At 68.4% G+C, this 113,601-nt stretch carries 106 protein-coding genes and 2 tRNA genes (2 of these 108 only partly in view); 65 read left to right on the top strand and 43 right to left on the bottom strand.

Annotated elements, in window-relative coordinates:
• The 6 genes from J2W78_RS11980 to croR all read right to left on the bottom strand — a co-directional run.
• A protein-coding gene (locus J2W78_RS11980; protein ID WP_253370698.1) for an ABC transporter ATP-binding protein crosses the window boundary here: on the bottom strand, positions 1-250 show its start. 716 nt of this gene lie to the left of the window's left edge; 250 of the gene's 966 nt are visible here — the first part of the coding sequence; the start codon lies at positions 248-250; its stop codon lies off the left edge, out of view.
• A 7-nt stretch (positions 251-257) separates the two neighbouring features.
• The gene (locus J2W78_RS11975; protein WP_253370696.1) at positions 258-686 is read right to left on the bottom strand and encodes a DUF2141 domain-containing protein; all 429 of its coding nucleotides are present in this window, start codon (positions 684-686) and stop codon (positions 258-260) included.
• Entirely contained in the window at positions 686-2,278 is a 1,593-nt protein-coding gene (gene crtI, locus J2W78_RS11970; protein ID WP_253370694.1) for a phytoene desaturase family protein, read from the bottom strand. Before crtI ends, J2W78_RS11975 begins: the two co-directional genes overlap by 1 nt.
• 133 nt (positions 2,279-2,411) lie before the next feature.
• A complete protein-coding gene (locus J2W78_RS11965; RefSeq protein WP_253370692.1) occupies positions 2,412-3,911 on the bottom strand; it encodes a helicase HerA domain-containing protein in 1,500 nt (499 codons plus the stop codon).
• Positions 3,912-4,023: 112 nt separating this feature from the next.
• Entirely contained in the window at positions 4,024-4,833 is an 810-nt protein-coding gene (locus J2W78_RS11960; protein ID WP_253370690.1) for a TrmH family RNA methyltransferase, read from the bottom strand.
• A gap of 6 nt (positions 4,834-4,839) precedes the next feature.
• Positions 4,840-5,313 (bottom strand): 3-hydroxybutyryl-CoA dehydratase, encoded by a 474-nt coding sequence (gene croR, locus J2W78_RS11955; protein WP_253370688.1) that lies wholly within the window; start codon positions 5,311-5,313, stop codon positions 4,840-4,842.
• A gap of 200 nt (positions 5,314-5,513) precedes the next feature.
• Between croR and J2W78_RS11950 the strand changes: the two genes are divergently transcribed.
• From J2W78_RS11950 to J2W78_RS11925, 6 genes are all read left to right on the top strand, one after another.
• Complete coding sequence (locus J2W78_RS11950) at positions 5,514-6,131, top strand: cation transporter (RefSeq protein ID WP_253370686.1); 618 nt, start codon at positions 5,514-5,516, stop codon at positions 6,129-6,131.
• A 30-nt stretch (positions 6,132-6,161) separates the two neighbouring features.
• Complete coding sequence (locus J2W78_RS11945; protein WP_253370685.1) at positions 6,162-7,010, top strand: metallophosphoesterase; 849 nt, start codon at positions 6,162-6,164, stop codon at positions 7,008-7,010.
• A 93-nt stretch (positions 7,011-7,103) separates the two neighbouring features.
• A complete protein-coding gene (locus J2W78_RS11940) occupies positions 7,104-7,325 on the top strand; it encodes a hypothetical protein (RefSeq protein ID WP_253370684.1) in 222 nt (73 codons plus the stop codon).
• Positions 7,326-7,460: 135 nt separating this feature from the next.
• Positions 7,461-8,603 carry a poly(ethylene terephthalate) hydrolase family protein gene (locus J2W78_RS11935; protein ID WP_253370683.1) on the top strand — a complete coding sequence of 381 codons (1,143 nt, stop codon included), beginning with the start codon at positions 7,461-7,463 and terminating at the stop codon, positions 8,601-8,603.
• A gap of 35 nt (positions 8,604-8,638) precedes the next feature.
• A complete protein-coding gene (locus J2W78_RS11930) occupies positions 8,639-9,250 on the top strand; it encodes a glutathione S-transferase (protein ID WP_253370682.1) in 612 nt (203 codons plus the stop codon).
• A gap of 68 nt (positions 9,251-9,318) precedes the next feature.
• Positions 9,319-9,531 (top strand): hypothetical protein, encoded by a 213-nt coding sequence (locus tag J2W78_RS11925; RefSeq protein ID WP_253370681.1) that lies wholly within the window; start codon positions 9,319-9,321, stop codon positions 9,529-9,531.
• A 342-nt stretch (positions 9,532-9,873) separates the two neighbouring features.
• Here the strand turns inward: J2W78_RS11925 and J2W78_RS11920 are convergent, their stop codons facing one another.
• Entirely contained in the window at positions 9,874-11,064 is a 1,191-nt protein-coding gene (locus J2W78_RS11920) for an amidinotransferase (RefSeq protein WP_253370680.1), read from the bottom strand.
• 211 nt (positions 11,065-11,275) lie between these two features.
• Here J2W78_RS11920 and J2W78_RS11915 point away from each other — a divergent pair, with 211 nt between their 5' ends.
• From J2W78_RS11915 to J2W78_RS11890, 6 genes are all read left to right on the top strand, one after another.
• Entirely contained in the window at positions 11,276-12,409 is a 1,134-nt protein-coding gene (locus J2W78_RS11915) for an HpnL family protein (protein ID WP_253370679.1), read from the top strand.
• Complete coding sequence (locus tag J2W78_RS11910) at positions 12,400-13,023, top strand: MlaC/ttg2D family ABC transporter substrate-binding protein (protein ID WP_253370678.1); 624 nt, start codon at positions 12,400-12,402, stop codon at positions 13,021-13,023. Before J2W78_RS11915 ends, J2W78_RS11910 begins: the two co-directional genes overlap by 10 nt.
• A 183-nt stretch (positions 13,024-13,206) precedes the next feature.
• Positions 13,207-14,403 (top strand): bacteriohopanetetrol glucosamine biosynthesis glycosyltransferase HpnI, encoded by a 1,197-nt coding sequence (hpnI, locus tag J2W78_RS11905; protein ID WP_253370677.1) that lies wholly within the window; start codon positions 13,207-13,209, stop codon positions 14,401-14,403.
• A 58-nt stretch (positions 14,404-14,461) separates the two neighbouring features.
• Positions 14,462-15,886, top strand: a complete 1,425-nt coding sequence (gene hpnJ, locus J2W78_RS11900; protein ID WP_060770791.1) for a hopanoid biosynthesis associated radical SAM protein HpnJ — start codon at positions 14,462-14,464, stop codon at positions 15,884-15,886.
• Between the two features lie 131 nt (positions 15,887-16,017).
• Positions 16,018-16,860 carry a hopanoid biosynthesis-associated protein HpnK gene (gene hpnK, locus J2W78_RS11895; RefSeq protein WP_253370676.1) on the top strand — a complete coding sequence of 281 codons (843 nt, stop codon included), beginning with the start codon at positions 16,018-16,020 and terminating at the stop codon, positions 16,858-16,860.
• A 223-nt stretch (positions 16,861-17,083) separates the two neighbouring features.
• Complete coding sequence (locus J2W78_RS11890) at positions 17,084-17,374, top strand: hypothetical protein (protein ID WP_253370675.1); 291 nt, start codon at positions 17,084-17,086, stop codon at positions 17,372-17,374.
• Between the two features lie 31 nt (positions 17,375-17,405).
• Here the strand turns inward: J2W78_RS11890 and J2W78_RS11885 are convergent, their stop codons facing one another.
• Positions 17,406-20,054, bottom strand: a complete 2,649-nt coding sequence (locus tag J2W78_RS11885; RefSeq protein WP_253370674.1) for an MMPL family transporter — start codon at positions 20,052-20,054, stop codon at positions 17,406-17,408.
• A 732-nt stretch (positions 20,055-20,786) separates the two neighbouring features.
• On the opposite strand from J2W78_RS11885, the gene hpnH reads away from it, so the two are divergent.
• Positions 20,787-21,950, top strand: a complete 1,164-nt coding sequence (gene hpnH / locus J2W78_RS11880; RefSeq protein ID WP_253370673.1) for an adenosyl-hopene transferase HpnH — start codon at positions 20,787-20,789, stop codon at positions 21,948-21,950.
• Between the two features lie 163 nt (positions 21,951-22,113).
• Here the strand turns inward: hpnH and J2W78_RS11875 are convergent, their stop codons facing one another.
• Both J2W78_RS11875 and J2W78_RS11870 read right to left on the bottom strand, forming a co-directional pair.
• Complete coding sequence (locus tag J2W78_RS11875) at positions 22,114-22,785, bottom strand: phosphorylase (protein WP_253374022.1); 672 nt, start codon at positions 22,783-22,785, stop codon at positions 22,114-22,116.
• Positions 22,786-22,814: 29 nt separating this feature from the next.
• Positions 22,815-23,981 carry a polysaccharide biosynthesis/export family protein gene (locus J2W78_RS11870; RefSeq protein ID WP_253370672.1) on the bottom strand — a complete coding sequence of 389 codons (1,167 nt, stop codon included), beginning with the start codon at positions 23,979-23,981 and terminating at the stop codon, positions 22,815-22,817.
• A 302-nt stretch (positions 23,982-24,283) separates the two neighbouring features.
• Here J2W78_RS11870 and J2W78_RS11865 point away from each other — a divergent pair, with 302 nt between their 5' ends.
• The 4 genes from J2W78_RS11865 (at position 24,284) to rpmF (ending at position 27,232) form a co-directional block, all read left to right on the top strand.
• Complete coding sequence (locus J2W78_RS11865) at positions 24,284-24,826, top strand: gluconokinase (protein ID WP_253370671.1); 543 nt, start codon at positions 24,284-24,286, stop codon at positions 24,824-24,826.
• Positions 24,827-24,834: 8 nt separating this feature from the next.
• Complete coding sequence (locus J2W78_RS11860) at positions 24,835-25,638, top strand: Cof-type HAD-IIB family hydrolase (protein ID WP_253370670.1); 804 nt, start codon at positions 24,835-24,837, stop codon at positions 25,636-25,638.
• A gap of 249 nt (positions 25,639-25,887) precedes the next feature.
• Complete coding sequence (locus J2W78_RS11855; protein ID WP_253370668.1) at positions 25,888-26,784, top strand: transglycosylase SLT domain-containing protein; 897 nt, start codon at positions 25,888-25,890, stop codon at positions 26,782-26,784.
• A gap of 259 nt (positions 26,785-27,043) precedes the next feature.
• Positions 27,044-27,232: a 50S ribosomal protein L32 gene (rpmF, locus tag J2W78_RS11850; protein WP_003601373.1), complete on the top strand. Its 189-nt coding sequence runs from the start codon at positions 27,044-27,046 to the stop codon at positions 27,230-27,232.
• Positions 27,233-27,313: 81 nt separating this feature from the next.
• On the opposite strand, the gene J2W78_RS11845 is transcribed toward rpmF, so the two are convergent.
• Both J2W78_RS11845 and phaR read right to left on the bottom strand, forming a co-directional pair.
• Positions 27,314-27,562 (bottom strand): hypothetical protein, encoded by a 249-nt coding sequence (locus tag J2W78_RS11845; protein WP_253370667.1) that lies wholly within the window; start codon positions 27,560-27,562, stop codon positions 27,314-27,316.
• 157 nt (positions 27,563-27,719) lie between these two features.
• Complete coding sequence (gene phaR / locus J2W78_RS11840; protein WP_253370665.1) at positions 27,720-28,331, bottom strand: polyhydroxyalkanoate synthesis repressor PhaR; 612 nt, start codon at positions 28,329-28,331, stop codon at positions 27,720-27,722.
• Between the two features lie 325 nt (positions 28,332-28,656).
• On the opposite strand from phaR, the gene J2W78_RS11835 reads away from it, so the two are divergent.
• The 3 genes from J2W78_RS11835 (at position 28,657) to J2W78_RS11825 (ending at position 31,956) form a co-directional block, all read left to right on the top strand.
• The gene (locus tag J2W78_RS11835; protein WP_253370662.1) at positions 28,657-29,841 is read left to right on the top strand and encodes an acetyl-CoA C-acetyltransferase; all 1,185 of its coding nucleotides are present in this window, start codon (positions 28,657-28,659) and stop codon (positions 29,839-29,841) included.
• A 260-nt stretch (positions 29,842-30,101) separates the two neighbouring features.
• A complete protein-coding gene (phbB, locus tag J2W78_RS11830) occupies positions 30,102-30,830 on the top strand; it encodes an acetoacetyl-CoA reductase (RefSeq protein ID WP_253370660.1) in 729 nt (242 codons plus the stop codon).
• A 154-nt stretch (positions 30,831-30,984) separates the two neighbouring features.
• Complete coding sequence (locus J2W78_RS11825) at positions 30,985-31,956, top strand: lipid A biosynthesis lauroyl acyltransferase (RefSeq protein WP_253370658.1); 972 nt, start codon at positions 30,985-30,987, stop codon at positions 31,954-31,956.
• A gap of 13 nt (positions 31,957-31,969) precedes the next feature.
• Here the strand turns inward: J2W78_RS11825 and J2W78_RS11820 are convergent, their stop codons facing one another.
• From J2W78_RS11820 to J2W78_RS11800, 5 genes are all read right to left on the bottom strand, one after another.
• On the bottom strand, positions 31,970-32,401 hold the full coding sequence (locus tag J2W78_RS11820) for an adenylyltransferase/cytidyltransferase family protein (protein WP_253370656.1): 432 nt from the start codon (positions 32,399-32,401) through the stop codon (positions 31,970-31,972).
• A 43-nt stretch (positions 32,402-32,444) separates the two neighbouring features.
• Positions 32,445-33,464 carry a CDP-glycerol glycerophosphotransferase family protein gene (locus tag J2W78_RS11815; RefSeq protein ID WP_253370654.1) on the bottom strand — a complete coding sequence of 340 codons (1,020 nt, stop codon included), beginning with the start codon at positions 33,462-33,464 and terminating at the stop codon, positions 32,445-32,447.
• A 211-nt stretch (positions 33,465-33,675) separates the two neighbouring features.
• Positions 33,676-34,932, bottom strand: coding sequence for an aminopeptidase (locus J2W78_RS11810; protein ID WP_253370653.1), 1,257 nt, complete (start codon positions 34,930-34,932; stop codon positions 33,676-33,678).
• 78 nt (positions 34,933-35,010) lie between these two features.
• Positions 35,011-35,304 (bottom strand): DUF2218 domain-containing protein, encoded by a 294-nt coding sequence (locus tag J2W78_RS11805; protein ID WP_056203309.1) that lies wholly within the window; start codon positions 35,302-35,304, stop codon positions 35,011-35,013.
• Positions 35,305-35,682: 378 nt separating this feature from the next.
• On the bottom strand, positions 35,683-37,137 hold the full coding sequence (locus J2W78_RS11800; RefSeq protein ID WP_253370651.1) for an FAD-binding oxidoreductase: 1,455 nt from the start codon (positions 37,135-37,137) through the stop codon (positions 35,683-35,685).
• Between the two features lie 223 nt (positions 37,138-37,360).
• Between J2W78_RS11800 and J2W78_RS11795 the strand changes: the two genes are divergently transcribed.
• The 9 genes from J2W78_RS11795 to J2W78_RS11755 all read left to right on the top strand — a co-directional run bounded on the left by J2W78_RS11795 (position 37,361) and on the right by J2W78_RS11755 (position 45,186).
• Entirely contained in the window at positions 37,361-38,056 is a 696-nt protein-coding gene (locus J2W78_RS11795; RefSeq protein WP_253370649.1) for a fumarylacetoacetate hydrolase family protein, read from the top strand.
• Between the two features lie 43 nt (positions 38,057-38,099).
• Positions 38,100-38,576 carry an NUDIX domain-containing protein gene (locus J2W78_RS11790; protein WP_253370647.1) on the top strand — a complete coding sequence of 159 codons (477 nt, stop codon included), beginning with the start codon at positions 38,100-38,102 and terminating at the stop codon, positions 38,574-38,576.
• A 105-nt stretch (positions 38,577-38,681) separates the two neighbouring features.
• Positions 38,682-38,756, top strand: a tRNA-Gly gene (locus J2W78_RS11785).
• Positions 38,757-38,905: 149 nt separating this feature from the next.
• Entirely contained in the window at positions 38,906-41,071 is a 2,166-nt protein-coding gene (locus tag J2W78_RS11780; RefSeq protein WP_253370645.1) for a tetratricopeptide repeat protein, read from the top strand.
• The gene (locus J2W78_RS11775) at positions 41,052-42,329 is read left to right on the top strand and encodes a DegT/DnrJ/EryC1/StrS family aminotransferase (RefSeq protein ID WP_301288573.1); all 1,278 of its coding nucleotides are present in this window, start codon (positions 41,052-41,054) and stop codon (positions 42,327-42,329) included. Before J2W78_RS11780 ends, J2W78_RS11775 begins: the two co-directional genes overlap by 20 nt.
• Positions 42,326-43,126 carry a WbqC family protein gene (locus J2W78_RS11770; RefSeq protein ID WP_253370641.1) on the top strand — a complete coding sequence of 267 codons (801 nt, stop codon included), beginning with the start codon at positions 42,326-42,328 and terminating at the stop codon, positions 43,124-43,126. The genes J2W78_RS11775 and J2W78_RS11770 overlap by 4 nt, the downstream gene beginning before the upstream one ends.
• Before the next feature lie 10 nt (positions 43,127-43,136).
• On the top strand, positions 43,137-43,934 hold the full coding sequence (locus tag J2W78_RS11765; protein WP_253370639.1) for a phytanoyl-CoA dioxygenase family protein: 798 nt from the start codon (positions 43,137-43,139) through the stop codon (positions 43,932-43,934).
• Complete coding sequence (locus J2W78_RS11760) at positions 43,931-44,671, top strand: class I SAM-dependent methyltransferase (protein ID WP_253370637.1); 741 nt, start codon at positions 43,931-43,933, stop codon at positions 44,669-44,671. The genes J2W78_RS11765 and J2W78_RS11760 overlap by 4 nt, the downstream gene beginning before the upstream one ends.
• A gap of 17 nt (positions 44,672-44,688) precedes the next feature.
• Positions 44,689-45,186, top strand: a complete 498-nt coding sequence (locus J2W78_RS11755; RefSeq protein ID WP_253370636.1) for a GNAT family N-acetyltransferase — start codon at positions 44,689-44,691, stop codon at positions 45,184-45,186.
• A gap of 294 nt (positions 45,187-45,480) precedes the next feature.
• Here the strand turns inward: J2W78_RS11755 and J2W78_RS11750 are convergent, their stop codons facing one another.
• On the bottom strand, positions 45,481-46,209 hold the full coding sequence (locus tag J2W78_RS11750; RefSeq protein WP_253370633.1) for a recombinase family protein: 729 nt from the start codon (positions 46,207-46,209) through the stop codon (positions 45,481-45,483).
• 143 nt (positions 46,210-46,352) lie between these two features.
• On the opposite strand from J2W78_RS11750, the gene J2W78_RS11745 reads away from it, so the two are divergent.
• Positions 46,353-47,402, top strand: a complete 1,050-nt coding sequence (locus J2W78_RS11745; RefSeq protein WP_253370631.1) for a substrate-binding domain-containing protein — start codon at positions 46,353-46,355, stop codon at positions 47,400-47,402.
• 497 nt (positions 47,403-47,899) lie between these two features.
• Positions 47,900-48,649, top strand: a complete 750-nt coding sequence (locus tag J2W78_RS11740) for a Crp/Fnr family transcriptional regulator (RefSeq protein ID WP_253374021.1) — start codon at positions 47,900-47,902, stop codon at positions 48,647-48,649.
• A gap of 78 nt (positions 48,650-48,727) precedes the next feature.
• Here the strand turns inward: J2W78_RS11740 and J2W78_RS11735 are convergent, their stop codons facing one another.
• The gene (locus J2W78_RS11735) at positions 48,728-48,904 is read right to left on the bottom strand and encodes a hypothetical protein (protein ID WP_253370625.1); all 177 of its coding nucleotides are present in this window, start codon (positions 48,902-48,904) and stop codon (positions 48,728-48,730) included.
• A gap of 106 nt (positions 48,905-49,010) precedes the next feature.
• Between J2W78_RS11735 and J2W78_RS11730 the strand changes: the two genes are divergently transcribed.
• A complete protein-coding gene (locus tag J2W78_RS11730) occupies positions 49,011-49,274 on the top strand; it encodes a hypothetical protein (RefSeq protein WP_253370623.1) in 264 nt (87 codons plus the stop codon).
• Between the two features lie 118 nt (positions 49,275-49,392).
• On the top strand, positions 49,393-49,815 hold the full coding sequence (locus J2W78_RS11725; RefSeq protein WP_253370622.1) for a hypothetical protein: 423 nt from the start codon (positions 49,393-49,395) through the stop codon (positions 49,813-49,815).
• Positions 49,816-49,924: 109 nt separating this feature from the next.
• Here J2W78_RS11725 and J2W78_RS11720 read toward each other — a convergent pair whose 3' ends face one another.
• Genes J2W78_RS11720 through J2W78_RS11700 form a run of 5 tightly spaced genes read right to left on the bottom strand, consistent with a single transcriptional unit; the run spans position 49,925 to position 54,433 of the window.
• On the bottom strand, positions 49,925-51,001 hold the full coding sequence (locus J2W78_RS11720; protein ID WP_253370620.1) for an acyl-CoA dehydrogenase family protein: 1,077 nt from the start codon (positions 50,999-51,001) through the stop codon (positions 49,925-49,927).
• A 5-nt stretch (positions 51,002-51,006) separates the two neighbouring features.
• Positions 51,007-51,564 (bottom strand): OsmC family protein, encoded by a 558-nt coding sequence (locus J2W78_RS11715; RefSeq protein WP_253370618.1) that lies wholly within the window; start codon positions 51,562-51,564, stop codon positions 51,007-51,009.
• A 10-nt stretch (positions 51,565-51,574) separates the two neighbouring features.
• On the bottom strand, positions 51,575-52,432 hold the full coding sequence (locus J2W78_RS11710; RefSeq protein ID WP_253370616.1) for an ABC transporter permease: 858 nt from the start codon (positions 52,430-52,432) through the stop codon (positions 51,575-51,577).
• On the bottom strand, positions 52,429-53,655 hold the full coding sequence (locus J2W78_RS11705) for an ABC transporter substrate-binding protein (protein WP_253370614.1): 1,227 nt from the start codon (positions 53,653-53,655) through the stop codon (positions 52,429-52,431). The genes J2W78_RS11710 and J2W78_RS11705 overlap by 4 nt, the downstream gene beginning before the upstream one ends.
• A 22-nt stretch (positions 53,656-53,677) precedes the next feature.
• Positions 53,678-54,433: an ABC transporter ATP-binding protein gene (locus J2W78_RS11700; protein ID WP_253370612.1), complete on the bottom strand. Its 756-nt coding sequence runs from the start codon at positions 54,431-54,433 to the stop codon at positions 53,678-53,680.
• Between the two features lie 686 nt (positions 54,434-55,119).
• Between J2W78_RS11700 and J2W78_RS11695 the strand changes: the two genes are divergently transcribed.
• The 9 genes from J2W78_RS11695 to J2W78_RS11655 all read left to right on the top strand — a co-directional run bounded on the left by J2W78_RS11695 (position 55,120) and on the right by J2W78_RS11655 (position 65,458).
• Positions 55,120-56,574 (top strand): carbohydrate porin, encoded by a 1,455-nt coding sequence (locus J2W78_RS11695; protein WP_253370610.1) that lies wholly within the window; start codon positions 55,120-55,122, stop codon positions 56,572-56,574.
• 50 nt (positions 56,575-56,624) lie between these two features.
• Positions 56,625-58,028, top strand: coding sequence for an LLM class flavin-dependent oxidoreductase (locus tag J2W78_RS11690; RefSeq protein WP_253370608.1), 1,404 nt, complete (start codon positions 56,625-56,627; stop codon positions 58,026-58,028).
• A 5-nt stretch (positions 58,029-58,033) separates the two neighbouring features.
• Positions 58,034-58,804, top strand: a complete 771-nt coding sequence (locus J2W78_RS11685; RefSeq protein ID WP_253370606.1) for an ABC transporter ATP-binding protein — start codon at positions 58,034-58,036, stop codon at positions 58,802-58,804.
• Positions 58,805-58,814: 10 nt separating this feature from the next.
• Positions 58,815-59,696 (top strand): branched-chain amino acid ABC transporter permease, encoded by an 882-nt coding sequence (locus J2W78_RS11680; RefSeq protein ID WP_253370604.1) that lies wholly within the window; start codon positions 58,815-58,817, stop codon positions 59,694-59,696.
• Between the two features lie 4 nt (positions 59,697-59,700).
• Positions 59,701-60,744: a branched-chain amino acid ABC transporter permease gene (locus J2W78_RS11675; protein WP_253370602.1), complete on the top strand. Its 1,044-nt coding sequence runs from the start codon at positions 59,701-59,703 to the stop codon at positions 60,742-60,744.
• Positions 60,745-60,779: 35 nt separating this feature from the next.
• Complete coding sequence (locus J2W78_RS11670; RefSeq protein WP_253370600.1) at positions 60,780-62,153, top strand: ABC transporter substrate-binding protein; 1,374 nt, start codon at positions 60,780-60,782, stop codon at positions 62,151-62,153.
• On the top strand, positions 62,150-62,911 hold the full coding sequence (locus J2W78_RS11665) for an ABC transporter ATP-binding protein (protein ID WP_253370598.1): 762 nt from the start codon (positions 62,150-62,152) through the stop codon (positions 62,909-62,911). Before J2W78_RS11670 ends, J2W78_RS11665 begins: the two co-directional genes overlap by 4 nt.
• Before the next feature lie 31 nt (positions 62,912-62,942).
• Entirely contained in the window at positions 62,943-64,205 is a 1,263-nt protein-coding gene (locus tag J2W78_RS11660; RefSeq protein WP_253370596.1) for a monooxygenase, read from the top strand.
• 251 nt (positions 64,206-64,456) lie between these two features.
• Positions 64,457-65,458 (top strand): hypothetical protein, encoded by a 1,002-nt coding sequence (locus tag J2W78_RS11655; RefSeq protein WP_253370594.1) that lies wholly within the window; start codon positions 64,457-64,459, stop codon positions 65,456-65,458.
• A 111-nt stretch (positions 65,459-65,569) separates the two neighbouring features.
• Here the strand turns inward: J2W78_RS11655 and J2W78_RS11650 are convergent, their stop codons facing one another.
• Entirely contained in the window at positions 65,570-69,268 is a 3,699-nt protein-coding gene (locus J2W78_RS11650) for a flagellin hook IN motif-containing protein (protein WP_253370592.1), read from the bottom strand.
• A 693-nt stretch (positions 69,269-69,961) separates the two neighbouring features.
• Here J2W78_RS11650 and J2W78_RS11645 point away from each other — a divergent pair.
• Entirely contained in the window at positions 69,962-70,894 is a 933-nt protein-coding gene (locus J2W78_RS11645) for a helix-turn-helix domain-containing protein (RefSeq protein ID WP_253370590.1), read from the top strand.
• A 336-nt stretch (positions 70,895-71,230) separates the two neighbouring features.
• Here the strand turns inward: J2W78_RS11645 and J2W78_RS11640 are convergent, their stop codons facing one another.
• Positions 71,231-71,455, bottom strand: coding sequence for a hypothetical protein (locus J2W78_RS11640; protein WP_253370588.1), 225 nt, complete (start codon positions 71,453-71,455; stop codon positions 71,231-71,233).
• Between the two features lie 405 nt (positions 71,456-71,860).
• On the opposite strand from J2W78_RS11640, the gene J2W78_RS11635 reads away from it, so the two are divergent.
• Entirely contained in the window at positions 71,861-72,916 is a 1,056-nt protein-coding gene (locus J2W78_RS11635) for an HD-GYP domain-containing protein (RefSeq protein ID WP_253370586.1), read from the top strand.
• Positions 72,917-73,120: 204 nt separating this feature from the next.
• On the opposite strand, the gene J2W78_RS11630 is transcribed toward J2W78_RS11635, so the two are convergent.
• From J2W78_RS11630 to J2W78_RS11580, 10 genes are all read right to left on the bottom strand, one after another.
• Positions 73,121-75,871, bottom strand: a complete 2,751-nt coding sequence (locus J2W78_RS11630) for an ATP-binding protein (protein ID WP_253370584.1) — start codon at positions 75,869-75,871, stop codon at positions 73,121-73,123.
• A gap of 66 nt (positions 75,872-75,937) precedes the next feature.
• Entirely contained in the window at positions 75,938-77,359 is a 1,422-nt protein-coding gene (locus J2W78_RS11625) for a TadE/TadG family type IV pilus assembly protein (protein ID WP_253370582.1), read from the bottom strand.
• 198 nt (positions 77,360-77,557) lie between these two features.
• The gene (locus J2W78_RS11620) at positions 77,558-78,166 is read right to left on the bottom strand and encodes a TadE/TadG family type IV pilus assembly protein (RefSeq protein WP_301288570.1); all 609 of its coding nucleotides are present in this window, start codon (positions 78,164-78,166) and stop codon (positions 77,558-77,560) included.
• Positions 78,163-78,678, bottom strand: a complete 516-nt coding sequence (locus J2W78_RS11615) for a TadE family protein (RefSeq protein ID WP_367399417.1) — start codon at positions 78,676-78,678, stop codon at positions 78,163-78,165. Before J2W78_RS11615 ends, J2W78_RS11620 begins: the two co-directional genes overlap by 4 nt.
• Positions 78,679-79,240: 562 nt before the next feature.
• Positions 79,241-81,394 carry a methyl-accepting chemotaxis protein gene (locus tag J2W78_RS11605; RefSeq protein WP_253370579.1) on the bottom strand — a complete coding sequence of 718 codons (2,154 nt, stop codon included), beginning with the start codon at positions 81,392-81,394 and terminating at the stop codon, positions 79,241-79,243.
• 134 nt (positions 81,395-81,528) lie between these two features.
• Positions 81,529-81,831 (bottom strand): hypothetical protein, encoded by a 303-nt coding sequence (locus tag J2W78_RS11600; RefSeq protein ID WP_253370577.1) that lies wholly within the window; start codon positions 81,829-81,831, stop codon positions 81,529-81,531.
• Between the two features lie 528 nt (positions 81,832-82,359).
• Positions 82,360-82,435 (bottom strand) — tRNA-Ile (locus J2W78_RS11595).
• A gap of 134 nt (positions 82,436-82,569) precedes the next feature.
• The gene (locus J2W78_RS11590) at positions 82,570-83,937 is read right to left on the bottom strand and encodes a site-specific integrase (protein WP_103711549.1); all 1,368 of its coding nucleotides are present in this window, start codon (positions 83,935-83,937) and stop codon (positions 82,570-82,572) included.
• A gap of 391 nt (positions 83,938-84,328) precedes the next feature.
• Positions 84,329-84,790, bottom strand: a complete 462-nt coding sequence (locus tag J2W78_RS11585) for a hypothetical protein (RefSeq protein WP_103711550.1) — start codon at positions 84,788-84,790, stop codon at positions 84,329-84,331.
• Positions 84,790-85,593 carry a hypothetical protein gene (locus J2W78_RS11580; protein WP_181017408.1) on the bottom strand — a complete coding sequence of 268 codons (804 nt, stop codon included), beginning with the start codon at positions 85,591-85,593 and terminating at the stop codon, positions 84,790-84,792. The genes J2W78_RS11585 and J2W78_RS11580 overlap by 1 nt, the downstream gene beginning before the upstream one ends.
• A gap of 698 nt (positions 85,594-86,291) precedes the next feature.
• On the opposite strand from J2W78_RS11580, the gene J2W78_RS11575 reads away from it, so the two are divergent.
• The 3 genes from J2W78_RS11575 to J2W78_RS11565 all read left to right on the top strand — a co-directional run bounded on the left by J2W78_RS11575 (position 86,292) and on the right by J2W78_RS11565 (position 89,244).
• A complete protein-coding gene (locus J2W78_RS11575; protein ID WP_103711553.1) occupies positions 86,292-87,182 on the top strand; it encodes a hypothetical protein in 891 nt (296 codons plus the stop codon).
• A 2-nt stretch (positions 87,183-87,184) separates the two neighbouring features.
• Complete coding sequence (locus J2W78_RS11570) at positions 87,185-88,399, top strand: hypothetical protein (RefSeq protein ID WP_253370575.1); 1,215 nt, start codon at positions 87,185-87,187, stop codon at positions 88,397-88,399.
• Positions 88,400-88,752: 353 nt separating this feature from the next.
• On the top strand, positions 88,753-89,244 hold the full coding sequence (locus J2W78_RS11565) for a hypothetical protein (RefSeq protein ID WP_103711555.1): 492 nt from the start codon (positions 88,753-88,755) through the stop codon (positions 89,242-89,244).
• Positions 89,245-89,544: 300 nt separating this feature from the next.
• Here J2W78_RS11565 and J2W78_RS11560 read toward each other — a convergent pair whose 3' ends face one another.
• From J2W78_RS11560 to J2W78_RS11550, 3 genes are read right to left on the bottom strand one after another with little or no spacing between them, the layout of a single operon-like run.
• A complete protein-coding gene (locus tag J2W78_RS11560; protein ID WP_103711556.1) occupies positions 89,545-91,326 on the bottom strand; it encodes an ABC-three component system protein in 1,782 nt (593 codons plus the stop codon).
• On the bottom strand, positions 91,323-91,577 hold the full coding sequence (locus J2W78_RS11555; protein WP_103711557.1) for an ABC-three component system middle component 6: 255 nt from the start codon (positions 91,575-91,577) through the stop codon (positions 91,323-91,325). Before J2W78_RS11555 ends, J2W78_RS11560 begins: the two co-directional genes overlap by 4 nt.
• Positions 91,574-92,626 (bottom strand): ABC-three component system protein, encoded by a 1,053-nt coding sequence (locus tag J2W78_RS11550; protein ID WP_146056442.1) that lies wholly within the window; start codon positions 92,624-92,626, stop codon positions 91,574-91,576. Before J2W78_RS11550 ends, J2W78_RS11555 begins: the two co-directional genes overlap by 4 nt.
• Positions 92,627-92,791: 165 nt before the next feature.
• Between J2W78_RS11550 and J2W78_RS11545 the strand changes: the two genes are divergently transcribed.
• Positions 92,792-93,346 (top strand): metallophosphoesterase, encoded by a 555-nt coding sequence (locus J2W78_RS11545; RefSeq protein ID WP_103711559.1) that lies wholly within the window; start codon positions 92,792-92,794, stop codon positions 93,344-93,346.
• A 39-nt stretch (positions 93,347-93,385) separates the two neighbouring features.
• Here J2W78_RS11545 and arsH read toward each other — a convergent pair whose 3' ends face one another.
• A complete protein-coding gene (gene arsH, locus J2W78_RS11540; RefSeq protein ID WP_103711560.1) occupies positions 93,386-94,138 on the bottom strand; it encodes an arsenical resistance protein ArsH in 753 nt (250 codons plus the stop codon).
• A gap of 50 nt (positions 94,139-94,188) precedes the next feature.
• On the opposite strand from arsH, the gene J2W78_RS11535 reads away from it, so the two are divergent.
• From J2W78_RS11535 to J2W78_RS11475, 12 genes are all read left to right on the top strand, one after another.
• Entirely contained in the window at positions 94,189-94,548 is a 360-nt protein-coding gene (locus tag J2W78_RS11535) for an ArsR/SmtB family transcription factor (RefSeq protein WP_181017412.1), read from the top strand.
• Complete coding sequence (locus tag J2W78_RS11530; protein ID WP_103711562.1) at positions 94,541-95,068, top strand: arsenate reductase ArsC; 528 nt, start codon at positions 94,541-94,543, stop codon at positions 95,066-95,068. The genes J2W78_RS11535 and J2W78_RS11530 overlap by 8 nt, the downstream gene beginning before the upstream one ends.
• Positions 95,068-95,493, top strand: a complete 426-nt coding sequence (gene arsC / locus J2W78_RS11525; protein ID WP_103711563.1) for an arsenate reductase (glutaredoxin) — start codon at positions 95,068-95,070, stop codon at positions 95,491-95,493. Before J2W78_RS11530 ends, arsC begins: the two co-directional genes overlap by 1 nt.
• A 36-nt stretch (positions 95,494-95,529) precedes the next feature.
• On the top strand, positions 95,530-96,825 hold the full coding sequence (locus J2W78_RS11520; protein ID WP_103711564.1) for an arsenic transporter: 1,296 nt from the start codon (positions 95,530-95,532) through the stop codon (positions 96,823-96,825).
• Between the two features lie 7 nt (positions 96,826-96,832).
• On the top strand, positions 96,833-98,005 hold the full coding sequence (locus J2W78_RS11515) for an MFS transporter (protein ID WP_103711565.1): 1,173 nt from the start codon (positions 96,833-96,835) through the stop codon (positions 98,003-98,005).
• Positions 98,006-98,106: 101 nt separating this feature from the next.
• Entirely contained in the window at positions 98,107-98,493 is a 387-nt protein-coding gene (locus J2W78_RS11510) for an ArsR/SmtB family transcription factor (protein WP_103711566.1), read from the top strand.
• The gene (locus tag J2W78_RS11505) at positions 98,490-99,470 is read left to right on the top strand and encodes an arsenic resistance protein (RefSeq protein WP_103711567.1); all 981 of its coding nucleotides are present in this window, start codon (positions 98,490-98,492) and stop codon (positions 99,468-99,470) included. The genes J2W78_RS11510 and J2W78_RS11505 overlap by 4 nt, the downstream gene beginning before the upstream one ends.
• 288 nt (positions 99,471-99,758) lie before the next feature.
• Complete coding sequence (locus J2W78_RS11495; protein WP_103711596.1) at positions 99,759-100,130, top strand: hypothetical protein; 372 nt, start codon at positions 99,759-99,761, stop codon at positions 100,128-100,130.
• A gap of 82 nt (positions 100,131-100,212) precedes the next feature.
• Positions 100,213-100,608, top strand: coding sequence for a FixH family protein (locus J2W78_RS11490; protein ID WP_103711568.1), 396 nt, complete (start codon positions 100,213-100,215; stop codon positions 100,606-100,608).
• Positions 100,605-102,107, top strand: a complete 1,503-nt coding sequence (locus J2W78_RS11485) for an efflux RND transporter periplasmic adaptor subunit (RefSeq protein WP_103711569.1) — start codon at positions 100,605-100,607, stop codon at positions 102,105-102,107. The genes J2W78_RS11490 and J2W78_RS11485 overlap by 4 nt, the downstream gene beginning before the upstream one ends.
• A complete protein-coding gene (locus tag J2W78_RS11480; protein WP_103711570.1) occupies positions 102,104-105,271 on the top strand; it encodes an efflux RND transporter permease subunit in 3,168 nt (1,055 codons plus the stop codon). The genes J2W78_RS11485 and J2W78_RS11480 overlap by 4 nt, the downstream gene beginning before the upstream one ends.
• Before the next feature lie 17 nt (positions 105,272-105,288).
• Positions 105,289-105,765 carry a DUF411 domain-containing protein gene (locus tag J2W78_RS11475; RefSeq protein ID WP_103711597.1) on the top strand — a complete coding sequence of 159 codons (477 nt, stop codon included), beginning with the start codon at positions 105,289-105,291 and terminating at the stop codon, positions 105,763-105,765.
• Positions 105,766-105,772: 7 nt separating this feature from the next.
• On the opposite strand, the gene J2W78_RS11470 is transcribed toward J2W78_RS11475, so the two are convergent.
• From J2W78_RS11470 to J2W78_RS11460, 3 genes are all read right to left on the bottom strand, one after another.
• On the bottom strand, positions 105,773-106,009 hold the full coding sequence (locus J2W78_RS11470; protein WP_103711571.1) for a hypothetical protein: 237 nt from the start codon (positions 106,007-106,009) through the stop codon (positions 105,773-105,775).
• A complete protein-coding gene (locus J2W78_RS11465) occupies positions 106,009-106,215 on the bottom strand; it encodes a hypothetical protein (protein ID WP_103711572.1) in 207 nt (68 codons plus the stop codon). Before J2W78_RS11465 ends, J2W78_RS11470 begins: the two co-directional genes overlap by 1 nt.
• Before the next feature lie 166 nt (positions 106,216-106,381).
• The gene (locus J2W78_RS11460) at positions 106,382-107,122 is read right to left on the bottom strand and encodes an NYN domain-containing protein (RefSeq protein WP_103711573.1); all 741 of its coding nucleotides are present in this window, start codon (positions 107,120-107,122) and stop codon (positions 106,382-106,384) included.
• 368 nt (positions 107,123-107,490) lie between these two features.
• On the opposite strand from J2W78_RS11460, the gene J2W78_RS11455 reads away from it, so the two are divergent.
• From J2W78_RS11455 to J2W78_RS11435, 5 genes are all read left to right on the top strand, one after another.
• Complete coding sequence (locus J2W78_RS11455; RefSeq protein WP_103711574.1) at positions 107,491-107,700, top strand: heavy-metal-associated domain-containing protein; 210 nt, start codon at positions 107,491-107,493, stop codon at positions 107,698-107,700.
• A gap of 92 nt (positions 107,701-107,792) precedes the next feature.
• The gene (locus J2W78_RS11450) at positions 107,793-108,266 is read left to right on the top strand and encodes a hypothetical protein (protein ID WP_103711575.1); all 474 of its coding nucleotides are present in this window, start codon (positions 107,793-107,795) and stop codon (positions 108,264-108,266) included.
• Positions 108,267-108,356: 90 nt separating this feature from the next.
• Positions 108,357-110,096, top strand: coding sequence for an efflux RND transporter periplasmic adaptor subunit (locus J2W78_RS11445; RefSeq protein WP_103711598.1), 1,740 nt, complete (start codon positions 108,357-108,359; stop codon positions 110,094-110,096).
• A 12-nt stretch (positions 110,097-110,108) separates the two neighbouring features.
• Complete coding sequence (locus J2W78_RS11440; RefSeq protein ID WP_103711576.1) at positions 110,109-113,255, top strand: efflux RND transporter permease subunit; 3,147 nt, start codon at positions 110,109-110,111, stop codon at positions 113,253-113,255.
• Positions 113,256-113,279: 24 nt separating this feature from the next.
• On the top strand, positions 113,280-113,601 hold the 5' portion of the coding sequence (locus J2W78_RS11435; protein WP_103711577.1) for a hypothetical protein. The gene runs 44 nt beyond the window's last position; the window shows 322 of its 366 coding nt (coding positions 1-322); the start codon lies at positions 113,280-113,282; its stop codon lies beyond the right edge, outside the window.

Below are 113,601 nucleotides of genomic sequence, written 5' to 3'. Positions count from 1 at the left end.
CGATCCGCTTGCGGGTCGCGCGGTCGGCATGGGGATCGCCGCCGAGAATGCGAACGCGTCCGGCATCGGGCTTGAGCCGCCCGGCCAGCAGGCGAATCAGGCTGGTCTTGCCAGCCCCGTTCGGCCCGAGAAGGGCCAGCGTCGTGCCGCGGACGAGGGTGAGGTCGAGCCCGCGCAGGGCCGGACGGCCGCGATAGGCGAGGGCGGCGCCCTCGACGGAGACGAGGGGCGGGGCCTTGCTGTGCATCATTCGGCCGTCAGCGCCGCGGCAGGGGACGGGCGATGCGGATCCGCACGGCGGCGCCGGGTTCGCGCAGGGCGAAGCTCGCGCTGGCAAAATCCGGCCGGGCCCGGCGCGCGACCGCGCCGGAGAAACCGTAAGGCTCCAGCGGCAGGCCGAGCCCGGTGCGATCGAGCCGGCCGTTGCCGTTCTCGTCCTGAAAGGCGGCGACCGCCCAGATGCCCGCGGGCACGTCGGTGAAGACGAAGCGCTCGGCCGCAGCGCGGGCCGGAGCGCTCCGGCCGATCGGGCAGGCGGCCTCGCTCAGCCCGCCCTGACACAGGGTGACGTAGACTTCGCCTGCCCCCGGCTCGGCGCCCTCGACGATCACCTCCACGCTCGCCGCCCGCGCCGAACCCGCAAGGGCGGCCAGCACGGCGAGCCCCGGGAGAAGCGCCGCCCGCATCAGCTCGGGTCGCCCTGCGTGGCGAGCGGCGAGGTCGTCGGCAGGTCCGCCAGGATCGCGGGTGCCTTCTCCTTGGCGAGATCCTCGATCAGGAGCCGGGCCGAGATGCGCGCACCCTCGTAGATCACGGGAAGGCCCGAGCCCGGATGGGTGCCGCCGCCGACGAGGTAGAGCCCCGGCCCGAAGCGGTTATGGGGCCGGAACCACAGCATCTGCATGAGGTCGTGGGCGAGGTTGAAGGTCGCGCCCTCGTGCACGGCGAACTCGTCGCGCCAATCGCGGGGATCGACCACGCGCTCGTAGCGGATGCGGCTCTCGATGTCGGGAAGGCCGAGAAGCTTCAGGCGCTCCAGAATCAGCTTGCGGTAGCTCGGGCCGACCGCCTCCCAATCGATGCCCGCCTTCAGGTTCGGCACCGGCACCAGCACGTAGAGGGCGGTGTGGCCGGGCGGCGCCATGCCGCCATCGGTGAAGCCGGCGTGCTGCACGTAGATCGAAGGCTCCATCGGCAGCGTGCCGCCGGTGATCTCCTTGATGTTGCGCTCGTATTCCTTGGACAGCAGGATGGTGTGGTGGCCGAGACTCTCGGGCATTTTGCCCTCCAGCCCCAAGTAGAGCATGAAGGTCGAGCAGGAGAGCCGGGCCTTGGCGATCTTGGCATCGCGCCAGCGCGGGCGGCGCTTCTCCGGCACGAGATCGGGCATCACCTTGGCGAAGTCGCCGTTCACGACGACCGCGTCGGCCTTCAGCGTCTCGCCGCCGACGACCACGCCGCAGGCGCGCTTGCCCTCGAACAGGATCCGCTCGACCGATTGCCCGAGGCGGATGTCGACGCCCATGCGGCGGGCCAGCCCCGCCATCGCCTCCGAGACCGCGCCGCAGCCGCCGACCGGGTGGTAGACCCCGTGCTCGTATTCAAGGAACGAGAGGATCGTGAACAGGCTCGGGCAGCGGAAAGGGCTCATCCCGAGATATTTGGTCTGGAACGAGAAGGCGAGGCGCACCCGCGGGTCGGCGAAGTAGCGCTTGAGATCCCGGTCCACGCTGCGCCCGGGATGAAGATGGGGGAGGGCCGCCAGCATGGCCGGGCTCGCCATCGACAGAAAATTGTCGAAAGGCTGCTCCAGCACCGGCTTGAAGTAGTTCAGCTTGGTCCGGTTCTCTTCGAAGAATTTCTCGACGTTCTCGGCATCGGCGGGGGCGAGGCGGGCGATCTCGGCCTTCAGCCGCGGCACGTCGCCGGTGGCGCGGATCTGACCCGAGACGCCGCCCTCACCCTCGAAGACGAGATTGTATTGCGGGTCGAGCCGCTCCAGCCGGACATGGTCCTCCAGGCGCTCGCCGCAGGATTCGAAGATGTCGGCGAGGATCTGCGGATAGAGGAAGAAGGTCGGGCCGATGTCGAAGCGGTAGCCACCCGGCGCCTCGACCGTCTTGGTGCGTCCGCCGACCTGGGCATCCTTCTCAATCAGCGTGACGTGCAGTCCGGCCTTGGCCAGGAGCAGCGCAGTGGCCAGCCCGCCGGGGCCGGCCCCGACGACGATGGTGCGGCGGCCCGACAGGGTACGCAAACCTTCCCGCGACTGCAGCAACGCCCCAAGACTCCCAACCTGACATCGTCGGCGCAATCTTGGCCGGAAGCGGGCCAGGGGCAAGAGGCACGGATTGTCGCGTGCCGCCGGTCTCAACAAGTTCCGACCATCGATCAGCCGAAACCGTCCGCGTTCACGGCCGTCGCCGACGCAGCGGGAGCACGGCGGCCGCACCGATCTGCGGGCCGGTCTCGGCATCGAGATCGGGCACGGCGATGATCGGCGCGCCGCGTAGATCCCGGCGCATGACGATGGCGCCGCGCTCCTCGAGATAACCGAGCATGCGCCGGGCGCGGCCCGCCGAGGAGGTGCCGTAGGCCTCCGCGAGCGCCGCATCGGACGGGCAGGGGGAGCCTTCGAGCGCCGTGCGGGCGATGAGCAGGAACAGCCCGGCGAGATCCTCGGGAAGGCCGGCGGCGATCCCCTGCGCCCGCTCCCAGCCGGGTCCTTCCGCGGTGGCCCCCTGGACGCCGGCCCGCGCGACGGCGAGCCGCCGCTTGAACTCGGGCAGCCCCATCGCCTCGCCGCCGATCCGGCGGATGCGGCAGCGGACGGTGAAGTCTTGGTAAAGGGTGGCGGGCGTGCAGGCGGCCGCATCCGAATCCGCGAGCACCGAGGCGAGGATCTCGGCCATCGCCGCCTCGCGCTCGGCCGGGTCCATCGGCTCCTCCTCCGGCAGATCCTCGCGCACCGGCGGGCGGTAATTGGCGAGCTGGACCAGCACGTCGGGGCCGGGCGCGCGCACGGGCTTGGGCCGGGGGCTGAGCAGCGGCCGGGCCTCCTCCTCGGCCGACGCCGTCATGATCAGGGCACGCGCCTCCTCGCCCATGGTGGGCAGGGGGAGCAGGTCGGGGGCGGCGTTGCGGCTCTCGGTCACCGTCGGGCCGATGGCGATGGGCAGCGGGCGCTTCGAGAGTGCGGGCCCCAAGCCGACGAAATGCCCGCGGGCGAGGTCGCGGAACATCTCGGCCCCGCGGCGGTCGATGCCGAGCAGGTCGGCGGCCCGCGCCATGTCGATGTCGAGGAAGGTGCGGCCCATCAGGAAGTTCGAGGCTTCCGCCGCGACGTTCTTGGCGAGCTTGGCCAGACGCTGCGTGGCGATGATGCCGGCCAAGCCCCGCTTTCGCCCGCGGCACATCAGGTTGGTCATGGCGCCGAGCGACAAGCGGCGGGCCTCGTCGGAGACCTCGCCCGCGGCGGCCGGGGCGAAGAGCTGCGCCTCGTCCACCACCACGAGCATCGGGTACCAGAGCGAGCGGTCGGCATCGAACAGCCCGCCGAGGAAGGCGGCGGCAGCGCGCATCTGGTCCTCGGCGTCGAGCCCTTCGAGGGACAGCACGACGGAGACCCGGTGCTCGCGCACGCGGGCGGCGATGCGCAGCAATTCGGCCTCGTTGCCATCCGCCTCGACGACGACATGGCCGTAGCGTTCGGCCAGCGTGACGAAATCGCCCTCGGGGTCGATGATCGCCTGCTGCACGAGGCCCGCGCTCTGTTCGAGCAGGCGGCGCAGCAGGTGCGACTTGCCCGAACCGGAATTGCCCTGGACGAGGAGGCGCGTCGCCAGCAGTTCGGTGAGGTCCATCGTCCCGGGCCTATCGCCGGCCCGCCCCAGATCGATCTCGTAGCCCATCCCGTACCCCGCTGGCGCCCGCTGCTTCTAACATGCGCGGGCCGGCCAGGGTCCGCGAGGGCCCGAGCCGTCCACAGGCGGGAGGCCGCAGCCGTGCCCCGAGGATTCGGCTTCAGCCCGCGAGCCGCCGTCCGGCCAGATGATGCAGCGCGATCGCCCCCGCCGTCGCGACATTGAGCGAATCGAAGCCCGGCGCCATGGCGATGCGGACGCGGCGGGCGCGGGCCATCAGCGATTCAGGCAGTCCGGGCCCCTCGGTGCCGAGCAGCAGCAGCGTGCGGGACGGCGGCTCGAGGGCGTCGAGGGTCTCGCGGCCACCGGGGGTCAGCGCCAGCGGCGTCAGGCCATGGTGTTCGGCAAGGTCGAGCAGCGCCGCCCCGCTCGGCACGCGGGCGAAGGGCACGGTCAGCGCCGCGCCGGCCGAGACGCGGATCGCCTTGCGGTAGAGCGGATCGCAGGTCTCGGCGTCGAGCCAGACCGCGTCGGCGCCGAAGGCGGCGGCGTTGCGAAACAGGCCGCCGACATTGTCGTGATTGGTCAACCCGACGAGCCCGACGACGAGAGCCGGCGCAGGGGCGGGCGGGATCAGGGACTCGGGCGGAGGCTCCTGGCCGCGCAGGCCCACCGCCAGCACGCCGCGATGGATCGGAAAGCCCGCGACCGCGCTCATCACGTCCTTGCCGGCGAGATAGACCGGCGGCCCATCCCCATGCAGCAGAGCCGAAAAGCCCGGCCAGCGCTCAGGCGCCAGCAGCACCGATTCCGCTGCGAAGCGGGCATCCCCTGAGAACAGCAGCCGCAGGGTCACCTCGCCCTCGACGATGAAGCGGCCCTGCCGGCCCACGAGGTCGCGCTCGCGCACGTCTCGGTAGGCGGATAGCCGCGGGTCGTCGGGATCGTCGATGGTGATCGGTTCGGGCAAGCGTTTTTAAACGCGGCCGCCGCCCATGCGCATGGCGAGCGGGTCGGCCTCTTCCTTCTTCGGCACCTTCACCAGGGCCTCGCCGTCGAGCACCACCTCGTCGCCGACGGAGCAGGTGCAGGCGAGCCGGGCGCGGCGGCGCTCGGGGATCAGCTCGGCGACCTCGACCTTCACCTCGACGATGTCGCCGATGCGCACCGGCGCGCGGAAGTTCAGGGTTTGCGAGATGTAGACCGCGCCCGGCCCCGGCAGGCGGGTGCCGAGCACCGCCGAGATCAGGCCCGCGGTGTAGAGGCCGTGGGCGATGCGGGTGCCGAACGGCGTGCGCGCGGCGAAGTGCTCGGAGAGGTGGATCGGGTTGCGGTCGCCGGTGATCTCGGCAAAGCCCACCACGTCGGAGGAGGAGATCTCTTTCTTCAGGATCTCCGTCAGTCCGACTTCGAGATCCTCGAAATAGAGCACGCGCAGTTCGGGCAACATGTCCAACGCCTCCCCGGTCCGGATCGCCGCTCGATAGGCGGCTTGGCTGTCCTTCGGCAGATCTCTCGCCTTGCACAGCCGCGCGTGCAAATCCAGCCGGACAATAGGCCGAGAGGCCCTAAGGCCGGGAAGGGCCTCGACAGGGCAGGGTGCCTCGGTCCATCACCGGCCCGCTTCGCTCCACCCCCGGGAACCCGCCGGTGCCTCGTCTCCCGCCTTCGCCGAGTCTGCGCCCGGTCGTCGCCCGCGTGGCGGCGCTGAACCTCGGCTATTTCGGCATCGAGATCGCGGTGGCGCTCGCGATCGGCTCGGTGGCGCTGATCGCCGACAGCCTCGACTTCCTGGAGGATGCCGCGATCAACCTGCTGATCTTTGCAGGGATCGGCTGGAGCGTGCGCAACCGGGCGCGGCTCGGCGCGGGGCTCGCCGGCATCCTGCTGGTGCCGGGCCTCGCCACGGCCTGGGCGGCCTACGAAAAATTCTCGGACTTCACCGCGCCGGCCCCCGTGCCGCTGACGCTGACCGGCCTCGGCGCGCTTCTCGTCAACCTCGCCTGCGCGCTGATGCTCGCCCGCCACCGCGACGGCCATGGCAGCCTCACCCGCGCGGCCTACCTCTCGGCCCGCAACGATGTCGCCGCCAATGTCGCGATCATCGTTGCGGGGCTTGCGACCGCGCTGACCCTCTCACCCTGGCCCGACCTCGTTGCGGCAGGCGGCATCGCCGTCCTCAACGCCGATTCCGCCTTCGACGTGCTCAAGGCCGCCCGCCGCGAATGGCGCGCCGCGGCCGAGGAGGCGGCGCAGGCCCGCGCCTGATCCTTTCCCTTTTTCGAACCTGCGGATTCCGTGCTGCGCCTCTTTCCCCTCTCCGATCTGCATCTCGAACGTCGCCGCCCGGAGATGATCCGGCCGCCCGAGGCCGCCTTCGACGTGCTCGTCTGCGCCGGCGACCTGCACGAGGGCCAGCCCGAGGCCGGGCTCGCCACGGTGCTGGCGCTGGCGGGCGGCCGGCCGGTGGTACTGGTGCCGGGCAACCACGAGCACTACGCCCCGACCGGCGACCCACGTACCGCGCCCGAACTCCTCGCCGCCCTCGAACGCGAGGTCGCCCGGCTGAATGGGCTGGGGAGCCGCATCCACCTGCTGCAAGGCGGGCAGGCGGTGGTGATCGGCGGCGTGCGCTTCGTCGGCACGACGCTCTGGAGCGATTGGTCGCTCGCCGGGCGCTGGCTCACCGACGACACGCCCGACCGGCCCGACGACCCGGTCGCCTATGCGGCGGCGCGGATGACCGACCCCGTCACCGGATCGCGGGAATACCGCGGCTCGATCCGCCGGGCCGACCGCGAACCCTGGTCACCGGCCGACGCGATGGAGGCGCACCTCAGAGAGCGGGCGGCTTTCCTCGAAACGCTGGCCCGACCGCACGGGGGCCCGACGGTCGCCGTCACGCACCACCCGCCGAGCCCGCTCGCCGCCGACGCGTTCCGCGACAGCCCCGGCGTGCCGTGGTGGGTGCCGGCCTTCTACGCCACCACCGTTCTCGACGACCTGCCCGACGCGGACCGTCCCGATCTCTGGATCTCCGGCCACTTCCATGCCGGGCACGACCTGCGGATCGGGCGCACCCGCTGGCTCGCCAACCCGGTGGAGGGAAAGACGTTTCGCAACGATCTCATCGTCGAGGTGGGATAGCGTTCACAAGGGCGAAACCCGACGCCGGCCTCGTGCGTAAGGCTCCGGCTCGCCACAGGCGGGACAAGCCAACAAAAAAACGGGAGATTCGCCATGAACGCCTTCATCGCCGTCGTGCTCGTCTGCGCCAACGGCATCCCGCAGCAGGAGTGCAACGACGAGCGGGCAAGCGAGGTGCGCAAGGTTCGCGTCGCGAACGAACTCGGCTGCACCAACGGCTGGCAGGAGATCATCGCCCGCACCGATCTGCGCGACGAAGTCGGCAAGACGAGCTACCTCAAGACCGAGTGCCGCCGGGTGAAGGAGCGCGAATAGCGCGCACCGTTGCCCCTGCGGCGTCGCCTCCGCGCCGGAATCTGCTATTCAGGCGCGGTCGAGCCCTGACATTCATGTGAGCGCACGTGAGCGGAGGGGATCGGCACAGCGTTTCGCCGATCGCCCGAGAGACTGATGCGCCCGAAATCCGGACTTGCCGCCCTGCGTTGGCCCAGCCTGGGCATGCTGGCCGCCCTGTCCGTGGCCGGGCCGGTCTTCGCCGCCGCGCCCCCGGCCCAGCCGACGGAGGGACCCGGCGGCGTCGGCGACAAGGCCGCGACCATCACCAAGCGCGCGGTCGGCAAGACGAGCGCTGCAACCTACGCCTTCTACAAGGCGGGCCCGGCGCCCGAGGGCGGGCGGCCGGTGGCGGTGTTCCTCCACGCCTGGGGCGCACCGAACCCGCAGGCCTACGGCGCATGGATCGACCATCTCGCGCGCCACGGCTGGCTCGTGCTGTTCCCCCGCTTTCAGGAGGTGAACCGCACCCGGCCCTCCGACGCACCGGCCATCGCTGCGCGCCTGCTGAAATCCGCGCTGGCGGATCTTGCAGGCGACGCCGACGCGAAGCCGGATACGGGCCGCCTCGCCCTGATCGGCCACTTGGCCGGCGCGCCGCTCGCGGCCCACCTCGCGGCGGAAGCCGCACAGGACGGCCTGCCGGCGCCGAAGCTCGTCTATGTCGTGATGCCCGGTGGCATCGCCCGGGACGCCAAGTCCCGCGGCATCCCGCTCGGCGATCTCGACGGCATGTCGCCCAAGACCCTGCTGGTGACGGTGATCGGCGACCGCGACGCGCGGGCCGCCGACGCCGCCGCCCGGCGCATCCTGCGCGACGCCCATTCAGTCCCGCCGGAGCGCAAGCTGCTCGTGCGGGCGCTCTCGGACGACCACGGCTTCCCGGCGCTCACCGCGACGCTCGCCTCGCCCGCCGGGCTCGACGCGGCCTATGACGGCGGCGCGATCAAGCTGCCGCCCGACCCACCCGGCGAGAAGCCGCCGCCCTTCCGCTGGTCGGCCGACATGTCGCTCTCGGGCGAGCAGACCACGCTGGTCTCGCAGATCAACAACGCCCGCGCCGACAGCCTCGATTTCCTCGCCTACTGGCGCACCTTCGACATGGCGGCGACGGCTGCCTTCGCCGGCAAGGACGCCCAGAGCCTCAAGAACGATCCCGCCTTCAGCGACATGCGCCGCTGGGGCGACGGCTGGCCGGTCAAGCGCCTCGGCGTCGAGACGCCGAAGGTGCCGGCGACGCCCGCCGCCGTGCAGCGCTGAGCGCCCCGAAACCTCAACAGGATTTTTGCAAGCCGATGAAGCTGTTCCACTCGCACAGCTCGCCCTTCGTGCGGAAGGTGATGGTGGTCGCCCACGAACTCGGCCTCGCCGAGCGGCTGGAGCTGCTGCCGAGCGCCGTCCATCCGGTCAAGCGCGACCGCTCGGTGTTGGCGCAGCATCCGCTCGCGCAGGTGCCGACCTTGGTCCTCGATAACGGCGAGGGCCTCGCCGACAGCCGGGTGATCTGCGAGTATCTCGACGCAGAGGCCGGCGGCCGGCTGTTCCCGGCCGGGGGCGACGCGCGCTGGCGGGCGCTCAACGAGCAATCCACCGCCGACGGCGTGCTCGATGCGGCCCTGCTGATCCGCTACGAACTGACCGCACGCCCCGAATCCGAGCGCTCGGCCGCCTGGATCGAGGGGCAGACCGCCAAGATCGAGAGCGCGCTGGCGTGGTTCGAGGAGCAGGCGGAGGCTGTGCGCGATCGGGTCGATATCGGCACCATCGCGCTCGCCTGCGCGCTCGGCTACCTCGACCTGCGCTTCTCCGACATCGCCTGGCGCGACGACGCCCCCCGGCTCGCAGCGTGGTTCGCGCGGTTCGAGGAGCGGCCCGCCATGGTCGCGACGCGCCCGCCCGCCGGGTAGCCTATCGGGGATCCTCCGGCTGGCTCGGTCCTTGCTAAGCTTGGGCTGTCCCTGCCGGGAGACCCACCATGCCCGATTTCGTCGCCGCGTCGCTCGCCTCCGCCGTCTTCTGCCTCGCGATCATCGCGCTCAATACGGTGACCCGCCTCGCACTTCAAACCCCGCTCGCGCCGGACGGGCTCGCCGAGAACGGCTTTCTGCAATATGGCGGCGCGCTGGCGCTCGCCGGGACGACCTACCGGCGGGCGACGCGACTGCCCGGACGATATGTCGGCGAGTGAACCTGCCTCTGCAGGTAAAAGCGTTCCAGCCGAAAGGCTTATCCTGCAACGCTCAGCGTCCGGATGACGTCGCGGACGCGCGCGCTGACGGGGAGGGCGCTCCGCACCGTCAGCGCGCGGCGGAGCCCAGGCAATCCTGAAGCATGAAGATCACCGAAACGAAAAGAGCCTGCCGCGAGGCATTCGCGGCAGGCTCCGGATCGATGATGTGCCCCGCCCGCTGCCGGGTCGGGCCGCTTTCCTAGAGCATCGTCCTGGATATCGGATCCAAGATGGTGCTCTAGGCTTCTGTTTTTGCATCATTTTTTCCGAAAGCCGGCAACCAGCTTTCGGGATGATGATCTAGAAGTACGACTTCAGCACGCCGCGGCGGCGCACGTCGAGCGTGGCGCAGTGGAACGAGCCGCCGAACGGGCCGTAGGACAGGAACGGCGCCGGGATCGGGTCGAAGCCCCAATCCTTCAGGGCCTTGATCAGGGTCGGCTGGCTCTGGTCGACGACGATCTTCTTCTCGTCGATGGCGAGCACGTTGATCGAGGTCCAGGGCGAGCACATCGAGATCTTGCTCATGAAGCCCTCGACCGGGTCGGGGCGCGGGGCGATCAGCACGTCCCACTTCTTGAGCACCGCCGGCAACTTCTCGACGTCGATGTAGTCGGGGTTGACCAGCACCTTGCCGGGCGCCAGCGGCATGAACGACGAATCGATGTGCATCGGCTGCGGGCAGCGGCTCTCGATCTCGTGGATGCGGAAGCCGGGGCCGAGGTGGCGGCGCAGCCACTCGATGCCCATCAGGTTCGTCACGTTCGAGCGGGTCACGAACAGGTCGCGGCCACAGCGCACGAAGTCGGCGGCGTCGAAGACCGGCTCGAACTCGTTGACCGTGAACTGCATCGGTTCGCCGGCCTTCAGGTTCGGCACCCGGTAGTCGTAGTTGTAGAGGTCATCCGTCAACTGGGGACGCGGTGCGGAGGTCCACCGCGCGCCATTGCGAAAATATTCCTTGAACAGCGAGCGGTAGGCATCGCCCTCGAAGTAGCGCGAGCGCCAGCACATCGGGCTCTCGATGATCTCGTCGCCGATCACGAGATACGGGTCGCGCGGGCAGGCGACGCAGAACCCGCGGGAGGTCCAGCGCGGCGCCTTGAACTTCTTCGAGAAATCGACCGTATCCGGGCGGCGCACCTTCACGCCCTCGCCGGCCAGGATCGAGATGAAGTTGTCGAGCTCGGCCTGTGCGAGCTTCTTCATGAACTTCGGGTATTTCCAGCCGGAGGCGAAGCGGTAGAACGGCTGGGCCGCCCGCGGCAGGTTGAAGATCACGGTCAGGTGGTGGGTCGGGATCGTGGCGCCGTCGAGCGAGCCGACGATCACCTCCTCCAGCGGATCCCACTCGTTCCAGGCCATCACCGGGCTGCGGGTGGCGGGGGAATGTCCCCCCAGCTCACGGCCCTCGTAGCCCTGCGAAAAACCCGTCGACGAGGCGTCGTCGACCAAGGCGGAATCCGCCGTGATCTGCGGCTCGCGATCCATTTGAGGCTCCCTAGAAGCGGCATCGCGCGACAATCGTCGCCAGCGTTCACCGCGGGCGCCGCTTTGCTCCCCGGTGTGTCAATCGGGTGATAGACAGGGCAGATCAAAGCTGCAACCTGCCGGAACGCTTCCCACCACCGGCTAAGCTTCGATGGTCGCTTCGGGTGGGATTTCGACAACACAAGCCTTCGCCGATGATCGAAAGAGGCTGATGAAGCGTCTCACAACTTTGGCATCGATCGTTGGACTGGGCACGGCGCTCGCGCTGTTCCTGTCTTCCGGCGTGTCCGATGTCACCGCCGCGGTCGTGAGCGCGGGCTGGGGGACGCTCGCCGTCGTGCTCGCCCGCTTCCTGGCGGTCGCCTGGGCGGGCCTCGGCTGGCATGTGCTGTTCCCCCGCGGCGCCGGCCCCACCCTGCGCGACTGCATCTCGCTTCGCTTCGTGCGCGAGGGCATCAACACGCTCCTGCCGGTGGCGCAGGTCGGCGGCGACTTCATCGGCGCGCGTCTGCTCACCCGCACGGGCACGCCCGGCGGCATGGCCGGCGCCAGCATGTTCGTCGATCTGATGACCCAGGCGGTCACGCAGCTCGTCTTCACCGTCGCCGGGCTTCTCCTGTTGATGCAGATCACCGGCGACGGGCCGATGGTCCGCACCGTCGCGGGCGGCGTGCTGGTCGCCATCCCGGCGCTGGCCGCCTTCTACGTCATCCAGCGCCGCAGCGGTCACCGCCTGATCGAGGCGGCGCTCAGCCGCTTCGCTGCGGGCCGCGAGTGGCGCGCGCTCGGCGCGATCGACGTGCTCTACGAGAACCTGCGTCGCCTCTACGGCAACCGCGCCCGCGTCGGCGCGGCGCTGCTGATCCACCTCGTCGGCTGGGCCATCGGCACCGTCGAGGTGTGGATCGCGCTGAACGCGATGGGCTATTCCATCAGCTTCCTCGACGCCCTGGTGATCGAGAGCCTCGCCCAGGCCGTGCGCGGTGCCGCCTTCGTCGTGCCCGGCGCCATCGGCGCCCAAGAGGGCGGCCTGATCGCCCTGGGCGCCCTGTTCGGCATCCCGCCGGAGGCCGCGCTGGCCCTCTCGCTCGTCAAGCGCGTCGCCGACCTTGCCGTCGGCTTGCCGAGCCTCGCCCTGTGGAACCTGATGGAGCGCAAAGGCGCGGCGCCTGCCGAAACCGACGGCACCGAGACGGTGCGCGAGGGGCTCGGGGCGATCCGGGCGCGGCTCGGCCGCCGCTCGGGCGCTGCCCCGCTCGCCCCGGCCTACGGCTTCTCCGCCGCCCGGAACCCCGCCCCCCTTTCCTCCGACAACGAAGCTGGAGCGCTCCAGAAGTGCGCCTGAACCGCCGCAGCCTCCTTGCCGCCGCCGTGGCGATGCTCGCCCTCACGGCGACGCCGCACCCCGTCCGAGCCGCCGACGATCCGGCCGTGGTGCCGATCCAGCGCCTCTACGCCAAGTTCGAAGAGGCGCTGAAGAACGGCGCGGGCGATCTCAAGAGCCGGCTGGCGATCGTCGGCGAGACCCTGGCCGAGACCTTCGACACGCCCGCCATGGTGCGCACCGCCGTCGGGCCGAAGTGGAAGACGTTCAAGCCCGAGCAGCAGGACGCGCTGACCGAGACCTTCGGCCGGTACTTCGTCACGCTCTACGCCAACCGCCTCTCGCAGGCGGCGGGCGGCAAATTCCAGATCGAGCCGAAGAGCGAGGAGCGCGGTCCCAACCGTGTCGTCTCGACCCGCGTCTCGAACAAGGACGGCGACGATTCGGAGGTCGATTACGTCGTCAACGCCGGCAACAAGGTTCAGGACGTGCTGCTCAACGGCAATGTCAGCGAGGTCGCCTCGATGCGGGCGAGCTTCGCCGACCCGCTCAAGGGTGGCGCCGACAGCCTGCTGAAATTTATGCGCGAACGCACCGATGGGATGCTCGCCGCCAAAGTCTCGCCCAGACAATAGGGCCAGAGACAAGGGATTGAGAAACACGCCGCCGGGTCGAACCCGCCATCGATTCGGCAGCAACGAAACCACCGACGAGGCCTGGAGCCGACCGCGACCCGTTTGGGGCGGCGTCCAGGCCTCACCGTCTTCAGACCGCCGCCCGCGGCCCCGCCCCAAGACAGCAGCGAGCAACGCCGCGCCATGGACCTGAACGAGCTGCCAGCCTGGATCGCATCCGTGCTTCTGCTGATGGCGCTCGCCGGTTGCGTCTATGCCCTGCTCGCGGCTTGGCTCGTCGGCCGTTTCGCTGCGCGGCCGTCGCCCGCGCTCGCGGCCGATACGCCCCGCCCTGGCGTGACGATCCTCAAGCCGCTCTGCGGCTTGGAGCCGGACCTGTTCGAGAACCTCGAAAGCTTCTGCCGCCAGGACTATGCGGGCTCGGTGCAGGTCGTGTTCGGCGTCCAGAACGCTGCCGACCCGGCGGTTGCCGTAGTGCAGCGCCTGCGGGAAGCCCATCCGCGCTTGCGCCTCGACCTCGTGGTGGATGCGAGCCAGCACGGCTCGAACCGCAAGGTCTCCAACCTCATCAACATGTCGGAGCGGATCGCCCACCCCGTCGTGGTGCTGGCCGATAGCGACATGTCGGTGAAGCCCGATTATCTCGAGCGCGTCGTCGCCGCCCTGTCGCAGCCGGGTGTGGCCGGCGTGACCTGCCTCTATCACGGCGTGCCGGGCGACCGGGGCCTATGCGCCCAGCTCGCCGCGCTCGCCATCGACGTGCAGTTCGTGCCCAACGTGATCCTCGGCACCACCTTCGATCTCGCCCGGCCCTGCTTCGGCTCGACCATCGCGATGACGGCCGAATCGCTGGCCCGCATCGGCGGCTTCCGCGCTTTCAAGGACGATCTGGCCGACGATTACGCCATCGGCGAAGCCCTGCGCGCCGAGGGTGGCACCGTGGCGATTCCCGCGCTCACCATCGGCCACGCCTGCGTCGACACCGAGCTGTCCGGCCTGTGGCGGCACGAGCTGCGCTGGAACCGCACCATCCGCAACGTCGATCCGAAGGGCTATGCCGGCTCGGTCGTAACCCACGCCTTCCCGCTGGCGCTGCTCGCCGCGCTGATGCCCGGCGCAGGCGCCGGAGCGCTCGCGGTCGCCGCCCTGGCCCTCACCTGCCGCATCCTGCTGTGCCTGCGCATCGAGCGGGCCTTCGGGCTCGCTCCCCACGCCTACTGGCTGTTGCCGATTCGTGACATGCTGTCCTTCATCAACTTCACTTGGAGCTTCGTCTCGGGTGCGGTGACATGGAAAGGTCACGATTACCGTGTGGTTGCGGACGGTACGCTGATTCCGGAGCACGGCCTCGGTCGCGAGTCGCGCGCGACTTCGGTCTAAGCTTCAAACCATTCGCCCTTATACATTCCAACGCTCGAGCCTTGAGGCCTTGAACCCCATGCGCACGCTCTTCCTGCAGGCCCCCACCTTCGACGGCTTCGATGGCGGCGCCGGCTCGCGCTACCAGGCCAAGCGCGAGATCAAGTCGTTCTGGTACCCGACCTGGCTGGCCCAGCCGGCGGCCCTGGTGCCGAACTCGAAGCTGATCGACGCGCCGCCGCACAACATCAAGCTCGAAGAGATCGTGGCCCAGGCCAACGACTTCGACCTCGTGGTGCTCCACACCTCGGTCCCGTCCTTCAAGTCCGACGTGAAGACCGTCGAGGCGCTCAAGGCGGCCAATCCGCGGCTGATCGCCGGCCTGATCGGCGCCAAGGTGGCGGTGGATGCCGCCGGCTCCATGGCCCAGGCGCCGTGCATCGACTTCTGCGCCCGCAACGAGTTCGACTTCACCGTCAAGGAAGTCGCCGACGGCGTGCCGATGTCGGAGATCAAGGGTCTGTCCTATCGTGATGCCAACGGCGTCGTGGTCCATAACGAGGATCGCGAGATCATGACGGACATGGACCAGCTTCCCTTCGTCACGAGCGTGTACAAGCGCGACCTCGAGATGGAGAAGTACTTCATCGGTTACCTGAAGCACCCCTACATCTCGTTCTACTCCGGCCGCGGCTGCAAGAGCCGCTGCACCTTCTGCCTGTGGCCGCAGACGGTCGGTGGGCACACCTATCGCACCCGCTCGGTGGCTCACGTCATCGAAGAGATCAAGTATTGCCTCAAGGAATTCCCTCAGACGAAGGAATTCTTCTTCGACGACGACACTTTCACGGACAACCTGCCGCGCGCCGAAGAGATCGCCCGCGAGCTGGGCAAGCTCGGCGTGACGTGGTCCTGCAACGCCAAGGCCAACGTGCCCTACGAGACCTTGAAGGTTCTGCGTGACAACGGCCTGCGCCTGCTGCTCGTCGGCTACGAGTCCGGCAACCAGCAGATCCTGAACAACATCAAGAAGGGCATGCGCGTCGAAGTCGCGGAGAAGTTCACCAAGAACTGCCACGAGCTCGGCATCGCCATCCACGGCACCTTCATCGTCGGCCTGCCGGGCGAGACGAAGGAGACGATCCAGGAGACGATCGCGTTCGCCAAGCGCATCAACCCGCACACGATCCAGGTCTCGCTGGCCGCGCCCTATCCGGGCACCTTCCTCTACAAGCAGGCGGTGGAGAATGGCTGGCTCGACGTCGAGAACGCCGAACTGGTGGACGAGAACGGCGTACAGATCGCCCCGCTGCACTACCCGCACCTGTCGCACTCGGAGATCTTCTCCGCGGTCGAGGAGTTCTACCGGAAGTTCTACTTCCGCGCGCCGAAGATCGCCTCGATCGTCAACGAGATGGTCCGCTCGCCCGAGATGATGAAGCGGCGGCTCCGCGAGGGCGTCGAGTTCTGGCACTTCCTCCGCGACCGCAAGGCCGCCGCGTAACGCTGCGCCGCCGGCTCCATTGAGCAAACAAGAAAGGCCGGGCACCCGCCCGGCCTTTCTTGCTTCAAGGGCTCCGCCCTGGACCCGCGAGAGGGCTGGCCCTCTCGACACCCGTGACGAGAAGAATTCCCTTGAAGCGATTGGTCGTCACCGCCGACGATTTCGGCCTCAGCCGTGAGGTCAACGAGGCCGTTGAGCAGGCCCATCGCGGCGGCATCCTCACCGCGGCGAGCCTGATGGTGTCGGCGCCCGGCGCCGCGGACGCCGTCGCCCGCGCACGGCGGACGCCCTCGCTCCGCATCGGGCTGCATCTGGTGCTGGTCGAGGCGTGGCCGACACTGCCAGCCACGGAACTGCCCGACCTGACGGATGCGCAGGGGCTGATGCGGCGCGACATGGAGCGGCTCGGACTCGACCTCGCCCTGAAGGCAAGCGCCCGGCGGCAGCTCGCCGCCGAGATCCGGGCGCAGTTCGAGGTGTTCCGCGCGACCGGCCTGCCGCTCGATCACGTCAACGCGCACAAGCACTTCCACATCCACCCGCTCATCGCCGGGATGGTGCTGCGGATCGGCCGCGATTACGGGATGCGGGCGCTGCGGGTGCCGCGTGAACCGCGCGATCTGCTGGCCCGCGCCGAGCCCGGCTTCCAAGCCAAGCCCGCTCTCGACACCGCGCCGTGGGCCGCCCTCCTGGCCGTGCGGGCCCGTCAGGCAGGCCTGCTGATCCCGACCCGGACCCTCGGCCTTGCCTGGTCCGGCGCGATGACGCCGGAGCGCGTCACCGCCTTGCTGCGCCACCTGCCGGACGGGCTCACCGAACTCTACACCCACCCTGCCACCGCGGGCGGTTTCCCCGGCGAAGCCCCGGGCTACCAATATGCGGCCGAGCGGGACGCTCTGATCGCGCCACAAGCACGGGAGGCGGCTGAACGGGGCGGAGCGGTCCGGGGCGGCTTCTCGGATTTTCTGCCATAGGCGTCCGCGCGAAGGGCGCCGGTATCCGGCCCCATTAAGCGATCGGGCGATTGGATCGGCGTGAGGGAAGGCCGTCGAGCGCGATCGGCCTGGCTCACTGAGGTCACCTCAGGCGCGATGATGCGCCAACGCCGTCCTCACCCGGGCGATCGTCTCGCCGCAACCCGAGACGAATACAGGCACGGCGCTCGCATCCGCCATACAGCGTCTCAGGGCCCAGGGCGTGCCGCGCGCGGTCATCATCGATCGCGCGGTCGCCATGTGCTGCCCGCTCGCGGACCGGGATGAAAGCCTGACGCTCGATCGACAACGCGAGGCGGTCCGACGCTTTGCCTCCGCGCTGACGAACCTCGTCTACGATCCCCCCGGCCCGAACGAGGGCAAAAGCGCGTTCATCATGAGCCTGCCGGTCAAGCCGGCTCTGTCGCCGCAGATCGATGCCGCCGCCAAAGCGGGCAAGACCCGCGAGACCTGGATCCTGGAGGCGATCCAAGCCCGGTTGGCGGGCGACTGATGCCGAACCGCCAACCGGAGAGTTCCGACAGCTACTTCGCCGTCGCGTGCTCGCGGGCGACCGTTCCCGGCGGGCGGCCGGCTTCCTTGCCCTCGGGGCGGTCGGCATCCGGCTGCCTCGGCGGCGGCCCGAGGAAGGCCGGGACCACGAAGAAGGCCGCGATCAGCGTGAAGAACAGCGACAGCGCGAGCAGCTCGCCCATGCTGGCGGTGCCGGGATGGCTCGACAGCATCAGCGAACCGAAGGCGGTGCCCGTGGTCAGCGCCGAGAAGAAGATCGCCCGCGTCAGGCTGGAGGCCAGCATGTCGACGACGCCGGCCCGCCACGCGATCACGTAGTAGATGTGGAAGGCCACACCCACCGCTAGCATCAGGGGCAGGGCGATGATGTTGGCGAAGTTCAGCGGCATGCCAATGACCTTGAGCGCCATCAGCGTCCACAGGGTCGCCAGCACCAGCGGCCCGAGCGTCATCGCCACGTCCCAGGGTTTGCGCAGCGCGACCGAGAGCAGGATGAAGATCAGCGCAAGCGCCGTCAGACCCGCCTGCACGAAGGCGCCGAGGATGGTGTAGCTCGACTCGGTCGTGGCGATCGGCGCGCCCGTAGCGTGGGGATCGACCGTCTGCACCTCCTTGGCGAAGCGGCGCAGCACCTCGTCGTCGTTCGAGTCGCCCTTCGGGTGAACCTCGATGCGGGCGCGGCCGTCGCTCGTCACCCACTCGGCCTTGAGGGGCTTGGGCAGGTTGTCGAGGGTGATCTTCTTCGGATCGAGCAGCCCGGACAGGCGGCTCATCAGCGTCTTCAGATCGGTGGTCAGCGCGACGCTGGCCGCCTCGCGCTTCTCCGCCGGGGCGGCGGCGAGGGTGTCGAGGGTGCCCGACAGGCCGTCTGCCGCCTTGGCGCCGGCCGAATCGCCGCTCGCGATGGTCTTCAGCGCCGCGGCCGTCTCCTTGAGCGCCTTGACGTTCTCCGCATCGGTCGGCGGCGGCGGCTTACGCGCCGGGTTGAGGGCGGGGGCGAGGAGCTGCGCCGTCTCTTGGATCGTGGCGAGCTTCTGATCCTGATCGCGGGGCACGAAGGTGTCGATCGAGATCACCTTGGCGACCGCCTCGAGCCCTTGCAGGCGTTTAGATAGGGCAGGCACCCCATCGACGGTCGGGGCGAGCACGTCGATCGAGTTCGGGCTGGTGGCCGGGTCCTTGATCAGGTCGAGATAGGTCGCGATCGATTCCACCTTCGGGCTGCGAAGGTGCATCGGGTTGGAATCGAACGGCAGCTTCAACAGCAGCGGGATGCCGGCGACGGTGATCAGGCCGACGAAGATCAGCACCCACTTGCGGTGCTCAATGATCCAGTGATCGACGCCCGCCATCCACGTCGTCTCGACCGCTCGCTTCTCACCGCGCGGGTTGAACACCGCGATCAGGGCCGGGAGCAGGGTGAGCGAGAACAGGTAGGCCACGATCATGCCGACGCCGGCGATCAGGCCGAGTTCGGACACGCCGCGGAACTGGGTCGGCAGGAAGGCGAAGAAGCCGGCCAGCAGCGAGACCGCCGCGAGCGTCAGCGACCAGCCGACGCCCCGCGCCGCGCCGCGAAGCGCCGCATCGACGCTGCCGAGTTCGTAGCGGTCGGCCCGGTAGCGCACGGCGAACTGGATGCCGAAATCGATGCCGAGCCCGACGAACAGGGCGGCGAAGGCCACCGAGATCGGGTTCAGCTCGCCCACCATGATGAGGCCGAGGGCGGCCGTCACGATGAGACCCGCGAAGGTCGTGATCAGGACCGAGATGACGAGGGGGCCGGAGCGCAGCGCCAACGCCAGGAACAGGACGATGGCGGCGGTCGTCAGCGAGTAGTTCAGGAAGGCGTCGTCGGCGAGCGTCGCGAACTCGTCGTCGGCCACCGCCACCGGCCCGGTCAGGCGGATGCGAAGGCCGTGCCCCGCGTCGATGTTCTGCTCGGCGGCCACGCGCCGGATCAGCTTGGTCGCCTCGCGGCCCGGCTCCAGGGCGTTGTAGTCGAGCACCGGCTGGATCATCACGAACTTGCGCTTGTCCGTGGTCTCGCTGCGTCCGCCCGCGAGCAGGGTCTGCCACGACATCCGGGCGCGTTGTCCGTCGAGGGCCTTGCGCAGTGTCTCGTCTATCTGCCCCATCGGCTGGGCGAGGTCTTCGAGCTTGGCGTCGCCGCTCTTCACGCCCTTCACGCCGAGGGAGAGCACCCGCATCACGCCGCGCAGAGACGGGTCGGCGGCCAACGGCCCGAGAAGGCCCTGCTGCTCGATCAGGCGCTGCGTCGTCTGTTCCAGCTCCTCCTGCGACATCAGCAGCAGGCCGTTGCGGTCGAAGAACGGGCCGCCGTCGGGCCGGTAGACGGTCTCGATCTCGGAGCGGTGCGACTTCAACGCCTCGGCGAAACGCGCGGCGGCCTCCTCGGCGATCTCCGGCGTCTCACCGTCGATCACCGCGGCCACGAGGTTCGTGCGCTGCGGAAACGCCTTCTCGAAGGCGATCTCGTCCTGGCGCCAGGGGACGCTCGGCTCGATCAGCCGCTCGACATCGGTATTGATGCGGAACAGGTGAGCCGCCGCGCCTGCGCCCGCGACCGTGAGGAGCGCCGCAGCCACCAGTACCAGCCAGCGGCGCCTGACGGAAAACGCGACGAGACGTTCGATCACGTAAAACCCTGTCTGCCTAACGATCCGACCTGTCCCCGCGTGACGACGGCCGGGACGCTTGGTCCCGTCCTCCCCGCGACACAGGACGCGGCGTCCTCAGCAGGCGGCGACGCGCCGAATCGATCCTCGTCTTGGCCCGCGGGACGTGACCCTCGCGAGCGGGAAACCGGGAAGGGCGCCGACGGCCGGCGACCCTCTTCCGGTGAACACGGAACACGTGGAGAGCTTGATAGAGACTCCACGCCGATCATTCGTGTCGTTGGGGCGCTACCTACTTGTCCCGGCGAGGGAATGCAACGCGCCCCGGCAAACCGGTCCGATCCAGCGGCGGCGGTGCGATTGCGCACTGCAACCGGATTGTGCGAGGACATTGCTTCGCACAAACATTCCGGACGATGTCGGCGTCATGACGGGGCAGCGGACGCCGCACGAGAAATCGTGAACATGTTTCGCCCGCTTTCGCCCCTTGCGATTGTCCGTGAAGAGGGACGGTCAAAAATCTGCCGCAGAATGCGGAAATCAGACGATCATTCCCGGTCCGGATCGCGCGACCACCGGCTTCGTCCCCGAAGCGGGTGGCCGGCCGCGAGACCGGTACGCCACACTCCCCCGAAATCGCGCTCCCCGCGCGTCCTCTCGGAACGGTTCCAGCCTAATGCGCTGGAACTCCTGTCCTTCTCACGCTAAGCAGCCCGGCTAAGTCCGGAACCCGCGCATCCAAGGAGCCGCGTCTTGGGAATCCCCATACGGTACGTCGCGAAGATCGGCGGTTACATCCTCAAGCAGCACATCACGGGGCGTAAGCGCTACCCGCTCGTCATGATGATGGAGCCGCTGTTCCGCTGCAATCTCGCCTGCGCCGGCTGCGGGAAGATCGATTACCCGGACGAGATCCTGAACAAGCGCCTTCCGGTGGACGAGGCGCTCGAATCCGTGCGCGAGTGCGGTGCACCGGTGGTCGTGATCGCCGGCGGCGAGCCGCTTCTCCACAAGGATCTGCCGCAGATCGTGCAGGGCATCATCGCGCAGAAGAAGTTCGCGATCGTCTGCACCAACGCGCTGCTGCTTGAGAAGAAGATCAAGGACTACAAGCCGAGCCCCTACTTCACGTGGTCGATCCATCTCGACGGCGACAAGGAGATGCACGACGGCTCGGTGTGCCAGCGCGGCGTCTACGACAAGGCGGTGGCGGCGATAGCGAAGGCCAAGGAGATGGGCTTCCGCGTCACCATCAACTGCACCTTCTTCAACAATTCCTCGCCGGACAAGATCGCCGACTTTTTCGATTCGGTGACCCGCATGGGCATCGACGGCATCACCGTCTCGCCGGGCTACGCCTACGAGCGTGCGCCGGACCAGAAGCACTTCCTCAACCGCAAGGCGACCAAGGACCTGTTCCGCGGCGTGTTCCGGCACGGCAAGGAGAAGGGCCGCGAGAAGTGGACCTTCCAGCAGTCGGGCCTGTTCCTCGACTTCCTCGCCGGCAACCAGACCTATCACTGCACCCCGTGGGGCAACCCGACCCGCACCGTGTTCGGCTGGCAGAAGCCCTGCTACCTGCTCGGCGAGGGCTATGCGGCGACCTTCAAGGAGCTGATGGAAGAGACCGACTGGGACGCCTACGGCACCGGCAACTACGAGAAGTGCGCCGACTGCATGGTCCACTCGGGCTACGAGGCCTCCTCGGTGGTCGATTCGGTCAAGAAGCCGTGGAAGCCGCTCGTGCACGCGATCCGCGGCATCAAGACGGAAGGCGACATGGCCCCCGAGATCAACCTCGAGAACCAGCGCCCGGCCGAGTTCGTGTTCTCCCGCAACGTCGCCCAGAAGCTCTCCGAGATCAAAGCCTCGGGCGTCGACACCAAGCAGGAAGCCCGCAAGCGCACCGCCGCCTGAGCGACGCGCTCCTTCACTTCCAATGAAAGACCCGCGCGGCACCGGCCGCGCGGGTCTTTTCGTTTCGAGGCGTCGCGCTCGAGATTTCTCGCCTCGCGGATAACGGGCGCGCCGCCGCCATCGCGACGGAGGGGCCGCGACAGGGGAGCCCCGCAAGGCGGTCTTACAGCAGCCCGAGACCCGGTCCGAGCCGTGCCCGGCAGCGGGCGAGCGCCGCGAAGGCCGCCGAGGAATCGCGGCCGAGCCGAATCAGCTCGCCGATCCGGGCTTGCCCGCGCAGAAGCGCACCGAGCACCGCCCGGATGTCCGGCTCACCCTCCGGCGTCAGGGCCGAGGCCGCGAAGGCGGGCAGGGCGCGTCCTGCGGGGTCGCAGACCACCCGGACCGCCGCGAAGGGGAGGGCGTGGCGGGCGGCGTAGGCGGCGGCCACATGCGATTCCATATCGACCGCCAGGGCGCCGGTGCGCGCATGCAGCGCCGCCTTGTCGGCAACGGTCATGACCGCGACCGCAGAGCCCACGAGGCCGCCCGCAACGACGCGGGGCGAGCCGGTCAGGCGCTCGGACAGGCGGCGGGCAAGCTCGGGATCGGCCGGGAAACGCTGGTCCGCGTCGAGATGCGTGCCGACGACGATGTCGCCCGGCCGCAGGGCGGGGTCGAGCCCCCCGGCGATTCCGAAGCTGACGACCGCGCGCAGATCACCGGGAGACCGCCGGTCGAGCGCGGCCCGCAACCGCTCGGGGTTGCCGCCGGCCTGGATCGTCTCGACGCCCGGCCCGGCGGCGATGCGGGCCTCTCGGGCCAATCCCGCGACCGCGAGGACCGCTCCGCCCATCACCGCGCCGGACGCCACCGGATGCTGAATCACCGCGTAACGGTGTAGATCGAGGCGCCCGCCGCGATGGGCGAGGCTACGGTGGAGAACACGCTCAGCACCTTGCCCAGCTCCGCGAACGGCGAACTCGACACGTAGACGAGGTCGCGGTTCCGCATGCGGAAGCTCTGGGTCAGGAACATCCCCTGCGCGTCGCGCAGGTTCACCCGGTACACCACCGGCACCTGCGGTGAGGCCAGGAGCGGCGAGTTCGGCCGCAGCCGCCGCACCACCGCTGCCGGCTCGTAGCGGAAGATGAACACGCCTTCCGGATTAGCCTGGGTCTCGCGCAGGCCGGAGGCGCGGGCCAGCGCCTGCGACAGCGTCAGCCCGTCCGCCGAGAACGGCACCTCCGTGGTGTTGCCGAGTGCGCCCACCGAGAGGAAGGTCTGCGGATCGCGCACCAGGGTCAGCGTATCGTTCGGCCGCACGTAGATGTTCTCGCGCGGGTTGGAGACCACCGTGGTCATCGGCACGGTGACGGTGCGGTTGCCGCGCGACAGGCGCACGAAGGTCTCGGCCACCGGCGTGCGCACGCCGCCAGCCTGGGCGATGACGTCGAGCAGGCGGTCGCCGCGGCCCGAGAGCGGCACGCGCATGCCGGTGGCCGCCTCGCCGGTGACGGTGACCGATTGCGAGACCGGCTTGGTGACGGAGACCAGCACCTGCGGCTGGATTGCCTTGCCGGCGAGTTCGGTCTCGATCAGCGCCTGGACGTCCTGGGTGCGGCGTCCGACGACCTTGATCCGGCCGGCGTAAGGAACGGTGATGCCGCCGTCGGGCCCGACCACCTGCTCGGGGATCGTGGCGGACTTGGAGCCCGCCGAGAAGCGGTCGGAGACGAGCGGGCCGGAGAACAGGCCGCCGGCCCCGGCCTCCCAGACCTGAACCGCCACGTAGTCGCCGACGCCGATCACCGGCTCGAGCGCGGGGCGGTTGTCGCCGAAGGTGACGAGGAGGCTGTCGAGGGGGCGGGTGCGCAGGGCCTCGACGAGGGCGGGGGTGATGTCGATGATCTCGTAGCGGGCGAACAGGCCCTCGGCGGTGGCGACGTCGGCGCCGCCCTCGATCGCCGAGGTGGTCGGCCCCGCGGCCGGCAGGATGGAGCACCCCGACACCGCCGTAGCGGTGAGGAGAGCAATGGCTAGAGCGCGCATTCAGGCCGCCTGACGGTTTTTCTCATCGGGGTGGGTAGCTGAAACCAGCCAAGCTGTCCGTGGCGAGGCCGCCACACCGGGCCGGGGAGCACGGAATGGGACCGCCTTTCCCCGCAGCCCACACTGATCCCGCCCTCATCGAGGCGAGGCTCGACGAATCGCAGGCAGGGCGGAGAAGAGGCGAAGGATGGTCCTGGCGCCGAACTCCGCTACCTGTCTGCATCCGGCCAAGCCTGCGCCGCCCGATCCAGGACAGGGCAGGGCGTCCGGCGCTGGCCCACATTGCTCCTTCAAGGCGTTGGATGACCGCTCCCCGATCCTCCGCCCCGACCGTCCTCGTGGTGATGGGCGTCTCGGGCTCCGGCAAGAGCACCGTGGCCGCGCTGGTGGCCGAGCGGCTCGGCTGGACCTTCGCCGACGGCGACGATTTCCACACGCCCGAGAGCATTGCCCGGATGCAGGAAGGGCACCCGCTCGACGACGCGGCGCGTCAGCCCTGGCTCGGCCGCATCCGCGCCTGGATCGACGCGCGGGTCGCGGCCGGCGAGAACGCCGTGGTCGCCTGCTCGGCCCTCAAGCGGGCCTACCGCCGGACCCTGATCGGCGATCCCCGGCGGGTGCGTATCGTTTTCCTTGAAGGGAGCCGGGCGGTCATCCAGGACCGGATTCTGGCGCGGCACGGCCATTTCATGCCGGCCTCGCTCCTCGACAGCCAGTTCGCCGCCCTCGAACCGCCCGGCCCGGAGGAAGACCCGATCACCGTCGGCATCGAGGACGGGCCCGACGCCATCGTCGCGGCGGTCGCCACCCGCCTCGACATCCCCGCGGGCGACATCTGCGGATAGGAGAGAGCATGGCCATCGCCCTCGTCGTCTCCGACGTCGACGGAACGCTCGTCACCGACGACAAGCGGCTCACGCCGGCTGCGATCGAGGCGGTGCGGCGGCTCGGCTCCGCCGGGATCGGCTTCACCCTGGCCTCCAGCCGCCCGCCGGCCGGCCTGCGCCACCTCGCCGAGGCGCTCGACCTGCGGCTGCCGCTGGGCGCCTTCAACGGCAGCACCGTTTGTACGCCCGATCTCCGGCCGATCTCGGAGCGGCTGATCCCCGAATCGGTGGCCCGCGAAGCCGCCGCGCGCCTCGACGCGGCCGGGATCGACCTCTGGGTGTTCGCGGACGGCGCCTGGAACCTGCGCGACGGCCAAGCTCCCTATACCGACCTCGAGCGCCGCACCTTGCAGACGGAGCCGAGCGTCGTGCCGGACCTGTCGCCCCTGCTCGGCCGGGCGGCCAAGATCGTCGGCGTGAGCCGCGACCATGCCGGCCTCGCGCGGCTGGAAGAGGCGCTCGCGGCGGACCTGGAGGGGCGGGCCGCAGTGCATTGCTCGCAGCCCTACTACCTCGACGTGACGCCGCCGGGCATCGACAAGGGCAGCTTCGTCGCCGACCTCGGCCGACAACTCGGCATCCCGCGGCAGCGAATCGCCACGCTGGGCGATGCGGCCAACGACATCGCCCTGTTCCGGGAGAGTGGGTTGTCGATCGCCATGGGCAACGCCGCCCCTGCGGTCCGGCAGGCGGCCTCAGCGGAGACCCTAAGCAACAACGAGGACGGTTTCGCCCGCGCGATCAACCGGTTCGTGTTCGGGGATACCTGAAATCGGCGCCCACGGCCGGGCGGAGGGCTGTGCCCCTTCTGCGACAGGGTCGCCGCCGCGGGCCTCGGCATCCGCAGGGAATTGCCGGGACTCCACGTTCCCGCCTCATTTGGCCCCGACCCAGGACAGACAAACTGAGCCGTAACGAGTGACCCTCGCCCGGCTCCCGCGGCACCCGCCTCTCTCGAGAGGGAGAAAGCGCCGGCCAACGGGAGACGGAGCGAGGCACCGAAAACGACCGGGTCCCCCATGCGTCTTGTCCTCGCCGCCCTTCTTGCCGCCGCCCCGGCGTCGGCCTTCGCCCAGGAGGCGGCACGGGACAACATCGATGCGCTGATCGCCGAGCAGGCCCGGGCCAACAAGGTGCCCGAGGCGTTCGTCCATCGCGTGGTCAAGCGGGAGAGCAACTACAACGCCCGCGCCAAGGGCGGCTCCGCGCTCGGCCTGATGCAGATCAAGCACGCCACGGCCCGCGGCCTCGGCTATACCGGCGACGCGGCCGGGCTCTACAATCCCGAGACCAACCTGAAATACGGCATCGCCTATCTGGCCGGCGCCTACCGCGCCGCCAAGGGCGATCTGGAGCAGGCCTACCGCTACTACAACCGCGGCTACTACTACGCCGCCAAGCGCCTCGGCATCGACGCCACCCCGCCCGACGCCGAGAGCGCGACGACCGTCGCTTCGGCCACGAGCCCCGCCACTGCGAATGCCCGGTCCGCCAACGGCTTCGACGGCATGTTCGCCCTGCGCGGCAATGCGTCCGCCGCGGGCACCCAGCAGGCGCTGGCCTACGCCGCGCCGGGCCCCGGCCCGACCGACGCCGTCGAGGTGCCGCTGCCGCCGCGCCGGCCGACCGCTCTCTCTGCCGAGCCCTTGCAGGTCGCGAGCCTCGCCCAGCCGACCGCTCCGCAGCCGCAGGCCTCCCTCCAACCGCAAGCCGCTACCGCGCAAGCCGCCGCCCCGCAGGTCGCCGCGGCGCAGGCGATGACCGCCGTGGATGCCGTCGAGGTGCCGCTGCCGCCGCGCCGTCCCTCCGAGACCGTGCTTGCGGCGATCCCGCGTCCGGCGATCGCCGTCGCGGCGCGCAAACTCGCCGAGCCCGCCCCGATCCGGGAGGCCTCGGCCGCCCCCGTCACGCCTTGAGGCGATAGCCTGTCCATAGAGAAACCGGCACTCCGGAGCATCGTCCCGGATCCGGTATCCGGGACGATGCTCCAGTCTCTTGTTATTGCATCGTCTTTTTCCGAAAGCCGGTAGCCACCTTTCGGGACGATGCTCTAGCCAGTCGCCGTTCCTGCGGTTATACAGCCCGCCTCGAATCTCCGTTACTCAACGCGGTGCCATCGGCGATCCTCGGACATGAGGATGCCTTGGGCGCCCTTTTTGCCTGAGGTACACTCCCATGGCCGTTCCGAAGCGAAAGACCTCCCCCTCCCGCCGCGGCATGCGCCGCTCCGCCGACGCCCTCAAGGCCCCGACCTATGTCGAGGACAAGGACTCGGGCGAACTGCGCCGTCCGCACCACATCGACCTGAAGACCGGCATGTATCGCGGCCGTCAGGTTCTGAAGGTGAAGTCCGCCGAGGCGTAAGGAAACCACCCGAGCGCCGACCGCCTGATTTGGGCCGGAACGGCGCAGCGAGTGTCCTGCCAAAATGCGAAGAACCGGCCGTCAGGCCCGTTTTGCGAAGGCCGCATTCCGCGCGTAGAGCGCGGTTGCGGCCTTCGTGCGTTCCAGGCGTGCGGGACGCAAGGCGGGATCGGCGCTGATGATCAGTTGGGTCAGAAAGCCCGCCATCGGGCGGCGTCCCCGGATGCGGGGACCGGCGCCGCTGGGCATTTCGGCAACGAGGGCACGCGAGGACGAGTCCTGGCGGGCGCCATGGTCCTGATCGGCACAATCGGTCTCGAAACGGTCCATTCGCATCGTGCCTCCGGCCTCGCACGCGTTCTGGTGCAAAGCCGGGGCCGACGTTAACCGGATCTTAACGATCTGTCTCGCCCCACCGGGCGCGACTTCGCCCTCTCAACGGCGTCGCCCGACAAGAGAGGCGGCAACCGTCCTTCGGGACGCTGCCCTACTTGCGCGCCAGGGACTCGAGGCGGGCCTGCATCTCCGCCATCTGCTTCTTCAGCTCGTCGAGGTCGGCCGGGCCGCTAACGGCGGGGGCTGGAGCAGGGGCGGGGGGCGCGGCGGGCATCGTTCCCGGCGGCGGTCCGCCGGGACCGAAGCCGCCGGTGAACATCTTCATCGCATCGCCGAAGAAGGTCATGTTGGCCCGCACCTGCTCCTGCAGCGCCTGCTGGAAGGCGGAGGGGCCGAAGCTCTGGGCCATCTTCTCGCGAAGGCCGTCCTGATCCTTGGCGAAGTTGGCCATGGAGAATTCGAGGAAGCTCGGCACCATCGTGCGCATGCTGTCGCCGTAGAAACGGATCAGCTGCCGCAGGAAGGCCACCGGCAGCAGGTTGTCGTCGCCGGCCTTGTTCTCCTGCTCGAAGATGATCTGCGTCAGCACCGAGCGAGTGATGTCGTCGCCCGAGCGTGCGTCGTAGACGATGAAGTCTTCGCCGTTCTGCACCATCGTCGCGAGGTCTTCGAGCGTGACGTAGGTGGAGGTGCCGGTGTGATAGAGCCGGCGATTGGCGTACTTCTTGATGACGGTCTGATGCGCCCTGCCGTTCTCGGCCATTGTTGCGACACCTCCCGCTTCGCTCATGTGTCTGCGCAAAGCTCAACGCTCCGCCACGATCGGCTGCCCGCCTGCGCAGGCGGGGCTCAACATTCGTCGGAACCAACCTTAAGGCTTTCGCGGCGCGGCGAAAACAGCAATTTATCCCTGTCCCCGCAGAATCCGGTGCACTCGGGCGCGGTCGTCTGCGCGACGTTCCGCCCATGTTGTCCGTAAGCACGCTTGACTTCGAGAGGTGTGCGCTCTTCATCCGGTGAACGGCAGGCCGCGCCCCAGACATTCTGGTCTACCAAATATCGCGCCGCCGAATGAGGAGAACGTCACGATGGCAGCCAGTGAAGATATCGTCATTGTCGGAGCGGCGCGCACGCCGGTCGGCTCGTTCGCCGGCGCCTTCGGTGCCGTGCCGGCCCACGAACTCGGCGCCACGGCGATCAAGGCCGCACTGGAGCGCGCGGGCGTTTCACCGGACGATGTGGACGAGGTGATCTTCGGCCAGGTGCTCACCGCCGCCGCCGGGCAGAACCCGGCCCGCCAGGCCGCCATCGCCGCCGGCATCCCCGAGAAGGCGACCGCCTGGGGTCTCAATCAGGTCTGCGGCTCGGGCCTGCGCACCGTCGCGGTCGGCATGCAGCAGATCGCCAACGGCGACGCCAAGGTGATCGTGGCCGGCGGCCAGGAATCGATGTCGCTCAGCCCGCACGCCCAGTACCTGCGCGGCGGCCAGAAGATGGGCGACCTCAAGCTCGTCGACACCATGATCAAGGACGGCCTGTGGGACGCCTTCAACGGCTACCACATGGGCCAGACCGCCGAGAACGTCGCCCAGGCCTTCCAGCTCACCCGCGAGCAGCAGGACCAGTTCGCGGTCCGCTCGCAGAACAAGGCCGAGGCCGCCCGCAAGGAAGGCCGCTTCAAGGACGAGATCGTCCCCGTCACCGTGAAGGGCCGCAAGGGCGACACGGTCGTTGACACCGACGAGTACATCCGTGACGGCGCCACCGTCGAGGCGATGGCCAAGCTCAAGCCCGCCTTCGCCAAGGACGGCACCGTGACCGCGGCCAACGCTTCGGGCCTCAACGACGGCGCCGCCGCCCTCGTGCTGATGTCGGCGTCCGAGGCCGAGCGCCGGGGCATCACGCCGCTCGCGCGGATCGTCTCCTGGGCGACCGCGGGCGTCGATCCCAAGGTGATGGGCACGGGCCCGATCCCGGCCTCGCGCAAGGCCCTGGAGAAGGCCGGCTGGAAGCCCGCCGACCTCGACCTGATCGAGGCGAACGAGGCCTTCGCCGCCCAGGCTCTGGCCGTGAACAAGGACATGGGCTGGGACGACGAGAAGGTGAACGTCAACGGCGGCGCCATCGCCATCGGCCACCCGATCGGTGCCTCCGGCGCCCGCGTCCTCATCACCCTGCTGCACGAGCTGAAGCGCCGCGACGCCAAGAAGGGCCTCGCCACGCTCTGCATCGGCGGCGGCATGGGTGTCGCCATGTGTGTCGAGCGGGTCTAAGCGACCAGCTCCGTGGGAAGGGCGCTCGATGCCCTTCCCACGGCAAACCTCAAGCTGAATTTGACGAAACCAGCTTGAGGGTTTGTGAAATTTAAATGCGATGCGGGCTCGCGGTCGCCCGGATAAACAGTCCGGGACGACGCGCGGCGCCCCGCGCCTGCGAAGGCGGTGACAGGATCGTTGCCCTGTCCGCTGCACGCCTAGCGGGTGTTTCGCGAACCGGCTTAACAACAACCCGATACGGGATCACGGAGGAAACTATGGCTCAGGAACGCGTCGCCCTCGTCACGGGCGGAACGCGCGGCATCGGCGCCGCGATCTCGAAGCGCCTGAAGGACAAGGGCTACAAGGTCGCCGCCAATTACGGCGGCAACGACGAGGCGGCCAACGCCTTTAAGGCCGAGACCGGCATCCCGGTCTTCAAGTTCGACGTCGGCGATCTCGCCAGCTGCGAGGCCGGCATCAAGGCGATCGAAGCCGAACTCGGCCCGATCGACATCCTCGTGAACAATGCCGGCATCACCCGCGACGGCGCCTTCCACAAGATGACCTTCGAGAAGTGGCAGGCGGTGATCCGCACCAACCTCGACTCGATGTTCACCTGCACCCGCCCGCTGATCGAGGGCATGCGCTCGCGCAATTTCGGGCGCATCATCATCATTTCGTCGATCAACGGCCAGAAGGGCCAGGCCGGCCAGACCAACTACTCGGCGGCCAAGGCCGGCGTGATCGGCTTCGCCAAGGCGCTGGCGCAGGAAAGCGCCTCGAAGGGCGTGACCGTGAACGTGGTGGCCCCCGGCTACATCGCCACCGAGATGGTGATGGCGGTGCCGGAAGACATCCGCAACAAGATCATCTCGACGATCCCGACCGGCCGCCTCGGCGAGGCCGACGAGATCGCCCACGCGGTCGAGTATCTCGCCAGCGAAGAGGCCGGCTTCGTCAACGGCTCGACGCTGACGATCAACGGCGGCCAGCACTTCGTCTGATCGACCGCAACGCACCACGCCGTCCGGAGGCCGCCGATCCGCTCAGACGGGTCGGCGGCCTCCGCCGTTTCGCGGCAAGCGCGCTCGCTTGGCCGGAAAAAATACTTTATGCCGCCTGGAAACCTCCCCCGATTGCTCTCTGAATGAACCGGCTGTGCTGCGCCTCGCGCTGATCCTGCGGCGGAACCTGCCTCGGCTGGCAGGTCTCGCGACCATCCCGCTGATCCGGGCGGTGTTCCTGTTCGCGCGGATGCTCGGCACCGACCGGGCGAGCGCGGCCGGCGGCCGGCTCGTTCGCCTCATTGGCCCGTTCCTGCCTTCGCACCGCACGGCGATGGCCAATCTCCGCGCGGCCTATCCGAAGGAGGACGAGCGGCGGCTGCGGGCGATCGCGGGGGAGGCGTGGGACAATCTCGGGCGCACCGGCGCCGAATACGCCCATCTCGACACGATCTTCGATTACGACCCGGAGAACCTCGCGACCCAGCGCATGGAGGTGCGCGGGCTGGAGCAGTTCTTCGCGATCCGCGACGACGGCCGGCCGGGGCTTATCTTTTCGGCCCATCTCGCCAACTGGGAGCTGCCCGCGATCTGCGCGGAGAAGTTCGGGCTCGAGACCACCGCCGTGTTCCGGCCGCCGAACAATCCGGCCGCCGCCCAGCTGGTGCAGGAGGTGCGGCGCAAGACCATGGGGGGCTTGGCGGCCTCCGGCCCCGGCGCGGTCTTCGCCATGCAGGGCGTGGTGGAGCGCGGCGGCCATCTCGGCCAGCTCATCGACCAGCACTTCACCCGCGGCGTCGTGGTGCAGTTCTTCGGCCGGCCGGTGCTGGTCAACCCGCTGCTCGGCAAGCTCGCACGGCACCACGATTGCCCGGTCCACGGCGCGCGCGTGGTGCGTAAGGCCGGCGGGCGCTTCCTGCTCGAACTGACGCCGCCGCTCGACCTGCCCCGCGGCCCCGACGGGCTGATCGAGGTTCAGGGCGCGATGCAGGCGATGACGCGCGTGATCGAGGGCTGGGTGCGCGAGCATCCCGGCCAGTGGCTTTGGATGCACCGCCGCTGGCGGCCCAACATGCTGCCGAAGGCGAAACCTACTGAGGGGCCGCTAGAATCGTCCGCGTCGTGACCGCACCCTGCGTCTAACCGGCGGTCAGGCGCTGGCGCAGGAGCGTCGAGGAGATGCCGGGGGTGTAGGGTACGACCGCGCGCATCGCTTCCGGCAGGTCGGCGCAATCGGCAAGCTTCGTGGCCAGTTCGGCCTCGTGGGCCGCGCCGAACGCGTAGAGGTCGTAGCCGAACCGCGCCATGAAGGCGCGGTCGATCACGCGGGGGCCGTCGGTGACCACTGCATCGACCCAGCGGCAGGCCGCCACGATCTCGACGCGCTCGTCCAGGGTGAGAACCGGCGGGCGCCCCTTGTAGGCCGCCACCCGCGCGTCGGGGACGACGCAGACCGTCAGTCGCCCGCCGAGCGCACGAGCCGCGGCGAAGAAGCGGACATGGCCGGGATGGAGCAGATCGACCACGACCTTGGCGTAGACGGACGCGCCCGTCGTTCCCGCTCCACTCATGCCCGCCTTCCCGCTCCGCTCATGCCCGCCGTTCCCGCTCCGCTCACGCCCGGCCTCCCTCCTTCAGGATTTCGTGCACGGCGGCCGCCACCCGGTCGCGGGCGCAGCCGTCGGTGAACGCACCGAACAGAGCCGCCCGGCGGGCGAGACGCGCCGCCTCGTACCGGTTCGGCTCGGCGAGGGACAGGGTCACCGCCGCACGCAGCGTGTCGACCTCCTCGACGCGGGGACCGATGTCGCGCCACTGCCACTCGATCCCCTCCGCGTCGTAACTCAGCGGCGACGCGAACCGTTCGGGATTGTCGATGAGCACGATCGGGCGATTCAGGGCGAGGTAATGGAAGATCGCGCTGGAGGCGTCCGAGATCATCAGGTCGGCCCCGAGCAGGGCGGGAATCAGGTCGGAATCGGGCGGATGCAGCACGACGTTCGCGTGCCGCTCAGCGAGAATGCGCCACCTTTCGATCAGGTCCGGTGCGCTCACGGCGATATGGGGATGGGGCTTGATGACGATCCCGATCCCGGCCTTGTCCCCGCGGATCAGCGCGACGAGATCGTTGCCGAGCATCTCGGCCGATGACAGCAGCGGCGTCCAGGTCGGGGCGTAGACGATACTCACCGCGCAACCGGGGACCCGGACACCCTGCGCGCGCGGCGTGTTCCGGAACAGGAGATCGCTCTGGATCAGTCCCGTCGGAAGATAGGCCCGCCTCGGAACATGCCCCTGCGCGGTGAGGCGCTCGGCGATCGCCGCACTCGCGACGCAGACGTAATCGGCCGCGTGATACGCCATGGCCGGACCGTTCTTGCTGATGAGGCCGTGCCCGACATGGAGGATCGTCGCGTCGGGCAGGCTCCGCCGCAGGACGACCGCCGTGCCGGCATCGGCGACGATGACAAGGTCAGCGCCCCGGCCGACCGCCTCCTGTCCGTCTTCGAACGCCGCCATCGAGAGGCGCGCGACGTCATGGCGGGCCGAGAGCAGATCGGCGAGCGGATCGAGAATGGGGGCGTGCCACGCGTACTGGTCAATGACCAGGATGGAGAAGGTACCCGCTGTCATAGCCCGCCGACCCGGCTTGATCCTCACGCCGGCCAACGGGCCCCGTCACACTGGGAGGCGTTGTCCGCTCGGGCCCGCTGTCCACCATCGTCGCACCCGTTGCAAGACCACGGGAACCGACGCCACGGGAACCGACGCCAGGGACCGGTGAGGAAGGGTCCGAGACGAACGTGGTCTCGGCCGCGGCCGATCCTGCGTCGAGGACGGCGCGTCAGACCCACTCGCCGCGGCGCATCACCGGCACCGCCTCGCCCGAGGCGGTGAGGCCGTCCACGTCGATCCCGGCCGAGCCGATCATCCAGTCGATATGGATCAGGCTGCGGTTGGCGCCGCGCTCGGCGAGATCCGCCTCGCTCAGGCCCTCGCCGCCGTTGCGGAAGCATTTCGAGTAGGCCTGCCCCAGGGCGATGTGGCTCGCGGCGTTCTCGTCGTAGAGCGTGTTGTAGAACAGGAGACCCGAGGCCGAGATCGCCGAGGAGGCGGGCACCAGGGCCACCTCGCCGAGGCGGGCGGCGCCCTCGTCGGTGTCGAGCACCTTGGCGAGCACGTCGCTGCCGGTGCGCGCCTGCGCCTCGACGATTCGCCCCTCGGAAAAGCGCACGCGGATGTCGTCGATCAGGGTGCCCTGGTAGGAGAGCGGCTTGGTGCTGGCGACGTATCCCTCCACCCGTGCCCGGTGCGGCGTGGTGAACACCTCCTCGGTCGGGATGTTGGCGTTGCAGACGATGCCGTTCTTGGCGGACGTGGCGCCGCCGCACCATTCGTGATCGTCGGCGAGCCCCACGGTGAGGTCGGTGCCGGGGCCGCGGAAGCGCAGGGCGGAGAAGCGGGCACCGTTGAGCCGCTCGGTGCGGCGGGCGAGATCGCGGTTATGTGCGCCCCAGGCCGCGACGGGGTCGGGTCCATCGATGCGCGAGGCGGAAAACACCGCGTCCCACAGGCGCGCGACCGCCTCGTCCTCGGGCAGATCGGGGAAGACCGTGCGCGCCCAGGGCTTGGTTGCGGCGGAGACGATGGTCCAGTTGGTGGAGAAGCCGGCGATCAGTTCCAGCGCCGGCACATAGGCCTGCGAGCGCGAACGGTTGGCGCGGGCGACCTTGGACGGGTCCTGACCCGCCAGCAGGGACGGGTCGTCGCCCGAGATGGCGAGCCGGGCCGCTCCGTTGCGGTAAGCGTCGGCCATGCCGGCATAGAGCCAGCCGGCAGCCCGGTCGAACGCCTCGTCGGGCGCGTGGGCGAAGCGCGCCAGCGTCGCGGCGTCGTCCGCGTAGAAGGTGGTGACCAGCGCGGCGCCGGCCTTGTAGGCCTGCTCGGTGATGGCGCGGGCCAGCGGCACCGCTTCGAGCGGCGCCGTCATCACCAGTTCCTGGCCCGCCTGCAACCCGAGGCCGACCCGCACGGCGACTTCCGCCAGCCGGTCGAGGCGCTCGGTGAAGGGGAGGGCGGCCGTGCCCGGCGTCTGGCTCATGGAATGGGTTCTCCAGGCTGTCTCGCCGCGCACCGTCTTCCCGGCCCAAGAACCGATCCCGTCAGACCGATCCGCGGCTCAGGCCGCGCGCGACCACGTGATGTCACCCAGATTTTCGCGGAAGGCAAAGCGCAGGAGATGGTCGGAGACCACATTCTCCAGCCGTGTCAGGCCGGCCGGGTCGGGCGTGGCCACCTGCATCACCAGGGCATCGGGGCTCGCCTCGAAGGTGCAGATCCGGTCCTCGCCGAACGGAACCCGGCCCTTGTCGCCGCTCTCCTCGACCGGGAACTTGTGGCTCCAGTGGCGGCAGAGCTGCTTCAGGTAGCGGCTGGCTTCCGCAGTCGGCACCCGGGCCTGTGAGATGGGCATCAATGGTCTCCTTCTAAGTCGGTGCGGACGGGAATGTTCGGGGCGCGCGCCGCAGAGTACGCGTCGAATGGCTCGCCCCCATCGCCCGCCGCTGCGGCGGGCCGCCTTCGGGGGAAGGTGCACCGCACTGCGGTATGTGGGACGAGGGCGTAAAATCGTCATGCGACGAAACCGAGGCGGGCTCTCTCGCCGCCGGCCGCCGCAGAGGGCGATTGTCGCGTCGCAAGGGTTAACGATTTCACCATCCGGGCTTCATTCCGGTTGCGCGCAAGGCTGATTCCCGGCCCTGTGACCCGGATCATGCAGCCATCTTGTGCGTTGCACAACAACCCATCGACGTCGCCGTGCGTTCCCGCGTGCGCGCCGTCACACCGACCCTCAGACCGGAAGAGCCGGCGGCGGATCGTCCGAGAGGGCCACGACCTTGCCCGGATTGAGGCCGTCGTGCGGGTCGAGAGCGGCCTTCAACCGGCGCATCAGATCGAGGCCGACGGGGTCGGCGGTGCGGGCGAGTTCGTCGCGCTTGATCAGGCCGATGCCGTGCTCGGCGGCGATCGAGCCGTCCATGCGCTCGACGATACCGTGGACGATGGCGTTGAAGCGGCCCCATTGGCTCAGGAACGCCGTCTTCTCCATGCCGACCGGCTGGGTCAGGTTGAAGTGGATGTTGCCGTCGCCGAAATGCCCGAACGGGCAGGGGCGCAGGCCCGGCATCGCCGCCTCGCAGGCCGCGCTCGCCTCTTCCAGGAAGTCGGCGAGGCGCGAGAGCGGCAGCGAGACGTCGTGCTTGATCGAGCCGCCCTCCGCCTTCTGCACCTCGGGCAGCAACTCGCGCAGGCGCCACAGGGCGGCGTCCTGGGCCGCGCTGCCGCCGATCACCGCATCCTCCACCAGCCCCGCCTCCATCGCCTCGGCGAGCAAAGCTTCCATCTCGCCGCGGGTGTCGGAGCCGGGGCGGGGCGAGGACAGCTCCACCAGGGCGTAGGCGGCGTGAGGGCCGGCGAGCGGCGGACGCACGTCGATCCCGTGTCTCAGCACCATCTCCAGGCCGAAGCGGGGGATGTACTCGAAGGCCGTCAGCCCCCGGTCGGCGCCGGCCCGAAGCCGTGCGAACAGACTGAGCGCCACCCGCGCCGAGGGAAGGCCGACGAAGCCGACACAGGTCGAGAGGGGCTTGGGGTACAGCTTCAGGGTCGCGGCGGTGATGATGCCGAGCGTGCCCTCCGAGCCGACGAACAGGTGCTTGAGGTCGTAGCCGGCGTTGTTCTTGCGCAGCGCCTTCAGCCCGTTCCAGATCCGCCCGTCGGCAAGCACCACTTCGAGTCCGAGCACGAGATCGCGGGCATTGCCGTAGGCCAGCACCGCCAGCCCCCCGGCATTGGTGGCGAGGCCGCCGCCGATCCGGGCCGTGCCCTCCGCCGCCCAGGAGAGCGGGAACAGCATCCCCGCCGCGTCGGCGGCGGCCTGCACGTCGGCGAGGATCATGCCGGCTTCCACCGTCATGCTGGCGCCGAGGGGATCGACCGCACGCAGCCGGTCGAGGCGGTTCAGGGACAGCACGATCCCGCCGAAGGGCACGCCGCCGCCGACGAGCCCGGTATTGCCGCCCTGCGCCACCACTGGCACCCGCGCCGCGGCGCAGGTTCGCACGGCGAAGGCGACCTCCTCGGTCGTGCCCGGCGCCACGACGGCGAGAGCATGGCCGCGATAGAGCCCGCGCGACTCGACGAGATGCGGTGCGATCTCGGCCGGATCGGTGCGCACGTGCCGGCCCCCGAGCCGCTCGGAGAGTGTGGCGAGGAGGCGATCGTGGGAGAGGGGTGTGTCGGTCATCGATGGAGGGGGCGGCGGGGCCGAATGAAGGCGTCGTCCGGCTGAGATAGGCCGGGGGAACGGCATTTGCACCGAGGGGCGGAGATGCGGGGACGGGGGAGGCCGGGAAAGGCATGCGGGGGGGATGGCACGCACCGGGCGCTTGCGGGTTTTCCTTGCGCAGCGGATCGCGGCCCGATCCAACCGCGTTTTCCGTCCCTCCGAAGACGAGGCTTGAGGCGCCATGCTGTCCGTGATTCCGAACCCGCCGCGCACGGCGCTGCCGATCCACGGCAGTTCCGACCTGTTTCCCGTGCGCCGGGTCTATTGCGTGGGCCGCAACTACCGAGCCCATGCCCGCGAGATGGGCGCCGACGAGCGCGACCCGCCCTTCTTCTTCCTCAAGCCCGCTGACGCGCTTCAGATCGTGCCCGAGGGCGCGACGATCGAGCATCCCTATCCACCGCGCACCGAGAACTACCATTTCGAGGTGGAGCTGGTGGCGGCCCTCGGCCGGGGCGGGCGCGACATCCCGGTGGAGAGCGCCGGCACGCATGTCTACGGCTACGCGGTCGGCCTCGACATGACCCGGCGCGACCTTCAGGACGAGGCCAAGCGGCAGGCGCGCCCCTGGGAGCTCGGCAAGGCGGCGGATTTCTCCGCCCCCATCGGCGCCCTGCGGCCGGCGGGCGTCATCGGCCACCCCCGCTCGGGCGCGATCACGCTCGCCGTCGATGGCGCCGAGCGCCAGCGGGGCGACCTCTCCGAGATGATCTGGTCGGTGCCGGAGCAGGTCGCGCTGCTCTCGACCTATTTCGAGCTTCATCCCGGCGACCTGATCCTCACCGGCACGCCCTCGGGCGTCGGGGCGGTGCAACGCGGCCAGACCATGAGCGCGCGGATCGAGGGTGTCGGAGCGATCGCGCTCAAGGTCGTGTGATCGGGCCGGGACGGAGGGGGCGCCACCGTCTACAAGACCCGGCATGATCCCGAATCTCGACCGCCCCTGGCTCCACCGCCTGTCCCTCCGGGTCGCGCTCCTGACCCGCGGCATGACGCTGGGCGTGCGCGGCGTCGCCATCGACGGGCAGGGGCGGGTCTGCCTCGTGCGCCATACCTATGTCGGCGGCTGGCATCTGCCGGGGGGCGGGATCGATCCGGGCGAGAGCGGCCCCGCCGCCATGATCCGCGAGTTCCGCGAAGAGGCCGAGATCGTAGTGACACCCGACGGCGGCATGCGGCTGCACGGCTTCTTCCTGAACCCCGGCGCGCAGCGCCGCGATCACATCGCCGTCTACGTCGTCCCGGCCTTCACGGTGGCGTACCCGAAGCGGCCGGACCGCGAGATCGCCGAGGCCGGCTTCTTCCCCCTCGATGCGCTGCCGGCCGACACCACCCGCGCCACCCGCGCCCGTCTCGAGGAAATCCGCGGCGGCCAGCCTCCGGCCGAGCTTTGGTGAGCCGCGCAAAAAAATCCGACCTTGGCGCTTGCATCCCCGGCCGGGATAGTGTTTACCAGCGCCACCGACGGACGCGCCCACGGCGCCGGACGGACGGACAAGAGAGCGGGTGTAGCTCAGGGGTAGAGCACAACCTTGCCAAGGTTGGGGTCGAGGGTTCGAATCCCTTCGCCCGCTCCAGTTTCCTTAAAAGAACTGACCGACCTACGAAAAGCCGCCGCAAGGCGGCTTTCGTCGTTTCGGACCTGCCGCATAAAGCGTTCAACGCAGCGTTAACGATCTGTTAGTCAAACAATTCCTAACGTCCGGCTGGTGCAGGAAGGCCGGGCATGCTCGAACATCGTACAACGCGCACGGTCGGGAGGGCGTCCGGGAAGGCATCAGCCGCGGAGCCGGTCGAACGCTACCTCGCCAAGGCCGCGACCCACCGGGCTTCCGGCCGCTTCGACAAGGCCCGCCGCAACCTCCAGCTCGCGCTCGAAGCCGCACCCGGCCACGCCGCGGCGCATTTCGAACTCGGGGTGTTCACCAGCCGGATCGAAGCGCCGGCCTCGGCGGTGCCGCACTTCGTCGCCGCTCTCAGGGCCGCGCCCGAGCGTCCGGCATACTGGCTCGCCCTCGCCAGCACGCTGCTGACGCTGAATCGGGCGAGCGAGGCGCGTGCGCTCATGGAGCGCTTCCGCGACCAGGGACTGCCCGACGACGAGACCCGCAAGGTCCTCAAGGACTTCGTTGACCAGGCCTTCAACCTGGGCCGGGCGCATTACGAGGCGGACGATCTGCCCAGCGCCGAGATCCTGTTCGACCTCGTCATCGGCCTGGACGACACCCACGCCAAGGCGACCCATCTCGCGGGCGCCGCCGCCGCCCGGGGCGGCCGTCATGAGCAGGCCTACGATCTGTTCAGCATCGCGATCTACCGCGAGCCCGACAACGCCAGCTTCTTCAGCAGCCTCGGTGCCCTCCTCATCACGCGCGGCGATCACCCGGCCGCGATCTCGGCGCTGGAAAAGGCGATCGAGCTCGATCCGGATCTGGCCATCGCGCATTCGAATCTGGCCGGCGCATTCCAGCGCGTGAGCCATCACGCCTCGGCCGTGAGCCACGCCCAGCGCTCGATCACGCTCAATCCGAACTTCTCCGGCGCCCACATCAATCTCGGATGCGGCCTGAAGAGCCTCGGGCGCCTGCCCGAAGCGATCGCGAGCTTCGACCGGGCTCTGGCGCTCGATCCGCGCAACGTCGCAGCGCATTCCAATCGGCTCTTCGCCAAGCTCTACGCCGAGGGCATCCCACCGACGGAGTACGCCGCCGACGCCCGGAGCTTCGGGACGCGCCTCGCCGACCCGCTCCTGCGGCGGCGCCCCTTTGCCAACGACCGCGATCCCGACCGGCGCCTGCGGATCGGGTTCGTCTCGGCCGACCTCTGCACCCACGCCGTGGCGCGGTTCATCGAGCCGTTCCTGCGCCACTTCGACCGTACGGGGTTCGAGACGCGCGCCTACATGACCCAGGCGGCCGAGGACGGCGTCTCGGCGCGCCTGCGCCCGCGGTTCGACGACTGGCACAACATCGCCGCCCTGGACGACGACGCGGCCGCCAACCTGATCGAGGCGCACGCCATCGACATCCTCGTCGACCTCTCGGGTCACAGCGCCGGCCACCGGCTGCTCGTCTTCGCCCGCAAGCCGGCGCCGGTTCAGGTCACGTGGATCGGCCACCCCGCCACCACCGGCCTGCGCGCCATGGATTACCGCCTGACCGATTTCGGCCACGACGAGCCAGGCCTGTCGGACACGCTGCATACGGAGACCCTGTGGCGGCTGCCCGGCGTGTCGGCCACCTACGAGGCCCCCGGCGACATCCCGCCGGTGCGCGAGCGGGCGCCGTTCGAGGATAACGGCTTCGTCACCTTCGGCACGATGAACCGCTTCGAGAAGATCGGCGACCGGGCGCTGGAAGCCTGGGCCGAGATCCTGAGGGCGCTGCCCGATGCGCGCTTGTTCATGGTCGCCGCCGATGTGGATACACCGGAGATCCGGGCGCAAGTCGAGGCACGCCTGTCGCGGGCCGGACTGCCGCTCGACCGGGTGCGCCTGCACCCGCGCGTCACCAGCGGCTACTACGCGCTCTACCACGAGATCGACATTGCCCTGGATTCCTTCCCCTATAACGGCGGAACGACGAGCTGCGACACGCTGGCTATGGGCGTGCCCTTGATCGTCTTGGCAGGCACTCATGCGGTCGCACGCTCAGGCGTCGCCGCCTTGCGAGCGGTCGGGATCGAGGAACTCGCGGCGGCGACGCCGGAAGATTACACGGGCCGCGCCGTCGCTCTCGCCGACGATCGCGATCGTCTACGCGCCATTCGCTCAGGGCTTCGCGAACGGGTCTTCGCCAGCGCGCTGATGGATCACGCCCGCTTCGCCGGGGAGGTCGCGGACGCCTTCCGCACCATGTGGGGGCGCTGGGTCGATGCGAACCGCGCCGCTTGATCCGACTTTTGAGGCAGACAGCCTCCCGTCACCCACTTCTCAGGGCAAGCTTCCCGTACAGGCCACCCTGTGCCGGCTGGAGCAGGAATTCGTACGGGCCCTCGACACCGCCCCGAAGATGATTTCTCAAGCGGGCTCAGGGGCGGAGGACGCGGCCGCCCCGGTCTACGTCACCCGCCCGTTCCTGCCGCCGTTCGAAGAGTTCGAGCCGCTGCTGCGGCAGATCTGGCAGACGCGGATCCTGACCAATGGCGGCCCGTTCCATCAGGAGCTGGAAACGCGCCTGAGCGACTATCTCGGCGTGCCGCAGGTGGCCCTGTTCAACAACGCGACGACGGCGCTGATCATGGCCCTGCGGGCGCTCGACCTCACGGGCGAGGTGATCACGACGCCCTATTCCTTCGTCGCGACCTCGCACGCCCTGCTCTGGAGCGGGCTCACCCCCGTCTTCGTCGACATCGACCCGGTGACACTCAACCTCGATCCCGCCCGGATCGAGGCCGCGATCACCCCGCGCACCAGCGCGATCCTGCCGGTCCATTGCTATGGCCGGCCCTGCGACGTCGAGGCGATTGCGGACATCGCTGCCCGGCACGGGCTCAAGGTGATCTACGACGCCGCCCACGCCTTCGGCGTGCGCCACGGCGATGGAAGCGTGCTGAACCACGGCGACCTGTCGGTCCTGAGCTTCCACGCCACCAAGGTGTTCAACACCTTCGAGGGCGGCGCCATCGTCTGCGCCGATCCGGTGATGAAGGGCCGAATCGACAAGCTCAAGAACTTCGGCTTCGAAGACGAGACTTCCGTTATCGGAACGGGCTTGAACGGCAAGATGAGCGAGCTGAATGCAGCGCTCGGCCTCGTCCAGCTTCGACACATCGGCCCGGTGCTCGCGCGGCGGCAGGCTATCGACGAGGCCTACCGGCAGGGATTGCACGACATTCCCGGCATTCGCTGCCTGGACTTCGCCGGGGAGGGCGCGGCCAACTACGCCTATTTCCCGATCCTGGTCGGCCCCGATTACTCGACCAGCCGCGACGCGCTCTACGACGCGCTCAAGCACGACGGCATCCACCCGCGGCGCTACTTCCATCCCTTGATCTCCGACCACCCGATGTACCGGACCCTGCCAAGTGCCCGGCGGGAGAACCTGCCCGTGGCAGCCCTGGCCGCCGACCGGGTGCTCTGCCTGCCGATCTATCCCGACCTCGATCCCGCCATCGTGGCCCGGATCGTCCGACGGATCGCCCGGCCATGACCACGCCCGCCACGGTCGCGATCATGCAGCCGTACCTCTTTCCCTATATCGGCTACTTCCAGCTCGTCGCGGCGGTCGATCAGTTTGTGATCTACGACACGGTGAAGTACACCAAGAAGGGTTGGATCAACCGAAATCGCTTTCTGCGCGACGGCGCGCCGGTGACCTTCACGCTGCCGCTGGAGAAGGGCTCGGATCAACGCGACATCCGCGAGCGGCACGTCGCGGCGGGGTTCGAGCCGGACGGGCTCTGCGCGCAGATCGCCCAGGCCTACCGCCACGCGCCTTATCGGCGCGAGACCATGCCCCTCGTCGAGGACGTTCTGGGCTACCGGAGCGCCGACCTGTTCGACCATCTGCGGCACGGATTGCTGCGGACCTGCGCGCATCTCTCCATCGCCACGCCGATCCGCACCGCCTCCGCGATCGAGGGCGTGACGGACCTGCGGCGGCAAGACCGGGTGCTCGCTCTCTGCGAACGGCTGGGAGCCGCGACCTACCTCAACCCGATCGGCGGTACGACCCTCTACGATCCGGCCGCCTTCACGCAGCGGGGGATCGCTTTGCGCTTCCTGCGGGCCCGTCCCTTCGATTATGTGCAAGGACCGCACCCGTTCGTGCCTTGGCTGTCGATTCTCGACGTCCTGATGTTCAACCCACGATCCGCGCTCACGACTCTGCTGGCCGGCGGCTATGATCTCGTTGACGGGGACGGGCATTCGAGCCTCGATCCGACCGCCCCCCCTGCGAATCCGAATATGCGACTGCGGCAGCATGACCGGCCGCACCCGGCTTAAGGAGCAACCCATGGCCATTCCCGCTTCGCACGACCCCGAGTGGTTCGACGAACAGATGCAGCGCAAGGGCTGGGTTCTGTTCGAGAGCGTCGTGCCCGCGGCCAATCTGCCCGCAATCCGCCAAGCCGTGCTCGACAGCGTCGCCGATTGCGGGCGACGGCAGGTTGCAGGGGGCGCCACGGCCGCACCCGACGGCACCGCGCATCACGCCGTCGGCCAGTACCCGGCACTCGACGCCTTTCTCGATCAGGATTGGCTCGATGAACTGATATCTCACTATTTCGACGGCGCGGCCTACATTCTGCACGCCTTCAATCCCGCAAGTGTCGGCCCTTCTGCAACAAGCTATCTCCACCGCATTCATCGGGACGTGCGCACCTTCGGCGGCAGCTTCCGACTGATGCTCAACATGCTGGTCATGGTCGACCCATTCACGACGGAGAACGGTGCAACGCACGTCCTGTCAGGATCGCACCACGCACCCGCCCCTCCGCCCGAAGCGGTATTCCGGGCCGAGTCCGAGCGGCTCATCGGGCCCGCCGGCAGCATTGTCCTATTCGATTCGAACCTCTGGCACGCGGCGGGCAGTAACGCCACGGACACAACCCGCACGGCCCTCACACTCAGCTTCAGCCGGGCCTTCGTTAAACAGCAAATGGACTATCCTCGCTTCCTTGGGCCGGAATACGGAGCAAAATCTTCGCCAAGGATACAGCAATTACTAGGCTTTAATGCCATGGTGCCAAATTCTTACGATGAATTTTATCAGCCTGCTTTGCGACGGCTCTATAAGGCGAACCAGGGATGACGCAGACCCGCGACTACGACCGCGAGGGCGGCCAGTTCGGCGACCGTCGCTACAACTACGACTTCGACGCCATCACGCGTCGCTACATGATTCGCGCCTTCGCGCCGTTCCTGCCCCAGGGTCGTGCGCTCGAACTCGGCTGTTATCTCGGCGAGTCCACCGAATGGCTGACCGGGCTGTACCGCGATCTCACGGTGGTCGAGGCAGCGTCATCCTTGGTCGAGGCGGCGCGGCGAAGAGTAGGGGAGGCTCCCCGCTTCATCTGCTCGACCTTCGAGGCACTGGAGATGGAGGAAACGTTCGACGCAATCTTCCTGATCAACACCCTCGAACACTTGGACGACCCCGTTCTCGTCCTCCGCCGGATCCGCCGCTGGCTCACGCCGTCCGGTCGGCTGTTCCTGCTGGTGCCGAATGCAAACGCTCCTTCGCGCCAGATCGCCGTGAAGATGGGGTTGATCACGCACAACAGTGCCGTCACCGAGGCCGAAGCCGCGAATGGGCACCGAAACACGTTCTCCTTCGATACTTTGGAGCGTACAACCCGTGAAGCCGGCCTCTCGACGCTCTATCGAGGCGGACTGATCTTCAAAGCACTTGCAAACTACCAGTTCGACGCGGCTCTTGCCGCCGGCATCATTTCCGATGCCTATGTCGAGGGCTGTTACCAGTTGGGAAACCAGTTCCCGGAACTGACTGCCAGCATTTATCTCATCTGCGAGCGCGGAGCGGATTGAGTTGGGGCAGGGAACCCATGACCGAGCCGCAGTTGTACCGAAGCCGATCCGGGGCGGACGACATTCGCGCCCACCTGATGGCCTGCGCGAGCACCTTCACGCCGCCGCTCGACTGGCGGGTGGTGATTCCTGACTATGCGACGAAGCTCGCGACCTGCTCCGAGCGGTTCGAGGCCTGGGATGGCACTGCGCTGATCGGTCTCGTGGCGGTCTATTGCAACGATCCGATCCGTGCGACGGCCTTCGTGACAAGCGTCAGCATCGTGCCGGAGCGGACCCGGGAAGGCCTCGGGCGACGCCTGCTCACGGCAGCGATCACCCACGTCCACAGCCTCGGCTTCGCGCGGATCGCATTAAGCGTCGATCGCGAGGCGGCCGCCCTGGCCCTGTATCACGGGCTCGGCTTCGCAGAAGACACCCGGAACGACCGGACGCTGCACCTCTCGCTCGACCTGACGGCGCCGTGTTCCGGTACGCGGCCGAACGCGGAAGCAGCATCTCGGAACCGGAACTGAGGGCCTGATCCTGAGCGCGGCACGCGGTTCGAGCCGTTCCTCCGCGACTTCACCCGGTGCCCGATCCTGTCCTTCTACGACATCACCCGCGTCGAAGCCTCGGGCGAGACCATCGATGCGGAGTGGAAGCGGCTCAGAGGAAGCCTCTTGCTGCCCCCCAAACGCCAAGGCCCCGCTCCAGCAGATCGGGGTGAGGGGGGCTAACTCGTCGGCGAGCAGGACGGTTAGGGTGCCCCACGATACGTCCGTTACAGATCGCCTCTTGGCGCGATCGTCTGGGTGACGCGACGGCGGTCAGCCCACGCCGGCGAGGCGCTTCTCGATCCGTGTCACCTGCATCGGATACCAGCGGCTTCCCCGCGCCGAGGGAATGCCCAGGGCGTTGAGGGCGTTGGCGACCTGCTCCAGCGTGAGCGCGCCCGCGGCGCGGATCTCGCTGAGGATCGGCGCCACCTCCTGCGCCCGCTCCCGGCTCCGCGGCAGGGTCTCGCCCCGCCCCAGACTCTCCGCCAGAGGGCGCGGATCCGCGACGGATGGGCCGGCCCTGTCGAACGGAGCCCGCGCGCGGCGCTCGTCGGTGAAGCGCGCGTAGAACGCTCGGCGGCGGGCCAGCGTCTCGGGGGTGCGGCGCACCCCGAGACGGTCCTCGGCCTCCGCCACCGCGGCCATGATGCCGAGGGTCGCCTCGCTCACTTCCGGGCTGTCGGCGACGGCAAAGTGCAGGTTCAGGCGGCGCAGATCACGGCTCAGAGCACGCAGGAAGCCCGGATCCTGATCGGAAGCCCCGAGTTCCGCCATGAGCAGCACCGCACCGTGCCGGCGGCACAGGGCCAGGGCCTCATCCAGAGCCGGTCGCTCCGCACCGGCATCGCCGGACTCTCGCTCAACGCACTCGGCGGCCAGCCGGCCGCGCCTTGCGAGGTGGCGGTCGATCGCGGCGCGCTGCGATGTCAGAGCGGTCTCCGGCGCCCCCTGTCCCAACGGGGCGGGACGGAGGTAGGAAACAAAGCGGTCTGAGGACATCTGAGTCGGCCGGTCGCGCGTCTTGGAGCGAGCACGGAGCCGACGCAACGCCTCGAGGGTTTCGCCCCGGTGGCGGCGCCGTTCCGAAACAAGGCCCCGATAAGGGAAAACCGGTTGTGAACGACAGTTATGACGCCATCAATATGAACCATGCTTCCGATGAAGCGGCCATTTCCGTCGTTCTTGGCTTGGGCGGCACGATCCGGATCGGCGCGAGCGCACTCGCGGTGTCCGACCTAACGGTGATGTTCGACGCGATCACACGGACCGGCTCGGTGCAGGGCTTTGCCGACGCCCTCGGCCTGTCCTATCGCGCGGCCTGGGCGCGCCTCCAGGCCTACGAAACGGCGCTGGGCCGTCCCCTGGTGCGCAAGACACGCGGCCACGGCACCGCCCTGACGGAGTTCGGGGCCGCCTTGGCGGAAGCCTTCACCGCCGCCGCCACGACATTGGAGGCTGGCCTCGGCCGCGAGACCCGTGCCGTCGAGCATCGCCTGCGCCGTCTCATGAGCGGCGGGGCCGGAGCACTGACACTGGCTGCGAGCCACGATCCGTTGCTGGTGGAGGTCCTGGCCGAGGCGATGGGCGGGGAACCGGGTGCGGAGACGGGCATCGAACTGTCCGTGACGGGCAGCAGCGCGGCGGTGCAGCGCCTTCTCGACGGCGGAGCCGACGCGGCGGGCTTCCATTGCGGAGCCCTCACGCCGGAAGCGGCGGGTGCTCCGTTCTCGGCGATCCATGCCGGCGCCGGCCTCGTGCTGCATCCCCTGTTCGAACGCGAGCAGGGCCTGCTGCTGGCCCCCGGCAACCCACGCGGCATCCGCACCTTGGCCGACCTGACCGGGCCCGGGCTGCGCTACGTCAACCGCCAGAAGGGATCGGGCACGCGGGACTGGTTCGACCGCATGCTGGCGCAGGCCGGCCTGCCGGCTGCCGCAATCCACGGCTACACGGTCGAGGAATTCACCCATCAGGCAGTCGCGGCGGTCATCGCCTGCGGCGCGGCGGATGCCGGACTCGGTGTCCGGGCAGCGGCCGACCGGCTCGGCCTCGACTTCCTCTCGGTCGGTTGGGAGACCTATTATCTCGCCGCCAGCCGCTCCCTCACCAGCCCGGCGCTCGACGCCCTCGTCGCCGCAGCGAGACGGTGCGCAAGCTGTACCCCGGGCTATCGGGCCGCCGCGGATCTTTGACAGGCAAAAGACGCCCAACCGGCACAACAACGATCTTTATTATATTTTATATCTGTAGAGCATATCAGTATACAACTCTGAAATTTGAATTGATACAAGTAAGTTTTATTTGGATTTATCAGATGGAGTCTCGACAGTCACCGCATTGTCGGGAATCGCACAGAGGGCGGCACCCGGCTTACATGTCGATCGGCCGCCCCCTAGTATTCAAACTCCGATGACCCTCACGGTCGCCGAGCACTTCGCTTTTCGAGAACGAGCATGAACCGGACTCCCGCTCGGGCGGCGCTCGATCTCGCAACGGCGGACCATGATGGCTGGCGACGGGCCCGGCGCTTTCGCCGAGGCGGCGCGCCATTCCGCGTCGACGCCGAGCGCGCGAAGTCTTCCGGCTCTTTCACCGAATTCACGAACGCGCCGCGCCGAACCAAACCGGCCTGGCAGAGCGGCGTCATCCCTACGCCGGGTGAACGGGCCGCGTGGGCGGGACAAGCCGAATGAAGGTCTTAGCAGGCAATGGAACGGCGGTGAGCGGGCCCTTGCTGCGCAAGCTGCAAAGCCTCGGCAAGCTGGAAGAAGCGGACACGGCCGCCTTGGCGATCGTCGAGGCGGGGACACGGCTGATTCCGGCCGGTACGGACCTGATCCGTGAGGGCGACCGGCCCGAGGGGATGATCGCGATCACGGAAGGCTTCGCCTGCCGCTACAAGCTGCGGGCGAACGGCGCGCGTCAGATCACGGCCTACCTCATCCCGGGGGATATCTGCGACTTCGATACCTCGGTCCTGAACCGGATCGATCACACCATCGGCACGCTCTCCAACTGCCGCGTCGCGCGGATCGGCCCTGAGGCCGGACGGGAATTGCGTCGACGCCCCGCTCTCGCCCGCAGCCTGCGCAAGGTCGCCTTTATCGACGAGGCAACCCTCGGCGAATGGCTGATGAATATCGGCCGGCGCTCGGCCGTGGAGCGCCTTGCGCACCTGCTCTGCGAGTTGCTCGTGCGCCTGCGGGCGGTGGGGCTGACGAGCGGCAACAGCTTCGACCTGCCGATTACGCAAATCGACCTCGCCGACACCACCGGCATGACCAGTGTGCACGTGAACCGCTCTCTCAGCGAACTCAAGCACGCAGGGCTGATCGAGCGTAAGGGCAAGCGCGTAACGCTCTGCGATCTGCCCCGACTCGTCGAGTTGGCCGAATTCCGGTCGAATTATCTGAATTGCGAGACGCAAACCGCTGCGTAAATTCGAGCGGAAACCGAGAATCACTTCCGGCCACACCATGATCGCGGGCGGCTCTCGGCCCCGATAGAACGGGGATACTCAGCAATCGCGTGTCTTCGTGGTTCGGAAACCCTGGTTCTTGCTGCCCTCCGCGGCAGGGGGCGCCCCCGGCACGCCCGTGTTGCCTGAGCCGCCGCCCATCTCTCCCGTCTTCATCGCGTCACCCTTCTGCATCTCGCCCGCCGTCTCGGTTGCGATCGGGCGCCGAACGGTCATCGAGCCGGCCTGCAGGCCCACGGAACGAGCCGTCCGCTTATGGCGTTCACCGTCGGACCTTAGCCGAGCATCAAGGCCCGGCCGACATGAGATCAGGAGACGTTCGATGGTGAAGATCGGAACCCGCACGATGCTGGCTCTGATCGCCTTCTCGGCCGCCGGCACGACCAGCGTGAGGGCCGGTGAGGAGGAGCAGGCTGCGCTCTGCCGCGACGATGTCATGCGGCTGTGCCTGACATCGATTCCCGATCGCGGCCGCATCGTCAGTTGCATGAAGGCGCAACGGGCGAGCCTGAGCCCCGGATGCCGGGCCGCCTTCGACGAAGGGACCGCCTCCTCGGCCGGTCGGCGCTCGGCGAGCCTCCGCTGAGAATCGGGGAGCGCCGCTCTCGAACTTCGGCTTGGCCGTCATGCGCGCATGACGGCTGAACGGCGCCGGGACCGCACCTGCGCCTGATTTCGATCCACGACAGGAGATACGGCTCCCGATGAACCGTTCGCTTCTCCCCCTCCTTCTGGTCACCACCCTGGCAGTGCCCGCGCTCAGCCAGACCGCTTCCGCGGTCGAGGGCTCACCGATGCTGCTGCACGGCAATTACTGCGGGCCCGGCAACAATGGGCCGGCGGCGCCCGTCGATGCCCTGGACGCGGCCTGCGCCCGCCACGACGCCTGCACGCCGGACGGTGCCCTGGCCCCGAAGGCCTGCAACCTGCGGCTCCAAGTGGATGCCGAGCGCGTGGCCGACGATCCGCGCCAGCCGCAGGACTTGCGGATGATGGCCGGGCTGGTCGCCTCGGGCGCAGCGATGATGCCCTCGGCTCCGGGATCCCGACTGGGTGCTCCCGCCGTTGCCCCTCCCGAGGCCATAGAGATCGAGAGCCCGCCCGAGGCGGACCTTCTCCCGGAATAGGCTGCGCCGACTTGTCGAGCGTCTCGTCTCGTCGCTCACGCAACATCCGCTTCGCCGTCGCAATCCGCAGGAGGAGCGGCCCTCAGCAGCGGGCGCGTCGGGAGACCTTTCAGCGGCCTCGCGCGAGTTCCGTCGTGATGTGCTTCACCGACGGCGTGACGATCGCCACGAACTGCGCCTCGCGCAGGCGCCGGAATGTCTCCGCACCCTCCAGATAGCCGCGCGCACCCGCCTGGAGCATGGCGGCCTGCGCCGCCTCCAGGGCCAGCCATGACACGTCGAGGCGCAGACGCAGGGTCTCGAGGAAGGTCGCGCGGTCGATCTCGGCATGCACTTGTGCCGCGGCGGCGACGCGCTCGCGCAGCGCGTCCGCCCGCCCCTCGATCGCATCCGGCCCGAGCGGCAGATACGCCGCGTTCGTCCGGCCGCGGGCATCCGCGCGCATCAGCGCCGCGACCCCGCGGGCGAGGCCGAGCCCCATCCCGGTCTGGAGCAGCACGAAGCCGTTGCGGATGCGCGGCACGAAGGCGGCGGCATCGTGCGTGATCACGTCGGTATCGGATAGATGCGCGTCGCGGATCATCACCGTGTAGGTGCCGGTGCCTTCGAGCGCGACGAAGCGGGCATTGGCCGCGATCGAGACAGTCTCGGCGCCGGCTTCGAACAGCCCCATTACCCGCCGCCCGTCGGGCAGCGAGGCGATGCCGGCGAAACGCTGGCCAGGGCCGAGGTTCGAGACCCAGGGCAGGCGCCCGCGCACCCGGTAGCCGTCGCCCGCGCGCTCAGCCTGGAGCGCCAGCGGCTCGATGCCTGCGAGCGCCTTCATCGGGTTGGACAACCCGGTGCCGCCGAGCGCCGCACCCGAAGCGATCGCCGCGAGATGGCGGCGCGGGCCGTCTTCGTCGCCTTGGGCGAGGTACCAGACCAGCGCGTCCTGGCACCACATGCAGAAGGCGGTCGAGAGGCAGGCCCGCCCCGCCTCCGTCATCGCGTCGATGGCGGCCAGCAGGCCTGCCGCCGTGCCGTCGGCGTGGTGGGCGTAGGCGCCGGCCGCCCCGAGCGCCCGCAGGATGTCGGCGGGATAGTCCCCGGCGTCGATCGCGGCGAGACGCGGGCGCAAAGCGTCGCGCACGATCCCGGCGACGTCGAGCGGGGCGGATTCCGCGATGCGGGCGGTGGCGGCCATCGGGTTCAGGCCCGCGCCAGGGTGATGGCGACGGGGTTCTTCACCGAGTTGAGCACCGGCGACCACTGCCCGGCATGGGCGACGAGTTCGTCGAGTTCGGCCGGGCTCGCGCCCTCGACGTCGAGATGCACCTTGAGCCGCACGGCGCTGAGCCCGACCGGCTTTTCCGAGAGGTCGCCGGTACCCCAGACCGAGGTGATGTTGATGTCGCCCTCCGACTCGACCTCGATGCCCTTCACGGTCCAGCCGCGGGCGATGGCGTTGGCCTGAAGGCCCACCGCGACACAGGTGCCGAGCGCGGCGAGCAGGGCCTCGGTCGGGTTCGGGGCGGTGTCGTCGCCCAGCAGCGCCGGCGGCTCGTCGACGACGTGCGCGTCGAGGCTGCGGATGTAGTTGAGGTGGCGGAAGCGGCGGCCTTCCGCGACCGTGCGTGCGCGCACGGTCTTCACCACGCTTGGGTCGGCCCGGCCCTTCTCGGAGAGGGCGTGCAGCCTCTCGCGGTCGATCGGCTCGAACACCTTCTCGAAGGTCTGAACGATTTCCTGGGCGGCAGTCGCGGTCATTGTCGTGTCCTCAGGTTGCGGGAATCCAGCGGGCGCGGGCGGCCAGCCGCCCGAGACCGGTGTCGAGGGCGTAGCCGATCCCTCCGATCAGCAGGACGAGGGCGGCGAGCCGGTCGTAGGAGAGGGTGTCGCGGGCGTCGTTGATGGCGTAGCCGAGCCCGCTCGTGACCCCGAGATACTCGGCCGGCACCAGCACGATCCAGGCAACACCCAGCGCGAGCCGCAGGCCGGTCAGGATGTCCTGCAGCACCGCCGGGACGACGACGGCGCGCAGAGCTGCGAACCGGCCGGCGCCGAGGTTGCGCGCCATGGCGAGCCAGATCGGATCGACCCGCTTCACGCCCGCCGCGGTGGCAAACAGGATCGGCCAGATCGCGGCGGCGGCGATCAGGAAGACGATGGCCCCGTCCCAGCTCGGGAAGGCGAGCACCGCCACCGGCATCCAGGCCAGCGGCGAGATCATCCGCAGGAGCTGGAACGGCGGCTGCAGGATGCGCTCGGCGAGCGGCACCGAGCCGACGAGGAGCCCGAGCGGCGCGCCGAGCCCGAACGCCACCGCGAGGCCCTGGCCGATCCGGGCGAGACTCGGCGCGGCGGCCCGCCATGCTTCGCCGGAGGTCAGAAGTTCGGCGAAGGAGGCCAGCGCAGGCCCCGGCGCGAAGCCGGCAAAGGCGGCGTAGGCCGGCACGCTCTCCAGAACCAGCCCGCCCGCGAACCACAGGGCGAGCAGCCCCGCAAGGCCGACGAGCGGGGCCAGCCGGTCGAGGGCCGAGGCACCAAACCGGGCACCGATCCCGGCCCGGCTCGGCGCCGGGGCCGCGACCTCGCGCTCGACGGCGAGCGCCGCCTCGATCGCGCCCCCGCTCACAGGCTCAGGGTCTCCTGGCGGGTGAGCGCGGCCTCGTCCGCCGCCCCCGGCCATTCAGGGTAGCGTTTGAGCGAGGCCCGAACGAATCGGTCGTCCACGAGGTCGCGGGCGACGAAATCCGGGTCGAGCCCTTTGAGGAAGCCGGCATCGCCCTCGACCACGGTGTTGCCCATCGCCTCGACGATCAGCTTGGTGGCCGACGGGTAGGGCCAGGGCTGGAAGTCGATGCGTTGCGCCGCCCAGTCGCGGTGGCGGATCGCGCCGCTCGCCTCGTAGGCCGGGCCGTAATCGGTGGTGGCCTTGATGACGACGTCGGCCGGCATCGGCAGGTAGCCGCGCCCCTCCTTCGAGATCAGCCGGGCGACCTCCTCGCGGTTCTTCACGCAATAGGCCTGCGCCCGCACGATGGCATCGACCGCCTTGCCGGCCCATTCCGGCTTGGCGGCGATCTGGCCCTCATGCGCGACCACGACGCAGCAGGGATGGTTCTTCCAGATGTCGCCGGTGAAGCGCAGCATCCGCGCGCCGGCCTTGATCTCGCCGAGCGCGTTGAACGGCTCGGCGACGATGTAGCCGTCGATCTTGCCCGCCGCGAGCGCCGCCGGCATCTCGGGCGGCGCCAGGATCTGAAGCGCGCATTCGTTCGGCCCGGCATCCCCCCGGATCACCGGCGTGACGCCGGATTCGCGCAGGGCGTATTGCAGCACGACGTTGTGCATCGAGTACCAGTAGGGCACCGCGACGCGCTTGCCTGCCAGCCCCTTGAAGTCCTCGATCCCGCTCTTGCCCCCGACAACGATGCCCGAGCCGTTGGTGTGGGCCCAGGCCAGGATCTTGACTGGGAACTTGTTGTTGTAGCGCATCCAGACCGGGATGGGCTTCAAGAGGTGGGCGAGGTTGAACTTGCCCGCGGCAAACCCCTCCACCAGCGCCGACCACGAGCGCACCGGCGTCGGCTCGGCGACCTTCAGGCCGGCTTCCTCGAAGTAGCCCTTGGCATGGGCCACCAGAAGCGCGGTCGCGTCGGTGATCGGCAGGTAACCGATGCGCACGGTGTCGTCCTCCGCGGCGTGCACCGCGGGGCCGGACAGGGCGAGCCCGCCGCCGCCGAGCAGGGCGGCGAGACCGCCGCGGGCGAGCGCGTCGAGGGTGTTGCGGCGCGTCCAGTCGGCGCGTGCCCATTCGTGAGTCCAGAGGGCGGAGAGGTCGTCGGGGGCGCTCATCGTGAGGTCTCGGTGAGGGAAATCAGGCGGCACGGCTGGTCACGCCGGACGCGTCGCGGGCCAGGGAACCGAGACGGCGGCGCAATTCGGCCTGCGCGTCGTCACCGAGGGCGAAGTCCGCGGCGATGCGGGCCGGGCGCCCGTCGAGCACCACGGCGCGGGCTGCCAGCGCCGCGACGTCGGCGAGGTCGTGGGTGACGACGATCAGCGTCAGGTCGCGGGCGCGGGCGAGCCGCAGCACGTCGGCCCGAAGCGACGCGCGCATCTCGGGATCGAGCGCCGAGAACGGCTCGTCGAGGAGCAGGATCGACGGCTCGCTCGCCAGCGCGCGGGCGAGCGCCACCCGCTGCTGCTGACCACCCGAAAGCTGGTGCGGCTTGGCGCCCGCGCGCTCGCCGAGGCCGAGATCGTCGAGGAGGCGGCGCGCATCCGCCTCGCAGGCCGCACGGTCGCGGGCGAGGCGCCCCGAGAGGCGGGCGGGCAGCAGCACGTTGTCGCGCACGCTCGCCCAGGGCAGCAGGGCCGGGCGCTGGAACATCACCGTGCAGCCCGGCACCGGCCCGCGCGCGGGCGTGCCGTCGAGCCGCACGGTGCCGGCGGAGGGCGCGACGAGCCCGGCCATGATCTGCAGGAGAGTCGATTTTCCGACGCCGGAGCGGCCGAGGATGCCGATGCGCTCGCCCGCCGCGATTTCGAGATCGATACGGTCGAGCACCGGACTCGGGCCGTAGCGGTAGGCGACGGCCGCGAGGGCGAGACGGGGGAGGGGACGCGACATCGAACCTGAAATTGAACCTGAACAAGTCGGGCAGGACCGGCCTTGAGGGCCGGCCGTGCGGCAGAGCGGCGCCCGTCAAAATGACCGACCAGACCTCCCAAGATCAATGAATGTAATATTCAAATATTGACACGAATTAGCATCATCGTTCTCCAAGAATCAGCCGACGCGAGAGGATTATTCCTCCTTGTCATCCGTCCGGGCCTCGATTGGTTCTACGGCGCGTCGGCGCCGATCCCTGGGCCGCAAGGCCTCTCGGGGCTGACATCGTCCGGAGCCCATTCCCTTCGCCACTCCGATGCAACGTGGAAGCGTTTTTCTTCGCCGCCCGACGATCCACACGTGCCTTCAACGGTACCGATACGTCTCCGTCCCCCTTTTCGGCGCAAAGGGGGAAATGTTGTCCCAGCATCGCGCTCAAAAATGGCAATCGCTTTTATTGACGCGCTAGTGTTCATTGTCGAATATCGCCTCACATTCGGCGAGCATCAAACGAAGACAAGCAGATCTTCGTCGGGCTCTCGATGACGCGCCGGTCAGGCGGGCGGATCGACATCCTGCCCGGACCGGCTGCCCCGCCGAGGTCCCGCATTCCGCGGGCCGACGCTTCTCCTCCCGATCCGCCTCACGTGCCTGCGTCCGCGCTGGTCCGATGCCCCCTGCGCGACTGCCTGAAGACGAGTCCGATGCCGAACGTCCTGTCCCCGCCGGCCCGCCTCCTGCTCCTAGGCGCCGGCCTCGCCTGTGCCCTGCCGCTCATCGAGACGCCCGCCCTGGCGCAATCGCCGAGCGCGGTGGAGAGCTTCACCGGGGAGGCCGGTCCCCGCACCAACCCGGAGGCGATCGGCGTCGCGCCGGACGGAAAGGTGAAGTGGCACGGGCCGCTGGCGCCCTACGCCGCCTCGCTGGCGCTCGCTGGATTGAGCTTCGATGTCAACGTCTACGACTTCTTCTTTTCGAACCCGAGCGCGGGCCTGCGGCCCGGACAACTCTCGAATTCGGCCTATTACCTGCTGAGCCTCGATGCGGATCTCGACAAGTTGGCGGGTATACCCGGCGGCTGGTTCCACATCACCCAGACCTTCTTCGGCCTGCGCTGGAACAACCGCAACATGGGCGCCGACATCGGCGATACCACGATCGGTTACCAGCCGACCTTCAACCGCGATTTCGCCCGCCTCTCGATCCTCACCTACGAGCAGCGGCTGCTCGACGACCGCCTCGCCATCGAGATCGGGCGCACCCATCCGAACCGCTACTACGCGCTGCCACCCTGCCAATCGAGCGTGAGCTGCTTCCAGGACATCTTGCAGATCAATGCCGGGCTCAGCTCGCCGCTCTACGGTGTCTGGGGCGCCAACGTCGCCTACAAGACCTCTCCGAACGACTACATCCAGGCCGGCGCCTTCGCGGTGACGGGCCGCGCCAACTTCACCTCCGGCTGGGATTTCGGCCACGAACCGCTCAACGGCGTCGTCACGCTCGCGGAGATCGGCCACGCCACCACCTTCGTCACCGATCCCTATCCGAGTCGCGTGGCGCTGACCGGCTTCTACAATACAGCCGACCACGAGGATAACCTCAGGACGGTCTTCGGCACCTCGAAGGGGCTCAATCCCGGCGATCCGGTGCGGCTGCGCTCCGGCACCTCCGGCGTGATCCTCACCGGCTCGCAGGTCGTGTGGCGCGCCGACGGCGGGGCGGAGGCGGGCAACCTCAACCCGACCTCGATCCAGGCCTATACCAGCCTCGCCTACGCGCCCGACCCGACGGTGCCGATCCGCTGGAGCGCGTTTGCCGGCCTCACGCTGCAAGCGCCCGACCAGAGCCGGCCGCTCGACCGCTACGGCGTCAAGGTCAACTGGCAGCGCATCTCCGCCGACTACGCGCAGTTCCTCTCCGATGCGAACTTCATCTCCGGCGGCAGCGGTGAACTCTATTCCCGCGACAAGCTGATCTTCGAAGCCAACGCGCATCTGGCGCTCGGCAAGGGCATCTTCTTCGAGCCGGTGGTCCAGTACCTCGTCAACGGCAATTCCTACTGGAACCCCTTCACCCCCAACCGCACCAAGGACGGCTTCTACGTCGGCGCCACCCTGATCGTGCCGCTCGGCCAGTTGCTCGGCCTCGCGCCGGGCTGAGCCCCCGCCGAGCCTTCCTGCCGCGCCGCCCCCTCAACGGACGAAGCCTCATGACGCGCCAAATTCGCTTCAACGCCTTCGACATGAACTGTGTCGGGCACCAGTCGCCGGGTCTGTGGGCCCATCCGCGCGACCGCTCGTGGCAGTACAAGGACCTCGAATACTGGCAGGATCTCGCCCGCACCCTCGAACGCGGGATCTTCGACGGGATCTTCATCGCCGACGTCGTCGGCTACTATGATGTCTACAAGGGTTCGAACTGGCACGCCCTGCATCAGGCGGCGCAGATCCCGGTCAACGATCCGCTCCAGCTCGCCGCTCCGATCGCGCTGGCCACAGAACATCTCGGCATCGGCATCACCGCCTCGACCTCGTTCGAGCACCCCTACACCTTCGCCCGCCGCCTCTCGACTGCGGATCACCATACCAAGGGCCGCGTCGGCTGGAACATCGTCACCTCGTATCTCGAGAGCGGCGCCAAGAACGTCGGCCAGTCGGGGCTCGCGCACCACGACAACCGCTACGAGGTCGCCGCCGAATACGTCGAAGTGCTCTACAAGCTGTTCGAGGGCAGCTGGGAACCTGGCGCCGTCCTGCGCGACCGCGAGCGGCGGATCTTCACCGATCCGTCGAAGGTGCACGAGATCGACCATCGCGGCCGGCACTTCACCGTACCGGGCTACCATCTCTGCGAGCCGTCGCCCCAGCGCACCCCAGTGCTCTACCAAGCCGGCGCCTCCGGGCCCGGCAAGGCTTTTGCGGCGGGCCATGCCGAGTGCGTGTTCGTCGGCGCGCCGCTCAAATCCATGCTCAAGGCCTATGTCGCGGATGTCCGGGCAAAAGCCGTCGCCGCCGGCCGCTCCGCCCGCGACGTGCTGATCTACAACCTCACCACAATCATCGTCGCCGAAACCGACGAGGCCGCGCAGAAGAAGTTCGAGGAATACCAAACCTATACGTCGTATGACGGCGCGCTGGTGTTCATGTCGGGCTGGAGCGGGATCGATTTCGGCCAGTACGCGCCGACCGATCTGGTGAAGAAGGTCGAGACCAACGCCATCGTCTCGATGGTCGAGAGCTTCTCCTCGGCCGAGAAGCCCTGGTCGATCGCGGAGCTCGCCCGCTGGGGCGGCATCGGCGGGATCGGGCCGGTCTTCGTCGGCTCGCCCTCGACGGTGGCCGACATCCTCCAGCAATGGGTCGAGGAGACCGACGTCGACGGCTTCAACCTCGCCTACGCGGTGACGCCGGAGACCTTCGAGGATGCGGTCAACCTGCTGGTGCCCGAACTCCAGCGCCGCGGCGTCTACCCGAAGGCCTACCGCCCCGGAACCTTGCGCGAAAAACTGTTCGGGCGCGGGCCCCTCCTGCCGGAGACGCACCCGGCCCACGGCTACCGCGACATCGAGGCGGTGAAGGCCCGCGAGGCAAACCGCCTCGAAGCGGCGGAGTGAGAGCGATGGCCGACCCGATCCTCGAACTCTCCGACGTCTCGCTCTCGTTCAAGGGGCTCAAGGCGATCAACGCCCTGAGTTTCTCGGTCGAGCGCGGCGAGATCTGCGCCCTCATCGGCCCCAACGGGGCGGGCAAGTCCTCGGCGCTCAACATCCTCAACGGCGTCTACCGGGCCGATTCCGGCCATGTCGCCTTCGAGGGGAAGCGTCTGCGCTCGATCCGGCCGGGGGCTGCGGCGCGGCGCGGGATCGGGCGCACCTTCCAGCATGCGGCCCTGTTCTCGGGCCTCAGCGTCCTCGACAACGTGCTGGCAGGGCTCGCGCGCCACAGCCGCACCACCCTGATCGAGCACGCGCTGGGCTTGCCCCGCGATGCAGCCGAGATGCGCCGCTTCCGGGAGGCGGCGGAGGAGACGCTGAGTTTCCTCGAACTCAGCGCCTACCGCGACCGCATCGTCGCCACGCTCCCCTACGGCATCCAGAAGCGGGTCGATCTCGCCCGCGCGCTGGTGGCGCGGCCCACGCTGCTGCTGCTCGACGAACCGATGGCCGGCATGAACGGCGAGGAGAAGCGCACGATCGCCCGCTTCATCGCGGCGGCGCGCGACAGCCTCGGCACCACCGTCGTGCTGATCGAGCACGATATCGGCGTCGTCATGAGCCTGTCGGACCACGTCGTGGTGCTCGATTACGGCCGCAAGGTCGGCGACGGCCCACCCGAGGCGATCCGCAACGACCCGGCCGTGATCGCGGCCTATCTCGGCAAGCCGCATTGAGGGCCGATCCATGAGCTTCTTTCTGGAAACGCTCGCGGGCGGCCTGCTCGCCGGCGTGATGTACGCCCTCGTCGCGATCGGCTTCGTGCTGATCTACAAGGCGTCCGGCGTGTTCAACTTCGCGCAAGGGGCGATGGTGCTCTGCGCCGCGCTCACCTTCGTGACGCTCACCGAACGCGACGTGCCGTTCTGGCTCGCCGGCCTGATCACGCTGGCGATCATGGTGACGCTGGCGGTCGCCGTCGAGCGGGTGGTGCTGCGGCCCCTCGTGAACCGCTCGCAGATCACGCTGTTCATGGCGACGCTCGGCCTGTCCTACGTGATCGAGGGCGGCTCGCAGCTCGTGATGGGCGCCAGCGTCCACGAGCTCGACCTCGGCATCAGCGACCTGCCGGTGGCGATCGGCCCGGTCCAGCTCAGCTCCTTCGATCTCGTGGCGGCCCTGACCGCGGGCGCACTGGTGCTCGCCCTGTGGCTGTTCTTCGAGCGCACCCGGATCGGCGTCTCGCTGCGGGCGGTGGCCGACGACCCGCAGGCCGCGCTCTCCATCGGCATCCGGCTGCCCGTGCTCTGGGCCGCGGTCTGGGCGGTCGCCGGCTTCGTGGCGCTGGTGGCAGGCCTGCTCTGGGGCGCGCGCCAGGGCGTGCAGTTCTCCCTCACCTTCGTGGTGCTCAAGGCGCTCCCAGTGCTCATCATCGGCGGCTTCACCTCGATCACCGGCGCCGTCGTCGGCGGCCTCATCGTCGGCGCGGCCGACGCGCTCGCCGAGATCTATCTCGGGCCGCTGCTCGGCGGCTCCGTCTCCACCTGGTTCGCCTACGGGCTCGCCGTCGCCTTCCTGCTGGTGCGCCCGGCCGGATTGTTCGGCGAACGCGCCATCGAGAGAGTCTGACGCCATGCCCCCCGCCCTCGCTGCCGCCCTCGCGCCGGGCCGGCGCCTCACGCTGCCCTCTCTGCCCCTGCGCGGCGCCGGCCTTGCTCTCCTCCTCGGCCTCGCCTTCGTGGCGATCCCGCTCACCGCCACCGATTACTGGTACAACGCGATCCTGATCCCGTTCCTGATCATGGCGCTCGCCGGGCTCGGCCTGAACCTGACCATGGGCTATGCGGGCCAAGCCTCGCTCGGCACCGGCGCCTTCATGGCGGTGGGGGCCTACGCCACTTACAACCTGCTGCTGCGCCTGCCCGAGCTGCCGCTGCCGGTCAGCCTTGTCGGCGGTGGGCTCATCGCCGGATCGGTCGGGCTCGTCGTCGGCCTGCCGTCACTCCGCATCAAGGGATTCTACCTGATCGCGCCGACGCTGGCGGCGCAGTTCCTGATCGAGTGGGTCTTCAATCAGGTCGGCTGGTTCTCGAACTACGCCTCGTCCAGCGCGATCTCGGCGCCCCGGCTCGTGTTCCTCGGCCACGACCTGTCGAGCCCGGCCGGACGCTACGCCCTCACGCTGACCAGCGTCACCGTCGTCACGGTGCTGGCGTGGCGTCTCGTCGGAAGCCAGACCGGCCGCAACTGGCGCGCAGTGCGCGACGGCGAGACCGCGGCGGCCGTCATCGGCGTGCCGGTGGCGCGGGCCAAGCTCTCGGCCTTCTTCGTCGGCGCCGCGGTGAGCGGTGTCGCCGGCGCTCTGTGGGCGTTCGCCTATCTCGGCACGGTCGATGCCCGCAGCTTCGATCTCGACCGCTCGTTCCAGGCGATGTTCATCATCATCATCGGGGGCTTGAGCAGCCTGTCGGGCAGCTTCATCGGCGCGGCCTTCATCGTCCTGACCCCGATCCTGCTGACCCATCTGTCGAACGCCGTGCTCGGCGGCAGCCTCGATGGCGGGCAGGTCTCGAACCTCCAACGCATCCTCTTCGGCGCGCTCATCATCGGCTTCCTGATCAAGGAGCCGAACGGGCTGGCCGCGCTGCTCGGCCGGCTGCGCCGCCCCGCCCGCTGATTCCCTCCCTCGAAGCTCTCCCGGAGAACCGAACGATGTCCCGCCTGTCCCGCGCCCTGCGCGCCGTTGCCCTCGCCGCGAGCCTGACCGCCGCGCCCAACCTCGTGCCCACCGCCTCCGCGCAAGAATCCGGTGCTCAAGCGGCCAAGCAGTACATCCCCCTCGCCACCTACCGGGTCGGCGCCTACGCTTCGTCCGGGACGCCGGTCTGGGGCGGGACCATCGACTACCTGCGCTACCTCAACGAGGTCGAGGGCGGGATCAACGGCGTCAAGCTGACCTGGGAGGAGTGCGAGACCGAGTGGGCGGTCGAGAAGGGCGTCGAGTGCTACGAGCGGCTGAAGGGCGGCCGTGACGGCTCGCCGGTGCCGCTGTTCCTGCCGCACGGCGACCCGATCACCAAGGCGCTCACGGAAAAGTCCGCCGCCGACAAGATCCCGCTGCTCACCACCGGCTACGGCCGCACCGAGGCGATCGACGGGCGCGTCTTCCCCTACAGCTTCACCGCTTTGTTCAGTTTCTGGAGCGAGGCGTCCTCGGCAGTGAACTACATCGCCGAGCAGGTCGGGGGTAAGGACAAGCTCAAGGGTCTCAAGATCGCGACCGTCTACCACGACTCTCCCTACGGCAAGGAGACGCAAGTCCCGCTCGACCTACTGGCCAAGACCTACGGCTTCGAGAACATCCAGATCGCGGTGCCGCATCCCGGCAACGACCAGTCGGCGCAATGGGCCCGCATCCGCCAGATCAAGCCGGACTGGGTGTTTCTGCGCGGCTGGGGCGTGATGACCCCGGTGGCGATCAAGACGGCGGCCAAGACGGGTTTCCCCGTCGATCACATCATCGGCGGCATCTGGTCGGGCTCCGAGGAGGACGTGCGGCCGGCCGGCAGCGTCGGCAAGGGCTATCTCGCCATCACCCCGTTCCCCGCCGGGGCCGAGTTCGGCATCCTGAAGAAAATCAAGGTGGCGATCATCGATCAGGGCAAGAGCGACCTGAAGGATCTCAAGAGCTTCGGTTCGGTCTACTACAATTCCGGTGTGATCGAGACGATCATCGCCGTCGAGGCAATCCGCACGGCGCAAGCACGCTTCGGCAAGCGCCCCCTCAACGGCGAGGAGACGCAGTGGGGCCTCGAACACCTCGTGCTCGACGAGGCCCGCCTGAAGGAACTCGGCGCGGACGGCCTCGTCCAGCCGCTCCGCCTCTCGATCAAGGACCACGAGGGCGGCGGTGCCGGCAAGGTGCTGCAATGGGACGGCGCGAAGTGGAACATCGTCAGCAACGGCTGGGTCAAGTCCGACCGTGAACTGCTCCTGCCCGTCATCTACGAGCGCGCGGCGGCCTATGCCCGGGAGAAGGGCATCACGCCCCGCTCCGAGGACACGGCGGAGGCGAGCGCGAAATGAGCGCGCCCTTCCTCGACGTCGAATCCATCGAGGCGGTTTACGGCGCCTCGATCCTGGGCTTGCGCGACGTGTCGCTCAGCGTCGCCAAGGGGGAGATCGTCGCGCTGATCGGCCCCAACGGCGCCGGCAAGACCACGACCCTGCGGGCGATCTCGAACCTGCTCGGCGCACAACGCGGCCATGTGCGGCGCGGCGCCATCCGCTGGCAGGGCGAGGCGACCGGGCGGCTCGACCCGGCCGACCTCGTCGCCCGCGGCATCGTGCAGGTGCTGGAGGGCCGCCACGTCTTCGGCCAGCTCACGGTGGAAGAGAACCTGCTGACGGGCGGCTACCTCCGCCGCCCGAGCCGGCGGCAACTCGCTGAAGATCTGGAGCGGATCTACGCGTGGTTCCCGCGCCTGAAGCAGCGGCGCGGGGCGAAAGCCGGCCTCACCTCCGGCGGCGAGCAGCAGATGGTGGCGATCGGGCGCGCCCTGATGACCCACCCGACCCTGCTGCTCCTCGACGAGCCCTCCATGGGGCTCGCGCCGATCATCGTCGCCGAGATCTTCGAGATCGTCGCCCGGCTCAACCGCGAGGAGGGCGTGAGCGTCCTCGTCGCCGAGCAGAACGCCAACCTCGTGCTCGAGGTCGCCCACCGCGCCGTCGTGCTCGAGAGCGGGCGCGTGGTGGCCTCCGGCTCCAGCGCGGAACTCGCCGCGAGCGGGCGGCTCGGCGCGCTCTACCTCGGCGGCGGCGAGGCCGGGACCCGGCACTGATGTTTTGCACCCGCACCGAACGAGACAGCCGATGAGCGAACCCGAAGCCACCTCATGGACCTCTCCTTGGGCTGCCTGGGGCACGCCCCCGAGCCCGCGCTACGAGGGCCTCGCCGCGCGCTTCCGGCCGATCTTTGCCCGCATCCGCGAGGGGGCGCTTGCGCGTGAAGGTAAGCGCGATCTGCCCTACACGGCGATCGGGTGGCTGCGCGAAGCCCGCTTCGGCGCCCTGCGGGTGCCGGAGGAGGAGGGTGGCTTCGGCGCGAGCCTGCCCGACCTGTTCGGGCTGCTGACCGAACTGGCGGAGGCCGATTCCAACCTGCCGCAGGCCCTACGCAACCATTTCGGCTTTGCCGAGGACACCGTCGGCAGTCCAGCGGGGGAGCGCCGGGCGCACTGGATCGAACGCCTCGCGGCCGGCGACCTGTTCGGCGGGGCGTGGTCCGAGACCGGGACCGCCACGGTCGGCACTTTCGAGACCCGCATCCATCGCAGCGGCGCGGGGTGGGGGCTGACGGGCAAGAAATACTACACCACGGGCTCGCTCTTCGCCGACTGGATCGACGTCGTCGGCACCGGCGAGGCGGGGGAGGAGACCTCGGTGGTGGTGCCGGCCAAGGCGCCGGGTGTCGAGATCCTCGACGATTGGGACGGGTTCGGCCAGCGGCTCACGGCCAGCGGCACCGCCCTGTTCGAGGACGCCCCCGCCGTCGGCGATCCGCTGCCGACCGCGGATCGCTTCCCCTACGGCCCGGCCTTCTTCCAGGCGGTGCATCTGGCCACCCTCACCGGCATCGCCCGGGCGGCGGCGGGCGAGGTCGCTCGCGCCGTGCGCGAGCGCGCGCGCACCTATTCCCACGCCGCCGGGGCGCGCCCCAGCGCCGACCCGCAGGTGCTTCAGGTCGTGGGCCGGGTGCACGGCCTCGCCTATGCCGCCGGTGCGATCAACGGGCAGGCGGCGCAGGCCGTGCAGCGCGCCTACGAGGCGCGCGTCGCCGACCTGCCCGAGGAAGAGGCGCACGCGATCAACGTCGCCGCGGAGATCGAGCTGGCCCAGGCCCAGAGCGTGCTGACCGGCCTCGTGCTGGATGCCGGCACGATCCTGTTCGACGCGCTCGGCGCCTCGGCCACGCGCCGCGGCCTCGCGCTCGACCGCCACTGGCGCAACGCCCGCACGATCGCCTCGCACAATCCGCGCATCTTCAAGGACCGCGTCGTCGGCGATTACGCCGTCAACGGCACCGAGCCGCCGTTCCAGTGGAAGATCGGGCGCGTGCCGGAGAGCCGCGGCTGAGAGCGTGGCTGGGGCCCTGGCCGGGAGTGGTGCTCGCGCTCCGGCAGCGTCGCGAGGAAGTGAGCCCTACGCGGTCGGCCGGAGCTTGCAAAAGCCTCCGCACTGACTCTAACCCACCGCAACCTCACCGGGTCAAAGTCGGTGGTCGTGGGTATGCCGGAGAGGGTTTTGCGCCGGATCGAGCCTGGGCCGGCAAGCCGCCGCGGCTCCGGCGTCCGGCCCTCGCACTGAAGCCGAGACGCACAGAATACATGTCGAAGACGGGTGGTTCCGCGCCGAGCGAAGGAACGGACGAGAGAGCGGCCGGCCACGGCACCCTCGATCCACTTCCGCCGGAGCCGTCGCAATTCCGGCGCTTCCTCCCCGACATCGCGCATCGCACGAGCGGTGAGATCCTGATCCATCCCGATTTCGCGCGGATGCGACCGCGTTACGTCGCCATCACGATGGCGTGCTACGAGATCGCGAACTTCCCCGGGGGATGGCAGAGCGCGGCCTATCGGGTCGCCACGATCAGCGCGATCGTCTGCCTCCATGCGGCCTGGGATCCGGCGGACCGGGCGACGTGGCCGACGCTCGCGCGGCTCAAGGAGGCGGGAGCGTCCTTCGGACTCTCGAGTCCTCGGCAAATCGATGATCTCATCGCCCGCCTCGTCGAGACCGATCACGTCGTTCTGGAGCGTCCCACTGCCGACGGCCGGCTGCGGCTGCTGGTGCCGACGGACAAACTCCTGGCCTGGGATCGGGCCTTGCTGTCCTCCTATTACAGCGTGCTGCAGGAGCTCTATCCGGAACCCGGATACGGTCTCGCCGTGTCCCGCGACCCGGCCTTCCATCTGGCTCACCGCCGCGTCTCGGTCGGCATGTTCGACGTCATCGGTCGGTTCCTCGCACAGAACGGCGACATCCTCCCGTTCCTCCAGATGTATCAAGGCTTCCATGTCCTGGCGCGGGTGATCCTGCTGAAGGAGGCGGACGCGCAGGCCGCCATCCGCGAGAGCGACTTTTCCGACATCGTCGCGCGGTTCGGGGTGTCCCGGTCGCATGTCCGCAACATCCTGGCGGCAGCGGAGACCGGCGGCCTCCTCACCTCGGCCGGCCGGAGCCTGAAACATCTCGCCCCAACAGCCCGCGGCTTGGCGGCCGTGGACCGCTTCATCGCCGACACCCTGTCCTCCCACGACATGACCTATCGCATGGCGCTGGCGAGCCGGGAGGCGGAACCGGCCCGGCCAGCGGGAACAGCCTCCTGATCCGATGGCGCCTCCCGCTCGCCGCTTGCACCGGTCGAGACGAAACGGGCCGGCTCCCCGAGGAAGCCGGCCCGTCCCTGTCGTCTCGATGCGCGCCGGGCGCGGATCGCGTTACCGCAGGAGCTGCAGGATGCCCTGCTGCGACTGGTTGGCCAGCGACAGCGCCGAGATCGCCAGCGAGTTGCGGGTCGAGAGCGCCTGGGAGTTGGCCGCCTCCTCGTTGAGGTCGGCGCTGGTCAGGTTGGCAGCCCCCGTATCGAGCACGTTAATGATCTGCTTGGTGAAGTCCTGCCGGTTCTGCACCACCGCGAGGTTCGAGCCGAGCGCGGCCGCGCGCGACTGGAGTTGGCTACCGGCGCTGTTGATCTGATCGACGATCTTCTTGATGGCGCTACTCTCCTGGAAGTTGGTCTGGCCCACCGCCGAGAGGCCGAGGCTGGCCGCGTTGGTGGCGCTGCCCTGGACCTTGAGCGAGGACGAGCCCTTCTCGTTGAAGTTGATCGTGAGGTTGTCGCCCGACAGCAGGTTCACGCCGTTGAACCCGGCATCCGAGGCGAGCTGGTCCATTTGCTTGAGCAGGTCGTTGTAGGTCTGCACGAGGTTGTTGCGGGCGTTGAGGCCGTCGCCGCCGAGATTGGCCGCCGCCGTACCGGTGGTGAACGGGTTGCCGGCGCCATTGGCGATGATCGACAGGTTCTGGGCGCCGACGTCGTTGGAGGTGGTGATCGAGATCTTGCCGGTCAGCGAGTCGATCGTCGCCTGGGCGTTGGCGGGGGCCAGCGCCTCGTTGAGTTGGGCCAGCGTCGAGACCTGCCCCGGCGCGTTTCCAAACGTGATGGTGGCCGTGTTCATGGCCGTGCCGCTGCCGACCTGAACGGTCAGCGACTTGCCCGCGAGCGCACTCTGCGAGCCCGGCTTGCCGCCGCCCGCCGCGAAGTTCGTCGCCGTGAAGCCGAGATTGGCGACCTTCGACGTGGCGGTCGAACCGTCACCGAGCTGCACCGCGGTGTTCGAGTCGGCGGCGGTGAAGCTGAACTTGTTGGCCGCCGCGTCGTAGCTCGCGGTCACCGAGCCGTTGGTCGCCGCGCCGACCTTCTGGACGAGCGAGCCGATCGTGTCGGTCGCCGTCAGGTTCACGGTCTGGCCGTTGACCGAGAAGCTGTCGCCGCCCTGGAAGCCCAGGGTCGAGATCAGCGTGGTCTGGCCCGGATCGAAGGTGCCGGCAACCGAGGCTTCGGTGCTGGCGAGCCCCAGCGTGTTGTGCTCCGAGCCCTTGATCGTGAAGGCGTAGCCGTCGGCACTCCCCTTGAACGTCAGCTTGGTACCGGCGGTGTCCTTGTCCGCAGTGACGCCGGTGACCGAACTTTTCGCGTTGATGGTGGCGATTGCCTGATCGAGCGTGGCGGAGGCCGCAATCTCGATGGCGGTGCCGTTCACCGTCACGGTCTGAGCCGCGCCCTGGTTGTTGTTGACCTGCTGCGTGATGCCCGAGAACCCGGAGGAGGCGGCGTTGCTCGACTGCACGGTGAAGGCCGCGCCGTCGGACTTGCCGGTGAGCTTAATCCTGCCGGCATTGTCGGGATCGATGCCGGCGCCGACGCCCGTGGCCGTGGCGCCGGTATTGGCGTCATTGATGGCGGTGATCACCGCCGCCTGGCTCGCACCGGCCGCGATGGTGATGTCCTTGCCGTTGATCGTCAGCGTCTGGGCGGTGGGCGCCACGCCGTTTTCCACGGTCTGCTTGCTGGTCGAGAAGCCGAGCGTGTTGTTCGCACCGCCCTGGACCGTAAAGGCCGCACCCGAGTTCGCACCCTTGAGCACGATCTTGCCGTCCGCCGAGCTCGAGGCGGTGACGCCGGTGGTGGACGACTGATCGTTGATCGCCTTGAGGGCGCCGGCCAGGACCGAGGCCGCACTGTCGCCGGCATTCCCGCCGCTGATGGTGATGCTGGTCGTACTGGTGGTGCTGGGGCTTCCGATGGTCAGCGTCTGGGTCTTCGCCTCAGTCCGGGCCGCGGTCAGCGCCGTCGCCGAGAAGCCTGCACCGTCACCGGTGATGCTCAGCGCATCGCCGTTGCTCTTGCCGGTGATCTTGATCTTGTTCGTCGAGTCGATCGCGGCCGTGATCCCGGCCGCGCTACCCGCGGTGTTGATCTTCGAGATCGCCGTCTCGAGCGTGTCGTTCGCGGCGAGGCTGACCGAGATGTTCGTCGTCGTGCTGCCCGTGGATGCGATCGCGATCGTCACGGCGGCGCTCGTCGGCGTGTAGGCGCCGCCCGTCACCGTGCCGGCGACCGCGTTGGCCGGGCCGGTGAAGGCGCTGGCGCCGCTCGCCGCGGCGGGCGTTCCCGTCGGCGTATAGGCGCCGCTCACCGTCGCCGCGAGGCTCGTGCTCGTCGGCGTCGCCGAGAAGCCGCTGGAGGCCGGGTTGGAGGAGGCGACGGTGAAGGCCGAGCCGTCGGACTTGCCGGTGAGCAGCAGGCGGGTGGCGTCGGCGGGATCCTTGGCAGCACTCACGCCGGTGGTGCCGGTCTGGCGGTTGATCGCCGTGACGGCATCGTCGATGGAGCCGCCGCCCGCGATGGTGATCTGCGTACCGCCGATTGTCAGCGTCTGGCTCGCCGCCGCGGCGCCGTTGCCGGTCGTCGTCGGACTCGAAGCGAAGCCGAGGCTGTTGCCGGCCTCGCCGGTCACCGTGAAGTTCGAGCCGTCAGCCTTGCCCGTCAGCGCCAACCGTGAGGTGCCGCCCACCGTCTCGATGCTGGCGGTGACGCCGGTTGCGGTGGTTTTGGCATTGATCGCGTCGACGGCGGCCTTCGTCACGTCGGCAGCCGTCGCGCCGGCACTCCCCCCCGCGATGGTGATCAGCTCGCCGTTGATCGTCAGCTTCTGGCTCGCCGCCGCGACGTTGCCGCTCGACGCAGCGCTCGTGCCCGTGGTGAAGCCGGTCTCCGAGGTTCCCTGCGCCGTGGTCTTGACCGAGAAGGCGGAGCCGTCGGCCTTGCCGGTGAACGAGAGCTTGCCGCTATCGTTCTTGGCCGTGATCCCGAGGCTGCCAAGCTGGCCATTGAGCTTGGTCACGGCGGCGTCGACGGTGTCGCCGACCGCCAGGCTGATACTGGTGGTGGTGGTGCTCGTGGGGCTGGTGGCGTACGTCACCTCGATCGTTGCGGCCGAGGTGAGCGTCGTGAAAGCGGTGCCCGTCGCCGTACCGGCGACGGCGTTGGCCGGTGTCGAGAAGGTCGAGGTGCCCGTCGCCTTGGCGAGGCTCGGCGTGGTCGCGGCGAAGGTCGCGCCGCGCATCGTCGCCGGGGCGGCGGTCGGCTTGTAATCGACGCTGCCGGTCACCGTCGCCGGCACCGCGGCGCTCGGCTGACCGTTGGTGAGCGTGCCGATCGCCTTGTCGGAGAGCGCCGCGGTCGGGCCGGTGGACAACAGATTGGCGGCGGTCGCCCCCGAGAGCCCCGTCGAGACCGAGGCGGCCTTGGAGGTAAAGGCACTGGTGGCGGCCAGCGCCTGCTGCGCCGTCGACTTGAGCTGGCTCGTGAGATTCTGGAGCTTGGAAAGACCCGTATTGGCCGCCTGGATGGTCTGGACGCCGTTCGAGATGCCGTCGAGCAGAGACGACAGCTCGGTCGAGCGCGACGACAGGTTGCTGGCAGTGAAGAAGTTGATCGGGTTGTCGAGGGCCGAGTTGACCTTCTTGCCCGTCGAGAGCCGGCTCTGCGTCGTCGCGAGCAGGCTCGCCGTGTCCTGAAGCGAGAGCAGGTTCTGCCGCGTCGCGGCCGAGAGCGTGATGCTGGAAGACATGGGGCGACTCGATCCTCGGGGAGCCGACGTGTCGGCGGTGAGGGGATGAAGCGCCCGACGCAATTGATGAGGATCTAAGTATTTTTGCCAGATACCGCCGATTATGTCTCAATATGTCTCAGGATAGTAGAGTATAGTCTCAAAGTTATATCGTGTATCAAAGCATATCTCAAAAGTCGCACTCCGTCTCAAATGCGGCGCCGACGCCGCCATCCGGCATTTGCCGGCCGTGCCGCGCTCTTGCACATCCAAAGGGTGGTTGGGGGTTTGACCCGATATGCGGGCCGATCGCGACAACCGGTGTCTTCCAGAGCCGAAAGCCGAAGCGTCCGAAGATCGTCGCAAAATTTGACACGGCGGCACGATTGTCCAATTTCGGGACAAGCGGTACCTCTTGAATGATTGGACGAAGGCGAATGGAATGACCTGAAAATCAGTATAAGCGATCATTGTTGCATTATAGATCGCAATACCCAGATAGATTAGGAACTCGATAAGCATGTTCACCTTCGACATGCGTATCGAGTCCCACTCCGACAATGCCACCGAACATGTGATCAGCAGACAAGCTTAGGCTTGCGACAAGCCGCAACCTCCTTTCTCAGAGACCATTTGGATATGTCGACGATTCTTCGAAGCTGTTTCGATCCGCCGACGGATCCCGTCGCTTTACGCGAGGCCTGGACTGCAGCCATGTCGCCGATCTTCCAGGCCACCCTGCCGAGCGGACGCCTGCTGTCCGGTCCGATCACGATGGACAACTATCATCTCGGCGATCTGCTCGTCGGCGAGGTTCGGGCGCCGGCTCAGATCCTGGAGCGGACGCCGCGCATGGTGGCGCAACAGGGCCTCGACCATCTGTTGCTTCAGTTCTACCATTCCGGCACCAGCCGGGTCGAAGTGGCTTGGGGCGAAACCGATGTCGCCCGGAACGCCTGCGTGGTGTTCGACCTCGCCCAGCCGGTGACCGTGGTCGCCGAGCCGATCCACGCGACCAATCTCCTCCTTCCGCGCGCCCTCATTGCCGAGAAGGTGCCGAATATCGAGGCACTGCACGGCCGCGCCTTCGATTACGCGACGGATCGCATCAGCCGGCTGTTCTTCACCTGCGTGCGCGAACTCGTCGACTGCGTCGATGTTCTCGACGTCCACCAGCTTCCGCATGTGAGCCAAGCCGTGGCGATGCTCGGCAGCGCCTGCCTGCGCGGGCAGGTGGCGGACCGGCCGGCGAGCGAAGTGCAACTCAGCATCACGATCCGGCAATACATCGAGAAGGAACTGGCCTCGCCGAGCCTCGATGCCGAGACGCTCGCGCACCGGTTTGGCCTCTCCCGTGCGACCCTATACCGGCAATTCGCCTCGGAGGGCGGGGTGCAACGCTTCATCCGCGAACGGCGCCTGCTGCGGGCGATCAAGATGCTGACGCAGGCCGGTCCGGCGGGGCGCCCGCGGATCTCCACGGTCGCCTATGCCACCGGCTTCTCCGACGAGAAGACCTTCAGCCGTGCCTTCAAGCGCCGATTCGGCTTCCTGCCGCGGGAAACCGAGATCGGCTCCAGCGTCTGGGGCCGGACGGCCGAGGCGCAGCCGGTTCTCCAATCGTGGCTCAAGGAACTCGCAGCGTAAGATCCCGTCGGTGACGGGTCGCCGTCATCGCCGAGCGATCCTATTGGAGCGCTCCGACGGATGGCAGCCGGGTCTCGGGGCGATGCTCTCGACGGCAGGGATGAGCAGGCCGCCAACATGGCCGCCGCTCGCTTGATCCATCTCAACGCCGAGCCTGCGCCCGGGCGGCAGTCTCTCCCGACCGGCTGACCGGCCGCATGGAAGAACATGGGTGCGAGCCCCAGCGCCGCAAGCACATGTCGGCGCCCGGTGATGTCGTCCATCTCCCGCCTCAAGCGCCGCGCGGGCTGGCTGATACGGTCCCCGCTCGGATCAAGCGGAAACCGGATCAGGCGTTCAGAAGGCCAGCCAGAACAGCGCGATCGTCGCCACCGAGGCGGTAGCGGCCAAGCCCAGCGCCTGCAGGCTGCCGATGGTCCGGTAGCGGGCGATGTCCCTGACGACGCCTGCGACCACCGGCATGCCGGCTCCGGCCGCCGTCTCGGCGTGCGGCACGGGCCCGGCCGTCGCCCGCACGTAGCGCACCGTCTCGATTTCGATGGATCGAAGCACCACACTCATCGCCTGCTCCCGTCTTCGTCCGACGGGCGCCATCCTGCCGCGCCGGCCGCACGACGCCTTGATTCAACTCAAGGCGTCGTCCCACGGGCCCCGGCATCATTGCCTCGCGGGAGCGCCGGAACCGGATCCCCCCCATAGGATCGACCTGGGGTTCTTGCGCTGGATCAACGCGAATGCGGGTCGGGCTGGGGGTTCGTCAACGAACTCGTCGGGCGGCCAGGTTTCGAGTATTCCGCCAAGCTTTCGCTAACGCTCACGCACGAGGGGCGACCGCATCGGCGGGGAACCGGAGCCGGCTTCACCTTTCAGCAACGGACGGGGGTGTTAGTGGGCGCGTCCACCATAGGGTTGCCGTCCAAGCGCCCAGTTGGGCGAGGGGTGCCGACAGGCCTGGGACAAAGCTCGATGCTCGCTCTCGTCCTCGACGATGCCGAGATGAACAACTTGGTGATGGTCGCCTCGTTGCGGCCGCTTGCCGGCTGCACGCCGCAGGCCTTCACCGTGCCGGCCGAGGCGCTCGCCTTCGCGGAGACGCGGGCGTCCGAGATCGGCGTCGTCATCACCGACTACGAGATGCCGGGCATGAACGGCGTCGAGTTCATCCGGGCGGTGCGGCGCATTCCCGGCCTCACCAACGTCCCCACGGTCATGGTGACGAGCCACGACCAACGGAGCCTGCGCCGCGAGGCGCTGGAGGCGGGGGCGACCGACTTCCTCACCAAGCCCGCCGACGCGGTCGAGATCCGTGCCCGCGTCACGAACCTGCTCGCCCTCTCCGAGGCACACCGGGCGCAGCGCGATCACGCCGCGCAGCTCGCCCGCGAGGTCGCGGCGGCGGTGGCGATGGTCGAGGAGCGCGAGCGCGAGATCGTCTCGACCCTCATGCGCGCCGCCGAGCACCGCGATTCCGACACCGGCGATCACATCGCCCGCGTCTCCGCCTATGTCGGGCTGATCGCCGAGGCGATGCGGATGTCCCCCTCCGATGCCCGGCAGCTCTGTCTGGCCGCGACCATGCACGACGTCGGCAAGATCGCCGTGCCGGACGCGATCCTGCTCAAGCCGGGTGCGCTCTCTCCCGAGGAGCGCCGGGAGATGGAGCAGCACGCCGACCGGGGACGGCGCATCCTGGGCGGCAGCGACTCGCCGGTCATGCGGCTTGCCGCCGAAATCGCGGGAAGCCACCACGAGCGCTGGGACGGGACCGGCTACCCGTATCGCCTAAAGGGCGAGGCCATCCCCCTGTCCGGCCGCATCGTCGCAGTGGCCGACGTCTTCGACGCGCTGACGACCCAGCGTCCCTACAAGCAGGCCTGGTCACCGGAGCGTGCGCGGGACTTTCTGCAAGAGAACGCCGGCTCCCACTTCGACCCGGCCATCGTCGAGGCATTCCTGAGCCGCTGGGCGGGAGTCCAGACCTTCCTCGATCTCGGCCGCGACACCGCATCCGCGGCCGCCTGATACGGCGCTTCGCCAGCCCGGCCCGTCGCGGCGGCGTCCGGCCCGCCGGGGACCGGACACGGCATCGGCGTGACGCCGTGAGCATCGTCCTGGATCCGACATCCATGACGATGCTCGAGGCCTGTGTTCTTGCATCATCCTTTCCGAAAGCCGGTGGCGACCTTTCGGGACGATGCCCTCGTCCGTCGCCGGCTCATCCGCCCCTCAGCCAGCTTCGCGCCGCCCGCCGATCGCGTGAGCCATCTCGCTCTGTTCGCCCTCGGCGCTCCCGGTGGGCACGTCGAGACGGAGGTGGAGTGCGCTGACGGTGCGGGTGAGCAGTCCGTCCAGGCCGGACGCCGTGTCGGCGAGGCGGGTCAGGTCGCCGTCGCGCGCCATGCGCTCGATGGCGCCCGCGCGATCCTTCACCTGCGCCGCACCGATATTGGCGCTCATCGACTTGAGGCCGTGGGCGGCGCGGGACACGGCCGGGGCGTCGCCGCGGGCGAGGGCGGTTTCGAGCTCCAAGAGCGCCTGAGGCGCCTGGGCGATGTAGAGCCGGAGGATGCGCGCGAGGAAGTCGCGGTCGCCGAGCTCTTCCAAATTGGCGATCGTCTGTTCGTCGAGCAGCACATCGTCCGAAATCCTCGGCGCCTGCGCCTCCGACGTCACGATCTCAGCCGGATCGCGGCAGGGGGCGGCCGCGAGATGCCGCGCCAGCAGGCCGCCGAGCTGCGCCAGCGTGAACGGCTTGGCGAGCATGCCGTCCATCCCCGCCGCCTGCCAGGATTCGGCGCCGTCGCCGACGACATGCGCGGTCAGGGCCACGATCGGCACGCGGTCCGCCCCGTCCCGCACCTCCCGGGCGCGAATGGCGACGGCCGCGCTGAACCCGTCCAGCACGGGCATGCTGCCATCCATCAGCACGAGATCGAAGCGGTTCGCGGCGGCCGCCTCCACCGCGGCCCCGCCATCCTCGACGCAGACGATGTCGTGGATGCCGAAGCGGCCGAGCGCTTCGGACGCAACCTCGCGGTTGACGGCGCTGTCGTCGGCGAGCAGCACCCGCGCGCCGGGAAAGGAGGGCAGGGCGGCCGCAGCGCTCTCGTCGGCTGACGGGGCCTCGATAGCGAGGGTCGTGCCCTCTGTGAGGGCGGCCAGCAGCGGGCGCCACTCGGCCTGGGCGAGGGGACGGCGCAGCACGGCGTCGGCAAAGCCCGCTCGCATGAGTTCGGGCCCGGAGGCGTCGCCGATCGGCACCAGGGCGATGACCCGGCCGGCACCTTCCGGGCGGCGACCGCTCGCCAGAAGCTCGGCCGCATCGACGATCCAGTGACCCTCCCCGGATTCGACGGGGTGGAAGCCCGCGGCCTGAAGATCGGCCGTGAGCGCCGCGCGCGTCGCACCGCCGAGCGCACCGAGGCGGACAGCGGTGGGCAAAGCGGGTGCGCGGCGGAGGGCAGGCTCGGCGCCCTCCGCGCCCTCGACTGGGATGCGCGCCCAGAACGTCGAGCCCTCGCCGATGCGGCTCTCGACGCCGACGCGGCCGCCCATGGCGACGATCAGGCGCTCGGCGATCGACAGCCCGAGCCCGGTGCCGCCGAACCGGCGCGCGATCGACTGGTCGGCCTGGGTGAAGGCGGTGAAGATCCCCGACAGCCGGTCCTGCGGGATGCCGATGCCGGTGTCGGACACGGCGATGCGCAGGACCGGCCCGGACGCCTCCTGCTCCATTTCCATCCGCACCAGGACATGGCCGGCGGCAGTAAATTTGAGCGCGTTCGAGACGAAGTTGCCGAGCACCTGACCGAGGCGCACCGGATCGCCGAGGAAGGCGCGCGGCACGTCGCCGTCGATCTGCGCCGCCAGATCGAGCCCCGCCGACCGGGCCCGCTCGGCGAACAGGGTGACGACGGTGTCGGCGACGTCGCGCGGGCTCAGCGGGATCCGTTCCACCTCCAGGCGGCCGGCCTCCACCTTCGCGAAATCGAGGATGTCGTTGATGATGGCCAGCAGGGATTGGCCGGAGCGCGCGATGACCTTGGCGTAGCGTTGCTGGCGCGGCGGCAGATCGGCCGAGGCCAGGAGTTCCGCCATCACCAGCATGCCGTTCATCGGCGTGCGGATCTCGTGGCTCATGGTGGCGAGGAACACGGACTTGGCCGCGTTGGCCTCGTCGGCGGATTGCTTGGCCTCGATCAGGTCGTGGGTCCGCAGCCGGATCTCTTCTTCCAGGCCCGCATTGTAGCGCGCGATCGCCCGGTCGCGCTCGTTCACCGCCCGCAAGAGGTCGTTGAAGCTCTCGGCCAGCGCGCCGACCTCGCCGCTGCCGGCCTCCGCGCGCCGGGAATAGTCGTGGCCGAGGCGCACCCCGTCCATGGTCCGGGCCAGAGCCGCCAGCGGCCGGGTGACGCTGCGCTGCAGGCCCATCGAGACCGCAAGCCCGAGCGCCAGGGCGAGCAGCCCGGCGAACCCCGCGGTGAGGCCGACCTCCGTGACGCGCTCGGCCAAATCGCGGTTGTCCGAGACCAGGACGACGCGGCCGATGGGGCGGGCGTTCTCCAGGATCGGAACCGAGACGCGCAGCGTCCGCGTCGTCATGAGATCGAGAGGCGAGACGGAGCCCCCATCGAGATCGATGTCGTTCGAGAGGCGCAATCCGATGCCCTGCTCGGCGAGGATGTCCCCGTCACCCCGCTCGACCGACGCGTAGACCAGGGCCTCCCCGTGGGCGATCGCCCGCAGGGTGCTCTGTGCCGCCGCCTCGTCGCCCTGGGCGGTCGCCTGCGCGGCGCTCGCGGCCAGGATTTGCGCCGTCATCCGAAGAAGGTCCCGCTTGGCCGCGGCGTAGCGCTCGACCTCGCGCCAGGTCGATAGACCGGTCAGGAGCAGCAGCGCGATGGCGACCGCACTGGCCACCGCCATGGCCAGCCGCCCGGACAGCGAGCGGATCGGGTTCGAGAGGGGCGCACGCACGGGCTATATCTCGCGGCAAAGGTCGCGCGACGGGGCGGATCGGTACCCCGGCACGGATCGCGATGGTTACTGGCTGATGACGAGCCGCCCCGAGATCGGGCCGACCCCCTTGGGGATCGGGACGCTCGAACGGTTGTAGTCCGCGTTGAGGAAGAGGTTCGGACCCTCGTAGAGATTGATCTGCTGGGCCACGACGACGGTATAGGCGGAGAGATCCGCCACGGGCCGCTGCGAGTCGATCACGAGGCGGCCGGCCGGCAGGTAGATGGTCCCGAGCATGGTGCGGGTGTTGTCGCTGATGATGCGGTAGGTCCGCATCGGCTTGCTTGCGCCGAGCGGAGGGGGGGTCGGCGCGATGATGTCGCCGAGAAGCGTCTCGGCGGCCCGCACCGGATCGATCGACAGGGTAACGGAGGGATCCTCCGCCATCAGGAGGCCCGCCATCGCACCCGTCGTCGGCGCCGACAGATCGACGGTCGTCTTCTTGTCGAAGAGAAGGCCGCTGTTGTTTCCGATGAAGTAGAAGCCGACATCCTTGCCCGTCATCGTCGCCTTCTTGTCGACGATGAGCGGGCCGTCCTTCATGACGTAGATGCCCGGCCGCAGTGTGACGACGGCATTCTTCGTGATGTGCAAGCCGCCGCAATAGGTGCCGGGATCGAGGGTGGTCGTCTCCGCGATGGCGTTGCTGCCCTTGCTCTTGCCGGTCAGCACATCGGCAAGGCGGAGGATATCCGGCAGGTTTATACAACTCCCGACCGGCGGGGCCGGCCGGTTGCGGAGCGGATCCTCGATGACGGGACAGCTCGTCTGCGGGTTGGGCGTGAAGTTCGCCCGGTCGTCCTTGAAGCCTCCCGCGGAGCAGATCGTCTGCGCCCGGGCGAGCGCGCCGTCGCGACCGACCATTCCCGAGCGGCTGACGGAGTTCGAGTAGAGGGCGCAATCGTAGGCCGTGACCTGAGCATTGCGCTCCAAGTTGAACGCACCCGCCGCCGCGGGATCGAGCGCCAGCATGCACAGGCGCATCCGCCCCACGACGCTCGCCCGGGCGCGCGCCGCGATCGGAATCGAAGCCATGCCGACGAAGGCCCCGAACGTGAGCTTGATGACCTGTTGGGCGCGCGCCTCGACGCTCGTCTTGTCGGAGGCGACGGTGACTTGGATGGAGACCGGGGTGTCGGGACCGGCTTTCGCCTCGGCCTGGATCGTCTGCGTCGTCAGGCCGACGATGGACTCGCTGCTCGACACGACCAGCTTGAGGGCATTGCCGCCGGCCAGCACGCCGGCATCGACCGCGCTTTGCAGATTGGTGCGCGCAGAGGCGAACCTGGCGTAATCGATCGCCCCTACGACCAGCCCGACCAGGGTGGAAGCCGCCAGCCCGAAGATCACCGCGACCGAGCCGTCGCTCTGCCGGCCCAGGCGCGCGAAGGGCTGCACCCACCGGATCGTGCGCGTCGACCCTCGGTTTGCGTCTCGCGCCACCATCGTGACTGTTGCCCTGTGACCGACTGCGTCCTTGTTCGAAGGGATAATTCTCCCGCGTTAATAGGACCTGCTGCGCAAAGACGGAGCGATGCTCGTACGGTTTACGCACCCTTCACGACGAGAAGCCCCTGCTTCCGCGTCACGGAAAGCGGGCTCGACCGGTCGGCCCAACAACGCGATCGGATGATGCGGTCCGGATCAAGGCGGGCATGGCTTTCCGCCCGGCAAGACAACCTCAGCCTGTCCATTGGTGGCGACCCCGTCGCGCACCGGCCAGGCGGTCCTGCCCGTGAAGGTCAAGTTGTTGAGAAACGGAAAGAAGGAAAACAGCGGTCGGTAGGACAGCCGCGTTTCGGCCATGACGAAGCGGTCGCCTTTCGAGGCCGTCCCCGCCGGCGGCGGCCCGATATCGGAACCGACGATGCGCGCCTTGTCCCCCAGTTGGACGCTGGAGCAGACCCTGGCCACGAAGTCGTTGCCCACCTTGTAGACGCCGCCCGCGGTCAGCACGATGCCGGTTCCGGCCAAGCTGTAGGGGGCGGCCACGACTTGAGCGGCCGCAAACACATCGTTGATGTCAGCGTAATCGCTCTTGGAGGCAAGGTCGGCCATCGCGATGGTTGCTTGGGCCAGACGGTTGTTGGTCGCGATCGCCCGCGGAATCTCGATCGTCGCAATGAACAGGAGCACGAGAACCGGTGCGATGAACGCAAATTCGACGGCGCTCACGCCGCCTTCGGCCCGAGCGAACGCATGCGCGGTCGCTGCGGCGCGCCTTCCTGTCCAAGGGTGACGCCGTGGCCTCATGCACACGGCTTTTCCGCGTAATCCTCCGTGCGGAAGACAGCCGTCGCCGTGAGGAGTTGCTTGCCGCCGGGCATGCGCTGGCCGGTGAAGTCGAGAAAGCTGAAGGGCCGCAAGATCGGCACGGCAGCACGCAGGACATGGATGCCGCCGCCCGTTGGACAGGTGAACTGAGTACCGAACCCGGCTGCCCAGTCGCCGCGGCCGGCATCGTAGGCCGGCGTGATCTGCTTGATGGCGAAGGCGGCGGTGCGCATGAGATCGACCCGCATCTCATCGCATTGGTAGAGCCGGACGCCCGAGCCACAGAGCAAACCACGCAGGTACCGCGCCGGGTCGGCGCCGTTCGCCTCCTCTTGGAACGCCCCGGTGCGGAGGAGGCGTGCCGCCCGCTGAACCGCGATATCGAACTGCTGCTGGGCGAAGACGAAGATCGACGCCTCCGCGATCACCATCACCAAGATGAAGAGCGGTAAGATCAAGAGCGATAGCTCGACCGCAGCGATACCACTCACGTCGCCGAGGAACCGCGACCTCAATGTGCCCGGCGTCTGGCGGGTTCGATTGGGCGGGGCAGGGCAAGAGGGTTCCAATAACTTCGTCTTCGCTACTGTCGCCCCTGTACAGCCCCGACTGCGTGGTGAAACATTTGGGCAGAGGTTACGCTCGTCTGACAACGATAAGATGGGGCGTCTTTACGCTCCGTGAATGCGGGCAGGAGAATTGTGCAAACCGATCAAATGAGACCCCGACCTGCTTCGCCCCTTCTGCCGTTCAGGAGCTTCGAACGGCGGCACGTCGGGGCGGTTGAGACGCCGGTAAGTATGGTCGGACCGGCTCAGCCCGACGATCCTTGAACCGGCGTTACCCCACTTCCGCCGGTGTCGCGGCCACGCCCGAACGTCGGACACCGTCCGATCGAGAACCGTGCCGCCCGCACCGGCATCCTGTTCGGGCTGCGCTCTAGTCTAAGGGGCGGACGCCTTCGGAGGTGCGGATCAGGGCAGGAACAGTCCGGGGTGTCCGCGAAGCGCCGCGCCGCCTTCCCAGCGCGACGGTTTATGAATGCGTGCCGCCTTATGCGGCACGCACATTGGCCAGGAAGTTCTCGACCTCGGATCGCAGGACGGCCGACTGGTCCGCGAGGCCATCGGCGGCGGTTGCGACCGCTCGGGCGGCCTGTCCGGCGCCTTCGGCCTCTTGTGCGACCTCGGCGATGTTGGTCGTCACCTCGACGGTTCCCGTCGAGGCCTGGGACATGCTGCGCACGATCTCCTGGGTGGTCGCACCCTGCTCCTCGATCGCCGTCGCGATGTTCGTCGTGACGCTGCGCATCGCCTGAATCTGCCGTGCGATGTCTTGGATCGCCTGCGAAGCGCCCTCGGTTGCCCCCTGGATTGCGGTGATCTGCTGGCCGATCTCGTCGGTGGCCCGCGCCGTCTGGCTGGCGAGTTCCTTCACCTCGGCCGCGACGACCGCGAAGCCGCGCCCGGCTTCGCCCGCACGTGCCGCCTCGATGGTGGCGTTGAGCGCCAGGAGGTTGGTCTGGCTGGCGATGGTCGAGACCAAACCGACCACGTCCCCGATACGGGTCGCGGCTTGGGCGAGCGCGGCCATCGTCTGCTCGGTGCGGGAAGCCGCCTGTACGGCGGCGGCGGACATGCCGGTGGCCTGCTCCACTTGCCGGCCGATCTCCTCGACGGTCGCGCCGAGTTCTTCCGCCGCCGCCGCCACGGCATTGACGTTGCTGGCCGTCTGCTGAGCGGCGCCGGCCACGCTGGTCGAGCGTTGCGCGGTCCCCGATACCGCATTTTGCATCGTAGCGGCCGAGTTCTGCAGCCCCGCGACGGCGTGCGCCACCCCGGCGACGATGCCACCCACGGAGTGCTCGAAGCGGTCGGCAAGGTCGCGCAGAAGGGTGCGGCGCGCCTGCTCTTCGCGCAGCCGTGCGGCTTCCGTCGTCTTGAGCTGCTGAGCAGCCTCTTCCAAAGACATGTCGCGGATGGTCACCACGGCACGGGCGATGTCGCCGATCTCGTCCCGGCGTCGACTGCCCGGCACCTCAGCCAGCGTCTCGCGAGCGGCGAGCGCGGTCAGGGCCCGGGTGAGCGCGCTGAGCGGCCGGACGATCGAGCGGGCGAGGAGCAGCCCGAGGATGGCCGTTCCCAGGAGTACGACGAGCGCGGTGAGGGCGAGCGTGCGCGAGAGGGACTGCGCGGCACCCACGGCTTCCGCCTCCGTCTGCTCCGCCACCACCGTCCAGGGCGCGCCCAGCACCGAAACCGTGGTGCTCGCCGCCATGTGGCGTCCGTCCGCAGCCGGATAGGCGAAGCTTCCGCCCGACAGTTGCGAGGCAGAGAAGCCGAGATCCGAGATCGGCGCGCCGGCCTTCACGAGCGGGTTGAGGGGAGGATTCGAGCGGAGGCGGCCATCGGCGCCCGCTGCCAGGATTTGCCCGGTCTCGCCCAGACCTGCCCTTTTGGCGAGCGTCCGGTCGAACAGAGCAGGCGTCACACGAAGGACGACGAAGCCGATCCGCTCCACCGCCTGCGCGGTGCCCATGGCGACGTTGGCTCGCTTGGTCATTGCCCGGCCGATGAAGGCCGAGGGTCCGCCGCCGACGGGATAGGCCGCGAAATCCTCGAACACCATCGCCGCCGGATCCTGGCTCTTCAGGCGCTCGACGAGGCGCGCGAGCCCGGTTTCCTTGAGGTCCGGATCGTGCAGCGACTTGGCGAAGTCCTTGCCTTTGGTCGTCGTGTAAACGATGCGTCCGCTCTCATCGAGAAAGATCAGATCGGCATATCCCGGTTCGGCGACGATTCGCCGGGCCACTTCCTGCACCTTCACGTGCCGTCGACCGTACATCGCGGTCGCGGGCGTGCTGTCCAAAGCAACGCGTGCCTCGACCGTCTGGGGGCTCTGGAACGCCTCGACGATGCCGGCAAAATCGGGCTTCGACGGGTCGAGGTTCTCGACGAGATCGGGGAAGTTCGAGACGATCTGCGGGTGACCGGCGGCTGTCAGAAAGTCTGCCTGCATTCGGTCTGCCACAAGCTCGATACCATCGCGTCGCGCGGCCGCCGCGAGTTCGAGACGAGCCCCAGCCGCCTCGATGAGACCTGACTTGGCCGACGACCAGCTGAAACCGCCCATCGCCGCAGCGCTCAAGAGGGCAAGACCAATGGTTGTCGCAGGCAAACGGACCCCGAGACGGGATATAGAGATCATAGTTAGGCAAGCCAGGCTGCAATTCGACGACCCAGGTGATGCCCAGCCGAGATTAAGATTTTAATAAGGACCGCTCGACTCCCAACACAAATTCCTACTCATGAGGCGATTATCCGGCCGGCTCCAACACGACCTCAATGCAAGCGATGAGGACTTGGCGCGCCGAGGTATGTACTGATCGTCACTTCCAACACGGTGATTTTCAGGCGCAGTCGAAGAATAACCGGCGCGATCAACTCCGGATCAACACCGTCAATCGCTACCTCATGTAGCTCCGTGAGCAACCGGTAGATTTCGATCAAGTCGTCATCGGGTATGAGGTAAAAATCGTCTTGCCTCAATGCATTATGCACCCTGATGAGCGCAAGCACCCGCTCAACGAGAAGATCCAAGTCGGCGAAAATTATAATTGTTTCTGTTGCTGATTTGAGATCCATAATTCCACGGCTGGCGAGGCATCCCTGCGAAGCTCAACCGTATTCAACGAGGGCACGAAGATCTATGGAAGGCCGCGGGCGCCTCTATCTGGCATTTCAGGGTAGGACTATTTTATGAAACTCGCACAAACCGGTCTGTGCGATCGCACACTCCAAGTAAATATCTTAAATACGCAGGATAAATAATCTTCGAAACCGAACGTGGCCTCAACAAAAAATCATTGAGTTATTCGCTCCAACTGATTTGGACATCCCTCGAAACAGACGTGACATTCTGCGCTACGCGCTTGCCGAATTAGCCCGTTGAGCGCTCGTGGCTGATGTCGTGCCGAAGGGCGGAGAGGATGAAATGCTGCAGAAAGTCTACGGCCATCACCATCTCGATTCCTAGAACGAGGCGGCCGCAGTATTCAAAAACCAGCGCCGAAGACCGCGACCTCTGATCAGAACATTGATTGAAGAGAACCAAGCCGAAACGCAGACTTACCGCGATCGACAATTTAATTATCTATATGAATGTGTTGGGTTTGGTGGGCCCGGCAGGACTCGAACCTGCAACCAGACCGTTATGAGCGGTCGGCTCTAACCATTGAGCTACAGGCCCCACGCCCATTTCCGTAGAGGGAAACGCCCTAGTCCGTCCAGCCCCGTCGAGGGCCATTCCCCCCGATTTCCGCCCGTTTCCGCCCACTCCGGTCCCGCATCGGTCCCGCGTTCCCGGCGCGTTCGGGACCCGTTCTAAGCCGCCCGCCCGATCCTGGCGACGTTCTCCCGCGACCGCAGCGACCGCAGCGGCAGGCCGAGCCGGGCGAGCCTCTCGACCTGCCGGGCGTGGGCGCCCTCCACGTCGTGGTCCTTGTGGTAGTGGAGCGAGAAGATGTCGTGCAGGCCCGGTGCGGCGCGCGCCTTCGCCCGGCCGCCGGCGATGCCCGCCTGGTAGTCCTGGGCATGGTGACCGTAGACGCGCTGGAGCATCGCCTCGGTCATGCCGAGGTAGTGCGCCGCGTCCCATGCGTTCGCCCCGCGCTGCATCAGCCATGTCGCGCAGGTGTGCCGGAGGACGTGCGGCGTGACGTCCGGACCGAGGCCGGCGTTGCGGGCGGCGGTGGCGAATCCCTTGTTGACCTCCTTAACCGGCTGGTTGCGCCACTCGACGACGAACTCGGGCATCGTCCCGTCCGGGCGCGGGATGGAGGCCCATCGGCGGATGTGGGCGACGAGCCTGTCCGGGAGGCGGACGGGGGGCTGGCGCTTCTTCGTCTCCGCGGCCCCGATGGCGCGCCGGTGGAACACGCCGCGCTTCAGGTCTATCCACCCGTGTCCCGGTGTCGGTTGGAACGCCGCGCCGCAGATCGCCGCCGCGCGGGTTCCGGTGTAGATCCCCACGAGCGTGAAGCGGGCGAGGTGCCTGTGGGACATCTTGCCCGTGGGCAGGACCTCCCCGGCGGCGGCGCCCCGGTGCCGGCGCTGCATCTCGCGATAGCGCCACGCCGTCCAGATCATCTGAGCCGCCTCGACGCGCTCCAAGTACCGATCCTTAGACGCCCCCTTGTCCGGCAAGGGGACCTCGATGACCTGCCGACAGTAGCCCTCATGGCGGTGATAGTTCACGGCCGCCCGCAGGTCCTCAAGCTCGCGCCGGACGCCCTGCTCGGAAACCATGCGGGGGGGCACGCCGGTGACGTCCGGCCTTGCGGACTTCCACGCCTGGCCGCAGCGCCACTTCGTGTAGGCCCGGCAGGACCGGCCATTGATCTCCGCGAGGGCCTTGCCCTCCCACCACTCCCCGAGTTGGAGGAGGCGCTGCATGGTCTTGTCGGCGCGGGCGTGCTTGGCCGCCTTGTCGGCGGCGTAGATCGCCAGGACGTCGGTGACGAGGATGTGGCGCGGGTCCTGGTCCTGGTCACGGCCGGGCTGGTGCTTGGCCGCGATGTACTCGGCTAGCTGGACCTCGGCGCCCGCGCGATCCGCCTGAGCGCATCCAGTGACGATGCGGACGCCGCCGTCGTCCTTGATGACCCAGACGGCGGCTTTGCCTGTCCTTGTTTTGCTGGGCTTCTCGGCCGGCTTGAGCCAGAGCCTCGGTCCTTGTCTGCGTGCCGGCATCGTTCGCGCCACTCCTGGATGATCCTTCGAGTGACCACGATCCGCCGCCCGTGCCGCTCCGGCCGGAGATCGCCCCGGTCAATGGCCTCGCGCATCTGGCGCACGGTGAGCGCCGGCCACCAGCCAGTCCCCTCGATTCCCCGCACGTGCCAGGGGACGAGGAGCTCGGGCAGCCACACGGCCGTCTCGACGTCGAGCGGCGTATCGTCGAGGGCCGCCGCGGCGGTTGCCTGGCGTCCTTCGAAAATGTCGACGCTGACGAGGAGTTGGAACGCGGTCATGATCTACAGTCCAGGCTCTCGCGGGACCGGTCAACGGCCGACCGCGCACGTTGACCGTCTAGGGTTAATGTCGTGGTCCTGTCGGTCCCGGGACGCCCCGATCAAACGGCCTACGGGACGGCGGCGTCGAGACGCTGGGCGAAGGTCCGAAGCCGTGCGGCGCCTGGCTCCTGCTCGGTGGCCGCCGCCTTGCCCTCGCACCATGCTGCCAGCGCCGCCGGGTCGCACCGAAGCGCAGAGCCGTAACCCTCGTGGGGGCACCCCGTCATCGTCCATGCTCGGACGGTCCAGTACGTCGCCGGCGGGCCGAGGATCTCGGCGATCTCCTGCAGCGGCAGCGACCCAGGCGTCACCGGGTCGATGGGGGCCATGCCGTCGGCGATGGCCCGCGCCCGATCTAGGAGGGCCTCACGCTCGGCATCCGATGAGACGTCGTGCATGTCGCCGAGCGCCTCGATGGCAAAATCCTCGCCGCCGATGCGGAGGGCGTGGACGAGGGTGCGCACGTGGTCTGGCCGGGCGTCCGAGGCGGTCTGCTCGGCGATGGCGGCGTTGGTCTCGGTCCGAGTCATCACAGGTCTCCCAAGGTTGCGAACGCATCGTCGTCGGCGAGGATTTGGGCCTCCAGCGCCTCGGTCTCTTCCTTCCGGACGGCGGCGCGGACTAAGGCATCCCGGCGCTCCTCCCTTACGCGCTCGACCCAGCGCGCCTGCAGGCCCCGGTCCCAGTCCCGGTGCAGATCCACGAGGATGCCCATGGCGTCCCCGATGCGGGGCCACTGCTCCCGGATGTCGGCGGGGACGTACACGCCCCACCCCTCCGGGATGCGTGCGCCGGTGTCGGCGAGGACGATGTCGGCGAGGAGTTGCCGGATTTCCGGCGCGACCTTTTCGGAATGCCGCGCATCAAGCGTCGCGTTCAACTTGGCCTGGGCCCGCAACTTCCTCTCGATGCGTGCCTGCGCCTCCGGCTCCAGGTCCCGGACTTGAACGGCGCGGCCCCCGAGGACGCCGTACCGCATCTCGCGGCTGCGCAGCGTCCATACGGGTGACCCCGCTGGGTCCTGGGTTTCCAGGAGGATGCCGAGGTGTACCCCCCAACCGATCAGGTTGCCGATGAAGTCGAGGGTGAACTCGGTGCTCCATCTCCGGGCGCCTCGGGCGACGTCTATCCCTGCGCGCAGGTCTGCCATGGAGAGGCTCGCGCGGCTGCCGTACAGGTCGAGGAGTGAGCGGTTAGCCTCGAAGGGATACAGGCGCAGACCCTGGCCGTAAGGCCGAGACCGGATCGCGCAATTCAGGATCAAATCGGGCGATGTACCGTAGAGATGCCCATACTCGGGCCGAGATTTGAACTTGTTCCAGCGACGTGCCATCCCAATCCTTCTCTCCAATCGAGTGCCACAACACGATGAGTTTGGCGCGCCCCCAAATCCGCGCGCACGCGGCCTGGTCGGTGACCCCCTCGACGGCCCGGGCCGCGGCGGGCCCGTCACCGGCGATGAGGGCGTCCGCCTGGGCGTCGACGACGCGGGTCTCCTCCCGCCAGTCAGCGAAAGCGATCACTGCCGCGTCCTCGGCTCATCCGTGAGCATGAGTGTTTGATGGGGTGGCGTCCGCTCGTAAGTAACCCTCTTTCTGAACCCGATCGCGTCGAGGACGCTCTCTCCTAGAGCGCGTCGGCCTCGGACGACGTCCGACACATATTGCGGTGATACCCCGGCGCGGCCGGCCCACACCTTCGCGTTCCCACTCTCTTTTATGGCGGCGCGCAGGTGCTCCAACACCTCGCATTCTGTCAGCTCAGCATGCCCGGTCATGTATCGCTCCTGTCGCACCACAGTAAAACGAATCTGCCGATCCGCCTCAGAACATGATGGGAAGTCACCATCCGAACGCAAGAGACATTTTTTCGGCTTGTAAGGCGTGTTCTGGCACGAGAATTGTCCAAGCGTAGTGAACTACTGTTAGGTACGCATCATTTTGCGCTGCATCATGCCGAATTAGTCTTGCAGCCTATTTTGGTCGGGGGGTATTATCTGCTTATCCGCCGACAAGCTGCAGGCTCGACGACATGATCACGCTCGCCCTCCTCCTCCTCGGCCTCGCCATCGTGGCGGCGCAGGCCTACGCCTCGGCCGGGAGGCCGCTCCCGGTCGCCGAGGCGATCCCCCTCTCCGCGCTGGGCTTGACGTGGCGCAGGGAGAAAGACGTCGTGACGAGGCGGGGCCCTCGAAGCCTCTGGTTTGGCCTCGGAGATCCGGCCGCATACCGCCGGGCATTTGAACTGTCGCGCGAGGCGATGGGCGCTGCGGGCTACTCGTGGACGGACGGCATCATTGACGGGCGGGCTGTCGGCCGGACGCCGTGCTGCTGGGCGCCCGTCCCGGCCGACGAGGCGGCCGCCGAGGCCGCTGTCGTCGTCGCCGAGGCCGCCCTCGTGCGCGACGCGGCTGAGGTTGAGGCGCTCGGCATCGAGCACGCGGCCTGCCTCGACAGGCTGCGAGTGAGCCTCGACACGCTGTACTGGGCGTGGCCCCCGAAGAAAAAGGTCATCGCCGAGGCGCTGCTGGCGGCGCCGCTGGGCTCCAACGGTTACCCCACCGCCGAAGTCTCCCAGGTGGCATGGGCCCTCTTCCGGCAAGTCAAGGAATCCGTCGAGAAGGTCCGCGAGCGGCTGGCCCGGGACCCGGCACACGATTGGGTCGCACGGGCGCAGTTGCCCGGCGTCCCGGCGGCCGTCCACGACGCCGTCCGATTGATCACCTCGCACGACGTGGATCGGGCAAGCGTTCAAAATGGCATCGGGTGGGGCAAGAGCCACACGCACACAGGGCACATCTTGGCAGCCCTGCCGGAGCTCTCCGTCATCCAGGCGAGCTCGGCCCTGTCCGCCGTCTGGAGGCACAGGAGGCAAGTACCCGCGCAGTTGCGCCAGGCGTGCTTCGGCTCGGCGGAGGCATAAGCGTGACCCAACTGTTTTTCTGGCACCTGATCGACGCCGCGGGTCCGCACCCGGACTGCATCCGGCCCCCTCACGTGCGCTGGACGGAGACGTGGCGCCCCGGTGACGTCATCCCCCCAGGAATTTCGCCCCCGGTCGACGATGGGGTGCCGTGGCGGCGCTGGGTCCACGGACCAGAGTACGACGGGCAGGTCGCCTCGGATATCTGGGAGGCCGTCTATGCGAGCCTCCCCCTGGAGACCCCTGCGATCCCGTTCCCGTTCTACGGGTTTGTAGAGACGAAGCGGCTCCCGGACGGGGCTGCGTGGGGATGCCTGGAGGCCGTGCATGACGGCGGCCTGTCGTTTGTGATGCTTCGGGATGGGGTCTTGGAGTGGGAGGACACGCCCGGAGCGGGGGCCCTGGAGTATGACGAGGGCACCGGAACTTGGACGCGCCTCCCGGCCAAGGAACGCTGGGACGAGGAGGCACAGGACTGGGTCCCGATAACTCTTGCGCCGGAGATGCCGACGCAGGAGGCCTTCCTGGCCGACCTCCGTGCCCGCCAGGTCGCGGCCCGGGCCGTCGAGATCGACTGCGAGACCGCCCTTGTCGAGGCCGGGCTGGCGACTTGGGACGCTTCCGGCACCCGGGTCGTCATCCGCGATCCGGACGCGCCCGACCTGCCTGTCGCGCTACATCATCCGGTCCGCCTACGCCGAGGCACTATCGCGACGGCGTACAGCTACAGTCTACGGCTGACGACACCGGCATGTGCCGACTTGCCATTCGTCCGGAGGGTCGAGGCCGTCACTGGCCTCCGAGCCCGGGCGAGCGCGGTCACACGCGATTCGGTCGCGCGCAGCATCGCCGTTGATCTTGCGACGGACACGCACTGGGAACGCCTCGACGAACTCCTGCCGCACACGTCCGTCGTGGCGGTCGAGAGGGTCCTGCGGCACCATATCCTGTGGGGGATAATCTCGGCGTCGAACGCCCGCAAAGTCCTGGACGGCACCGGGTGCTGGGAGCCCGAGGGCCGGAACAGGGAGGTGCTCGCCCGGATGAAGGCGGCGGCGGGAGAGGCGCCCGACGAGTTGGTGTCCTCGACGGCATGGACAGCCGCTCATGCCGTCGAGGACGGCTGGGTCGTGCCGGGGAAGGCCGACCGGTCCACCTTCCCGAAGGTGACCAGGCTCGGTCGCGCGCGGTGCTTGTTCGCCGCGACGGAGCCCTGAACGCTACACGACGGAAGGGGCAGACCCCGCGACGGGAACGAAGCGGATCTCCGCATTGAGACCCCGTAAGCGAGGCTGTGTCCTACGCCTACTGACTTGCGAGTGCCTGCGTGGCCGAGGCGCACCCGTCTGTGCGGAGTTTATCTCGCGTCGGGCCGCTTGTAGCGCCAACACATAACTCAAGCGCTTACGCCTCGACATCGCCTTCGGCTTTTCCACAAGCCCAAGTCCATTTCCGCTCGTGCACGACAAAAGTTTGTGTGTCGTGCACATTCGTGTATAGGAGGATGATGGCTGCCAGAAAACGAGCCCGTCCCACTATTTCCCTCACTCTGAACGAAAGAACCCTCACAATGCTCGACGCTTATGCCAGCAAGCATCTCGGCAATCGGAGCGAGGCAGCAGATTGCATCGTCGGCCGATACACCTACCTCACTCAAGAGGCCGATCTTTCGAGCGTCTCGTTTGATGCCTTCGTCATGTTGTGCCAGATCAATGGGGGTCTGATTACGACAAAAATGGTTGAGCCGCGCGGGACTTTACTCGCGGGTGCTTATCAGAAGCTTGCCGATCAGAATGATTTCCGTCGTACCCTTGACGCTAAGCCGCCCGGTTTCTTTCGTGACGACTCTCAAGAAAGTCGATCAGCTTTTATCGACAAGTTAAACATTGAGCGCGAGCATCTCAATTCTGTTGTAAATCTAGTAAAGTCGCTCGATCAAACTCAGAGCATGGCTTTGCTGGAGTACGTTGAGCAAGTGCTGTGCGGAGACGATGACACGCATATCCGTGAGCATTGCGCAAATGTTTACGAGCAAATGCAAATCCGTACACGCGATATTTAAATTCCGCTGGCCGCCTGTTCCCCCACGCTAGACACGCAAAACCGGCAGCGGCGCCACACTCAAGGCCTCCTTGGACAAGGCGAACGGCTTCTTCGAGCAGGCCGTCACCAGCGCATTCGAACACGTCTTCGAGTACCTGGAGCCGCTCAGTTCCCACGCATCCGTCGGTGGCCCAAACGGGGAGGACCGCCACCGGAGCCGCGTGAGACGGGAACCCTGAGGTAGGGGCGCGAGAAGCCCGGAGGTCATCGCAGTCCCCGTACCGCTTTTCTGGGGCACGGGGACTGCGCTGTCACGACGTCACCTCGTGTCGAAGCGGATGCCGAACAGGCCGCCGGTCTCGTCGTCAGACAGGCGCGGCCGGAGCACGGCCGCGTCAAGGTCGATCTCGCTTCCCAGGTCGAGGACGTCGAGCACCTCCGAGTTCAGGGCGATGATGTATTGCCCGCCCCGAGACACGGTCGTTCGGTGGCCGAGGGCGATGGCGGTGCGAACCTGGCGGGGGTCAACGCCGTCGAAAAGGTGGCTGTCGTGGACGAGGAGCCCAGGGCCTCCGTTGAACCGTTCCGCGGCGGTCTCGTAGAGCATCAGGTCGAAGCAGAAGATCTCCATGCGGTCGATCCCGCCCCGGTTCCCGTCGCCCTGGATGCTGATGCGGAACTCAGGCCCCTTGGGCGTCGCCTCGACGATGAGGTTGCCGTACCGGTCGTCGTAGAGCTCGGTGATCGAGCGGTCGATCATGAGGGTGGCCGAACGAAGGGCATCGCCCCGCTCCCGATGATCGGCCTGAAGACGTTGCAGGAGGGATGCGCGCTCCTGCAGCAAGAGGGACTTTTTGCCTTCGAGGATTTCCGCGTTCCTGAGCTTTTCGCGCAGGAGCTCGACCTCGCTGCCGAGGGTGCCGATCTCCTCGGCCATCATCGTGAAATCTTCCAGAGCGCCCTTGCCGGCTATTTCGGCCATGATCGCGCTCTGGCTCTCGTCCAGGGCGGTCATCTCGGCGTCGACCAAGGCCAAGCTCGCGCGGGTTTCCGAGATCTGCCCCCCGAGATGGACGCGTCGATTCTCGGAAACCGACCTCTGGAAGCTGGCGACGTCGTCCATCTTGGCCAGGACGATGCCGGGCAACTGGACGTCGGCGGCGCGGTAGAGGCGTTCGAGGGCGGCGTATTCCGGGGCCCTTTCCTCGGCGACCGCCGCCTCAAGGTGGGCGATGGTCTGAAGTGCGCGCATACGCTCGAAGCCGAGCGACTGGATGCGGCGTCGGGCGGTCGCGGCTTCCGCGGCGCGTTCCCGGTAATTCTCGGCGACCTCGAACGCGGCGATGGCGGCCCTGAGGCGTTCGATCCTGGCCTCGATCCTCTGGATCTCGGGCCGGATCTCCCCGACGCTTCCAAACAGCTTGCCGAAGGCGCCTTCCTTGATCGCCTTCCGTAGGTCGGCCAGGGCGGCGGTGGAAACCTTGAGCTGTTCGATGGCCCGCGGGATGCGCCAGTCCAGGCCGATGAGGTAGGACAGGTTGACTTGCCAGTCGTAGGCGTTCTGCTTCTCGTGCTGGCGTACCGGCACAGCGAACGCGCCTCCGGCGTTGCGTCGGATGAAGTAGCTTACGAGCGAGCGGAAGCCCGGCACAAAGGATTGCTCGAACTCGGTGCCCTTAGGGTCCCTGGGCAGGCCAAACCAGTAGTGGCCGAGGATCTCGCGCCACCGCTCAACGGTAAGGTAGGCCGCCTCCGACTTGTCCCGCGTCAGCGGGGCGGCGATCTTGGCGGCATCCTCCTCCAGGAGAAGCATCCGGTTTGCGTCGGCACCGCTGCGCGACACGGTGATCTCGTGAGGACCGAGCCGGAGTCTGGCGTGGAATGTGAACGCGAACAGGGCGGGCGACTGGAAGATCGACGACTTTCCGGCGGCCGAGCCAAGCAGGAAGTGCATGACCTCGATCACGCTGGTCTTGCCGGCGCTGTTGCGGGTCTGCCTTTCCGTGGACGCGTCGGTACGGTCGGCGAGGACGACGTTGAGACCTTCGTGGAAGGTGAGCCCCTTGAAGCCCGGCAGGTCGCTGGTGAGGGATAGGATCATGGCTTGCGCTCGGCCCGCACGAGCAGGCCCTCGTCGTTCAGGTCGAGGGCGCCAAGGGCCCTGAGCAGGCACATGGCCAGCACGAACCAGTCGAACGGCAGCACGGCGCTGTCGGGGCGCGACGCGCGGTTCTTCCGTACCCCGTCCCACGCCTCGGAAACGGTCATCGGTCGGGTAAGGATTTCGAGGATGTCCGCGCCGACGCCGATGAGGGCCCGATCCTGGCTGAGGTGTTTGCTCGGCAGGATCATCCGAACACCCCTTCGTCGGCAACTTTGTCTTTGAAGATGGTGCACCGGACGAAGAGGTAGGAGAGCAAGCTCCAGGCGGCCACGTCCATCTCGACCGCGACCGGACCGTGGCCGACGATGTTGCTGTAAAGCTTCATCATGATGTCATCGGGTTCGAGGCCCTGGAGGTCGAGATCGACGTACTGTCGCCTGAACTCGTTGGCGATGGTCATCGCCATAAGCGGGACCGGGTGGCCCTCGATCTCCCTCTTTACGATGCGCTCGTTCAGGCCGCCCATGGCGATCTTACGCTGGATGGCTCCCGACAAGCCGTTCGTCCGGAGCTTGCCTACCGGTACGTCGCGTCGCTCGTCGTCTTCCGGCAGTTCCTCAAGGGTACCCTGGGCGATGGCATCGATGACGGCTACCACTTCAGGAGCCTGGATATTGCGGAAGTCCTCGGCCGTAACCTCGCGTCCGAGCAGGCCGGTCACCTGGTAGGACTCCAAGGACATGATGTGGGCCTCGAAGGTCGCCCAGCCGAAGACTGCGATACGGTGATGCGGGTTGGCGGCCTGCAGCGCGTCGATCCGGGCAAGCGGCGTCGTGCCCATCCCGAGGATGAAGTTGTTGACGATGTGCCAGACCTTCATGTCGGGCCAGTGCCCTGCCGCTCCGACGTAGTCCTCGTCGATCTTGGCCGCCAGTCGGGCATTCACGGCCTTGACCTTCGCACCGCCGTTCTCAGCCCCGTAGCACTGGAAGATCTCGTGCCCGGGGCGAAGGTAACCATCGCACTTCCGATCACCGAGCGAGCCCTCAAGCGCGGGCCTCATGAAGGCGTCGGGGTGACGGAGTTCCATCATTCGACAGAAGAACTCCTGGAAGTGGTTGCCGGTCAGGCGCCGCAGCGTGAGCTCCAGCATGTCCGAGAGGGCGAGCCGTTGCTCAGGAGGGATCGGCATGGCTGCGTTCGTACAATCACGGGCGGATTCGTTGGGGGTCAAGCGTAGCAGCCGGCGTTGAAACCCGCGAGCGCCAGAAACACCGACGGGCGGGATGACGGTCATTCCCGTGGATCCCGTTGGGCGAACCCTTGCGAGGGGACGCAAGCGGTGCGATCGACACTGCGCAACAGGAGCGCCGAGCCGATGAAAACCAGGGACGTCCACCCTTCCCGCTAACTTCGGAGCGCTGCGTCCCGTACGAGGCCTCCGTCATTTCGGAGGCAAAGAATGCCAAGGACGCTCTTCTGCGCGGACACCCATTTCGGACACCGCGGGATTCTCGGTCCACGGATGGCCCGACCGCGTCCGTTCGAGACCATCGAGGCGCACGACGAGGCCCTGGTCGCCGCCTGGAACAAGGCCGTTCGACCTGACGACATCGTCTGGCTCCTCGGGGACTTCGCCTACAAGTGCAGCCTCGACTACGCCGCATCCATCCAGGCGCGACTGAACGGACGCATCCACCTCGTTCGGGGCAACCACGACCACGGCCTGGGCGAACGTCTCGAATGGGCGGGACCCGTCGTCGACGTCCAAAGGGTCTTCGTCCAGGACCCGGGCATGCCCCGGCGGGTCGCCCTGTGGGTCAGCCACTATTCGCACGTGACGTGGCCCCATGCCTGGCACGGCGACCTTCACGTCTACGGCCATTCCCACGGTGCCATTCCGGCCACCCGGACAAGCCTCGACGTCGGCGTCGATTGCTGGGAGTTGGCTCCGGTCACGTTGATCCGGATCATGGAAAGGATGGCGGAAGCCCCGGCATCCCGCCCGTCAGGCTGATGTCACGCACGAGATAGGCGGCCCATCCGTCCAACCCGGTCACGAAGGTCGTTTTACGAACCCGATGTCGACCGCCACGGCCTTGAGGCGCTCAGGCTCGCGCTCTTTCCGTTCGGAGTAGCGGTCGACGAGATAGGAGGAACGCTCGCGGGTCAGGAGCGTGAACCTGACCAGTTCCTCACAGACGTCGACCACCCGGTCGTAGAGCGGCCCCGGCTTCATCCGACCGGCGTCATCGAACTCCTTGTAGGCCATGGGCACCGAGGACTGGTTGGGGATGGTGATCATCCGCATCCAGCGCCCGAGGATGCGTAGGCCGTTGACGGCGTTGAACGACTGCGAACCGCCGGAGACCTGCATCACCGCTAGGGTCCGGCCTTGTGTCGGGCGCACCGAGCCCTCCGACAGGGGGAGCCAGTCGATCTGGCTCTTGATCACCCCGGTCATGTTGCCGTGACGCTCGGGACTGACCCAGACATGCCCCTCGGACCAGATCGAGAGGTCGCGCAGTTCCTGGACCTTGGGGTGGTCAGCGGTCGCGTCGTCCGGCAACGGCAGGCCGTGCGCGTCGTAGATCCGCACCTCGCCGCCCATCGCCTCCAGGAGGCGTGCGGCCTCGTAGGCTAGGAAGCGGCTGAACGACCGCTCCCGGAGCGAGCCATACAGGATCAGGAAGCGTGGGGCGTGGGTGAACGGTGCCTGCACCTGCAGGTCGGTCGCCGTCGGCACTACGAAGTGCCCCTCGCTGATGTTGGGCATTCCGTCGGCGAAGAGCTGTTGCGGCTTGTCCAAGACGTTTCGTTCCTCTACATTTCAATGATGGTTGAGATATTGACATCATGATGGACGAACGGCAAGCCGTCGCCGCCTTTGCAGCCCTCGGCCAGGAGCACCGCCTGCGCGTCGTACGCCAACTCGTGACCGCCGGCCCCGAAGGCATGGCGGCCGGCGCGCTGGCCGAGGCGGTCGGCGTGTCAGGGACCAACCTGTCGTTCCACCTCAAGGAGCTCTCGCATTCCGGGCTGGTCACGTCCCGGCGCGAGGGTCGCTCGATCATCTACAGCGCGGCCTACCCGGACCTGTCCGAGCTCATCCAATTCCTGATGCGCGATTGCTGCCAGGGCCGACCCGAGGTCTGCGCCCCCGCCGTCGCGGCCCTCGCCGCCTGTTGCCTGCCTACCGGAGACACCGCCCATGCCTGACCACGTCTACAACGTCCTGTTTCTCTGCACCGGCAACTCCGCTCGCTCGATCCTGGCGGAGTCCATGCTCAACAAGGAGGGCCAGGGACGCTTCCGGGCCTTCTCCGCTGGCAGCCAGCCCAAGGCGGACGTGAACCCGCTCGCCGTTCAGGTTCTGAGCGAGACGGAATACCCGACCGAGGGGCTGCGCTCGAAGTCCTGGGACGAGTTCGCCGGCCCCGATGCGCCGGTCATGGATTTCGTCTTTACGGTCTGTGACAACGCCGCCGGCGAGGCCTGCCCCTACTGGCCCGGCCAGCCGGTGACGGCTCACTGGGGCATCGAAGACCCCGCCTCGGTCGAGGGTACGGACCTGGAGCGCAAGACGGCCTTCGTGACCGCGCAGCGCTACCTCAAGAACCGCATCTCGGCTTTCGTGGCGTTGCCGCTGGCCAGCCTCGATGGGGTCGCCCTGTCCGCTAAGGTGCGCGAGATCGGCCAGCAGGCCGGCGCCACCTCGCCCCGCGCGGAGGTCGCGTGATGGACGTCGTCATCTACCACAACCCGGATTGCGGCACGTCCCGCAACACCCTGGCCTTCATCCGCAACGCCGGCATCGAGCCGCACGTGGTCGAGTACCTGAAGACGCCGCCGAACCGGCTCCTGGTGCGACAGCTTGCCGAACGCGCCGGCGTCACGGTCCGCGATCTCCTCCGCGAGAAGGGAACGCCCTACGCCGATCTCGGGCTCTCGGACCCGAGCCTGACGGACGATCAGCTTCTCGACGCCATCGCCGAGCACCCGATCCTGCTGAACCGCCCCCTGGTGGTGAGCCAGAAGGGCGTCGCCCTGTGCCGGCCCTCGGAGAAGGTCCTCGACCTCCTGCCGGCCCAGCAGGGCGAGTTCGTCAAGGAGGACGGCGAGCGCGTCGTCGACGCGCACGGGCGCCGCGTCGCCACCGCCTGATCCGCTCCACGTACCCAAGAACAAGAAACGGTCCCGATGCTCGCGCTCGCCATCTTCGTGGTCACCCTCGTCTTCGTCATCTGGCAGCCGAAGGGTTTCGGGATCGGATGGAGCGCCCTCATCGGGGCCGCTGTGGCGCTCGCCACCGGGGTCATCAGCCCCGGTGACATCCCTGTGGTCTGGCACATCGTCTGGGACGCCACCTTCACCTTCGTGGCGCTGATCATCATCTCGCTGCTCCTCGACGAAGCCGGCTTCTTCCATTGGGCGGCGCTCCACATCGCCCGCTGGGGCGGCGGCCGGGGACGCCTGCTGTTCCCACTGGTCATCCTGCTCGGGGCGGCCATCGCGGCGGTGTTCGCCAATGACGGGGCGGCCCTCTTGCTCACCCCCATCGTGCTCGCGATCCTGCTCCGGCTGGACTTCAAGCCGGCGGCGGCGCTGGCCTTCATCGTCGCCTGCGGGTTCGTGGCAGACTCGACAAGCCTACCGTTGGTGATCTCGAACCTCGTCAACATCGTCTCGGCAAACTTCTTCGACATCACCTTCAGCCGTTATGCGGCCGTGATGGTGCCTGTGAACCTGGTCTCGCTCGCCGCGACCCTGGTGGTGCTGTGGCTGTTCTACCGGCGCGACCTTCCAGCCACCTACCCGGTGGCCGAGCTCGAAGCGCCGCGCCACGCGATCAAGGACCCACTGGTCTTCCGAGCGGCCTTCCCGCTCCTTGGTCTGCTTCTGGTCGCCTACTTCGTGACGGCACCGTTCGGCGTGCCGGTCTCGGTCGTCACCTGCGCGGGGGCGCTCGTCCTCCTGGCGCTGGCCAACCGCAGCCGGGTCATCCCCATCCGCAAGGTCCTGACCGGGGCCCCCTGGCAGATCGTCCTGTTCAGCCTCGGCATGTACCTCGTGGTCTACGGCCTGAAGAATGCCGGGCTGACCGACTACCTGGCGCAGGGGCTTGTCTGGCTCTCGGGCTTTGGCCCATTCGTCGCCACCATCGGGACCGGGTTCGCCGCCGCCATCCTATCCTCAGTGATGAACAACATGCCGAGCGTGCTCGTGGGTGCGCTCTCCATCCAGCAGGCTCCAGATCTCTCGCCCCTGATGCGCGAGCTCATGGTCTACGCCAACGTCATTGGCTGCGACCTCGGCCCGAAGTTCACCCCCATCGGGAGTCTGGCGACCCTGCTCTGGCTGCACGTGCTCGACACCAAGGGCCAGCACATCACCTGGGGCCAGTACATGCGGGTGGGTCTGGTCATCACGCCACCGGTGCTACTCGTCACACTGGCCGCCCTGGCGCTCTGGCTCCCCATGCTCGGGGCTCGGTAGCGCGCCGATGGCCTCGGCTCGCCGCTGGCCCGTGATCTCGGCTCTGGGCGTCGTCCAGATCCTGACCTGGGGCTCTTCGTTCTACCTGCTTTCGGTGCTGGCCGCTCCGATGACGCAGGACACGGGATGGCCCTTTGGATGGGTCATCGGCGGCCTGTCCCTTGGGCTCCTCGTCGCGGGCTTGGTCTCGCCACGGGTCGGAGCGTTCATCGGGGAGCACGGCGGCCGGCCGGTGCTGGCCTTCGCCGCCATTGCCCTGGCGCTGGGCCTGACGGGCCTTGCACTGGCCCCGAACGTTGCGGCTTACCTGGCGGCTTGGCTTCTCGTCGGTCTGGGCATGGGCACCGGACTCTACGATCCGGCCTTCGCCACCCTCGGGCGTCTCTACGGTGCCGAGGCCAGGCCAGCCATCACCACGCTTACCCTGTGGGGCGGTTTCGCCAGTACGGTATGCTGGCCGCTCTCGGCGTTCCTGATCGAGCAGGTGGGTTGGCGGGGGACCTGCCTCGCCTATGCCGGGCTGCACCTCTCGGTCACGTTGCCCCTCGTTCTGCTCGTGATCCCCAAGCCGCCCATACGTATCGTCACACGACTGGCAGGCGCGAACCCCGCCATCCGGCTTGAGGGACGGGAGCGTCGTGCATTCCTCCTCATGGCAGGGGTGCTGACCCTCGGGGGCACGGTGATGGCCATGGTCTCGGTGCACCTCATCACCCTGCTCCAGGCCCGTGGTGTGGCTCTCACCTCGGCCGTTGCCTACGGCGCCCTGATCGGACCGGCACAGGTAGGCGCGCGCATCGTCGAGATGGCTGGCAAGGGCCGGCACCATCCCCTCTGGACCCTGACCGCCGCCATGATCCTGGTGGTCTTGGGGGTCGCGATGCTGACGGCCGGCCTACCCTTGGTCGGGCTGGCGCTGGTCCTCTACGGGGCCGGCAACGGGATCTATTCGATTGCACGGGGTACGGTCCCCCTGGCCCTGTTCGGTCCCGAGCGCTACGCCGCGCTCGTCGGCCGGCTCGCCCGTCCAGGGCTGGTGGCGCAGGCGCTGGCACCCTCCGTCGGAGCCGTGGTCCTGGCCCAAGGTGGCGCGAACGCCACCTACGCCCTGCTCAGCGTCCTCGCCGTAGCGAACGTCGCGCTTGCCCTATCCCTCTGGCGCGTCCGGCCCCGAACCTAGCAAGCCGACGGTTGCCGTGACCCAGTCCCCGATCAAATCCTTGCCTTCGAACCGGTTCATGCCTATCGACGCTTAAACGATTCCACAAAGGTTTAAGTGTCGTGCAAGAGAAGCAAGCGCTCGATGGCTTCGCCGCCATCGCGCAGGAGACCCGCCTACGCATCATCCGCCTGTTGGTCACCGCCGGCGCGGACGGCATGGCGGCCGGTGCCATCACCGAGGCCATCGCGGGCGCCTCGGCGCCGCGCATCTCGTTCCATCTCAGCCACCTTGAGAACGCCGGCCTCGTGGTCGGCCGACGGGAGGGGCGGTCGATCATCTACAGCGCGGTGTTCACGGCCCTGTCCGACCTGGTGGCCTTCCTGATGCGCGATTGCTGCGAGGGACACTGCGAGGTCTGCGACCGAGCCATCGCCCTGTTCGCCCGGTGCACGGGCCGGCCGCAAACGATGTCCGGGTCCCCCAGGATCGCTTGCGAGGAACCATGAGCAACCTGCGTGATACCCTCGAAGGCAACCAGATCGGGATCTACTTCGCGGCCATCGGCGCCGCTGCGCTGATCGCCCTGACGCTGCCCGGCACCACGGCCCTTGAGGTCGGGATCAACCCGGCGCTGGCGCTGATGCTGTTCGTCACCTTCCTTCAGGTGCCGTTGCCTGAACTCGGAAAGGCTTTTGCGCGAGTCCGTTTCCTGGCGGCGCTCCTCGCCACGAACTTCATCGTGGTGCCCTTGCTGGTGGCCGGCCTGATCCGGTTCCTGCCCGAAGCCCCCATGCTGCGGCTGGGCGTGCTCATGGTCCTCCTCACGCCGTGCATCGACTACGTCGTGACCTTCGCCCATCTTGGTCGGGCCGACGCCAAGGTGCTGCTGGCCTCCACCCCGGCGTTGCTGATCGCGCAGATGCTGCTGCTGCCGGTCTACCTGAATGTCTTCCTCGGCGAGGACGCCGCCAGGTTCGTCCAGGTCGGTCCGTTCGTGCATGCCTTCTTCTGGTTGATCGCCGTCCCTCTTGGGCTCGCCGCCGCCGTGCAGCTCTGGGCCGGACGCAGCCCTGCCGGGCAACGGATGGCTACGGGCCTCGGACTCCTGCCGGTGCCGGCGACCGCGCTGGTCCTGTTCGTGGTGATCGCGTCCGTCCTGCCCCAGCTCGGACCCGCCCTCGACGATGCCCTACGAGTGGTCCCCGTCTACGTCGCCTTCGCCGTGGCTGCCCCGCTGCTGGGTTGGGCTGTCGGGCGCGCGTTCCGCCTGGATGCCCCCACCGTCCGCACGCTGGCCTTCAGCGCCGCCACCCGAAACTCCCTGGTGGTCCTGCCGCTGGCGTTTGCGGTTCCGGGTGCCGTGCCACTCCTGCCCGCCGTCATCGTCACGCAGACGCTGGTCGAACTCCTCAGCGAACTCGCCTACGTCCGCCTGATGCCCAGGCTCGGCCCAACGGCGGCGTCGCCGGTCCCGGCCGTCTAGGTCGACCCCGATGAGACGGCGGAGCGTACCCGTGATCCCACATCGCCACCGTCTCGTGGTGATCTCGGCCCTTGGCTCGATCCAATTCCTGACCTGGGGGGCCTCGTTCTACCTGCTGTGCGTGCTCGCCAACCTGATATCGGAGGACACGCGGTGGCCTCTGAGATGGGTCATCGGGGGCCTGTCCCTCGGCTTCCTCGTCGCGGGTTTGGTCCCTCCGCGGGTGGGGCTTTCGTCAGGTAGTCCCTGTCCCTTCCGCGCCGACACGCGATGTGGCATCGTCCGTTCGTGACCTTTTGGCTCGCCCTTCGGCGGTTGCTACCGCTCCTGGCGGTACTCGGCCTCGCCCTTGCGCCGGTGACCGCATCTGCGGCCGCCGCGGGCATGCGCGCTCCGAAGGCCGATCAGCGTCACGCCATGGCGATGCCCGACGAGGCCATGGACGAGATGCCGTGCTGTCCCAAGGAGCGGTTAAACATGCCCGATTGCTCCAAGGGCTGCCCCCTGATGGCGCTCTGCCTGGCGAAGGTCGCCACCGGGCTGCCGGTCGCCGTCGGACTTCCGGGCCGCGTTGCCGGCGTCGAGGGGCCGACCTGGGGCGTCACTGCCTCCTTCGACAGCCTGTCGCAAGGGCCGCCCACCGAGCCTCCCCGAGCCTGAACCCGATGCCGCCGGCGCCTGCGCCGGCAGATCCCGCGCGCCTGAAGGCCCGGGTCCCATCGTTTTCAGGAGATCATCCACCGTGTCCAAGACATCGTTTTCGCGCGCCCTCACGGCTGCGCTGCTCGGCCTCGCCCTCACCGCCGCCGCCCGGGCCGACACCCAGGACTACGAGTTCCAACTCGTGAAGGACGAGGCGAAGCAGGGTGAGGCCATCCTCGACGTCCGCCTCGTCGACAAGCGCACGTCCAAGCCCGTGCCGAACGCCGTCATCTTCGCCAAGCGCATCGACATGGCGCCCGACAGCATGGAGGAGATGACCTCCAAGATCGAGCAGCTCCCCTCGCCGGAGCCCGGCATCTACCGGTTCAAGGCGAAGCTGACGATGGCCGGCGGCTGGCGTCTCTCGCTCGGAGCCAAGGTTCAGGGCGAGACCGGCACCGTCGAGAACAAGCTGGTGTTCAAGGCCACCAAGTGAGCCGGTCGGCTTGGGCAGCCGGGACCCTCGCCGCGCTCGCGGCGGGGGTTTTGGGGTATGGCGCGGGGCATGAGGGCAGTCCCGTGCCGGCGCTCGTCCAGCAGGCGCGGACCGGGTTCGCCCATTGGCTGCCGGGAACCCGGCAGCCCTCTTCGGTGCCCGCTCGGGTCCCGGCCAGGGCGACGGGACCAGTCGTCTACTACCAGGACCCGGACGGGAAGCCGGACTACGCCGCGGAGCCCAAGCGCACGGCGGACGGTCGAGACTATCGCGCCGTCCACGCCAGCGAGGACGTGCGCTTCGACGAACCCGACGAGGCGGAGGCAATGCCCGACGCCGGGCACGGCGACATGGCCATGGCTCAGGCCACGCCCCCTGCAAGCGCCCGCAAGGTGCGCTTCTACCGGAACCCGATGGGCCTTCCGGACACCTCGCCGATTCCGAAGAAGGACTCGATGGGAATGGACTACCTCCCCGTCTACGAGGAGGAGGACACCGACGACGGCACCGTGAAAATCTCGCCCGGTAAGCTCCAGCGCACCGGGGTCCGGACGGCGGTCGCCGAGCGACGCGTCCTGTCGATGCCGGTGCGCGCGCCCGGCGCCATCGAGGAGGACGAGCGCCGGATCTCGGTGATCGCGATGCGCACCGACGCCTTCATCGAGAAGGTCGAGGCCGTCACCACGGGCGACCACGTCCGCAAGGGCCAGCCGCTCCTGCGCCTGTTCTCGCCGGAGATGAACGCGGCCGCCGCGCAGTACCTCACCGGCATCGGCTACGAGGGCGCCCGTCGGCGCCTGGAGAACCTCGGCATCCCGCCCGAGGTCATCGACGAGATCGAGCGATCCCGAAAAGTGCCCTCGACTATCACGTGGTCGGCGCCCCGCGACGGCGTCGTGGTCGAGCGCAACGTCTCGGACGGGATGCGCGCCAAGTCCGGCGACACACTGTTCAAGCTCGTCGACCATTCCCGGGTCTGGGTCCTGGCCGACGTGACCGAACGCGACCTGGCGGCCGTGGCGGAGGGCCAGACGGCGACCGTGCGCGCCCGGACGTTTCCGGATCGCGTCTTCACCGGCGCGGTGACCCGGATCTACCCGCACCTCGCCATGGGGACCCGGACCGCCCGCCTGCGCATCGAGCTGCCCAACCCGAACGGCGACCTGCGCCCGGGCATGTTCGCCGATGTGACGATCGCCACGGGCAGCGACAAGCCGGTGGTGGCGGTGCCCGACGACGCGGTCATCGACACCGGCACGAAACAAGTCGTCCTGCTCGACAGGGGCGAGGGCCGCTTCGAGCCGAGACCGGTCAGGCTCGGCACCCGTGGCGACGGCTACGTCGAGATCCGCGACGGCATCGCCGCGGGCGAGCGGGTGGTGACGTCGGCCAACTTCCTCATTGATGCCGAGAGCAACCTGAAGGCGGCCCTCCAAGGTCTTTCCGAGCCGAAGCCCGATCCCGGGCCGCAAGCCGCCGCCGAGGGGAAGGCGCCATGATCGCCCGTCTCATCGCCTGGTCGGCGAGGAATCTGGTGCTCGTCCTGATCGGGACCGTTTTTGCCGTCGGAGCGGGGCTCTACGCCCTGAAAACCCTGCCGCTCGACGCGATCCCGGACCTCTCGGACGTCCAGACCATCGTCTACACCGAGTACCCCGGGCAGGCGCCCCAGGTCATTGAGGACCAGGTCACCTACCCGCTGACCACCGCCATGCTGACGGTGCCCCGGTCGAAGGTCGTGCGCGGCTTCTCGTTCTTCGGGGTGTCGTTCGTCTACGTCATTTTCGAGGACGGCACCGACCCGTACTGGGCCCGCAGCCGGGTGCTCGAATACCTGAACACCGTGGCCAAGCGCCTTCCGGCCGGCGTGACCCCGACCCTGGGACCGGACGCGACTGGGGTCGGCTGGGTCTACCAGTACGTCGTGGTGGCTAAGGAACGGACGCTGGCCGAGCTCCGCTCGCTCCAGGACTGGGTCGTGCGCTTCGGGGCGTCGCGTGCCGAGGGCGTGGCGGAGGTCGCGGGCGTCGGCGGCTTCGTGAAACAGTACAACGTCGTCGTGGACCCGAGCCGGCTCCGGGCGCAGGGCATCACCCTGTCGAAGCTCCGGGACGCGATCCGGTCGAGCAACGCCGACGTCGGCGGCCGCACCGTCGAGCTCTCCGAGTTCGAGTTCGTTGTCCGTGGCCGCGGGTATCTCAAGACCGTCGCCGACATCGAGAGCATCGTCCTGAAGACCGAGGCGGGCACCCCGCTGCGGGTGAAGGACGTGGCTCGGGTCGAGCTCGGTCCCGACGAGCGCCGCGGCATCACCGAGATGAACGGCGACGGCGAGGTCGCCGGCGGGATCGTCCTGCAGCGGTTCGGGGCCAACGCTCTGAACGTCATCGAGAACGTGAAGGCGCGCCTTTCCGAAGTCGCCGCCAGCCTGCCCAAGGGCACGGAGATCCTGCCGGTCTACGACCGCTCGCACCTGATCGAGGCGGCCATCGAGACCCTAAAGGGCACGCTGATCGAGGAGAGCGTCATCGTCGCCCTCGTCTGCGTCGTGTTCCTGCTCCACGTCCGCAGCGCGCTGGTTGCGATCCTGATGCTGCCGGTCGGCATCCTAATGGCGTTCGCGGGCATGAAGGCCCTGGGGCTCGGGGCCAACATCATGAGCCTGGGCGGCATCGCCATCGCGGTCGGCGCCATGATCGACGCCGCCATCGTGATGATCGAGAACGCCCACAAGCACCTGGAGCGGGCGCCGCCGGACAAGCCCCGGGTCGAGATCCTGATCGAGGCCGCGGGCGAGGTGGGGCCGTCGCTGTTCTTTAGTCTCCTCATCATCACGGTGAGCTTCCTGCCGATCTTCACCCTGGAGAGCCAGGAGGGGCGCCTGTTCGGGCCGCTGGCCTTCACCAAGACGTTCGCGATGGCGGCGGCGGCGGTGCTGTCCCTGACCCTCGTCCCGGCGCTGATGGTCCTGTTCGTCCGCGGCCGGATCATCCCCGAGCGCCGCAACCCGGTGAACAGGCTCCTGATCTGGCTCTACCGGCCCCTCATCGCAGGCGTCCTGCGGGCACGGGTGCTCACCATCCTGCTGGCCGTGGTCGTCCTGGCGGCGACGGCGTGGCCGGCGAGCCGGCTCGGCTCCGAGTTCATGCCCGACCTCGACGAGGGCACCTTGATGTACATGCCCACCACGCTGCCGGGCATCTCGGTGACCAAGGCCGGTGACCTGCTCGCCACCCAGGGCCGCATCATCAAGTCCTTCCCCGAGGTGGCCTCGGTCTACGGCAAGGCCGGTCGGGCCAACACCGCGACCGACCCGGCGCCGTCCGAGATGTTCGAGACCATCGTCAACCTGAAGCCGAAGGCGGAGTGGCGACCCGGCGTCACGACGGTGAGCCTGAAGGCCGAGATGGACGCCGCGCTCCAATTTCCCGGGGTCTCGAATGCCTGGACCCAGCCCATCCGCGCCCGCATCGACATGCTCTCGACCGGCATCCGTACGCCGGTCGGGATCAAGGTGCTGGGGACGGACCTCACCGAGATGGAGAAGGTCGCCCGCCAAGTCGAGGCGGTGGTGAAGGCGGTCCCGGGCACGTCGAGCGCCTACGCCGAGCGCGTCCAGGGCGGCTACTTCCTCGACATCACCCCCGACCGCGAGGCGCTGGGCCGGTACGGCCTGACCGTCGGCGACGTGCAGGACGTGATCGGGATGGCGCTCGGCGGCGAGAGCGTGACCAACACGGTCGAGGGACGTGAGCGCTACACCGTCAACGTGCGCTACCCGCGCGCCTTCCGCTCCGACCCGCGGTCCATCGCCTCCGAGGTTCAGGTGTCGATCCCGAGCGGGGGGACGGTGCCCCTCGGCGAGGTCGCCAAGGTGCAGTTGAACCGCGGCCCGACGCAGATCCGAACCGAGAACGGGCAACTCGCGGTCTTCATCTACGTGGACGTCGCCGGTCGCGATCTCGGGGGCTACGTCGCCGAGGCGCGGGCGGCGGTGGCCAACGAGGTCAGGCTCCCCCAAGGCACCCTGGTGCAGTGGAGCGGTCAGGTCGAGTACCTCGACCGAGCGACGGCCCGGCTCAAGGTCGTGGTGCCGCTGACGCTGCTAATCGTGTTCCTGCTGCTCTACCTCAACTTCCGTCGGCTCACCGAGACGCTCATCGTCATGCTGTCGTTGCCCTTCGCCCTCGTCGGCGGGGTCTGGCTGATGTGGTGGATGGGCTTCAACCTGTCGGTGGCGGTGGCGGTGGGTTTCATCGCGCTGGCCGGCGTCGCCGCGGAGACCGGCGTGATCATGCTGGTCTACCTCGACCACGCGCTCGCCGAGGTGCGCGCCGATTGCGAACGCGACGGGCGGACGTTCACCCGCGACGACCTGCGGCGGGCGATCATGGTCGGCGCGGTCGAGCGGGTGCGCCCGAAGATGATGACGGTGGTGGCCATCATGGCCGGCCTCCTGCCCATCCTGTGGAGCATCGGCTCCGGCTCGGAGGTGATGCAGCGGATCGCGGTTCCCATGATCGGCGGCATGGTATCGTCGACCATCCTGACCCTCCTGGTGATCCCGGCGGTCTACGGGCTGGTGAAGGGATGGGGACTGCCGAGATCCGACATGCGGCCGGAATCCGTCGAAGGGCACACGATGTTCCTGGCCGCCGAATGAGAGGGGAAATCCAAATGATGAACGGGACGACGATAACATCGCGACGCGCCCTGGTGCTGGGCCTGGCGGCGTCGGTAGTCTTCGGGCGCCACGCCACGGCGCAGGACCTTCCGACCGTGGCCGTGACCAAGGACCCGACCTGCGGCTGTTGCGAGAAGTGGGTCGCCCACCTTCGCGAGAACGGTTTCACGGTGACCGTCACGGAAGGACCGGTGAACCCGCTCAAGGTCCGCCTCGGGGTGCCACGGGACCTCGCTTCCTGCCACACCGCCCAGGTCGGCGGCTATGTCGTGGAGGGGCACGTCCCGGCCGGGGCGATCAAGCGGCTCCTGGCGGAGAGGCCCCAGGGCACGGGACTGGCCGTTCCCGGCATGCCTGTCGGCTCCCCTGGGATGGAGGTCGAGGGCATGGAGCCCGATACCTACGAGGTGGTGCTGTTCGGGCCGGCAGCACGCAGCACCTTCGCGCGGTACAGCGGCGGCACTGCCATCTGAGACGCGGCTACAGCCTCTGAATGGGAAGGGGCGGCCTGATGCCGAGCCAACGATTTACGAAGATGTCGTCGACCACGTCCGCATCGACGACCATCACGCCACCCACCGCGTCGACGAGCGGCAGCATGAACACCTGACCGTCGCTGGTGAACCACCCGGAGCCGTTCACGTAGGTGTCGCCCGCGAACTCGCAGCCGACGGACATGAGGAAGGCGACGAGATCGGTCTCGCGGTAGGAGGCCATCAGCAGTGGGCGAGGCGTTCCTTGACCACGCGCATGCTTGCCCGCCGGTCCTTCATTCGCTCGATCATGTCGAGGGCGTCGGGGACGCCGGCCAGGGCCCTGTCCGGGTCGGGGTGCGAGACATGCAGTTCCGGCACGTCGGGAGAGGTGATCACGAACTCCGTCCCGACCTTCCGCTGAACGAGTTTGATGCCCTCGGCGCGCATTGCCGCTCACGCTCCCTGCTGCGTTCGTAAGATGCGCCTCAACGGCCGGTATATCAATCCGCAAAGGCCCATGCCGGTTCGCCAAGCTCCAGCAAGGTCCTAACACATCGCTTCATCTGAAACGATGAGGGGCCCGGGAGGATCCCTGGTAGTCACATGAGGGGATTCACCGCCCAAGCGACACGCCAAGCCTCGGCGCCGCTTGCCCGTTCGACTTCGCGGGCGACTTCGGTCGCTCGTCCCACATGACGTAGCCGGGCGGTGGGTCGTACTCGTGCGGGCGCAGGACGGCGGCCTGCCCCTCGACGGAGACCAACCCGGGAAACAGCGCCCGCTCGATGTGGTCCCGGTTAAGCGCGATCTTGTGCGCCGTGTGCGAGAGGATGTGCTGTGAGTGCGTCCGGCCCGGAGGGCTCACGCTGACGAGCCTCTTTCCCGGGAAACGCCTGGCGAAGAGCTGGGCGGTCGCAGCCTGGTCCGTATCCGCGGTCAGCAGGTAGGCGGTATCCATGACGTCGTGGACCGCATCGTCGTAGACGCTCAGGGCCAGGTTGATGTCCGTCGCCTTCTCGGTCGGCTTCTGCCAGGTGGAGCCGCAGTCCCTGCACCTGGCGTCCTCACGGCTGAAGTGTCCGAGGATGGTCTCGACGCCGACGAGTTTCAGGGCCTTGACCAGGCGTTCGTGGCGGACCTTCTTGCTGTGGTCCCCGGGGTAGTAGGCCGTGCAGAACACGACGCGGACGAGCGTCTCGGTCTGGCGCGGCAGGATGGTTTCCCCCAACTTCCAGAAGTTGCACCACTTCAGGAACGGCTCTCCTAAGTCATTGACGGAGTGGTATAAATTGAAACCATCGATGTAGAGTGCGGCCCGGATCTTGGATTTTTCGGCTTGACTATCCGACCCCATGCACTCATATCCGATCCGTCAACGCTGAACGGTGCGCCGCCAGCAACCCACGGGCTCCGGCCCGTGTGAAGCCCACAGGTTCCAACCTGTGGGCTTCTTTGTTCCCGATGTCTTTCTATGGTTCCTTCGCCTCTCATGGAACCTGTTTTTATCTGGCGCGTGACCGCTCCGGCGGACCAGGTTCCGAGGCTGGAACGGTCATGATCGTAGGTGCCGTCGCCATCCCGCTTCATGCGGTGGGAAGCTCCGGGGTGCCCCCCGGCTGCAGTCTCTCTTACGGACCCCTCGGCCCTGACATCGTCCCCTTGACCTTCCCACCATGGGAAGCCCCATATCGGCGTGACGTCACTCCAAAGAGGGGAACCGTCATGATCCGGCTCAAGGTCACTCGAATGAACTGCGGCGGCTGCGCCAGGTCCGTCACGCGAGCGGTCCTGGGCGTCGACCCGAATGCCACCGTCGACATCGACCTGGGCGGCGGCATCGTCTCCATCGCGTCGGCCTCGGATGCGACGCGGTTCGCCGACGCTGTCCGTTCCGCGGGCTATGGCGCCGAGCCGCTGAACGCCGCGGCTTGAACGAAGGACAAGTGGAAACAATATCGGCGCTCGGCCATTTGTGTCCCGGGGCGAGTATTCCTCGGCCCATCGAAACGGTGTAAGCAATCTTGATGAGACCCGACCGGCAACTCGTGCGCCTGATGGCGGCGATGATCGTGATGATCATCGCCTACGTCGCGCCGTCTGCCGTCCAGGCTCACGAAGGCCATCATCACGGTGGCCATGACCATGCCGCCATGACGCGGGCGGCCAAGGCGTCGGTCGCGCCGCTGGCGGCCCCCGCACCGCGCGACGTCGGTCGGTCGGCGGCTGCCGTCGATGCCACGCCCGTGCTGCTCAAGGCCGCGGTTCCCGCCCGGGTCGCCATCCTCCAGTCCGAGGACGCGGGTCGGGGTTGCTGCCCCGGTCCCTGCAAGGGCACATGCTGCGGGACGATGTCCTGCTGCGTTCCCGGCATCCTCTCAGCTCCAATGACCATGCCGACCCTTGCCTTCGGGCACGTCGTCCTGGTCACGCACGACGTCGACGGCCGCTCCGGCCTCGGCCCCGAGGCCCTGCCCAGGCCCCCACGAACCCTCGCGTAACGAACGGCGCGCCAAGGGCGCGCAACGGTCGGATTCCGTCCGCAAGCCGCGGATGTGCGTCCGGTGTTCGAACGCGAGGATGCCTCTTCCATGTCTTTTCGTATTGCCGCCGCCCTTGGCGCGGCGTGGCTGGCCGTCGCTTCGCTGGCGGGTCCCGCACGTGCCCATGAGGGGCACGACCACGGCGCACCGCCCCCGCCCGTCTCGAAGTCCATCGCCCCGCGCGGCGAGGCCGCGTCGGACGCGTTCGAGCTGACCGCCATCCCACGGGACGGGAAGGTCACGTTCTACCTCGACCACTTCCGGACCAACGAACCCGTCCGGGGTGCAGTCCTGGAGGTGGAGACGCCCGAGGGGCAGAGGACCGCCACCGAGACCGCCGAGGCGGCCTACGTGCTTCCCGCGCCCTGGCTCGCGCAGGCGGGATCGCACGACCTCCTGGTGACCGTCACCGCCGGAGAAGCGGTCGACGTCCTCACCGTCCCGCTGTCCATCCCGCAGACCCAGGCGCCCGTCGCCGCCCCGGCCGCAGCGCCGGCCGGCACCGCCATGGCCAAGGCGTCCGCCGCCGTCGCCGACCTGAAGGCCCGCCTCGTGGCCAAGGACCCCGTCCTGATGCTGACCGCGGCGGCCGCCTTCCTCCTCGGCATGCTGCTCACCGTGCTCACGCGGGGCCGGCGCAGCCTTCCCGCCGTGGCCATCATGGCGGTCGTCGTGACGCTGGCGCTCGGGAGCGTGGCCTTTGCCCATGGCGACGAGGACCACGGCGCCCCGGCCAAGGGCGAACCGGTTCAAGGCGCGGCCCTGCTCGACCCCGCGCAGCCGTCGTCCGACCTCGCCCAGCGCCTGCCCGACGGTTCGGTGTTCGTGCCCAAGCCGACCCAGCGCCTCCTGGTCCTGCGCACCACGATGACGGAGCAGGCGACGTTCCATCGGACGGTCGAGTTGCCTGGGCGCGTGATCCCGGACCCGAACGCCAGCGGCGTCGTGCAATCCTCCGTCGGCGGCCGGCTCTCGCCGCCGTCCTCGGGCCTGTTCCCGCGCCTTGGGACGACGGTGAGGAAGGGTGACGTGCTGGCCTACGTGACGCCGCCGGTGCAGGCGGTCGACGTCTCCGACATGCGCCAGCGCCAGGGCGAGCTCGACCAGCAGATCGACGTCTTCGAGCGTCGGGTGGACCGCTACCGCAAGCTCGCGACCACCGGCGCCGTCGCCCAGACGCAGCTCGACGACGCCCTCTCGGAGCTGAAGGGCCTGCAGGACCGCCGCGCAGCCCTCGACAAGGTCCGCCAGCAGCCGGAAGCCCTGGTCGCACCCGTGGACGGCGTGATCGCGCAGGCGTCCGCGGTGGCGGGCCAGATGGCCACGGCCGGCGGCATGGTCTTCCAGATCGTCGACCCGGCCCGACTCTGGGTCGAGGCCCTGAGCTTCGATGCCCTCACGCCGGCCGGGAACGCCACGGCGCGCTTCGCCGACGGGCGCACCCTGTCCCTCGTCTACCAGGGCACTGGCCTCGCCGACCGCAACCAGGCCATCCCGGTCCAGTTCGCGGTCAAGGGCAACACTTCCGGCCTGCGGGTCGGGCAGTTCCTCACCGTGCTCGCCGGCACGGACGCCGAGCAGTCCGGCCTCGCCTTGCCGCGTGCGGCCGTGGTCCGCTCCGGCAACGGGCAGGCCATCGTCTACGAGCACGTCGCCGCCGAGCGCTTCGAAGCCCGGCAGGTCCGCGTCGAGCCCCTCGACGGGACCAACGTGCTGGTCGCCGAGGGGGTGGGTGCGGGCAAGCGCATCGTCATTGAGGGCGCCGAGCTCCTCGATCAGGTCCGGTGAGGGGGCGCCGCCATGTTCAACGTCCTCGTCACGCAGTCCCTGCGCAACCGCCTGCTCGTCCTCGCGGTCGCCGCCGTCCTGATCCTGTACGGCGCCTTCACCGCCACCAAGCTGCCGGTGGACGTGTTTCCCGACCTGAACAAGCCCACGGTCACCATCATGACCGAGGCCGAGGGGCTCGCGCCGCCCGAGGTCGAGCAGCTCGTCACCTACCCCATCGAGACCCGGATGAACGGCCTGCCCGGCGTCAGCCGGGTGCGCTCGGTCTCCGGCGTCGGGCTGTCCATCGTCTACGTCGAGTTCGACTGGGGCACCGACATCTACCGGAATCGGCAGCAGATCGCCGAGCGCCTGACCCTGGTCCGCGACCAGCTTCCCCCGAACGTGACTCCGCAGATGGGTCCGATCTCCTCCATCATGGGCCAGATCCTTCTGGTGGCGGTGACCGGCGACAACGCCACCCCGATGGAGGTGCGCGAGGCCGCCGACTTCATCCTGCGGCCGCGCCTCCTCACGATCCCGGGCGTCGCCCAGGTCATTCCCATCGGCGGGGAGGTGCGCCAGTTCCGCGTCAGTCCCAACGTCGCGGCCATGCGGGCGCTGGGCGTCACGAACGCCCAGCTTGAGGCGTCGCTGACCCAGTTCGGCACCAACGCCGGCGGAGGGTTCACCGACCAGTACGCCCGCGAGTACCTCATCCGGAACATCGGCCGGACGATGAGCCTCGACGATTTGCGCAGCGTCGTGGTCGCCAACGTCGGCGACGCGCCGGTCTACCTGCGCCAGGTGGCGGACGTCTCCTTCGCCCCCAGGGTCAAGCGCGGCGACGGCGGCTACATGGGCAAGCCCGCGGTCATCGTCTCTGTCGAGAAGCAGCCCGACGTCGACACCGTCAAGCTCACGCGCGAGATCGAGGCGGCCCTGAAGGAGGTCACCGCGACCCTGCCGAACGGCATCAAGGCCGACCAGATCCTGTTCCGCCAGGCGAACTTCATCGAGACCTCCATTGCCAACGTCGAGCGCGTGCTCGTCGAGGCCATCGTGGTGGTGGCCATCGTGCTGTTCGCGTTCCTGCTGAACGTGCGCACCACGGTCATCTCGCTGACCGCCATCCCGGTCTCGATCCTGGCGACCGCCATCGCCTTCCACCTCGCCGGCCTGTCGATCAACACGATGACGCTGGGCGGGCTGGCCATCGCCATCGGCGAGCTCGTCGACGACGCCGTGGTCGACGTCGAGAACATTTTTCGACGGCTCGGCGAGAACCGGGCGGCCGGCTCGCCGCGCTCGACCTTCGAGGTCGTGGTCGCTGCGTCCTCGGAGGTGCGTTCCGGCATCGTCTACGCGACGATGATCATCGTCCTCGTGTTCGTGCCCCTGTTCGCCCTGTCCGGGATCGAGGGGCGGCTGTTCGCGCCCCTGGGGCAGGCCTACATCATCTCGATCCTGGCGAGTCTGCTGGTGTCGGTCACCTTGACGCCAGTGCTGGCCTATTACCTGCTGCCGGGGCTCAAGAGCCTTGCCGAGCACGACAGCGCCCTCCTGCGATGGTTGAAGCGTGGCAACGCCCGGCTGCTCGGGATCGCCTTCCGGCACCAGCGGGTGCTCGTTGCCACGGTGGCCATCGCGGTCGTCGCGGCCGGCATCGCCGCCTGGAACCTGCCGCGGGCCTTCCTGCCGCCCTTCAACGAGGGCTCGTTCACCGTCAACACGACGTTCAATCCGGGCATCTCGCTCGCCGAGAGCAATCGCGTCGGGTTGATCGCCGAGAAGCTGCTCCTCGACATCCCGGAGGTCGCCTCGGTCGGACGCCGCACCGGCCGGGCCGAGCTCGACGAGCACGCCGAGGGCGTCCATTCCTCCGAGATCGAGGTGGAGCTCAAGGGCGGTGGCCGGCCGAAGGACGCCGTGGTGGCCGACATCCGGCAGCGCCTGTCCCGGCTGCCGCTCTCGGTGAACGTCGGCCAGCCGATCTCGCACCGCCTCGACCACATGCTGTCCGGGGTCCGGGCGGAGCTCGCCCTGAAGATCTTCGGCGAGGACCTCGACGCCCTGCGCAGCGTGGCCAACGACCTGCGCGACCGCATGGCAAAAATCCCGGGTCTGGCCGACCTGCAGGTCGAGAAGCAGGTCCGAATCCCGCAATTGGAGATCCGGGTCGACTACACCCGGGCGGCCCTCTACGGGGTCCAGCCCTCGGCGGTGGTCGAGCAACTCAGCCGCCTCTCCAACGGGCGCGTCGTCTCGACCGTGGCCGACGGCTACAAGCGCTTCGACGTGCTCCTTCGCCTGCCGGAGCGCCAGCGCACGACGCAGGGGCTGAAGGACCTGCTGATCGAGACCCCGTCGGGGTGGGTGCCGGCACGCCAGGTCGCCGACATCCGCGAGACGGACGGGCCGAACCAGATCCTGCGGGAGAACAGCCGGCGCCGCCTCGTCGTCCAGGCCAACACCGACGGTACGAGCGACATGGCCACCATCGTGGCGGCCATCCGGCATCAGGTGTCCGAGGCCAAGCTCCCCCCGGGCTTCTTTGCAAGCCTGGAGGGGACGTTCCAGGCACAGGAGGAGGCGAGCCGGACCATCGCGGCCCTGTCCACCCTGTCCCTCGCCCTGGTCTTCGCCATCCTCTACAGCCGCTACCGCTCGGCCGTGCTGGCGCTGATCATCATGGGCAACGTGCCGCTCGCCCTCATCGGCAGCGTGCTCGCGCTGTGGCTGGTGGGGCAGCCGCTCTCGGTGGCGTCGATGATCGGGTTCATCACCCTGACGGGCATCAGCGCCCGCAACGGCATCCTGAAGATCAGCCACTACCTGAACCTGTCGCTGCACGAAGGCATGCCGTTCGGGCGCGACCTCGTGGTGCGGGGCAGCCTGGAGCGCCTGACGCCGGTGCTGATGACCGCCCTGTCGGCCGGCGTGGCCCTGGTGCCGCTGCTCTACGACGCCGCGACCCCGGGCAAGGAGATCCTGCACCCGGTCGCGGTGACCATCTTCGGCGGCCTGATCAGCGCGACCCTCCTCGACACGGTGCTGACGCCGGTCCTGTTCCTGCGCTTCGGGCGGGCGCCGTTGGAGCGCCTGCGCGCCGCGCAGGCCGAAACCCCCGATGCCCCCCGTCCGGACGGCGCGAAACCGCGTCCGGTCGAGGCGTTCTGATCCACCCCACGAAGGAGAGTACCGATGATCCCCTGGAGAATGGCCCTGATGGCCGGGGCGCTGGTCGCGATGCCGGCCTGCGCGCACGAGACGGCCGGCCAGCACGGCGGCCGCGTCACGGATGCCGGCAAGTACCACGTCGAGCTCGTCGCCAAGGGCGAGACGGTCGACGTGTTCGTGTCGGACGGAAGCCAGAAACCGGTCCCGGCGACCGGTTTCAAGGGCACCGCCATCCTCGTCGTCGGCGGCAAGCCGGCCCGCGTGCCGCTGGAGCCGACAGACGGCAACCGCCTCTCGGGCAAGGCGTCCGTGGCGCTCGGCGACAGCCCGAAGGGCGCCGTCCAGC

This window comes from Methylorubrum extorquens, from assembly GCF_024169925.1.
GTDB classification, from domain to species: Bacteria; Pseudomonadota; Alphaproteobacteria; order Rhizobiales; family Beijerinckiaceae; genus Methylobacterium; species Methylobacterium extorquens_A.
This window is presented reverse-complemented; position numbering and strand designations above follow the sequence as displayed.

Bases quoted from the DNA above. Each gene is read 5' to 3' on its own strand.
- J2W78_RS11975 (WP_253370696.1), bottom strand. From the start codon at position 686: ATGCGGGCGGCGCTTCTCCCGGGGCTCGCCGTGCTGGCCGCCCTTGCG.
- J2W78_RS11965 (WP_253370692.1), bottom strand. From the start codon at position 3,911: ATGGGCTACGAGATCGATCTGGGGCGGGCCGGCGATAGGCCCGGGACG.
- croR (WP_253370688.1), bottom strand. From the start codon at position 5,313: ATGTTGCCCGAACTGCGCGTGCTCTATTTCGAGGATCTCGAAGTCGGA.
- J2W78_RS11940 (WP_253370684.1), top strand. From the start codon at position 7,104: ATGAACGCCTTCATCGCCGTCGTGCTCGTCTGCGCCAACGGCATCCCG.
- J2W78_RS11935 (WP_253370683.1), top strand. From the start codon at position 7,461: ATGCGCCCGAAATCCGGACTTGCCGCCCTGCGTTGGCCCAGCCTGGGC.
- J2W78_RS11930 (WP_253370682.1), top strand. From the start codon at position 8,639: ATGAAGCTGTTCCACTCGCACAGCTCGCCCTTCGTGCGGAAGGTGATG.
- J2W78_RS11925 (WP_253370681.1), top strand. From the start codon at position 9,319: ATGCCCGATTTCGTCGCCGCGTCGCTCGCCTCCGCCGTCTTCTGCCTC.
- J2W78_RS11920 (WP_253370680.1), bottom strand. From the start codon at position 11,064: ATGGATCGCGAGCCGCAGATCACGGCGGATTCCGCCTTGGTCGACGAC.
- J2W78_RS11915 (WP_253370679.1), top strand. From the start codon at position 11,276: ATGAAGCGTCTCACAACTTTGGCATCGATCGTTGGACTGGGCACGGCG.
- hpnI (WP_253370677.1), top strand. From the start codon at position 13,207: ATGGACCTGAACGAGCTGCCAGCCTGGATCGCATCCGTGCTTCTGCTG.
- hpnJ (WP_060770791.1), top strand. From the start codon at position 14,462: ATGCGCACGCTCTTCCTGCAGGCCCCCACCTTCGACGGCTTCGATGGC.
- J2W78_RS11875 (WP_253374022.1), bottom strand. From the start codon at position 22,785: ATGGGCGGAGCGGTCCTCGCGGTCGCGGGATTGGCCCGAGAGGCCCGC.
- J2W78_RS11870 (WP_253370672.1), bottom strand. From the start codon at position 23,981: ATGCGCGCTCTAGCCATTGCTCTCCTCACCGCTACGGCGGTGTCGGGG.
- J2W78_RS11865 (WP_253370671.1), top strand. From the start codon at position 24,284: ATGACCGCTCCCCGATCCTCCGCCCCGACCGTCCTCGTGGTGATGGGC.
- J2W78_RS11860 (WP_253370670.1), top strand. From the start codon at position 24,835: ATGGCCATCGCCCTCGTCGTCTCCGACGTCGACGGAACGCTCGTCACC.
- J2W78_RS11855 (WP_253370668.1), top strand. From the start codon at position 25,888: ATGCGTCTTGTCCTCGCCGCCCTTCTTGCCGCCGCCCCGGCGTCGGCC.
- rpmF (WP_003601373.1), top strand. From the start codon at position 27,044: ATGGCCGTTCCGAAGCGAAAGACCTCCCCCTCCCGCCGCGGCATGCGC.
- J2W78_RS11845 (WP_253370667.1), bottom strand. From the start codon at position 27,562: ATGGACCGTTTCGAGACCGATTGTGCCGATCAGGACCATGGCGCCCGC.
- phaR (WP_253370665.1), bottom strand. From the start codon at position 28,331: ATGGCCGAGAACGGCAGGGCGCATCAGACCGTCATCAAGAAGTACGCC.
- J2W78_RS11835 (WP_253370662.1), top strand. From the start codon at position 28,657: ATGGCAGCCAGTGAAGATATCGTCATTGTCGGAGCGGCGCGCACGCCG.
- phbB (WP_253370660.1), top strand. From the start codon at position 30,102: ATGGCTCAGGAACGCGTCGCCCTCGTCACGGGCGGAACGCGCGGCATC.
- J2W78_RS11820 (WP_253370656.1), bottom strand. From the start codon at position 32,401: ATGAGTGGAGCGGGAACGACGGGCGCGTCCGTCTACGCCAAGGTCGTG.
- J2W78_RS11815 (WP_253370654.1), bottom strand. From the start codon at position 33,464: ATGACAGCGGGTACCTTCTCCATCCTGGTCATTGACCAGTACGCGTGG.
- J2W78_RS11810 (WP_253370653.1), bottom strand. From the start codon at position 34,932: ATGAGCCAGACGCCGGGCACGGCCGCCCTCCCCTTCACCGAGCGCCTC.
- J2W78_RS11805 (WP_056203309.1), bottom strand. From the start codon at position 35,304: ATGCCCATCTCACAGGCCCGGGTGCCGACTGCGGAAGCCAGCCGCTAC.
- J2W78_RS11800 (WP_253370651.1), bottom strand. From the start codon at position 37,137: ATGACCGACACACCCCTCTCCCACGATCGCCTCCTCGCCACACTCTCC.
- J2W78_RS11795 (WP_253370649.1), top strand. From the start codon at position 37,361: ATGCTGTCCGTGATTCCGAACCCGCCGCGCACGGCGCTGCCGATCCAC.
- J2W78_RS11790 (WP_253370647.1), top strand. From the start codon at position 38,100: ATGATCCCGAATCTCGACCGCCCCTGGCTCCACCGCCTGTCCCTCCGG.
- J2W78_RS11780 (WP_253370645.1), top strand. From the start codon at position 38,906: ATGCTCGAACATCGTACAACGCGCACGGTCGGGAGGGCGTCCGGGAAG.
- J2W78_RS11775 (WP_301288573.1), top strand. From the start codon at position 41,052: ATGCGAACCGCGCCGCTTGATCCGACTTTTGAGGCAGACAGCCTCCCG.
- J2W78_RS11770 (WP_253370641.1), top strand. From the start codon at position 42,326: ATGACCACGCCCGCCACGGTCGCGATCATGCAGCCGTACCTCTTTCCC.
- J2W78_RS11765 (WP_253370639.1), top strand. From the start codon at position 43,137: ATGGCCATTCCCGCTTCGCACGACCCCGAGTGGTTCGACGAACAGATG.
- J2W78_RS11760 (WP_253370637.1), top strand. From the start codon at position 43,931: ATGACGCAGACCCGCGACTACGACCGCGAGGGCGGCCAGTTCGGCGAC.
- J2W78_RS11755 (WP_253370636.1), top strand. From the start codon at position 44,689: ATGACCGAGCCGCAGTTGTACCGAAGCCGATCCGGGGCGGACGACATT.
- J2W78_RS11750 (WP_253370633.1), bottom strand. From the start codon at position 46,209: ATGTCCTCAGACCGCTTTGTTTCCTACCTCCGTCCCGCCCCGTTGGGA.
- J2W78_RS11745 (WP_253370631.1), top strand. From the start codon at position 46,353: ATGAACCATGCTTCCGATGAAGCGGCCATTTCCGTCGTTCTTGGCTTG.
- J2W78_RS11740 (WP_253374021.1), top strand. From the start codon at position 47,900: ATGAAGGTCTTAGCAGGCAATGGAACGGCGGTGAGCGGGCCCTTGCTG.
- J2W78_RS11735 (WP_253370625.1), bottom strand. From the start codon at position 48,904: ATGACCGTTCGGCGCCCGATCGCAACCGAGACGGCGGGCGAGATGCAG.
- J2W78_RS11730 (WP_253370623.1), top strand. From the start codon at position 49,011: ATGGTGAAGATCGGAACCCGCACGATGCTGGCTCTGATCGCCTTCTCG.
- J2W78_RS11725 (WP_253370622.1), top strand. From the start codon at position 49,393: ATGAACCGTTCGCTTCTCCCCCTCCTTCTGGTCACCACCCTGGCAGTG.
- J2W78_RS11720 (WP_253370620.1), bottom strand. From the start codon at position 51,001: ATGGCCGCCACCGCCCGCATCGCGGAATCCGCCCCGCTCGACGTCGCC.
- J2W78_RS11715 (WP_253370618.1), bottom strand. From the start codon at position 51,564: ATGACCGCGACTGCCGCCCAGGAAATCGTTCAGACCTTCGAGAAGGTG.
- J2W78_RS11705 (WP_253370614.1), bottom strand. From the start codon at position 53,655: ATGAGCGCCCCCGACGACCTCTCCGCCCTCTGGACTCACGAATGGGCA.
- J2W78_RS11700 (WP_253370612.1), bottom strand. From the start codon at position 54,433: ATGTCGCGTCCCCTCCCCCGTCTCGCCCTCGCGGCCGTCGCCTACCGC.
- J2W78_RS11695 (WP_253370610.1), top strand. From the start codon at position 55,120: ATGCCGAACGTCCTGTCCCCGCCGGCCCGCCTCCTGCTCCTAGGCGCC.
- J2W78_RS11690 (WP_253370608.1), top strand. From the start codon at position 56,625: ATGACGCGCCAAATTCGCTTCAACGCCTTCGACATGAACTGTGTCGGG.
- J2W78_RS11685 (WP_253370606.1), top strand. From the start codon at position 58,034: ATGGCCGACCCGATCCTCGAACTCTCCGACGTCTCGCTCTCGTTCAAG.
- J2W78_RS11680 (WP_253370604.1), top strand. From the start codon at position 58,815: ATGAGCTTCTTTCTGGAAACGCTCGCGGGCGGCCTGCTCGCCGGCGTG.
- J2W78_RS11675 (WP_253370602.1), top strand. From the start codon at position 59,701: ATGCCCCCCGCCCTCGCTGCCGCCCTCGCGCCGGGCCGGCGCCTCACG.
- J2W78_RS11670 (WP_253370600.1), top strand. From the start codon at position 60,780: ATGTCCCGCCTGTCCCGCGCCCTGCGCGCCGTTGCCCTCGCCGCGAGC.
- J2W78_RS11665 (WP_253370598.1), top strand. From the start codon at position 62,150: ATGAGCGCGCCCTTCCTCGACGTCGAATCCATCGAGGCGGTTTACGGC.
- J2W78_RS11660 (WP_253370596.1), top strand. From the start codon at position 62,943: ATGAGCGAACCCGAAGCCACCTCATGGACCTCTCCTTGGGCTGCCTGG.
- J2W78_RS11655 (WP_253370594.1), top strand. From the start codon at position 64,457: ATGTCGAAGACGGGTGGTTCCGCGCCGAGCGAAGGAACGGACGAGAGA.
- J2W78_RS11650 (WP_253370592.1), bottom strand. From the start codon at position 69,268: ATGTCTTCCAGCATCACGCTCTCGGCCGCGACGCGGCAGAACCTGCTC.
- J2W78_RS11645 (WP_253370590.1), top strand. From the start codon at position 69,962: ATGTCGCCGATCTTCCAGGCCACCCTGCCGAGCGGACGCCTGCTGTCC.
- J2W78_RS11640 (WP_253370588.1), bottom strand. From the start codon at position 71,455: ATGAGTGTGGTGCTTCGATCCATCGAAATCGAGACGGTGCGCTACGTG.
- J2W78_RS11635 (WP_253370586.1), top strand. From the start codon at position 71,861: ATGCTCGCTCTCGTCCTCGACGATGCCGAGATGAACAACTTGGTGATG.
- J2W78_RS11625 (WP_253370582.1), bottom strand. From the start codon at position 77,359: ATGGTGGCGCGAGACGCAAACCGAGGGTCGACGCGCACGATCCGGTGG.
- J2W78_RS11620 (WP_301288570.1), bottom strand. From the start codon at position 78,166: ATGAGGCCACGGCGTCACCCTTGGACAGGAAGGCGCGCCGCAGCGACC.
- J2W78_RS11605 (WP_253370579.1), bottom strand. From the start codon at position 81,394: ATGATCTCTATATCCCGTCTCGGGGTCCGTTTGCCTGCGACAACCATT.
- J2W78_RS11600 (WP_253370577.1), bottom strand. From the start codon at position 81,831: ATGGATCTCAAATCAGCAACAGAAACAATTATAATTTTCGCCGACTTG.
- J2W78_RS11590 (WP_103711549.1), bottom strand. From the start codon at position 83,937: ATGCCGGCACGCAGACAAGGACCGAGGCTCTGGCTCAAGCCGGCCGAG.
- J2W78_RS11585 (WP_103711550.1), bottom strand. From the start codon at position 84,790: ATGACTCGGACCGAGACCAACGCCGCCATCGCCGAGCAGACCGCCTCG.
- J2W78_RS11580 (WP_181017408.1), bottom strand. From the start codon at position 85,593: ATGGCACGTCGCTGGAACAAGTTCAAATCTCGGCCCGAGTATGGGCAT.
- J2W78_RS11575 (WP_103711553.1), top strand. From the start codon at position 86,292: ATGATCACGCTCGCCCTCCTCCTCCTCGGCCTCGCCATCGTGGCGGCG.
- J2W78_RS11565 (WP_103711555.1), top strand. From the start codon at position 88,753: ATGCTCGACGCTTATGCCAGCAAGCATCTCGGCAATCGGAGCGAGGCA.
- J2W78_RS11560 (WP_103711556.1), bottom strand. From the start codon at position 91,326: ATGATCCTATCCCTCACCAGCGACCTGCCGGGCTTCAAGGGGCTCACC.
- J2W78_RS11555 (WP_103711557.1), bottom strand. From the start codon at position 91,577: ATGATCCTGCCGAGCAAACACCTCAGCCAGGATCGGGCCCTCATCGGC.
- J2W78_RS11550 (WP_146056442.1), bottom strand. From the start codon at position 92,626: ATGACCGTCATCCCGCCCGTCGGTGTTTCTGGCGCTCGCGGGTTTCAA.
- J2W78_RS11545 (WP_103711559.1), top strand. From the start codon at position 92,792: ATGCCAAGGACGCTCTTCTGCGCGGACACCCATTTCGGACACCGCGGG.
- J2W78_RS11535 (WP_181017412.1), top strand. From the start codon at position 94,189: ATGGACGAACGGCAAGCCGTCGCCGCCTTTGCAGCCCTCGGCCAGGAG.
- J2W78_RS11530 (WP_103711562.1), top strand. From the start codon at position 94,541: ATGCCTGACCACGTCTACAACGTCCTGTTTCTCTGCACCGGCAACTCC.
- arsC (WP_103711563.1), top strand. From the start codon at position 95,068: ATGGACGTCGTCATCTACCACAACCCGGATTGCGGCACGTCCCGCAAC.
- J2W78_RS11520 (WP_103711564.1), top strand. From the start codon at position 95,530: ATGCTCGCGCTCGCCATCTTCGTGGTCACCCTCGTCTTCGTCATCTGG.
- J2W78_RS11515 (WP_103711565.1), top strand. From the start codon at position 96,833: ATGGCCTCGGCTCGCCGCTGGCCCGTGATCTCGGCTCTGGGCGTCGTC.
- J2W78_RS11505 (WP_103711567.1), top strand. From the start codon at position 98,490: ATGAGCAACCTGCGTGATACCCTCGAAGGCAACCAGATCGGGATCTAC.
- J2W78_RS11480 (WP_103711570.1), top strand. From the start codon at position 102,104: ATGATCGCCCGTCTCATCGCCTGGTCGGCGAGGAATCTGGTGCTCGTC.
- J2W78_RS11475 (WP_103711597.1), top strand. From the start codon at position 105,289: ATGAACGGGACGACGATAACATCGCGACGCGCCCTGGTGCTGGGCCTG.
- J2W78_RS11470 (WP_103711571.1), bottom strand. From the start codon at position 106,009: ATGGCCTCCTACCGCGAGACCGATCTCGTCGCCTTCCTCATGTCCGTC.
- J2W78_RS11465 (WP_103711572.1), bottom strand. From the start codon at position 106,215: ATGCGCGCCGAGGGCATCAAACTCGTTCAGCGGAAGGTCGGGACGGAG.
- J2W78_RS11460 (WP_103711573.1), bottom strand. From the start codon at position 107,122: ATGGGGTCGGATAGTCAAGCCGAAAAATCCAAGATCCGGGCCGCACTC.
- J2W78_RS11455 (WP_103711574.1), top strand. From the start codon at position 107,491: ATGATCCGGCTCAAGGTCACTCGAATGAACTGCGGCGGCTGCGCCAGG.
- J2W78_RS11450 (WP_103711575.1), top strand. From the start codon at position 107,793: ATGAGACCCGACCGGCAACTCGTGCGCCTGATGGCGGCGATGATCGTG.
- J2W78_RS11445 (WP_103711598.1), top strand. From the start codon at position 108,357: ATGTCTTTTCGTATTGCCGCCGCCCTTGGCGCGGCGTGGCTGGCCGTC.
- J2W78_RS11440 (WP_103711576.1), top strand. From the start codon at position 110,109: ATGTTCAACGTCCTCGTCACGCAGTCCCTGCGCAACCGCCTGCTCGTC.